Origin of the sequence: Rossellomorea arthrocnemi (genome assembly GCF_904424705.1) — a bacterium.
GTDB classification, from domain to species: Bacteria; Bacillota; Bacilli; order Bacillales; family Bacillaceae_B; genus Rossellomorea; species Rossellomorea arthrocnemi.
The window spans coordinates 1-112,130 of the sequence record NZ_CAJGBF010000012.1 but is presented as its reverse complement, the minus strand read 5'-3'; the positions used below and the strand labels follow the sequence as shown (position 1 = coordinate 112,130).

The following is a 112,130-nucleotide window of genomic DNA, read 5'->3' as shown; positions in this document are numbered from 1 at the left end:
TACCTGTTTTTGATGATAAAAAGAAAAAGCCGATTTTGAAAACAATCGTCACACGTGTCGGGTTTGAAACAGGGGAAGTTCAGGTCGTACTTGTAACGTCTGAGAAGAAAATTCCCCGCAAGGAATTGTTGATCAACGAGATCCAGAAACGTCTCCCGGAAGTCGTCTCCATCGCTCAAAACATTAATCCGAAGAAAACGGCACTCGTATTTGGGGACGAAACAATTCATTTGTCCGGAAAAGAAAGCATAGAAGAGCGCCTGGAAGAGTTCACTTACGAACTATCTGCACGAGCATTCTTCCAACTCAATCCGATCCAGACAAGCAAGCTGTATAATGAAGCGAAGAAGGCAGCGGCTCTTACAGGTGAAGAAAAAGTCGTCGATGCGTACTGTGGTGTCGGAACCATCGGCCTCTGGCTTGCAGACGGTGCCAAAGAAATCCGGGGAATGGACGTCATCAAGGAAGGGATCGATGACGCGAAGAAAAACGCGGAGAAATTCGGAGTCGATCATGCAGAGTACTTCGTCGGGGGTGCAGAAACCCTCATGCCTAAGTGGAAAAATGAAGGCTGGCGTCCTGATGTCGTCGTGGTGGATCCTCCGAGGACCGGCTGTGACAACAAGCTTCTCGATACGTTAAAAGAAGTGAAGCCGAAGACATTCGTGTATGTATCCTGCAACCCATCGACCCTAGTGAAGGATATCGATTATTTGAAGAAACAGTACCGGGTGGAATATTTGCAGCCGGTGGACATGTTTCCGCAGACAGCGCATGTGGAGGTTGTGGCGAAGCTGGTCCTGAAATGAGTATATAGAGAAAAGAAGTGACAAGCTGGAAGCAGTAAAAGTTAGTTACAGGGTGAATAATCGATATTCATTATTTTAGAAATGCTTTGGGGTATAAGTTAAATGATTTCCTGTCATGGTATTAGGATTGAACGGATTGTTTATGAAAGCGACAAATATTGCTTTAGAGAAGTTATATAAATAATACAGGAGACATTGACATCTCCCATGAAGCGGAAATCATTTTTTCGAATATCTGAATTAAAACCAGAGTCTAAAGGAAACACCAGGGCATCCCTCAATCATCAAGGGATGCCCATTTTAGATTCCGAGGCCACACCCTTCAAGCAGATATCTGTTCAAATAGAGATTCTTCTATTAAGATTTCCCTTGAACAACCACAAGGAGGAAAAATCATGAACAGCAAATACAAAGAATTATTATCTCCCTATAGATTCAACAATGGAGTTGAATTAAAGAACAGGATCATCATGGCACCGATGACGAATTTTTCATCGGATGAAAAGGGTAACGTAACGGATAGAGAGGTCAACTACTATGAGAGACGTTCCAAAGATGTAAGCATGGTTATCACTGCCTGTACATATGTAACCCCCGATGGAAAAGGATTCCCTGGTGAGTTCGGTGGGGATTCAGATGAAATGATCCCGAGCCTTTCAAAATTAGCAAAGGGAATCAAGGATCAAGGAGCAAAAGCCGTTCTCCAGATTTTTCATGGTGGTGTACAATGCCCGCCTGACCTGGTTCCTGATGGGGATGTTGTGAGTGCGAGTGACGTAATGGGTGAAAATGGCGAGAAGAAAGCGAGAGGCTTATCGGAAGCAGAGATCGAAATTATCATCGAAGCATTCGGTGAGACGACACGCCGGGCGATTAAGGCAGGCTATGACGGTGTCGAAATTCACGGGGCGAATGGGTACCTGATTCATCAGTTCTTTTCACCGATGACAAACCAGAGACAAGACCGTTTTGGCGGTAGCCTTGAAAATCGTATGACCTTTCCACTTGCCATTGTGGATAAAGTGAAGAGTGTGGTCGCCGAACATGCGGATCCATCGTTCCTCGTTGGATACCGTTTTTCACCAGAAGAGCCTGAAGAGAATGGATTCACGATGGGTGAGACCCTTACCCTTGTCGATGCCCTTGCAGACAAGGAGCTTGATTATCTTCACGTCTCCCTTTTCGATTTCTTCTCAAAGCCTAGAAAAGGCGTGGAGGACTTGGAGAAAACAAGAATGGACCATCTGTTGGAAACAATCGGCGACCGTACTCCTCTGATCGGGGTAGGTTCAATTTACTCTGCAGACGATGCCCATAAGGCGTTCGGCTCAGGCGTCCCGCTGCTTGCTCTCGGCCGCGAACTCATCATTGATCCTGATTGGGTAAAGAAAATCAATGAAGGAAGAGAAGATGAAATCGTGACGGAGATCGACAAAGGAAAGCAAAAAGAATTGGTCGTTCCTGATCCGTTATGGAATGCGATTGTGAATACTCCTGGCTGGTTCCCTGGGGTATAATATGTAAAAACGTCCTGCGATTCGTTCACAGGACGTTTTTTTATGCCTCACCCTGGTGAGATGTTTTATTTCCAGGCGCAAACCAGCCAAACAAAGCAATTCCCACAAGAACCCCGTAGAAAATCAAGGTCCACACTGTACTATGAGGAAAATCATGATCCAGCACTCCGATATCTTCATGTGCAAGGGTAATGATCGCTAGTTTCACTCCGACCCAGGCGACAATGGCATAGGCAGTCGTTTCAAGTGCCGGGCGTTTTTTAAGCAGCTGTACGAACCAGGTGGCGGCATATTTGATCAGGATCAATCCTGCAATTCCCCCAAGAACCACAACAATGAATTGTCCGCCGTCCATGCCCCCAAAGTCTCCCAGTGGAGAATCAGGCAAGCCGAGGGCGAGGGCGACTGCGGCGAGGATTGAATCAATGGCAAAAGCAAGGTCTGCCAAGGCAATCTTTCCCACTGTCGGCCAAAATCTTTTGCCAGCCGCTTCTTCTTCTGTGTCTTCTCGATTGTTTTCGTTTTCTTTTCCAAACTTAGCTTTAATCACATGTTTAAGCCCCAGGTACAAGAGGTAGGCTGCACCAATGGCCTGGATCTGCCAGACATTTGCAATAAAAGAAATCGCAAAGAGGGCAACAAACCGGAAGGCAAATGCAAGAAAGATTCCGTATTTAATCGCTCTCTTCTTTTCATCTTCAGGCAAGTGCTTCGCAATGACGGCGAGAACAAGGGCGTTATCTGCTGATAATAAGCCCTCGAGACCGATAAGGATTAATAATGTCCATCCGTATTCCAACCAAATTGATTCCAAATATAACGCTCCTATCTATTAGAACCCATAATCATTTTTTAAAGGCTGTTCTTCAAGGGATAAGGTGGCTCATGAATCGGTTCGATTGCCACTTCGACAAGAATTCCTGCTCATTTTTAAAAGAAGCACATAAACTGAACAACCCTTTTTAGCGAAAACAGCCCCTAAACTCGTTCTTATCGTTTATCTTACCACTAAACTTCCTTCTAATTCTTCATCAAAGTATAGTTTTTCCTTTTGCATTCCCGGCTCCCTTCATGGTATAGTAAATTTACTAAATATGACAGGAGTGATGGGTGGACGATGAAGCACTAATCTTATTTTCGAGACGTTTGAAATTCCATATTTCAAATTAACCTAAATAGGATTAGTCTGCCCATTTTTATACATGTTTTTAGCTATTGTTCATTCATAGCTTTCTTTGTGCGCGCACGGCTAATCCTTCCAGAACTATTGGGAGGATTTTTTTGTTCTCCCTTTTAAAGAGAGGGGAAGATGTTATGAGAGAAATCATGAAATTAGTGAATGTAAGTTATGAAGTGAAGGACCAGGGAATATTTGAAGAAGTGAATGCGGGTGTGCAGGAAGGGGAAGTCATCGGCATCATCGGGAATAACGGGGCAGGGAAGTCGACACTGCTGCAATTAATTGCCGGAGACAGAACGCTGACGGGGGGACAGATCCACTGGCTTCATCATGATGTGACGATTTCCATGGTGGAACAGGAAACCGAATCCTATTCCTCCGAAGGAATGACACTTTCTGAAAGTAAATTACTTGAGAAATGGCAGGTCCCCAGTCATGAATTCCAGCAGTTGAGCGGAGGAGAAAAGCTGAAAGCGAGACTCGCGAAAGGTTTCTCCCAAAAGGCAGACCTGTTGTTATTGGATGAGCCGACTAATCACCTTGATCAGGATAGCCTCCACACATTGTCTAAGCATATTAGAGAATATAAAGGCACCATTCTCCTCGTGTCCCACGATCGATATTTCCTGGATGAGGTGGTGACGAAAATATGGTCGATTGAAGGGAAGAAGCTGATCGAGCACAGAGGGAATTATACAAGTTATATGGAAGCCCGGAAGCAGCGCAGGCTGACTCAGCAGCGGGAGTACGAAAAGCAGCAGAAAATGGTGGAGCGGATCGAGAACCAGATGAATGAACTTTCATCCTGGTCAGAAAAAGCCCACGCTCAGTCCACCAAACAGGAAGGATTTAAAGAATACTACCGCGTCAAAGCAAAGCGGACGGACAGCCAGGTCAAATCCAAGCAAAAACGCCTGGAAAAAGAACTGGAAAAAACCAAGGTCGAAGCAGTCGAAGACGAGCATACCGTCCGATTCGCAATCCGGTCATCCCACAAAACAGGAAAACGCTTCCTTGAAGTGAAGAATCTGAATAAATCATTTGAGGGACGGACCTTATTCGAACATGTTCATTTCACCATCCAACATGGTGAAAAGATATCGATCCTGGGACCGAACGGGAGCGGAAAGACGACACTTCTGAAAATCATCATGGGTACAGAATCAACAGACGGAGATGTATGGATATCACCGTCTGCCAATATCGGCTACCTGACCCAGGAGGTATTCGATCTCCCCCTCGATCAGACGCCAGGGGAACTTTTTCATAAGGAAACTTTCGCCGAGAGAGGGAAAGTCCAGACCTTAATGAAGCATCTTGGATTCCAGACATCTCATTGGCGGGCACCCATCCGTAACATGAGCATGGGGGAGCGGGTGAAGTGTAAGCTGATGCAGTATATTCTCGAGGAAAGGGATGTGTTGATTCTGGATGAACCGACGAATCATCTGGATCTCGCTTCACGTGAGCAGCTTGAGGAAACCCTTTCACAGTATAACGGAACACTGATCATCGTGTCCCATGATCGTTATTTCCTTGAAAAAACGACGGAGATCAAGCTTGTGATCGCAAACGGGACGATCGAAAAGCAGTTGGATGACCCGGCAGCTGAACGGGATGAAAATGAAGAAAGGCGGTTGAAACTGGAGACGGAAAGGCAGGAGGTATTGGGGAAACTGAGCTTTATGATGCCAGGCGATAAGGGATACTCTGAGTTAGATAAGAAATTCATCGAATTAACAAAGCAAATCAATGAGCTGAACTAATGGAGGGACAGGGACGTTTCGATTCAACAATCGAAACGTCCTTTTTCATTTTGCCGGGGGACTTTCCCTTTACACCAAAAAAGTCCAGACAATACCAAAAGAGTACTATTGAAAGCGATTACAGAGTTGTCGGAATGCCCATATAATTAACCTTGAGCACGATAACAAAGGGGGAGTAAGAAATGAAGAAATCGTTTTCATTGTTGATGGTTCTCATTCTATTTATGGGTATGCTTGCAGCTTGCAGCAGTAGCAGTTCGGGTGGTAAGAGCAGCGTGAGTGTGGGAATCGTGCTGCCGACGAAAGACGAACCGAGATGGGTGCAGGATGAGCAGCGCTTTAAAGACGCGCTGAAGGATTCCGAGTATACAACGGAAATTTTGTTCAGCCAAGGTTCTTCTGCTAAGGAAAAAGAAAATGTAGAAACGTTAATCAATAAAGGGATCGACGTGCTGATCATCACGCCTCAGGATGGGGATGCGGCAGCTGCTGCTGTGGAGTCAGCGAAAAAGGAAGGGATTACGGTCATTTCGTATGATCGACTGATTACGAATACAGATGCCGTTGATTATTATGTAACGTTTGATAGCGTAGCCGTTGGGGAGGCCCAGGGACAATACTTAATTGATCACGCTGAGGGCAAGGATGTACCACTTTATCTGTATGCCGGGGCAGCTTCTGATAACAATGCGTTCTTGTTCTTTGAAGGGGCCTGGAAAGTGCTTCAACCGAAAATTGCGGATGGAACCTTCAAGATTGCCAATTCCAGTGAAGCGGAATCACTTAAGGATACAGCTGAGTTGAGCCGTGATCAAATGAGTAAAATTCTTGGTCAAGTGACAACGAACTGGGATCCGAACGAAGCGAAAAACAAAGCACAAACACATCTTACAGCCGTTGGGGCGGACATGAAGGGTGATGTGGCGGTTCTGGCACCAAATGACGGAACAGCACGTTCTATCGCAGATGTTTTTGCTTCTGACAAAGAAGTATCGAGCTATGTCGTCACAGGTCAAGATGCTGAGAAAGCATCTGCTCAATATGTAATCGATGGAAAGCAGTCTATGACAGTCTTCAAGGATGTTCGTACGCTTGTAACCGATGCGATGGGCATTGCTGTAGACGTATTGGATGATAAAACACCTGAAACAACAGGTTCTTATGATAATGGTAAGAAAGACGTGAAAGCGAAGCAAACAGAAGTCATTGTAGTGGATGAAAACAACCTGAAGGAAGAACTGATCGATTCCGGGTATTACGAGGCGGATGAATTTACAGGATTGTAAGACTAAATGGGAACGGAATGGTGGCCGGGATTCCGCCACCATTCTCTATTGTCATTGTTTTTGTTAAAGGGGGTTAACTGTGATGAACAAGTATTTGTTAGAGATGAATGATATCTCCAAGGAATTTACAGGTGTCAAAGCACTGAGTGATGTGAATTTCAAGGTGGAAGAAGGGGAGATTCATTGTTTGATAGGAGAAAACGGGGCTGGGAAGTCCACGCTAATGAAGGTGCTGAGCGGGGTTTACCCGTTTGGGACGTACACGGGTGACATCGTGTTCGATGGAGCCGTTCAGCAATTTAACAAAATCAGTGACAGCGTCAACACAGGGATTGCCATCATATATCAGGAGCTGGCTCTCTTTCCTGATTTGTCCGTTTATGAAAATATTTTTGCAGGGAACGAAGTAAAGATCGGCGGCTTTATCGATTGGAACAGGACCATTGTGGAGGCTCGGAAGCTTCTGAAAAAAGTAAAGTTGGATGTGAATCCGGATACGCTTGTAAGGGATCTCAGTGTAGGGAAACGGCAGTTGGTCGAGATTGCGAAGGCCTTGAGTAAAGACGTGAAATTATTAATCTTGGATGAACCGACGGCGGCACTGAATGAGGACGATAGCGAGAACCTGCTGGGGCTTTTAAAAGATCTGAAGAAACAAGGAATCACGTCTATCATGATTTCTCACAAGCTGAAGGAAGTCATCCATATCGCCGATAAGGCGACGGTCCTGCGTGATGGGAAGACTATCTGCACCCTGGATGCATCAATAGGGGAAGTAACAGAAGGGGTCATCATTAAAAATATGGTGGGCCGAGCGATTGAGGATATCTATCCAAAACGAATCAATAAAACCCACAGTGAGAACATTTTAGAGCTTCATAATTGGTCTGCTTATGATCCGCAGCTTGGCAGACAGGTGATCAAGAACGTGAACCTCCATGTGAAGAAAGGGGAAATCGTCGGGATCGCAGGCCTCATGGGTTCAGGAAGAACGGAGCTTGCACTGAGTATCTTCGGAAATGCTAAATCCTACAAGCTTGAAGGGGACCTAGTATGGAATGACACCCTCACCATGCTCAAGCATACGAGGGACGCAATCAAAGCGGGGATCGCGTATGTAACAGAGGACCGGAAAGATGACGGATTATTTCTATTACAGGATATTAAAAGCAATATTTCAGCTGCCAATTTAGGCGGGATCTCGAACAACGGGATCATCAATGATAATGAGGAGATCAAAGTGGCAGAGCGTTATCATTCATCTCTCCATATCAAGGCGTCTTCCCTCGAACAGCTTGTTGGAAATTTGAGCGGAGGGAATCAGCAGAAGGTATCCATCGGGAAATGGCTCTTCGTCGGACCAAAGCTTCTCATCCTTGATGAGCCGACACGGGGAATCGATGTCGGGGCAAAGTTTGAAATCTATACCGTGATGAACGAGCTCATCGATCAGGGGTTGAGTATTATCATGATTTCCTCTGAACTCGGAGAAGTACTTGGGATGAGCGACCGTGTGTATGTCATGGCACAGGGGGAAATCAAGGGAGAGCTGCCGGTGGAAGAGGCAAACCAGGAAAAAATAATGGAGCTTGCAACGCAATAAGGGGGTAAAACCATATGAATCTTTTACAAGAAGCAAAAATGCTGATACGCGACAACATTCGTGACTACGGCATGTATATTGCATTATTCGTTATCATACTTACATTTACATTCATGACCGATGGCTTATTTATAGCGTCAAGGAACATTAGTAATCTATTGGATTCTGCAGGCTACATCGCTGTGCTTGCTGTCGGGATGACACTCGTCATCGTGATCAGGCATATCGATCTGTCCGTTGGGTATGCTGCTGGATTCCTCGGTGCCATTGCAGCGATCCTTCTCACACAGGCTGGCCTTTCTACATGGCTTACGATTCCAATTATCCTTATCATCGGAGCCATTGTCGGGTTGTTCAACGGACTGCTTGTGGCCCAAATCGGGATTCCATCCTTCGTGGCGACGCTTGCCGGGATGCTTATTTTCCGGGGGGCGCTGCTTCAAGTAACGGAGAAAACTGGTACCATCATCATTCAGGATGACAGCTTCAATGCCATCGGAAATGGGTTCATCCCTTCCATCATGGAAGTGAACGGGCTTCACCTTCTATCCTTACTCGTAGGTCTGGTAGGCATATTCCTCTATATTTACAGCGAAATGTCCACGAGGAAAAATAAAATCAAATACGATTTCGAAGTCATCTCTGCACCGATTTTTGCATTAAAGCTCGTCTTCGTTTCAGCTATAATCGGATATGTGACATGGATTCTCGCAGGATACAACGGCTTCTCCTGGACCGTCATCATCATCCTGATCGTCGTAATTGTCTATCACTTCCTGACTTCGAGGACGGTTCTCGGCCGACATATTTATGCCGTGGGAAGCAACCCGGAAGCGGCCCACCTTAGTGGGATCAATGTAAAGAAAATTACGTATATCGTCTTTGGTTCAATGGGGATGCTCGCTGCACTCTCCGGTATATTGTTCACTTCCAGACTTCAATCCGCCACGACCACTGCCGGGACCTTATTTGAACTGGATGCCATTGCTGCTGCCTATGTGGGAGGAGTGTCATCAGCCGGTGGTGTCGGTAAAGTGACAGGTGCGATTATCGGTGCCATCGTCATGGCTTCATTGACAAGTGGTATGAACCTTCTGGGCGTAGGAATCTCCTATCAATATATGATCCGTGGAGGTGTGCTTGCAGGTGCAGTCATCTTTGATGTGATGACCCGCAAGAAAAGATAAACGAAACGGCCGGATTCCTTTGGAGTCTGGCCTTATTGTGTTGTTTTTTGAATGAACGGCTTCACAGTCAGACAGAAAGAGCGATCGAAAAATATGAGGAAGTGCAGGAACCTTCCCCATGTGTCCTGTGCTATGATAAAAGTAGGGGTTTTCATTGTGGGGAAGGGGGCTTATGGGGTGCGTAAGTTACGGTTTGCCGGGCTTTTAGTGGTCGTACTTATATTGTGTCATTTAACATTTTTATCTGCGAAAAGGGTGTTGGAAGCCGACGCGCATTTACCCAGGGAGACAGGGGTGTCAAGTGAGGCTCGACACAGGCTCGTACTGATTACTCAGGATACGCAGACACCGTTTTGGGATAAGGTAGCAAAGGGTGCGAAACAACAGGCAGAAGAAGAAGGTGTGAGCCTTGAAGTATGGGGAAGCTTTGGGAAAAATCAAGAGGAGTTCCTCAAAAATATTGAAATCGCGATTCAATCAAAGGTCGATGGGATCCTGATCCAGGGGACGGACACCCTTGAATTCAAGGAGCTTACCAAGGTGAAGGCTTCCTTCAATGGAATTCCAGTGATAACGGTCGCCAACGATGTTCCCATGGAGGAGAGTCTGCGACGTACATATGTAGGATCTGATCAATATGAAGCAGGAAAGCTGGTTGCAAAGGAGCTTGTCCGTAAGATGGGGGATAAAGGCAAGATTGTCCTCATGGTGGACCGGGATCAGGAATATTATCAGAAAGAACGGGTTAGGGGCATACAGGATGTGATGAAAGGGTATCCAGGCATAAAGTTAGTGGACGGGGAGACAGGAAGAGCCAGGGATCAAATTATTACGACAACCCGGGATGTCATGAATCGCTATCCTGATCTTGATGCGTTTATCTCTGTCAATGCGAGTAATCTGAGTGCCATGATTGATGAAATAAGTAAGCGCTCTCAAGAAGAGTCTTATTTCATTTATTCCTTTGACGATGGACCTGAATCCTTGACACTATTATCCCGGGGAATGATAGACGGGGTGGTCGAACAGGAGCCTGAGAAAATGGGTCAGTGGAGTGTACGTCTCATGGAAGAGTGGTTGAATGGGGAAACCGTTCCCCTTAAGGAGGACGGGTATCTGACAGACTTGACGATATTGAAAGTGGAGAAGGACCAATGACAACTATCCAGAAAAAGATCCTGACTCTCACGACGGTGGTCATGATTATCATGTCAGCCATCTGGCTCGCGCTTACTTACTATAATTACAGGACGCATGAACAATACAATGAGATTCTCAAGCGCTATCTGAACATGAATGAAGTATCAAGGGCGAGTCAGCAGGTCGTCACCGACTTGAATAACTATATGGTCGACACCAATGCCGGTACCCTGCATCATCTTGAAGAAAGTAAGGAAGGGGTAGAAACGGCCAAGGCGGGTGTTTATTCTCTGCGAAACCCGGATAACGACTTTACTTTAACCAACTATCTTCACTTGATCGACAGTCTGGTCGAAACGACGGACCGCTTCATCCTGTTCCAGAAAGAAAGGGATGCTGAAGCCTCTGCACAGGAGTTTGCAGAGGCAAACCGGATATCTGGCTATATCTCTGAGATGACACTAACTTTGATAGACAAAGAATTGACGACGTACAATGTGATGTACAGGGGAATCATGGAACAGTCAGCAGAAGTCATCAAGCTTGGTATATGGGTGCTTCTTCTCATTACTTGTCTGCTCCTGATTGCTTCTTATTGGTTTTCATTGGGGATCACGCGTCCGGTATTTCAGCTGACGCGGGCCGCAAATGAACTGTCCAAGGGCAATTTCAGCCGGCAGGTAAGGGTCGAGGGAAGCGACGAAATCGCCTTTTTGGCTAAAACTTTTGATCGCATGCGTATTAACATCAATAATCTCATCTCTGAAATTAAACAGAAAGCCGCATTGGAACGGGAGCTTCAGGAAAGCAGGCTCCTCTTACAGGAAAGCCAGTTTAGGAGCCTTCAGAGTCAAATCAACCCGCATTTTTTATTTAATACGTTAAATACCCTTTCCAAGAAGGCGTACTTAGAAGGGTCAGAGGAAACGAGCGACCTCCTCGTCAGTGTAGCGGGTATCCTGCGTTATAACCTGAAACGGCAGAACAGGTCTGTTACCTTAAGGGACGAAATTCATGTTTTGGAACAATATATGCATATTCAAAAAGCGCGCTTCACCGATCGATTGCAGCTGCATATGGAAATTGATGGAGCATGCCTGGACGCGAGAATACCAGCATTGACCCTGCAGCCAATTGTTGAAAATGCCGTGATCCATGCGGTGGAACCGAAAGAGGACGGAGGGACGATCTGGTTTCGAGTCCGTGAAGAAGACAATATCATCCTTGTTGAGATAAAGGATGATGGAGTAGGAATGTCGGAAGAAAAAATCCGGCAGGTGGTCCATGAAGAAGGGTTTTCTGGAGGCCATTCAACAGGGATCGGATTTAGTAATGTGGTGAAGCGGCTTCAATTATTCTATGGGTTTGAAGATGTCCTCCGGATAGAAAGTGAAGAGGGCAAAGGGACCAATATTTTGCTGAGAATTAAAAGGGAAGGAGCAGGTACGTATGATCAAGCTTCTCATAGTGGATGATGAACAGTTAGAACGTGAAGGAATGAAGACGATTCTGGAGAGGAATTTCCCCGGTCTTGGAATTCAGCAGGCAAAGAACGGGAAGATGGCCGTAGAGATGACAAAAGAGTTTTTGCCGGATCTGATCTTGATGGATATTAAAATGCCGGGGATGAATGGCCTCGAGGCGATGGACATTATCAGCGCGGAACAGCCTCATATCAAATTCATTATGGTGACGGCTTATGATACCTTTTCGTACATGAAGGCAGCCATCAAGCTCGGCGTCAAGGACTATGTACTGAAGCCGAGCAAAGCTTCTGAGATTGTCCATACGATCGGCAAGGTATTAGAGCAGATTGAAAAAGAGCGTGTGCAGCATGTGGAAACCCTGCATCAGAAGGAAAAATGGCAAAAAACACAGATGCTGGTGGAAACCGATGTGGTCACCCAGTTATTATTCGATCATGTCCATGATGTTCATGTCGATATGCTGGTGGAAATGCTCGAGATACCTTCTTTAGAGGAAATGTTTGTGATGGTCCTGCTCCTTCCTGAAGGAGGGGAAAAGCAGTATTCCGCTATCAGGAAGAAAGTATTGCAAAGTGGATGGACCGGTGCGTTGTACGGCAGGCAGCTCCCCATCATCGTATTCAGACAGCCTTCGACAACATTCAGGTCCCAGGCAACCGCCTTGGCAAGGGAACTGCTTTCACTTTCTAAAGGCAATGAAAAAGAATGGTTCATCGGAATAGGAAAGGTGTATCATTCAATGGAACAGGTACGCCACTCCTATCAGGAAGCCATGCTTGCCACTGTGGATACCCAAGTGCGAAAGAAATACCGGTTTTTCGAAGATATCCCCCTCAAGCCTGAGGGACGGAAACAGGCCATGATGGATCAGAAGGACTTAATGGAAAAAATCAGGCTGGGGAAGTGGGAAGAGGTACATGCCCAGATCATGAAATCTCTGACGTTATTGGAGAAAGAACGGACTCCCCTCGTATACACTCAACAACGTACCCTAGAGGTACTCTGGATGATCTCACGCATCTTGAGTGAGTGTGGAGTGGAAACGACGACGCCCCTTTACCCGATACAACCGGTCGATTATCGCAGGTTGAGGGAAGAAACCGGGCGTCTCCTAAGCGAGATGAAGCAGTCCTATATTGAACGCTTCAACAGCATGGAGAGCGATACGTTCCAACAAATCAAACAATTCATCAAAGACCATTCCAATGAAGACATTTCCTTGGATACGCTTGCTCAAAAAGTACGACTCAGTCCCATTTACATCAGTAAGATGTTCAAAGAGAAACAAGGAATAAATTACATCGATTTCTTGACGGAGTGCCGTATAGAGAAAGCAAAAGCGCTGATGGGTGATGTGGAGAAAAGCATTAAGGAAATTACATTCGAAGTAGGTTACCATGACCCGAATTATTTTAGCAAGGTCTTTAAGAAAGTGACCCACTATTCTCCCAAAGAGTATAGAAAGACGTTGCTCGGCCAACATGCATAAAGGGGAAGAGACGCCATGGTCCATTGGAAGAAACGGATAAATATAATATGGATGTTGATCATCGTGCTGATCCTCGGAGCCTGCGAGAAGAACGAGCCTCTAGAACAGGTTCATAAAGATGAGGAAGAAACAGCTCAAGATGTCGTGAAGATCGGGTTTTCAATGGATACACTTGAGGAGGAACGATGGGTGAGGGACCGTGACCTTTTCAAAAAAGCAGTAGAAGACCAGGGTGCGGAAGTGGAAATCATGGAAGCGAGGGGGGACGATGCTCTTCAGGTGCTCCAGGCAGAAACCTTGATCAATCAGGGAATCGATGTGCTGGTAATCGTTCCTTATAACGCGGAAGCAGCAGCGGCAATTGTGCAAAAAGCCCATCGTGCAGGCATCAAGGTGGTCTCTTATGACCGGCTAGTAAAAAACGCCGATATCGACCTGTATGTTTCATTTGATAACGAACGAGTAGGGGAACTTCAGGCAAAGACCATCACAGAACTGGTGCCAAAAGGGAAATATGTATACATCGGAGGAGCTGATACAGATTACAATGCCCATCTGATGAAAAAAGGGGTCTTCAGTGTCCTGCACACTTCCATAGACCAAGGAGACATCCAGGTCGTATATGATCAGTGGACAGATAACTGGCTCCCGGCAAACGCCTATTCCAATATGAAGGAAGCCCTGAAAGCCAATCACAACGAAATCGATGCAGTTATTGCAGCCAACGATGCAACCGCAGGCATGGCACTAAAAGCATTGAAAGAAGCGGGGCTCGAAGGGGTAATCCCCATTGCGGGCCAGGACGCCGAACTTGCCGCCGCTCAAAGAATCGTCCAGGGGACCCAAACCATGACCGTCTACAAGCCGATTCATTCCCTTGCCCGTGAAGCAGCAACATTGGCCATTTCTCTCGCCAAGAATGAATACATTGACACGGATAAAAAAATCAACAACGGAAAAATCGAAGTTCCATCCGTTCTTCTCGAACCTATAGCCGTTAACCGGGACAATCTCGATCGCACCATTATCGCTGACGGCTTTCATTTAAGGGAAGATGTGTATAAGTGATGAGTGGTTCATACACTAAAAAGTCATGGAATCATGAGTAAAGCATCTGACAACCATCGGATGCTTTCAGTTTATTACCAGGCATGTACGTAATGACTAGTTTTTTGGTATTTTAGTTTAATATAGTCATCATTGGTGTCCGTTTTTGGTTATGTGAAGTGAAAAGAGGGGTAAGAGATCTGGATTAAGGGAGAATCTGGGATGGACAAGGTGTTTGTCGAAGGGGATTGCGTCATTTTTATCATTGATTGAGTCGTTTCTAGATTAATTGCGTCATTTTTTTATTATTTGCGTTTTTTTACCATAATGTTCCTTTTGTTTAACCCGCATCCCATAATGACAAACAACTATGAAGGGATGGCATCATGAAGAAGAATCGATTCATCGTATTAATATCATTCGGACTACTATTTTTAATGTTTAGAAGTGAAGTACCTGCAATCCAAATGCTTACTTCCATCATTAAACTTGAAATTAGGGATACAAATTCAGTAAAAGTCGGGGGAGCGAAGAATAACCGGACATACGTTTCAAAGTCAGGGAAGAACGATCTGTACAAGAACATAAAGGAAAAAATGAAGGGAAAAGGCTGGGTCTATAAAGAAATATCTCATTCCTCCCTTTTATTCGAGAAGGATGGAGAAGTCTTTGGGACCGATGTAAGGGCGTTGTTGAAGGGATATGTCGTGTGGGAGTCACCGAAAGAACGGGTAAAAGGGAAAGGAAGAGGATTAGACATTCACTGATCACTTATATACATACATAAAAAAGACAATGCTCAGCAATGCCTTTAAAAGCTTATCATGCATACAGATCATGGTAAAATATAATTCGAACTAAAACGACTAGTACTCCGTGAATACCCCGCCCCACCTCCGAATATGATTATTAAGTGTGTTCTTTTCATACCATCACCCTATCCAACAGCTATCTGGTATATAATGAACCTATAACCCATTGGAGGTACATATGAAACAGCAAAACTATGAAAATCACAGTAAGTTCGATCCAGTGTTTCATGTAGGGATCGCCCTGCTATCTTTAATCACGCTGATTTTGACGATTATATTTTTCGTGAAGAATGTGGGGGCGGACGCTCTTCTCAGTTTTATCGTACTCCTGGTTGGGATTACGTTGATCCTGGTCGGTGTGAGGCTGAGGACGTATGCACTTCAGGTCCAAGATCGTGTCATTCGTGCAGAAGAGAACTTCCGTTATAATCGTTTAACGGGGAATGAGCTGGATCCCCGATTATCTCTGAAGCAGATCATTGCTCTCCGGTTTGCACCGGATGAAGAATTTCCGGGTTTGGTGGAACGGACATTGTCGGAAGATTTAACACCCAATGACATAAAAAAAGCTGTACAGAACTGGCGTGCAGATCATCATCGCGTATAAACAACAAAGATAGGACCGCTCATTCATGGGCGGTTACGTTTTTTTAAAAAGGAGGATCGTTATGCCGAATGAAATCATGGTAGATGTACTGAATCTAGTAAAAAAATATGGTTCTTTCACGGCGGTGAAAGGAGTCCGTTTCCAGGTGGAGCAGGGAGAGATCTTCGGATTGCTCGGACCTAACGGGGCGGGGAAGACGACGACGATCGAGATGCTCGTGGGTCTCCGCAAGCCCGATGAAGGGACAGCAAGCCTGGCAGGTTTTGACGTGCGTAAAGATGTGAATAAAGTGAAGGAAGTAATAGGGGTTCAACTGCAGTCGACCTCGCTGTTTGAGCTGCTTAAAGTGGAGGAAATCCTCCATCTGTATGCGAGCTTTTATCCAAGAAATGTGGATATCAATCAATTAATCGAAGATATGCTTCTGGCCGAGAAGCGGAAGGACCGGATCAAGGGGCTGTCTGGCGGACAGAAGCAGAGGCTGGCCATCGCCCTCGCCCTTATTCATGATCCGGAAATTGTGTTCCTCGATGAGCCGACAACGGGACTTGATCCACAGGCGCGTCGGACGCTTTGGGACATTGTGCTGCGCTTGAAGGAACGGGGGAAGACCGTAATCCTGTCCACTCATTACATGGATGAAGCCCATGTACTCTGCGACCGCATCGGCATCATGGATCAAGGGGAGCTTATCGCCCTTGATACCCCTGGGAATCTGGTGAAAACCCTACAGTCGACAAGTACGATTGAATTCCATCTGGACAATCCCCCTGAACAGGAATGGTTCATGAAGATGGAAGGGGTGGAGGAAGTGGCTATGAAGGATACATTCGTCCAGCTCTACACTGACGAACTGCAAACGGCGTTGACTTCCTTGATTACCTTATCGACAGATCATGACTTGAAGATCGAGGACCTCCAGACACGGCAGGCGACGTTAGAGGACGTATTCATTCATATGACAGGAAGGAGGCTGAGGGAATCATGAGAGCGTATTGGCAGCTGACACTGGCACAATTACGGATTTTTGGACGAAATAAACAAGTGCTTTTCTTTACCCTGCTTTTCCCCGTCATCCTGATGGTGGCACTGGGCTCATTTGCAGGTGGAGGGAATTCCGTTTCACTGACAGTCGGAATGATCGACAGTGACCAAACCGATGCTTCAAAAGATTTAAAGAACTTATTTTATAAAAATGAGGGAATTGAAACAACGAAATTTGACAACGTCAAAACGGGAAAAGAAGCCGTGGAAAATGGTGATATTCAGCTTCTGATCGAGATCCCGAAAGGATACGGGGGAAACGTGAAAAACAAGGAAGAGGCTTCCTCGATCCCGGTCTACTATAACGAGAAGAACCTGACGACCTCGGAACTTGGATTGACGGTCGTGAATGGAATCATCGATCAGTACAGCAAAGATCTTGTCGACTATAAGCCTGTCGTGACGGTTGAAAAGGTCGGAATCGAAGCACTGAACCTTCGATATGTCGATTTCCTTGTTCCCGGGATTGTCGCCATGATGATCATGAGCAACAATATGAACGGGGTGGCGGGACAGATCTCCGCCTGGCGTGAAAGGGGGATTCTCCGCAGGATGCAGGGGACGAGACTGAAGGCATCCACCTTCATCGCAGCCCAGATCACGGCACGCTTGATGCTGAACGGAACCCAGGCACTGCTTGTTGTGCTCATTGCGGATCTCATTTTTGACATTAACGTAGCCGGTTCATGGCTTGCGATGATTTTCTTCATCATTCTTGGAACTTTAGCGTTTATGTCCCTCGGCTTCATTATTGCGGGTATGGCCAAGAATCCGGAAAGTGCCGGGCCAATTGCAGGATTTGTGACCTTTCCGATGCTGTTTCTTGGCGGGGTTTTCTTCCCGATCAACAACATGCCGGACCTCATCCAGCCAATTGTCAAGGTGCTGCCCATCGCCCACCTGAGTTCCGCTTTGCGGGAGACGATGAATCTCGGGACACCGTTTCTGGAACTTGGAACAGAGACGCTGATATTAGGGGCATGGCTCGTTGGCGGATTTGCGCTTGCCAGTTACGTGTTTAAGTGGGAATAGAAATGAAGTCCAATCGGATCAATCCGATTGGACTTTTTTTCATGCCCTCTTTTCCAAATCTTTCGCCGTCTGACTCGTTTCCACTTCCTTTTCGTCCTTTAAGGTTCCAAATAACACATCGATGAATGGGGTGGAGACGCCATACCAATAGTTCTCATTCTTATAATGATGGAGGATATGCGTCTTTTTAAGCCAGCGGCCAAATCGTGTCTTCGGCTTCATCGGCCGGTGGGCGATATAGTGCTTCCATTCGTATACAAAGAACATGAAGAGAATGCCGGTGGTAAAGGCAAGAGTGACAGCGAGTGACCCGGTCAGGAAATAAAACAACAGACATAGGATGAAAAGGTTGGGAGCGCTGTACCATATGGGAAGAAAGAGCAGCTTCAAGTCATTCGGCTTCTTATGGTGGTCATAGTGTAATCGCTTGATTAAGTTAAGTAAAAAAGGATTCTTCGGTGACTTGATGTGGAAGAGGAATCGATGGGTGAGGTATTCGCTGAACATGTAAGTAACGATCCCCACCGCAAAAAATAGGACACTGATCAGGGAGAGCTCCATCGTCATCAAAAAACCGAGTACGACAAGGAAAATGACCATCATGATCAAAATATCAACGTGCAGGAAAAAGTCCCGATACACACGATTCTCTTTCATTATTCATTGCCTCCGTTCATTTTTTGTTTCCAAAGCTGGATGCTGGTTATCATCATGTCGTGGATGGTTTGTTCTGCTTGTTGGACATCTCCCTTCAACATCCATTCCAGAAGCGTATGGTAATACTGTCGTGACGCCTCACGGTGGGCGGGATCCATAAAATATTTCTCCGCCATCCTGATATAAATCTCTTTAAAGCTGTTCAGAACCAAGAGATATATGGGATTATGGGACAGCATGGCAACCTGATGCTGGATATGCCAGTCGAAATCCGCATACCCATGGACATCGTCCGGCACGTCTTCAAATGGAACGAAGAGGGAAATCACCTTCAGTCTGCTGTTTTCCAGGGCATCCCTGAAATAAGCAGGTGTAATCGAGACGCGCAGCTCGAGCATATAAATGATGAATTCGTCGGGAATCTCCTCTTCGTGCTGTAGGATGGTCACGATCGTCATTAAATTCCCCTGCTTCCAATAATCCTTCACCACGGCCGGCATCCCCTTCCGGCTCGTGATCCAGCCATCCCGCTCCAACCGCTGCAAAGCTTCCCGTATGGTGGGACGCCCCACTTTATAATGGGCTGCCAAATCCCTCTCCGATTGAAGGGATTCCTGGATATTCAGATCTCCTCCTAAAATGGCTCGGGAAATGTCCCGGGCGATGATATCGGATGAACGCTCTTTCATAAAGGACCTCCTGATTGGTAATACCAATTTTTTATATGGTAATACCATTATATGATTTTATGAGAGATATTTGTCAATGAATTCTGAAAAGAATGAAATAGAAAGGGATTGGAAAAGTGCTGACTTAAAAGAGGAGTATGTTAACAATAAAACAGGTATTCTAACGGATCTTGACTATGATGGAAAACAGGCTTCCATCGCCCTTTTCTATACGGGAAACCATCATTCCTCAGGAGATATTGACATGTACAATTCAAAAAAATTGAAAAAGATTGGTAAGGGTTACCGAGAATAAAAGAGCCTTAAGCTCGATGGAAGCTTAGGGATTTTTTTATGTGAAAATCCACACCTTTTCTCTTGACTCTAGTTAGTTGACCCCCTAAACTATAAAATAGTGCTATTTAGTTTAGGGGGTCAACTAGTTGGATAAGCGGTTAATTGAAGCAGTCGAGCTGTTCGAGGATGTCATGGTGTTCGGAACAGAACGGGTGCTGAAGAATGTAAAGGCTGAGGTATGGCAGGATTATTCGCCTGAACAGATTCAGATGCTGAAGCTCGTGAATAAGAACGGACCGATTCCAGCCGGGGTGATTGCGGAGCTGCAGGGCGTACATAAGAGTGCGATTTCCAACCGCTTGAAGAAGCTGGAAGAGAAAGCTCTGATTGAAATCGTGAAGGCCGAGGGAGATCAGCGTTCGAAACTCGTCTGCCTTACAGAGAAAGGACGAAGGGTCGTAACGGAGTCCGATCAAGCGGTTTATGCCTATATCGAAGCCCTATTTGCCGATCAGGTAAAGGATGAGGAACTGGATCAATTTCTGACGATGTTCCGGAAGATTAAATCAATCTTGAAATTGGAAGGTGAAAATGGATGAAATCAATCATAAAATTCAAGTGGCCGATTACGATTGGCCTGCTCATTGTCACGGCTCTGCTGTTTATCATTGCGCCGAACCTGACGAAACAGGCAGAGGAAGCGGGGACGTTCCAGCTCCCGGATGATGCGGCTTCCCAGAAGGCGATGGATATGCTTAATGAGGCAGGAGCGGGAGAAGAAACGATTTCCCTCGTCTATTCCATGGATAAGGAATTGACGGATTCGACGAAAAATGAGATTGCGTCGAATGTGAATGAATTAAAAGAGCTTGGTGATCCTGTCAGCTCGGTACTCGATCCATTTGAAAGCGAGGAACTGGAAGCCCAGCTCGTTTCCGAAGATCGTAAGACCATCCTCGTTCCCATCACAGTAGACGGAACACAGGAGGAAGTGGTGGAACTTGCTGACTCTATAAAGTCAGACATCCTGGATGGAGAGTCATCCGTGTATCTCACGGGGGAAGCGATCATTAATAATGATGTGAACCTGAGCGCTCAGGAAGGATTGAAGCGGACTGAAATTATTACGGTGGTCCTGATCTTTGCTCTATTACTGGCCGTGTTCCGTTCCATCGTTACGCCTCTGATCCCTCTCGTAGCAGTAGGGATTACGTATTTATTGAGTCAATCGATAGTGGCGTTTTTCATTGACTGGTTCGGGTTTCCCGTATCGAATTATACACAAATCTTCCTAGTGGCCATCCTGTTCGGGATCGGGACGGATTATTGCATCCTCCTGCTGAGCCGGTTCAAGGAAGAACTGGGAGCAGGAAAACCCATCAATGAAGCGATCATCCGTACGTATAAGACCGCGGGACGCACGCTTTACATCAGCGGACTCGCCGTATTCATCGGGTTCTTTGCCATCGGTTTTGCCGACTTCCCGATTTTTAAATCAGCTGTTGCCGTGGCTGTCGGGATTGCGGTGCTGCTCTTGGTGTTGAGCACGGTCATGCCGTTCTTTATGGCAACATTAAAGGAAAAATTATTCTGGCCATCCAAGAAATCTGTTTCCCACAATGACAGTAAATTGTGGGCGTGGATGGGCAAACTCTCCGTCAATCGTCCGTTGTTGTCCATGGCAGTAGTCGCCATCATCACTGTGCCGCTTTTATTCACATATGATGATGCTTTGTCCTTCAACACGGTGGATGAAATCGGGGACAGTTATGATTCAGTCAAAGGACTTCAAGCGATTGAAGACGGGTTCGGTCAAGGGGACTCCCTGCCTGTTCAGGTGCTGCTTTCAAGTGATGAGAAGCTTGTGACCGAAGATACCGTCCCTTATGTTGAAAAGCTGAGCCGTGAGCTTGCCAAAGTCGACGGGGTGAAGAGCGTCCGCTCCATCACACGTCCTGCCGGGGATGCTATCGAAGAATTCAATGCGGATTATCAGCTTGGAAAGATCGCAGAAGGCGTGAACGGTGCGGCTGATGGGCTTGATCAGGCTGTGAAAGGTCTCAGTCAGCAGGCTGCCATGGCCGGGCAGGGTACGGCTCCCCAGGAAGGGGCACCGAATCCAATGGACGGACTGAACCAGATCACAGGTGGATTGAATCAGGCCGCAACTCAGCTCCAGGGGATGAGCGAAGGCCAAACCATCCGTGATACCGGATTATATTTACCACCGGGCACGTTGGAAAATAAGGAATTTGCCCAGGTGATCGACCGGTATTCCTTCGGAGAAGAAACAGGAATGAAGCTTGAGGTCATCCTGTCCGATAATCCATATTCACCGGAAGCGATCGATACCGTTGACCGCATCAATGAAACGACTGAACGGGTGATCAAGGATACGCCTCTTGAAGATACCGAGATCGCCATCGGAGGAGTCTCGAGCATCAACCGCGACCTGAGTGACATCTCAACGAGTGATTTCACCCAGACCGTGACCATCATGCTCATCAGCTTGTTTATTGTCCTTGCGCTTCTGTTCCGTTCCTTCATCATGCCGCTTTACATGATTGGATCCCTGCTTCTGACGTACTTCACGTCTGTAGCCGTAGCTGAGTGGATCTTCGTAAACGGTTTAGGATATGACGGCATCAGCTGGGCGGTTCCATTCTTCGGGTTCGTTATGCTCGTGGCCCTTGGGGTCGACTATTCGATCTTCCTCATGGACCGATTCCGTGAAGAGTCGGCAGGAGGAATGACAGTGACGGACGCCATCAAAGCATCCATGGCGAAGATGGGAACGGTCATCATTACTGCCGCTATCATCCTGGCCGGTACATTCGGAGCCATGGTGCCATCCGGTGTCCTGAGCCTGGTGCAGATTGCTACGATCGTTATCACAGGACTTCTCCTGTACGGACTGATCGTTCTGCCGTTATTGATTCCGGCCATGACCGTATCATTCGGCAATGGGGTCTGGTGGCCGTTCAGACCGAAGAAAGAGAAGTAGATTAGTAGAAGCCCCGCTCTGATGGATGGAGCGGGCTTTCTTTTGAGATAATTGGCATGGTGATGGATGATTGGACATTTCCGACGAACGACTCATTACTTGTTGGACAGAAGGGTAAATGCTTAAAAAGACCTTCATATGACTGAGGATGAAACAATTAATACCACTTCAGTCAAAATTGAAGCGAAAAGAATCAAAATCATCTGAATTTTCTTTTGATTATTAGAGAAAAAATATTTTTCTGGAAAACTAATAATAATCTCTACCGATGTAATCGGATTTATCTTTGCGATGCCTGGGTTTCAAGAGGGATTGGGCTCTCCTAATCCTTTATCATCAAGTGTTCAAGACACTATTTCCACTTTTTTTTTTTCTTAAAATAGTTTATAATAATCAGATAATACTAGATATTTTACCCTATGAATCATTATAATAGACAATGGTATGGTTTTTTTTAGACACATGAGGGTGCTCGGAAGAAAGCGCCTGCAAATATAGTGGATGAGGAAGGTTATAATGAGCAGCTTACAGAAGAAAACAGACGTTATCTTAATTGGTGCTGGTGTCATGAGTGCGACTTTAGGGGTAATCCTGAAAGAGTTGGCACCGGAATGGGAAATCACAGTGTTTGAAAAGCTCGCGAATCCAGGGGAAGAAAGCTCGAACGAATGGAACAATGCCGGTACCGGCCATGCTGCGCTTTGCGAGCTTAACTATACATCCGAAAAGCCTGATGGATCTATAGACATTTCGAAAGCAATCAAAGTCAATGAACAGTTTCAACTTTCAAGACAATTCTGGTCTTATCTGGTCAACCGCAATCTCATTGGAAATCCACAGGACTTCATCATGCCGATCCCGCATATGAGTATGGTGCAAGGGAAGGAAAATGTGGAGTTTTTGAAAAAAAGATTGGAAGCGCTATCAGCCAGTCCGCTGTTTGAAGGCATGGAGTTTTCCGATAATCCGGAGAAATTGAAGGAATGGATTCCTCTGATCATGGAAGGTCGTATACCGGATGAACCGATCGCAGCGACGAAAATCGATTCAGGTACAGACGTCAACTTCGGGGCCCTGACCCGTAAATTGTTCGACCACCTGCAGGATAGGGGCGTCGAAATCAACTACAACCACAGTGTGGAAGATATCAAACGCAAATCCGACGGTTCATGGGAAGTTAAGGTCCATGATATAGACGGAATTAAAATGGAATATCACACGGCGAAGTTCGTCTTCATCGGTGGCGGTGGCGGAAGTCTTCCGTTGCTGCAAAAAACCGGCATTCCTGAGTCAAAGCAGATCGGAGGATTCCCGGTAAGTGGACTCTTCATGGTGTGTAACAATCCTGAAGTCATCGAAAAGCATCACGGGAAAGTGTATGGAAAAGCAAAGGTCGGTGCTCCTCCGATGTCGGTTCCGCATCTCGACACCCGTTACATTGATAACAAGAAATCACTCCTTTTCGGTCCATTTGCCGGATTCTCACCGAAATTCCTGAAAACGGGCTCGAATATGGATTTGATCACATCTGTGAAACCGAATAATCTCTTCACCATGCTCGCAGCAGGGGTAAAGGAAATGGGATTGACCAAGTACCTGATTCAGCAGGTGCTCCTGTCCAATGAAAAACGAATGGAAGAATTACGCGAATTTATCCCGAGCGCCAAGAGCGAAGACTGGGATATCGTCGTAGCCGGACAGCGTGTACAAGTCATCAAGGACACGGATGCTGGCAAAGGGACCCTTCAGTTCGGTACAGAAGTGGTCAGTGCCGAAGATGGATCCGTCGCTGCATTACTAGGTGCTTCACCGGGTGCCTCTACAGCCGTTCACGTCATGCTTGAAGTATTGGATAAATGCTTCCCGCAGCATATGAGCGAGTGGGAGCCGAAGATCAAAGAAATGATTCCTTCGTATGGTGCAGCACTAGGTGAAAACCCTGAACTCTTCAGAGAAATCCATACGTCGACAGCGAAGGCGTTGGGTTTGAGGGATAAAGAGGTTGCGTACAGCTAAGTGAATAATAGGAAGAAATGCCCTGTGAACATTTGCGGGGCATTTTTTGATGGAAACGAATCTGTCATCAGTCACATTAGAATCTTGATAATGGTAAAATAAGGGTGTGTTAGGAGGGGGCAGATTGGACGTATTGAAAAAGGTGAACATGCTCCTTGCTTTTATAGCAATGGGTGCCGGTTTCTATCACTTTTTTAGTAATCATCTCGATTTTTCAAGTAATAGCATCTTATCATGTTTAACCTTAATGTTTCTGCTGTTCGGGATAGAAAAGGTCAAAGAAAAAGAGGGTGATCAGAAGCTGGGCTATGTTTATTTGGCGGCAGCACTGGTAATGACCCTGGGACTGATGAAAGAATTCGTGCCATTTATATAGAAAATAAGATTAGGAGATTTGCACCATGATTTTAATTGGTATTGCCTTAGTCATCACGGTCTTCTCTATTGAAGTACAGGTGCGAAAAATGAATAAGACAAATGATCGGATTGTGAAGCTGCTGGAGGAGTTAAACGCGAAGGAATAAGCGGTGAAGGAATGAGGAGAGTTTGAAATGAAAGGGAAGTGGGGGCATTTAGTTTGAAAACGAAACTCATTATGGTCGAGGGGATACCTGGCTCAGGCAAATCGACCACGGCCAAGTTCATTAAGGACTATTTGGAGAAAAAAGGGGTTAAGGCTAAGCTCTATCAAGAAGGAGACACGAGTCATCCTGCTGATTATGAATCGACGGCTTGTCTGAGTGATAGTCAATTTCACGATATTCTTGATAAATTCCCAGAATTTCGAGATGCTATTCAGGAGTGTACAGGGAAGAAAGGGAAGAAGTATTTTACTCAATATCGTGATCTTGAAAATATTGACTCTTCAATTGTTGACGATTTAGCTCCATATGATGTCTACGAATTAGAACTGGATACGTATGAAGAAGTCTCTTACAACTATTGGAGAGAGTTCATTGAAAAAACGACATTTGGGGATGAAGTGTACATATTTGAGTGCTGCTTTCTCCAAAATCCGTTTACTAAATTCATAGCCAAGCATAATGCAGCACCATTGAGGCTGGAAAACTATTTAAAGAAAATCAGCTCGTTGATTACACCATTGAATCCATTGCTGATTTATCTTTACCAGGAGAACATTGATCAATCTTTCCGTCATGTCTATCAGGAGCGCAGTCAAGATTGGCGTGATTTCTTTACAGATTACCATGTGAATCAGGGATATGGGAAAGAGAAGGGATTGAAGGGATATAAAGGGCTTGTGGAATTTCTTGAGATGCGAAGGGATCAGGAGCTTAGAATCATTAAGGATTTGCCGGTTAAGACTTTACTCATTCAAAATGGTGAAAGAGACTGGGAAGGATATTATGATACCGTTAAGGAAGCGATAAAATAGTTGTGGAATCCCCCCTTTGAGAGTAGAACGTCGCCAGGCAATATGTGAAGAAAGAGTAGCTATTTGTAGTTACTCTTTTTTTGGTTAATTGGGTTGGTTTGAAAAGCCATATGAATGTATTTGATATCTCCATGACTTCCCTGCAAAAGGGACGGTGTAAAGAAAAATCGACATTTTGGCACGATTATTTGAAATGGCGCATGATTAGTCACAATGGCGCTTGAAAAATTGAATTCTCGCATGATAATTCTAATTCCGGCATGATTTCCATCATATCTCGCATGATTGTTCCACGAGAAGGTGATTCACATAAGAATCCGCCAACTGATTCTCCTCTAGGTACTATCAAGTCCACATTTTCAGCTAAAATAGTCAATTATAAGCTGAAAGCGTATCAGAAAGAGACGCTATTATGGTTTTTAGTAGATCATTACAACAACCTTCATCGGGTTTGGGGTTCGTTACGGACTTTACAAGAGATTAATCGTAAACTGTGAGAGTGACGGAGTAAGATGGTGGTACCAACGGAATGGAATCATTTACTGGACGCTCTCTGAAATCAGTACTTTGCCTGATGACCGGACTCTGCTGATCATTGGGGCGGAACTTGTTCACTTGGTTACACACGTTTTTGGAGGAGAGTGGGCTTGGAGATGTGGTTTCAGTGAGTGATTATTTCGTTCAGATTCGGAAGGTTCCTGCTAAATGAAACCCAAGGCGTAACGAAATCGTATAGTAAGTTAAAACCACGGAGTGCTACTATGTACGAATACGCATACGTCCAAACCAGTTTAGGCGGATTTTTCACCGAGCCGAAGCACAGGGAAATCATTGAGGAGTATGCCGCTGACGGATGGCGGCTGGTCCAGGTGCTTCCTCTTAAGTACAACGGACACGGAAAACCGACGGATTATGAAATCATATTTGAAAGGTCACTGTCTGTTTGAACACTGAAAGCGGATTTCTCTGGATGAGGAATCCGCTTTTTATCATTGAATTTTCTTATTGAGTGATTCAATTTCTTGATTCAGTTCCGTCAGGTTGACCTCGCCTGTTTGGGTATCTTTCAGATGATACTTTTGTTTCAGATTGATGATTCTCTTTACGCTTTCATCAATCCGTTCCTCTGAGAGTTCCCCATTTTTAACGGCTGATTTTATTGCCTCTATCGCTGCCAATGCTTTACGAGCGTCATGGGCAATAAGGATAAGGTCGCTGCCTGCTTTCACGGATTGGACTGCAGCCTGGCCGATTCCATAATGGTTCGTGATGGCTTTCATGGTTAGATCATCTGTGATTACGGCTCCTTGGTAGTTCAGCTTGTTACGAAGGAGATCTGTGATGACGCCTGTGGACAAGGATGATGGGTAGGTGTCATCGATCTCTGGGAGCAGGATGTGCGCCACCATGATAAGATCAGCTCCATTCTCGATGGCACGGGTAAATGGGATCAGTTCCAGGGATTCAAGTTCCTGACGGCTTTTGTTGACGACAGGAAGCTCAAGATGCGAATCCACTGAGGTATCTCCGTGTCCAGGGAAGTGTTTGATCGTTGAAATGATGTTCTGGGATTGGATCCCTTTCATGGTCTGGATCCCTAATTTACTGACGATATCCGGATCAGGACTGAAGGATCGGTCCCCGATGATCGGGTTGGCCGGGTTGCTGTTCACGTCAAGGACGGGAGCGAAGTCAACGTTGAATCCGTACTCTTTCAGTTCTTTTCCGAGAAGGCTCCCCAATTTATATGAAACATCCGGATCATTTAAGTCTCCAATTGTTTGATTTGTAGGGAAGTTCAATAGTTCCCCAGGGAGTCTCGTTACGTTCCCGCCTTCCTGATCGACACTTAAAAGAAGGGGGAGAGGATTTTCATTGTTGGCTGTCTTTAAATCGTTCAGAAAGTGGACGGTTTGCTCTGGCCCTGTCAAATGGTCGGAGTAGAAGATGAATCCCCCGACCTTTTTTCTCATAACCAGATTCTCCGTCGGTTCATCAACCTGCGTACCATTGACACCGGCTATGATCATCTGACCGATTTTTTCATCCAGGCTCATGTTGGAGAGAATGGATGAGTGTTTTGGCGTTTCACTCTTTTCCCCGATCGGGTTGATGGAAAAAAAGGATAGAATGATGACGAGGATCATAAGAAACAAAAGGGAATAGCCAAGCTTTTTTTTCATGTGAATGTTCCTTTCAATGTTGGATACTTGGTATCATTTTGTTCGATTCTTCTTAGGCATAAACGGAAAATGAAAAAAAGACTCGGTGTGGACGAGTCTTTTAGTGTATTTTTCGATTAGTGTTAACGATTAATGGTACTTCAATCGATTTTATGATCCGGTCTTCATTCTTTATCTATGAGCCCTCTCAAAAGTTATGAGTCCGATTTTCACTAGATGAGCCGTTTGTCGAAAAATCTTTGTGTTTTAGACTTCTGTCTAGAAAATAGTTTTCTCCAAGCATCCTCACATATGAAACATCCACACCACTATCGGACCAAATACCGAACCCAACAGGGCGCTCAAAGTCATGGACACTGAACTCATGGAGACGGTTAATTCTCCGTATTCCATCGCTTTCGACGTGCCAAGGGCATGGGATGCACTGCCGAGGGCGATGCCGCGCCCGAGGGAGCTGTGGATGCGTCCCCACTTCAGAATGAACGGTCCCAGTATGACCCCGGAGAAGCCTGCGATCATGACGAAAATGACGGTCATGGAAGGGACACCACCGAGTCCGGACGCGATCTGGATGGCGACAGGTGTCGTGATCGACTTCGGAACGATGGACAGGATGACATCATGTTCAATGCCCAGTACCCTTGCAAACAGGAGCCCGCTCACCATTCCGGTCAATAGACCTGCGAAGACGCCTCCTATGATGGGGAAACGGTACTTCAACAGGATCTTTCGCTGCTTATACAATGGATAAGCAAGGGCGACGACGGCGGGACCGAGTAATGAGTGAATCCACTTCCCGCCGATCATGTAATCCTCATATGGAATGTGCAGGCTGACAAGGAATCCGACGATTACAATTGTAGTTGTCAAGACCGGGATCAGCACGGGGGTAGGGAATCGTTGATACACCTTCACCATGGAAAAATACAGGAGTACGGTGAGGAGGATGATCAGGATTGTGATAAATGTTTGCTGCATGGTCGTTCCCTTCTTTCAGATCTTTTCTCTAAATGCTGACTGGCGAAACCGGAAACGGCCATGGTCACGATGGTGCTTAAGACAACGATAAGAAAAAGCACGGCGCCGGTCCCGGAAAGGAGAGACGGATAGTTCATGACCCCTGTCATGGCGGGAATGAATAATAACGGCAGGATGGCGAGTAAAAAGCTTGCGCCGTCTTCGACGATGATCAGAGGGACGATCTTCAACGATAAGCATGCAAGGAGCAGCATCAGGCCGATGATGCTTCCCGGTGTTGGCAGATGGAAGAGCTGCTCTACGGCTCCTCCTATAAGAGAAAAGGCATAAAGGATGCCAACTTGGATGATGATCCGAATGATTTTCATAGAACATTTACCTGCCTTTCAATGAAAACGCTTTACTTATCCTGGGATTACTTGTACGATACAACTATATACTTGTATTATACAAGTACCTGCATCGTTGTCAATGAATCTGTCAGATTGACTAACATAATAAAGGAGGATACCTATGTCTAATGACAATTCAGTTGAACGGATCGAATATGAATTGACAACCTTAATCAGAAAGGCCGTCTTCAGGGATCAATCAGACCGGAAAATCGGGATATTGGAGCGATCGGCATACTTGCTGATGAGGCAGTTGGCTGAATGTGGGCCGTCCCGGCTGAAGGAACTGGCTGAAGCGTTTCAGCTCGATATTTCGACTTTGTCCAGACAGGCGGCTTCCCTTGAAACGAAGAAGCTCATCCAGCGGTTTTCAGACCCGAAAGACGGACGGGTAAGTTTATTTGATCTTACTGAGCTGGGGAAGGAAAAGCTTGCCGTCGACAGGAGGATGAGGCTTGAGTGGTATGGGGGGTTGCTTGATGGCTGGTCTGATGGGGAGAAGGAAGTATTCGGAGAACTATTGGTTCGGATGAATGGAGCATTTGAGGAGTAAAGCAGGCCTGCTTTTTGATGGAATTCTCCATCAGGAGGCAGCCTGCTTTTTTGTCGAAAAATCACCATTGACGTTGGAAAGAAATAACAGTAACATAAAGATTGATTAATCAATCAATTTTGAAAAAGGAGGGGAGTCAGCATGTCACTGGATGAAAAAAAGAAGAAAAAAAGAGCGGCGATTTTAGAAGCAGCCGTCAAAACATACAGCGAAAACGGGTTTGCTGAAACGACCATCTCGGCGATTGCCAAGGAGGCGGGTGTCAGCTTCGGATCCGTATTCACGTATTTTGCCACAAAGGAAGCGCTCTTTGAAGCCGCCATCCTGGAGCCTTTGGAAGAAATCAAGCCGTACTTTATTGAGATAGAAGAACGGTATAGGGGGACCCCCATGGAGATGATCAAAGCCATGATCGATTGCCAGCTGGATGTGTTTGCAAGAAATAAGGATTTCCTGCGCCTGACCCAGCAGGTTCTGGCGAGACCGGAGCGGTATCCAGTATTGTTTGCAGATCTGAGTAACTTTGTCGATGTCTTTGTCGAACGCGTTTACCCTATCATCGAGAAGGGACAGGAGCAGGGGGACTTCTACGAAGGTTCGCCGGTGTTGATGGCACAGTCTTACATATCCCTATTGAACGGTTTGCGGCTGACGTTTATCGATGATCATACGAAACTCATCTGGAGCAATATGAAAATACAGGCGTTGCGTTTGTACGGTCCTGTGACGGAAGGATGGGAGTGACAATGAGAATACGGGATATCCACCCGAACATTCAATTACGTCTGGCCATGCAGTTCCTCGGAGGACTCGTCTCCATGGCGGTTATTCCCTTCATGGCCATTTATTTTGCCCAAAAAATCGGAGCGACTCAAACCGGGGTCATCCTGATCCTGATTGTCATCAGCGGGATCATAGGCGGGTTTATCGGTGGGCATATTTCAGATAAGATCGGTCGCCGGAAGATCCTGATTTATGCAGAACTGGGAATCATGGTGACCTATTTCTTCATTGCCTTGTGTAATTCACCTTGGTTTGATTTACCGTATGTGTCAGCGGCGTTCTTCGTTCTCAATATGTTTGCCGGGGGGATGTTCCAGCCTGCCGCCCAGGCGATGATCATCGATGTGACGGATTCTGATTCGAGGAAATTGGTCTTTACGATCAGCTATTGGCTCGGGAATCTTGCCACGGCTATCGGGGGGATCGTTGGAGCCTTTCTATTTAAATCGTATTTATTTGAGTTATTTCTTGGGATCTCAGTCATCACATTTCTGTCCGTCCTGATCACGATCCTCTTCATCTCAGAAACCTACACACCGGAACCCTCTGTCAATCAAAGCAAGTCTTCCTCTAAAGAGATGGTTCAAAGCTATTCAACTGTATTGAAAGATAAGTTATTCATGTTTTATATCATTGGGGCCGTTTTCATTTTCACGCTGGAGCAATCGTTAACCAATTATGTAGGGATCCGTCTTGAACGGGATATCCCAGAGCAATCGGCTTCTTTGTTCGGCATCGATTTCATGTTGGATGGAACGAAAATGCTCGGATTCCTCAGGACTGAAAATACACTCATTGTCGTACTGTTTTCCGCCGTCGTCTTATTTCTGTTTAAAAGGTGGAAGGACCGCTGGACACTTGTAGTGGGGATGTTCATCTTTTCTGTTTGTTTCAGCGCTTTTGCTTTCACGAATAATATACTGTTCCTTCTGGTCCTCGGCTTCGTCGGGACGTTTGGGGAGCTCATGTATGTGCCGATCAAGCAGGCTATGATCGGGGATCTTGCCCCGTCTAATGCACGAAGCACGTATATGGCCTTTTACAGTCTCACTTTCTATGGAGCGATGATCATCGCATCCCTTCTCATCATCGTAGGTGAATGGGTCAGTCCGTTAATAATGGGAGGGATCCTGTTGATCCTTGGTCTGACAGGGACATTGATGTATCATTCCATCATGAAAACATTGGAAGCGAAGGGGAAAGTGGTGCAGGAAGTGAAAGTGAAGGCATCGGTTTCTTCTTGAAACCGAAGGAAGACCCTGGCCGCAGGGTCTTCCTTTACTTTCGTATGAAAATCGTATGTTCCTCCAACTTACTCTCCTCATAAGCCGCCGCAATCCCCATCTTCCGGATCGCCCTTTTGTCGACTTCTTTATAAGGTAGCGATACATGAAAATCCGTTTCAAATGGATAAGTGTTAAACGTCACTTCCTGCTCATTCACCCACACAGCCAGAAGAGGGTGATTCCCGGGATGGAAGCTTTTCGTATTCTTGAAGCCGTGTTTAAACCACGGATGCTCGTTTTGTTTCGCAACACCCGGTTTGTTCAAGCAAAAGTAAAGGGAGAGATTATCGGAAAGTTGAAGCAGGTGGAAGTGCTGTGTAAGCAGTTCTTCATCAAGCTTCGGCAATTGCTGTCGGATCACCCGTTGCCTTTTGGCTTCTTCCTGTAAAAAGTTAAGGCAGTCCCGGTTCCTGGACTTGGAAAAGAAGGAGCAGAAGTGAAGACTGCATAGGAGGGCCGCGTAGAGGTTGACCTCCCCGATCTCATCCAGGCCGATTTTATAGAATGCGAGCTTTGGGAGGAGAGGGTAGTCTGAAAAGGTGAAGGGAATTTGATCACGGTCGTTCCAAACAGGGGTTTCATCCAGTCCGATCCAGCTTCGGTCATGCTGATGGGCAGCATATACGAAGTCATCAAAGAGGTCAGCGGATTTTAGTAGATTCTGATTGAATTGCTTGATCGTTTCACCGGATACATGGGCGTGATCGTTCTGTCTGATCATGGTGAAAGTGTCTTGGGTTTCTCGGATTATCATCGGATCAACATCCCCCTTTTATGACCATTATAGCAAACTTGGAATCTCATATTCAGTTAAAAAAAGATCGAAAGCAGTTTAAGCTTACGATCTTTTAGGTCAGTGGTGGTGACTGTGATCCCCACTCTCAGCAGGAGTCTGGTCATTCAGTGTTTCCACATCTGCTTTTGAGAGTTCGCCAACAGCAAAGGGGAGTGTCGGCATGATGATTGAGCCGTTATTTCCTGCATGGACCTTGATGTAATAGAGACCCTCTTCTGTCAGAGCCTTCTTGAACGTGTAAACCCCATCTCCAGCATTCTCGGCTTCTTCCATTCCATTACGGAAGGATCCGTCGCCTTTCCAGATTTCCACGTGGACAAAGTCGGCATTCTCCACCTTTTTGTTATTTTGTGTGAGTTCGATTTTGATAAGGTCACCCCTTCCGGAAAAATCGTCCGGCAGCGTAATATCAGCCTGGAGGGGAGATTCCTGCTCATACAATTCTGCCGCATCTTCCTTCGGGGTGCAGGCACCAAGAAGCATGCAAAGGAAAAGGATACTAAAGTATTTTATCGTTGATTTCATATCGCATCGTCCTTTCTTATGCCGCACCGAAGAATTTTTTCGTAGCAGGAATTCTTTTGATCAATACCCGGTCAAGAAGCAGGACGACAATCAAGGAAGCCCCGACAAGCGGGAATAGAATCCCTAGCGCGATCATGACAAGCAGGAAGTACTTCATCTTCAGAATGCCCGGTGCTTTCGGTGCACCCATATCTCTTTTCGGTTTCCGCTTCAGCCATAGATAGAAGCCGCTGACCGCGACCAGCATGATACCGAGACAGATGAACAGGCTGATCATTTGATTGATGAAGCCGAACTGCGTTCCTGTATGGAGAGTGATCCCCATGGCGACGATTTTGCCTCCGACCCCGTAGTTGTCGAATCGGTAATCAGCGAGGACGGCTCCTGTGTACTGATCGAGGTGCATCGTGACCTCATTTTGTGCTTTAGCCGGGAAGGCGGATAGAGTATAGACACCTTTTTCTTCCTGAGGGATGTAGACGGTATAACTCGGATCGATTCCTTCTCGTTTCGCAATCGTTACGACATCATTCATGGATAATGGCGTGTACCCTTCAAGGGCTGATACGGGAACGTCCAAATTCTCAGCGGCCCAGGGGACGTCGGCGATTTCCTTTGTTTTCACGACGGACTGAGGAGCTTCCCCTGTCCAGATAGAAGGAGGGTAGCCGGCTCCTGTCTTGGTCATGAGATTCTGAAAGTTCGTTCCCCAGAATCCCGACCAGGGAAGTCCTGTCATGATTAGAAACAGCATTCCCGCTGTGATCCAGAAAGCCGGTACTGCGTGGAGGTCCCTTCTGAAGATTTTCTTTCCTTTAGTGAAGCGGGGAAGGAACACACCGGATAGCTTATCCTTCTTACGGGGGAACCATAGGAACAATCCCGTGACAACGAGGACGACGGCCCAGCAGGCAACAAGTTCCACGATGCGGTCGCCGAGGGTACCCGCCATCAGCTCTCCGTGAATTTCTTCGACTTTATTCATGATCCGGTCCTCAGGCTTCAATTCACCCAGTGACTTTCCTGTGTATGGGTTCAAGAAAACAGTAGCAGAACCTTCTTCTGTAATGATGCCGATTTCGCTGGAACGGTCGGCACTTTCCCCGGGACGGAAGCTTGTGATCTGTGCATCCGGGTGAAGCGTTTTCACCTTATCGATGAGTTCAGTGGCAGAAAGCTTCTCCCCCTGTGGATTGACTTCGTAGTATTTTTGATAGAGATTCTGTTCGATTTGGGGCTTGAAGAGATAAATCGATCCCGTCACAGCCAGGATGAGGAGGAACGGGGCAATGATGAGTCCCGCGTAGAAATGCCATCTCCAAATGGTTTGATATGATTTTTTTTCCATAGTCTTTTCCTCTTTTCTTAGTCTTGGCAGCAGCCCGATTCCTGCATGTCCCTTGAGATGACCGAGATGGCTTGTTGAAAGTTGTGGAGTTTTCCTCGGAATCCGGTCTGAAATTGTTCCCCTTGTTTCCTTGAGTCAAAAGCGATGACTTGAGGCTGACAGCAGTTCAGGTTCAGGTCTGCATCAATCAGGTAGGTGGCCGTTTTCCCGCTGATCGTCATATCTGTCAAGAAGTCCCTGCATAGAATCTGCACGACGTCCTCCTTGATATCTTCATAGCGGAGTAATCCGCAGTGAGGGCAGCAGGTCTGTTCAATTGTGTGATCTTTCTTTACAAGTTGAACTGATCTTCTGGAAGTTGTCGATTTCAGGCAATATATACAGGAATCAGAGGGGAGGCTGTGTGACTCCATCGTTGAAATACCATTCGAGGTTTTCTTGATCTTATTGGTATCCATGAGGGGCTTAAGATCCCGATACACCGTCATTTCCGATACTTCCAGGCGGGAGCTGATATCGGACACACGCAGTGTTCCTTCTTCCTTAAGCCAGTTTAAGATCTGTTGTTGTCGATCAATCGGCAGCATGGTGAACATCCTTTCTGTTTTCGTTTACCATTTCATAATAGATATGCTTCAGGTATCCTTCAATAGATTCTGTGTGAAAAAAAGTGAGGAAATGTTGCATTGTAACATGTCTGACAAAGAAACTTTTTATTTTCCACACAATTCGCATGTGGATATTTGTTAATAGTGCAGAGGAGTCACTCAGTTAACGAGCGTGTTGTCCATTTGGATCAGTCTAATCCCGTTTTTTCGGAGCTTATAATAGAAGGATCGTTCTCCGATGTACAAAGTGTCCTGATTCTGGACAGTTTGAAACCTCCCCTCATGACAAAAACAGGAAAATCAGGATTGGCACAATTCTTGCAAAGTAAAAGTTGACTAGTAAAAAGGGAGGCAATTCAATGAAGATCAGTGAATCAATCGCCATCGTGACCGGTGGTGCGTCAGGGTTAGGGGAAGGGACAGTGAGGCAGATCATCAAGGCTGGTGGGAAAGCAGCCATACTGGATGTATCCGATGAAAGAGGTCAATCGCTTGCGGTTGAGCTTGGGGAAAGAAGTATATTTGTCCGAACGGATGTAACAAGTGAGAAGGACGTCTCCAACGCTATTCACAAAGTAGTGGAGTCATTCGGGACGATTAATACAGTTGTAAATTGTGCAGGGATCGGAATGGCGTCAAAACTACTATCACGAAAAGGCATTCATTCTCTCGATACGTTTTCTAAGGTGATTTCAATTAATTTGATCGGCACATTCAATGTGATTCGATTGGCTTCGGAACTCATGGCGAAGAATGACCCGAACGAATTAGGTGAAAGAGGTGTCATCATCAATACGGCATCCGTCGCGGCATTTGAAGGACAGATCGGACAGGCGGCTTATAGTGCCTCAAAAGGTGGAGTCGTCGGAATGACATTGCCGATTGCGAGGGAGCTCGCTTCGTACGGTATCCGGGTAATGACAATCGCGCCGGGGCTGTTTCACACACCGATGTTTGAATCGTTACCGGAGGAAGCTGTTGAATCACTTGGGAAAATGGTGCCATTCCCGAAGCGTCTCGGACGTCCTGATGAATACGCCCAACTTGTGGAAAGCATCCTTTCAAACCAGATGCTGAATGGAGAGACGATTCGTCTCGACGGAGGAATCCGCATGCAGCCGAAATAAAGAAAGGAAATAATGGATCAGGGCTTACTAAGCTTCTGATCTTTTTTTGGTTTGTCTGTTTACATAAACAGGATCGAACCAATCGCATTTTTCGATATCAGGATTCCAGCACATAAATGTCGGTTCATCTCTATTTCTTTAAAGTAGCTCATAACGAAAGAAAACCGACTCAATTCGGGCTGTAGTGGCTTCCCCATGAGGAGGTATCGCTGGATAAGAAGCAGGAAAATGGATCAGTTTCATACATATTCATTCGAAAACGTAAGAAAATTTTTAATGAAACTCCTGTCTGGATACCTGCATGGACAACAGAAAATGAAGGAAGTGACCTTTGTTACATAAAGCTTTATAATGAAAATAACAGATTGAATTTTCAGATTTTATAAAAGGAGGATTGAAATGATTCAGTTCCGGGATATGGTCACGTCGGTCGATTGTGTGTTGACGGATGATACCACATTGAAAGAAGCCATTGAGATCATAAGGGAAAAGAAGTGGAACCTCCTGCCGATTACAGATGGGAACATGAACCTCCAGGGTGTGTTCACACGCAGTGGATTATATCAAATGATCCTGGACCAGAAGCCGCTTGAAACACCGATTAAAGCTTACATAAAAAAGGAAACAAGAACGATTCGGATAGATACTCCCTATCATCAAATTGAGGAGCTGGTGAAAACAAGTAAAGCGGGGACGGGAATCGTTCTTGATGAGGAAGGCAAAGTGATGGGGTTACTGACTAAAACAGAGATGGTGATGACGTTATTGAAGTCAGCCAATACCTTAAAGGACCAGCTGGAAACGATCTTGAAGCATTCGGGTGTAGGGGTATTGATGACGGATGAACAGTTACAGATCATTTATGCCAATGAATCGCTTTCGAAAATCACTGGACGCCCTATCCACTCCATTCAAGCTCATCACCTAAAAGATGTATTTCCGAGCCTCGATATGGCAAATCAGGAACATCAACATGATGAAACGTATCAATGCATCCTGCATATTGCGTCCTATGAAACCGTGAACCATAAGCAGGGGAAAATCATTCTTTTTCAGGATATTTCTGAAATTGAAAAGATGGCTGAGGAACTGCAAACAGTCAAAAAGTTAAAGCTGACCATCGAGACGACATTAGAGCATGCGTACGATGGGATCTTGATGACGGATGAACGGAATATGATTACAATGGTGAGTCCTCCATTGCTTGAACTTTTCAACCTTGAAAAGGAGGAAGTACTGCATCGGGATGTGGACAGTGTGCTCCCCCAGTTGAAGATTAGGAATGTCTTTATGACAGAAACGGCTGAAATAAGTGATTTTAACGAAAGGAAAGGCATTAAATATATTGTACACAGAATTCCGATCAAGAAGGATGGCAGGGTCATCGGGGCTATCGGGAAGGTGATGTTCCGTCAATTAAATGAGGTAAGCGAGCTGTTTAAGAGGCTGCAAAAAGCTGAAAACAAGGCAAGCTTTTATCACCGGCAGCTCCAAAAATCCGAAGCTGCCAGGTTCACCTGGGATCATATTCTTAGTGAATATCCTTATATGGAGAAGTTAAAGAAAAGTGCGTCCAAAGCAGCGAAGGGCAGATCGACTGTGCTCCTTAGAGGTGAAAGCGGGACAGGAAAGGAATTATTCGCCCATGCCATTCATAACAGCAGCGCCAGAACCGATGGCAAATTTGTCATCGTCAACTGTGCAGCAATCCCGGAGGATTTACTTGAATCTGAGTTTTTCGGGTATGAGGAAGGGGCTTTTACGGGAGCGAAGAAGCGGGGCAAGGTGGGTAAATTTGACCTGGCCAATGGGGGGACCCTGTTTCTCGATGAAATTGGCGATATGTCGATGGCCCTTCAGGCAAAGTTGTTACGTGTTCTGCAGGAACGTGAATTTTACCGGGTCGGTGGAAATGAACGCATCAAGGTAGATGTGCGGATCATCGCTGCAACCAATCGAAATCTGGAGAAAATGGTGAAGGAAGGTGAATTTCGGGAGGATTTATATTACAGACTGAACGTCATCTCCTTGAATATTCCACCATTACGTGAACGGATTCATGATGTGGAATATCTCACCCATAAACTCATGATCGATCTCAATTCCATGCTTGGTACGAGTATCACCGGCATTTCAGCTCAAGCGACTAAAGTGCTTCTTCGATACGACTGGCCGGGAAATGTCCGGGAGCTTCGAAACGTACTTGAACGAGGGATGACGTTTGCTGAGCATGGACATATTCAGGTGGAGGATCTTCCGGATTACCTTGTCTCAGAGGTGAGAGAACCACTAATGCCGACCGTCAGTCTTGCAGAGGATGCGGAACTGGGTGCCATTAAAAAGGCGATGAGACAGGCGAATGGCAACAAAGCCCAGGCTGCCAGGCTGCTCGGCATCAGTCGTTCAGGATTATATGAGAAACTGAAGAAGTACCAGCTGACAGTGTAGGGCGTGGACATGAGCAGAACTGTCCAAATCCATGTGTCCAATTTCTGGACACATGGATACTGATCCAGTATAGAATCCCTCAAGACTGTTGTTTTCTGAAAGTTGGCATAATTATTGCATAAAAATGGTTGAATGTACTTTCAAAAACATGATCAATAGGGGGAAATGGAGAATGGATATCGGTTCTTATTTAGCAAAAAATGCGAGAAAGAAGCCGGAGAAGCTGGCGGTTGTATGTGAAGGAAGAACTTATACGTATAAGCAGTTGAACGAAGAAGTGAATAAACTGGCTCATGGTCTTCTTGATCTCGGGATCCGTAAAGGCGACAAAATCGCCCTGATGATGAAGAATTCCCATCGGTTCGTGCTTGCATTCTTTGCAGGCGCCAAGATCGGTGCTGTGATGGTGCCTGTCAATTTCCGCCTGACGTCATCCGAGGTTCATTATATTCTCGAACAGTCCGAATCGGTTGTCGTCTTTTGTGACGAAGAATTCGAAGAGACTGTCACTTCTTCCAGGGAAGAAACCCAGGTTCTGCATGTCATTACGTCGGGAGCTCCGAAAACAGTGGGCCATCATTCATTCGACCGGATGCTCGTTTCGAATACTGAGGATCCGTCTGTGCGCGTCAGTGAGAATGACGATTTGGAAATTTTATATACTTCGGGTACGACGGGAAGACCTAAAGGAGCCTTATTTGATCACAAACGGGTATTCAATGTCGGGCTTACGATGATGATCAGCATGGGAATCAATGAGAGAGAGAACTTCCTCCATATTGCACCCTTGTTCCATTCCGCTCAATTGAACCTGTTCCTTCTCTCGGGAGTCGTACTGGGAGCAACTCATGTCATTCACCGGGATTTTCACCCTGTGAAGACCCTAGAAGCGATAGAAGAGCATAAGATCACCCACTTCTTCGGAGTGCCTGCCATGTATACCTTTATGCTCCAGGTGCCAAATGCTGCCGATTATGACCTGTCTTCGATTAAACGTTGCGGATATGGTGCGGCACCGATGGCTCCTGAGGTCGTAAGAAAGAGTATCGAATTGTTCAAGACAGACCAGTTTTATAATCTTTGTGGATTGACGGAAGCGGGACCAGGGGGAATCCTGTTGGATCCGGAAGGGCATAAAGCTCATCTTGGAAAAGGGGGGAAAGCCGCATTCTTGACCGAAGCGCGAGTGGTTAATGAGGAAGGAAAGGACATTACTCCAAGTGTGGTCGGAGAGTTCATCATCAAAGGTGAGTCGATTATGAAGGAATATTACAAAAAGCCTGAGGAAACGAGGAAAACGCTGAAAGATGGCTGGCTGTATACGGGAGATCTTGCCACCATTGATGAGGATGGCTACATCACCCTTGTAGATCGGAAAAAAGACATGATCATCTCAGGGGGTGAAAATGTGTACTCCATCGAAGTCGAGGAAGTCCTTTATGAGCATCCATCGGTGCTTGAGGCTGCCATCATCGGGCTCCCTGATGAAACATGGGGAGAAGCGGTATGTGCCGTCATTGTACCGAAACAGGGTGCAAGCATTGATGAACAGGAAATGAAAAACTTCTGTCGTCAGAAGCTTGCAGGCTACAAGATTCCAAGAAGGATCTTTGTGGAAGAAACCCTGCCGAGAAATGCGTCGGGGAAAATAGTAAAATACCAGCTGCGCCAGTCGCTTACCAAAGTCAAACAATAATGCGATTTTCATAGAGGAGAGGGTCACATGAAACATCTTTACTTAACAGCTGATCACGATATGTTCAGGAGGTCATTACGGAAGTTTTTAGAGAAGGAGGCGTACCCCCACTATGATCAATGGGAGGAGGATCGTATGATTCCGCGATCCTTTTGGGCGAAGATGGGAGAGCAGGGCTATCTCTGCCCGGATATCGAGGAGCAATATGGCGGCAGTGAAGTGGATTGGGGATTCTCGGTCATCATTAACGAAGAGATTGAGCGAGTGGGCTCAGGGCTGGTCGGCATCGGTCTTCATAATGATATTGTCGTTCCCTATATCACAGCTTATGGCACCCAAGACCAGAAGAACCGCTGGCTTCCGAAATGTGCGACGGGAGAAATCATTACGGCCATTGCCATGACAGAGCCGGGAACCGGGTCGGATCTTGCGAATATCAAGACGACGGCTGTCCTTGACGGTGATCACTATATCGTCAATGGTGCTAAAACATTCATCACCAATGGGATTCATTCGGACCTCATTGTGGTCGCCTGCAAAACAGATCTAAAAGCGAATCCTAAGCATAAGGGTGTCAGCCTGCTGGCGATCGAGGGGGATGCTCCCGGTTTTTCACGGGGAAGGAAGCTGAATAAGGTGGGACTGCATTCTCAGGATACGGCAGAACTCATCTTCGAAGACTGTCGTGTCCCGAAAGAAAACCTGCTTGGAGAAGAGGGAAAAGGCTTCGTTTATTTGATGGAAAAACTGCAGCAGGAACGACTGCTCGTGGCTATTGCCGCCCAGACAGCATCGGAAGTGATGCTGAATCAGACCATCGATTATGTGAAAAGCCGGGATGCTTTCGGAAAGCCGGTGAGCAAATTCCAGAATACCCAATTTAAAATCGCGGAGATGGCGACGGAAATTGAAATGGGCAGAGCGTTTCTTGATCAGCTGATCGCCGAACATATCGCCGGGGAGGACATCGTCACCAAAGTGTCCATGGCTAAGTGGAAGCTGACCGACAGCGCCAAGAAAATCGCGGCGGAATGCATGCAGCTCCATGGTGGATATGGATATATGGAAGAATATGAGATTGCGAGGAGATACCGGGATATTCCCGTCGCGAGCATATACGCAGGAACCAATGAAATCATGAAGACGATTATTGCGAAGAACTTAGGTTTATAGAGTACTGGAATTCGATAATAGAAAGGAAGATGGAACATGCGTGAAGTGGTCATTGTTGAAGGTGTGAGGACACCTGTAGGAAGAAGGAAGGGATTTTTGAAGGATATCCGTCCCGATGATCTAGCGGCACAGGTACTTGAGGAAGTGGTCAAACGAGCCGGTATCGACCCCGGGCTTGTAGAGGATGTCATTCTTGGCTGCGTTTCGCAGTCAGGGGAACAGGCAGGGGATATTGCCCGTGTCGCTACTCTGATTGCCGGTTTCCCGGTTGATGTGCCCGGTACGACCATTGACCGCCAGTGCGGCTCGAGCCAGCAGGCCGTCCATTTCGCCTCCCAGGCGATTTTAGCAGGGGACATGGATGTCGTGATTGCAGGCGGCGTGGAGAATATGTCAAGAGTACCAATGGGATCCAACTATGGGGATACCGAGCCGTTCAGCCCGAAGCTGAAAGGACGCTACGAAATCATCCACCAGGGCTTATCGGCAGAACGGATTGCTGAGAAGTATGGGTTTAGCCGCAGGGAGCTTGACGAATTTTCCGCCGAAAGTCATCGCCGTGCATTGAAGGCACAGGGGGAAGGTCATTTTAAAAACGAGATCATGCCCCTTCAAGTCACCGATGAAAATGGTGACACCATCATTGTGACCGAGGATTCTGGTCCAAGGGAAGGCACGACTCCAGATGTTTTGGCCGGCTTGAAGACGGTCTTCAAGGAAGACGGTGTTATCCATGCAGGAAATGCGAGCCAAATCAGTGACGGGGCGGCCGTCCTTCTGTTGATGAGCCGTGAAAAGGCAGAGGAACTGGGGTTAAAACCGCGCTTCAAGGTTCATACTCGAGTGGTAGTCGGCTCTGACCCGACCTTGATGCTCACAGGACCGATCCCGGCCACGGAAAAAGTACTGAAGAAATCAGGACTAACCCTTGAGGATATCGATGTGTTCGAAGTAAACGAAGCCTTCGCGTCCGTTCCAATGGCCTGGCTTAAAGAAACAGGAGCCGATCCTGAGAAACTGAACCCAAATGGCGGTGCAATCGCACTCGGTCATCCACTCGGTGCAAGCGGGGCACGCTTAATGCTTACTATGATGCATGAGCTTGAAAGAACGGGAGGCCGTTATGGATTACAGACCATGTGCGAAGGCCATGGAATGGCAAATGCAACCATCATCGAGCGACTCGGTTAAGAATTGAACGGTTCCAAAACGAGGAGGTACGATCCCGCTATGTTGAAGGGCATTCAAGTGATCGACTTTACCAACTATATACCCGGACCTTTCACCACTTTACGCCTTGCAGAGCTTGGAGCGGAGGTGATTAAGATAGAACCCCCCGAAGGAGATCCGTCAAGACATAACGGAAACGGGTTGGTATTCGACGCTCATAATCGGGGCAAAAAAAGCATCGTCCTGAATCTAAAACAGGAGGAAGGGAAAAAGATCGCCCTTGACCTGATACGAAAGGCTGATGTCCTCATTGAAAGCTTCCGGTCCGGCGTAATGAATAAACTCGGTCTCGGATACAAAGAGGTGAGTACCATCAATCCGGCCATAATCTACTGCTCGATAACGGGCTATCGGGGCCGTGGGACGATGTCTCGGCTCGGAAGTCATGATTTGAATTATATGAGTGTAAGCGGAGCACTAGCACAACTGAAGGACAGAAGTGGAAGACCGGTTCATCCAAGTCATACATTTGCCGATTATATCGGAGGACTGGTTGCAAGCGAGCGAATCCTGGCCGGACTGGTGGCGAGAGGGATATCAGGGGAAGGAAGCCATCACTGCATTTCCCTTGCAGAGAGCATGGCCTCAATGATGACCAATCATATTCTGATTGAAAAGGAAACAGGATACGGGAAGGGGATTCAGGTCTTAAACGGTACTGTGATTTCATACGGGTTGTATGAAACGAAGGATAAGGGATTCGTCAGCCTCGCTGCCCTGGAGCCGAAATTTTGGAGTAACTTTTGTCAGGCTGTTGGCAGGGAGGGCTGGCTGTCGGCACACTACTCGAAGCCGGAATCGGAAAACCCCGTTTACCGTGAGCTGGTCGATCTGTTTAAGAGCAAAGCACGTTCGGAATGGGCCGCATTTGGCCAGGAAGTGGACTGCTGTCTTACCCCGGTCCTCGAGGTGGGTGAGCTCGAGGAAAACCCCGTTTTTAAAGAAACGGGGTTTGTTTCAGAAGATGGGCAAGTGAACATGTACGGGGATTTGAAGCAAGGAGCTGCCAGAATGGCTCCGGAAAAAGGGGAACATACCAAAGAGGTTCTGGGGAACTGGCTTAACGTCACGGATGAGCAAATACAGGATTGGGAGAAGACAGGCATAATAGGGTAAGGGAAACGAAATATGGGTCAAGTGTGTTTAAATGGAATATTCATAAAAAAAGAAGGGATTCTCCCCTATATACCGAAATGATTATAGTGAATGATAGAAATCCAGGGAGGTATGAACAATGGGGAGATTAGTGCATTTCGAAGTACATGTGGATGATATGGAACGGGCAAAAACGTTTTATGGCGGGGTATTCGCCTGGAAGTTCGAGGACTGGAGTGAATACGCCGGAATGCCTTACGTCGGGGCGGTGACCGGGGACGAGAATGAGATGGGAATCAATGGTGCATTAATGCAGCGCCAAAGCGCCCCTCCTGAACCGAACCAGGCAATGAACGGATATTCGTGTACGATGGGCGTCGAGAACTATGATGAAACCGAGAAACTTATTCTTGAACATGGCGGCAAGGTGGCCATGCCGAAGTATGCTCTCCCAGGAATGGCGTGGCAGGGGTATTACATAGACACGGAAGGAAATGTGTTCGGGATTCATCAGCCGGATAAGGATGCGAAGTAGATAGAAATGAGTGTCTGACCTGAAAGAGGGTTAGGCACTTTTTTTGTAAGGAACACGGAGTGGAAGGATGTGGTAAAATAAGGATGTAAAAGAGAAAGGGGAGTAGCCTGTGGAAGTCTACATATTCATGCATTTTTCAATTATCATCATCTACTTGACCGTGCATGCCTTATTGAAGCTATTCTCGATCGCATACAATCGACGTGAGCTAACGAAGCGAAAGTATCGGTGGATGGTGACCATCACGCTTTTGACAGGAACCATAGTAGCATCAATCTTCCCTTTTACCATTAAAACATTGTTTACATAAGAAGAAATGAGGAATCTACTGTGCTGAAAAAAATAAGAATGACAACAGGCGTCATCGTCCTGGCACTATCACTCTATGGGCTACTTTCGGATGATAACGATTTGCTTCCTTTTACCATGGCGGGGTTGTCGGTCCTCTTGGTCATCATGGGGACAGAAGAACAGCAGAAGCATCGGAAGTCATATCGAGGTTATCTTTTTTTTGGAGTAGCCGCGTTTCTGCTCTTTGTTTCTATTGAAAGCTTTATCTATTGATCAATAGTTCTCGTTCATAAAAGGATAATGTTCCTTTTTCGTTGAATCATTTTAAGTAGAGGTGAGGAGGAGTGAAAGTGGATTATCTACTGGAACAGGTGAACAATCAACTATATGTGTTGGCGGTTTGGGATGCTGAATGGAGTACATATACGAATGCTTACTTTATCCAGGGGGATGCTGGATTGACAGTGGTCGATTCGTGTAAAGAGGGTCACTTGGTGTTTCTCCAGCATGCCTTAAACAAAATCGGGAAAACAGCTGACGATGTAAAGCTGATGCTCGTTACCCATGGGCATGAAGATCACGTGGGTGGGGCACCGTTATTCACGAAGGCAAAGAAAGTCATTCATACTGATGAGATTTTCCCGGATGCGTCTTCCATTAGGGGGGAGCTTCTTGACAGGGGAGTGATAGGAAACTTCGAATACACCAGAGTAGGCTATCATTCCCCAGGTTCTGTGATTTTCTTTCATCGTCCCACCAAAACAATTTTCACGGGAGATTTCCTTTGTTTTTTTGGAGATCCTTTGTCGGAAGGAGGGCTTGTTTCAAAAGGGGATGATCTTAGACAAGCCTGGATCGAATTCCTTCAAGGTGGTGGGGTTGCAAGACAGGATTTACCGCAATTTCTGACTGGACTTAAAATCATGAAGGAATATGATCCGGACGTGATGTGCACAGGACATGGGGGAGTGTTAGTGGGTGATGTGGGCGTATTCCTTGATGAGCTAATGACTATTGGTGAAAAGAATAAAAAGAAGGAATAGGCCTACCCCTCCTTTTTTGATGGGACATATTATTTCTTCCCGGTCATGACCTTGATAAAGTCTTCCAGAAACAGTTGATAATCAAACTCTAAATAAATATTGATGTTTTTTTCAGCCGGTTTGGAACTGACCCTGAAATCGGCGATGGATGTACCCTGACCGGATCCCGAGGTCAGTACTTCCACGTCCCTTCTGATCGTCTTTCCCATGTCAGGATTCACCATCAGGGATAGGGTGACGACATCATGCAAGGGAGCACCGTTTATTCCGGGAACCAGCTTTGTATAGGCGTCGATATAATATTTCATAATATCATCGATGATCTCCACGAGAGGATTATCCGTCATCTGTTGGATGATTTTGATGTGTTCAAGGGTGACAATCGCTTTGTTCGTGACGTTCAAGGGGGCTATATAAAGATTGTCGAGGTTCTTGACGATAAGCTCAGATGCGATGGGGTCCCCGTAGAAGTTTGCTTCTGCTGAGGCAGTAACATTCCCAGGGACCAAAAACGCTCCTCCCATAATATAAAATTCGTTGACTTCTTTCGCGATATTTTCACCTAATAGGTAAAGGGAAGCGAGAGACGTGTTCCTCCCGACATCCACAATCGTGACATCGTCATTCTCCTCGATGATCGTATAAATTTTGGAGAAATTAGTGAGTTCACCTGAGAAGTTCTCCGGAGGGCGGATTGGGCCCAAACCTTCCTGGCCATGGATTTCAGGATAGTAGGTGGGGATTTTCCCCGATGAAGGACTGTTGGCACCGCCGATGATCGGTATATCCGTCCTTCCGGCAAGCTTGAGCAAATAGGCAATGTTATCGGTTGCCTGTTCCTTGTCGACATTTCCGTAACTGGATACGATCCCGAGTACCTTAATTTCCGGATTCAACAGGGCGTACATGATGGCAAGGGTATCGTCAATCCCGGGATCCGCAAATAAGATGATGTTTTTCATGGGCATTCTCCTCACGATAATCGTATTTCTATAACGTATCGGAAAAAAGGGGGAATTATTCCATTCGGCGATAAAATGCCACAGTCGCCTCTGCCATCTCCAGGACCTTCTGCTGAAGGCAGTCTGGTTCCATCACCCTTACCTGATCAGCGAATCCGAGAAGGTATCCCTTCGCCTCTTCTTCTGTGTCAAAGGAAAGAGTCACGGGTATCCAGGCTGAGCCGCTCCGATCTCCGACTTCCCGTACTCTTGCAAACCGGCCCGTGAATGTCAGTCTTGATAAAATGTGTGGAGATACTTCGACTTTCACTTCATATGAAGGGAGCATTTTAATGAAACGTTGCGTTGAGGATGACCAGTACTGAGCAAGATCGAAGCCTTGAGGTCTTTCGAAGCATTCATCCAATGGTTCGGTGTTCTGTATCCGGGATACCCTGTAATTCCGAAACTCCCCATTTTCCTTCGCAGCTACGAGATACCACAGGTCTCCTTTTGCCACGAGACCGAGTGGTTCCACCACGCGATCGTCCGTTTCTCCGTCAGCACGCTGGTAGGTGATCCCCAGTTTGGTTTCTGTCCAGATCGCCTCTTTGATCACTTCAAGGGAGGCTGTTTTTTCTTTCTGCTTTCGCCAAGAGCTTGTGTCGATGTGAATCCGGTTCCATACGTCCTTCGCGTTTTCCCGGTATGTGGACGGGAGGGAGGCGATAAGCTTGTTCCGTGCTTCCTCCGACGTGCGGGTCAGGCCGAGGTCCTCAAGAAGGTGAGGGGAAGGGGACACGAACAGCGTCCGGATTTCCGATTCCTTCAGTCCGGTCAGATTCGTCCGATAGTCGTCAAGTAAAGACCATCCCCCGTTTTGTCCCCGTTCTGCGATTACCGGAATCCCGCTTCCACTCAGGGCATCCATGTCCCGATAGATGGTCCGTTCAGACACTTCCAGTTTCTCTGCCAGATCTTTTGCGGTCATCCGCCCTTGTGTTTGTAGCAGTAACAGGATGGATACCAGACGGTCGCCTCTCATATAACTCACCTTTTTCTTGTTTTTAGTTTTATTTAATGAAATATGACACTGGATGTCAAGAATGGAATCGTATAATGGGGTTATCTCACATGATGAAAGGATTGGTTGGATGAAATTACTTACTGAAAAGGTAGCACTTGTTACAGGAGGAAGCCGGGGAGCGGGACGGGCCATTGCCGTTGAATTGGGCAAAGCCGGGGCCACTGTATACGTCACGGGACGGAGCACGAAAGGGAATTCAACGAAAAACTTTCCCGGGACGATTGACGACACAGTTATCCAAATCGAGGAAGCAGGAGGAAAAGGAATCGCTGTTCGTTGTGATCATACAATCGATGAGGAAACGAAGGCGGTCATCGAGCAGATTCGTGAGGAACAGGGAAGGCTTGATATTCTCGTTAATAACGTGTGGGGGGCTCATGATATCGGAGTAAATCCGGGTGCTTTCTGGGAACTGCCACTAGAAATTTGGGATAAAATGTTCACGGCAGGAGTACGGGCCCAGCTTGCAACCAATCATTTTGCCATCCCCCTGTTGCGGGAAAATAAAGAAGCCCTGATCATCCATACGACGTTTTGGGATGAAGGCAAGTACACCGGACAGTTCTATTATGATTTGGCAAAAAATGCACTCGTCCGTATGGCGTACGGACTTTCAGAAGAGTTAAAAGACGAAGGGATCGCGGTCATGTCCGTATCCCCGGGATTCATGAGAACAGAGCTCGTACTCCAACATATGGGAGTAAGTGAGGAAAACTGGCAGGAATCAGAAGCCCTGCAGAAATCCGAAACCCCTTATTATGTGGGGCGTGCCATCACGTCACTGGCGACGGACTCAAAAGTCATGAAGAAGACGGGACAGGTGTTGAGAGCAGGAGACCTTGCGGAAGAATATCGTTTTACAGATGTGGATGGACGGTATATTCCTCCATTTACGATGTAGGAAATATAATCGGACTGGATGCGATCATAACTTCTCAATCATAAATCTGCAAAAGGAGACTCTTATACTCTCATTTCTGAATACCTGGTCAGGGCTGGTCATCGGAAAGGTAATTAAGGAACGGTGTATGGTGATAGCCTTCTTCTAGTTTAGAATCCATTAAATTTGTACATTCAATTCTTAGTCAACCCCTATACCGAATAAACTATCAATGATAACCACTTTTCAAAAGGAATAGGGGTGGCGTAATGTTTTCCGTGACGGAGATGCAGACGTTCGAATTGTTTTCTGTTCCCCATATCTCGGTGCTTTTGATGTTTATGGCATTATCATTTTGGATGGTGTACTTTAGACATTTCCTGAAGAGATATCAGTCTTTCATGAAGTGGACGTTATGTTGGATGCTGGTCCTGAGTGAAGTGTCTTGGCATACCTGGCTTGTGGCCACCGGGACGTGGGAAGTTGGAGATCTGCCCCTTCAGCTTTGTTCCATCAGTACATTCATCGGGATTTATCTATTTCTTAAACACAGTCAAAAGGCCTTTTATCTGCTCTTCTTTATCGGTTTTCTTCCTCCGATTTTAAGCATGCTGACGCCTGAAATGGTTTATCAATTTCCTCATTTCCGCTTTCTGAAATACTTCCTCCATCATGCAGCCATTGCGTGGTCGGTCCTTTATTTCATTGTATATGAGGGATACCGGGTACCAAGAAAAGCTATCTGGACCGGCTTTCTGATGGTCAATCTTCTCGCTTTGCCGATCTTCTTCCTGAACCTTTTTCTCGATACGAACTTCTTCTACCTGGCGAATCCGACAGAATCCAAAACGATCTTGTCCTTTTTCGGAACGGGGGTCATATATTATATTAATCTGGAAATAGCGGCACTTGTCGTGTTTTTTCTAACGTATCTTCCTATGGATATGCTTGTGAGGAGGGAGAGGGTCAAAGGGTAACCATTTTCCTGTGGGATACGTCTAAAGTTGTAAAGGGGTGAAGGCTGTGAAAAAGATACTGGCAATCAGCAATATCATTGCCGTGATCGCAATTATTCTGTTTATCATCCAACCGTTCCGTACAGCACCGCCGACACCGAATGTCACAGCAGGAGAAGTCGCCATTCCAGCGACAGAGGGCTCCTATTGCTGGAATGGGCTTTTTTCAGGTCAGTGTGTAGATAAGGAGTATTCAAGTGTCGTGGCGATGGCAGGGGAAGAGGAGCCGACTGCCGTGTCCCCTGGAGAGAAGATCACCGTGAAATTTAAAAAGAAACCTCAAAAGATCGATGCAGAGCAATGGATCGGGGAAGAGCAGAGAGATAGCATAAAAGTGAAGAATCACACGATCGTGGTTCCCGAAAAGAAAGGGGTCTATGTATATCACCTAGTGGCCCACTGGAAGCAGGGAGATGGCAGTTATGTGTTTTCAGTGGAAGTGAAATGAGGTTGAATGAAATACCCAAAACACGCTTGGAGCACCAAGCGTTTTGGTGTGTCTTACAGCTTGAGCTTCAACCCTTCATGGGTAGCCTGAAAACCCAGCCTCTCATAAAATCGTAATGCATCCGGCCTCTGCTTATCCGTAGTCAGTTGAATGAGGTGACATCCCCGTTCCTCTGCGCGACCGATAGCCCATTGAATCAGTTTCGTGCCAACCCCTTCCCCTCTTACAGAAGCGGAGGTCCTTACGCCTTCTATCGTCGCTCTCCACCCACCTTGATGGGTGAGGTATGGAGTGAACGTGATTTGCTGCACACCGACTATTTTTTCTCCGTCACAAGCGACTACTAATTCGTTATTTGGATCAGAATCAATGGCTTTAAATGCTTGGATGTAGCTTTCGGGAAGGGGATGTTCGTAACGTTCCCGTTTACTGCCAAGTACATCATCAGCGAGCATTTCGACGATCCGATCTACGTCTCTTTCAACAGCTTGTCTAAAGTGCAATTCTCTCTCCAAGTGAATCCTCCTCATAATGAAAACGTTATGGATAGCTTCTATGCTAACGGAATTGATCTAATAAGTGAATGATATTTATTTTATGAAAAGTTATAAGTTTATCTTATGTAAAAGTAAAGAAGGCTCTCACTCCAAAATGGTATGAGAGCCTTCTCGATTTACACGTGAACCTCAAACTGTTTTGAATACAGTCTGGAATAAGAACCATCTAGCTTTAGCAGTGCTTCATGTGTCCCTTCCTCAACAAACCTTCCATCTGACAACACTACTATTCTCCCGGCGTTCCTGATTGTCGATAAGCGATGGGCGATTACGAGCGTGGTCCGACCTTGTGCCAGCAACTCCAGGGATTCCTTGACGATACTTTCGCTTTCATTATCAAGGGCACTCGTGGCTTCGTCGAGAATGAGGATCGGCGGGTTCTTCAAGAAGACACGGGCGATACTGATCCGCTGTTTCTGCCCGCCGGATAACCTGACTCCGCGCTGACCGATTTCGGAATGATAACCTTGTGGCAAACAGGTAATGAATTCGTGTGCGTTCGCCTGCTGGGCAGCCATCATCACCTCTTCGTCTGTCGCTTCCGGATGCCCATATCGGATATTTTCCATGACCGTTCCGGAAAAAAGGTACACATCCTGCTGCACGATTCCGATGTTGCTTCTGAGAGAATGCAAATCCAGATTTTTCACATTTTCACCATCGACATAAATTCCGCCAGCCGTGACGTCATAGAAACGGGGAATCAAAGAGCTAAGGGTCGTTTTTCCCGCTCCAGATGGTCCAACCATCGCTACGTATTCACCTGGAAGAATCTCCAGAGAAAGATTTTTGAATACCGCTTCCAAGGACGAATCGTAATGAAATGAAATGTTTTTCAATAAAATGTGTCCCTTCACGTTTGCCAGAGACTTTGCTTCAGGCTTATTTTCGATCACCGGTTGGGTGCTCATGATTTCCATGAATCGCTGAAACCCTGTAACCCCCTCCTGCAATTGCGTACTCATATGAGTGAGCCTCTGAATCGGTTCGATCATAAAGCCTATATACAGCAGAAAGGTGATCAAATCAGCCAGGTCAAGGGTCGCATTCACAATCTGAATGGACCCGAAGATAACGATGGTGATCGTAATCAACTGAATGAACGCTTCCGTCCCGTTATAGAAGTAAGCCTCTGCACGATAGGTTCCCTTCCGGCTCTCCAGAAACCGTTGATTCTCCACATTGAATTTCCTGATCTCAAGAGATTCATTGGCAAACGACTGAACGACGCGGATGCCGGATAAGGAATCCTCCACCTGGGCATTGATATCGCCGATCCGCTCTTTGTTATCCGTCAGCGCCCGGTTCAGCCTCTTATTGAAATAAAGTGAGAAGAACCCAAGGACCGGAAAGAAACAAAAGACGGTCAGAGTAAGTGGAGCATTGATCCAGAACAGAATCACAAACGCTCCAAGAAAACGAACGAGATATTTCACATAATCTTCAGGACCGTGATGGTAAAGCTCCGATACCATTAAGAGATCATTTGTCACACGGCTCATCAGCCGGCCGGTCTTCTCTTTATCATAAAAACTGAAAGAAAGCTTCTGCAGATGAGCGAATAATTCGCCTCTCATATCGGTCTCCATTCGTGCACCTATCTCATGCCCCTTGTAATCCACAATATAATTCCCGACATTTTGGAAGCAGACAAGAATCACCATCACTCCGCCGACCCAAAGGACATCGGTAAAAGCCGTGGAAAGACTTCCTGAGAGAACATCCTTCGTCACATAACGAACAAGCAACGGAAAAACGAGAGTCAGGGAAGACGTGATCAAAGCACAGAACAATACACTAAGAAAAATCGAACGATACGGTTTGTAATACGAAAGAAATTTTTTCACTGGAAATGACATAACATACCCCTTTATGTGTTAGTTCACAAAACACATATAAGGGGGAAGACCGTCAACGTTAAAAAGGTGTTCCACCCTTATATATTCGAACGGTTACCATAGCAATGTTTCTCATGAAAACAGCCTCCTTTAATTTCGATATATTCATTGTATGATGGGGATGAGGAAAAATAAAGTTAATTTTCTGATAATGAATCAGATCGGAAAAATTGTATCACAAGGTATCCAGTTTTGATTCAAGTCAATATATAAAGATTGAGGGTGAGGGGGGCAATACATATGGAACCGAAGCGAAAACAGACAGTAGATCTATAGAGAAAGAAGAGATAGTAAAGAACAACAACGCGTCTGTAGTTGGCGCACGTGAAGCTCCCTGCGTCCTAAAATGGCCTGCACCCACATCCCATCAAAAACATAAACTGTCTTTCCCATGTGCAACCTAATGCAAATGGGCTATATTCAGCCACTGCTTGCGACTTCCGGATCATTGACGGTCTTTCGGCACTATTATAGTGTTTTTGTCAGAAAGAAAGGGGGCGGTGCCGATGCGAAGTGTCCGCAGCAGGCTGTTAGGGATGCTGATTCTGTTCATCATCCTGCCGTATTTTCTGTCGGTGTTCATCATTTACAGCAACACGAAGACGAGTGTCGAGGAACATGAGGTTGAGACGAGCCGGGAAGAATTGAAGGAAAGCGGATCCGTGCTGGAACGGTATTTCGGGGACATCATTTCACTGCCTTACGCCCTTTACAACGATCCCGACGTGTTACAGGTGTTCGAACAGGGACTGGAAGGTGATCGAGAGGATTCCTTCGAGAGAAGCATGAAGATTTTTTCTGTTTCCCGACCTGATATCCGACAGCTGGGCTTTTATTTCAAACGGGATGAAGAGGCGTTAACAGTGTATCGTTCGAAGTTCAGTGCGCCGAAGATACAGAAGGATTTTCTCGATACCCCCATATTTAAAGAGCTTTACAAGTCAGATGGGAATTATCTGATTGAGGCACCGCATGTGATTGAGAATGCCACCAATGCGGCCATCATTCCAGAATCGGATAAAACGAAGGTCCTCACCATTCTTCACAAAGTGAAGAATATCCTGACGGGAGAATTCCTGGGCTTTTTGTCGATGGACCTGGAGGTGAATTCGTACGGATCAATCATCAGGCATTTATCCGATACGGGGGACGCGCGGGTGGCCCTCCTTGACGAAAAGGGGACCACTATTTACTCCAGTGGGAAAGGGAAGACCTTCAAAGGAGAAGCGTCTCCCGATGAGCTCGTTCTGAAAGAGAACCTTGGAGGAGAGTTGGAAGATTGGAAGCTCGTGAAGATCATTCCGAAAGATGCCCTGTTCAAGGACGTAAATGAGACGGCGTACTCGAATATTCTATTAGGTGTCGGTGTAGTGATTCTTGGAGTCATCATGGTGATGGTGATTTCCCATATCATCACGAAGCCCATCGTCCACTTAAGTGAAAAGGTAAGGAGCATTGAAGGCGGCAATCTGGACATCGACTTCTCCACTTCCCGGAAGGATGAACTCGGGCACCTGGAGGAACATATGGACGAAATGATGAATCGGATTAATCAGCATATCGATCGGGAATATAGGCTGGAAATCGAAAGCCGTACCAATCAGTTTCGTGCCCTTAAGTCACAAGTGAATCCACATTTTCTTTTCAATGTCCTTCAGACGATCGGCGCTGTCTCCCTTAGGTCCAATGCGAAGGATGTTTACAAGCTCATCACCTCCCTGTCGAAGATGATGAGGTATTCCCTCCATGCGGATCAATGGGTCACGGTCAAAGAAGAGCTCGCCTATATCGAAGCGTACCTTTCCCTGGAGAAGGAACGCTTCGGGGAGTGTGTCCAGGCTGAAATAAGTGTCGAAGAAGAGGTCCTTTCCGCATCAATTCCGAGCATGATTCTCCAGCCCCTTGTGGAGAATTATTTCAAGCATAGCTATGAAGAAGGATATGAGCACTCTTCTTTGATCATACGAGGAAAAAAAGAAGGGGACCTGATGACATTCATCGTTCAAAATACAGGGAGCTCCATGACAGTTGAAGAACTGGAGCGGCTCCAAGCTTCATTGCACAAGAAAGGTTCTGTGACATCAGGGATCGGGCTGAAAAACATTTATGAACGCCTGCAGTTGAATTTCAATGAGGAAGCATCGTTTAAGATAGATCGGATGGAAGGGAATGGATTCAGGGTCATCATGACGCTTCCATTCCGGGAAGACCGTTAGGGAGGGGAAACCAAATGAAAGCATTGATCGTGGATGATGAACGTAATGTCAGAAACGTCCTCCGTCAGCTTGGGGAATGGGACAGACTTGGCATCACGGAGATCCTGGAGGCGGCAAATGGAGTCGAGGCACTTGGGATCATCCAACATGAGAAACCGGATATCGTTTTGACAGATATTAAAATGCCGAAGATGTCGGGGATGGAACTCATAGAAGAAATCAATCAGCTTCCCTTCAAGGGTAAGATCATCCTGATCACAGGATATGACGACTATACCTACATGAGGAAGGCTATCCAGCTGAACAGTTTCGATTATTTACTGAAGCCCATAGAGGAAGAAGCGTTTCAGGCAGTGCTTGAAAAAGTAGTCGAGGCAGTAAAAGTGGAAGCGGCAGAGGGAATCGAGCAGAGAGAAATCCTGGAAGAGGCATTGAAACTGAGGAGTAATCAGATCATCACCGCCATCTGTTCAGGTGAGAGCGTAGAGGAAAATGCCGCTGCCAGCCTTCTTCCTGATGAAGAGGAAATGGACATGACGCTTCTCTCTTTCTATGGGAAGAATCGTCCCAAAATACATATCGACGCCCTGGATGAGGAACTCAGATCCAGGAGAATCGGCAGGGCATTCACCTATCTTGAGGTGGAGAACCTGTGCATCGTGTTCACCATGGAGAATCAGTGGCTTTATGCAGAAGAGTGGTTGAGTGAGAACATGACCGTTCCCGTCCGCCTCGTCCAGGACAAACTTGATTCCCAGGGATCCACCCCGGAAGTGTTCAAAAGACTATCCCGGCAACTCGAACAGAATCAGTACCGGACGATCCGCCGCCCGGATGAAATGGAGGCGGCGAGGAGGATAAAGGAGATTGTCTCTTATGTTGAGACCTACTATATGGAAGATATTTCTCTTGAAAAGCTGTCGAGAATGTTTTTCCTCACCCGTGAGCATATTTCAAGGACGTTCAAGAAAGAAACGGGTATGAATCTGTCGAAGTTCGTGACAATTCTCCGGGTAGGGCAGGCAAAGTCGTGGCTTGCCGGGACAGAAGATTCGATTTACTCCATTGCCACGATGCTCGGCTATCAAGATGAGAAATACTTCTCCAAACTATTCAAAAAAGTGACCGGAAAGACGCCGTTTGAGTACCGATCCAGCGGGGAATCAGAATGAAACCAACACTGCTTAAAGCTTTCATCATCGGCTTCCTTTCTGTCACGCTAACAGCCTGCGGCGGGGAGCAAGAAAAGAAAAAAGAATCACAACCTGAGGAAGATAAGGTCACTCTTACAATCCGAAATCCCAAGGTGGAAATCGCCAGTGAGTTCGAACAGATGGTTTCCGCATATGAGGGTGAGCACCCGGGAGTTGCCATCAAAGTGGAAACGGTAGGAGGAGCGGCGGATGATTACTCCGATATCACGGCGAAGCTTGCAGCAGGAAGAGGACCGGATATCTTCACCAACCTCGGACGGGAAGCGGCGAAAGAATGGAGCAGGTTCTTAGAGGATTTGTCAGAAGAACCATGGGTCGACAGGGCGTCAGAAAATGTATTGTCGGGTATCACCCTTAATAATAAGGTATATGGAATGCCGATGAATATTGAAGGGTTCGGAATCGTCTACAACCGGGAACTCTTTGCCAGTGCCGGCATCACCTCACCACCATCCACATACCGGGAGCTGGAGGAAGCGGCAGCCAAGCTGGAAGGAAAGGGGATCATGCCTTTCGCCAACGGTTATTATGAGGATTGGAAGCTCGGGCATCATATGGTGAGTGTTGCCTTTGCCCAGTCTGAGAGAGGATTCACTCAAGGACTGGAAGATGGTTCAGCAAGTTTCAGTGAAGACGCTGCTTTCCAGGATCTATTCACCCTCATCGATCTGACAGTCCGTTACGGAAATAAGCGCCCGACAAGTACGGATTATTATACAGAACTCGAACAGTTTACAGAAGGAAAGGCCGCCATGATTCTGCAGGGAAACTGGATCCAGCCGCTATTGGAAGGAAAAACAATATCCGCCGGCATGTTCCCCGTGCCTCTTGGTGATCGTGAAGAGAGCAGGATATTGGCAGGCGTCCCCGGGTTCTGGGTCATCAACTCCCAATCCTCCCCGGAGGAAAAACGGGAGGCGAAAAAATTCTTGAACTGGATGGTGTCATCCGAAAAAGGCAAGGCATACTTGACGGAAGAATTCCACTTTATCCCGGCTTTCAAGGACATCCCTGTTAAGGATATCGGTCCACTTGGTAAGGAAACCCTGAAGCTCATCAATGAGACGGACACCTTCAACTGGTCCTCCTTTTCCCCTTGCAGCAAGCGGGAGATGGGTGAAATCATGCAGGATTACATCGATAAAGAAAGCTCAAGGCAAGAAGCATTAGAAGAGTTTGACATGGCCTGGAAGGAAGGCGCGTGTCTTTCATCCACCTCTTAGGCCTGGCTGTTAAACGACTCGTCCAGATGGGCGGTCGTTTTTTACATGACTTCTATCCCCCATATGAGCCCATCTTCCCCTTTATCAATTTAAGACGAAAATGACATCAAACCATGCCATATCCAGTTCTGGCCCCACCTCTTATACTGATAAATGTAAGGCGAACTTGAATCGCCATACGGAATACGATCTTATAGGAGGAATACATAATGAACTATCATCAATTTGTCACTAAAGCAACCGTTGTTTCGTTAAGTGCATCCATTCTGTTCGGAGGCATCATCACATCGGCATCTGCCAACGAAGCTCCGGAAAAAGGATACAAAGAAACGTACGGAACGTCACAGATCACCCGCCAGGACATGAAAAACATGGTCGGCCAGCAGCAAGACGCCCAATTCAAGGTCCCTTCCTTTGACGCATCATCCATCAAAAATGTAGAATCAGCAACCAAGATTGATGAAAACGGAAAAGAAATCAAAATGGATGTATGGGATACATGGCCGCTTCAAAACGCAGACGGCACAGTCGCTGAGTACAACGGCTACCACATCGTCTTCGGACTCGCCGGTGATCCGGAAAATGCCAACGACACCTTCATCTACATGTTCTATAAAAAAGTCGGCGACGATTCCATCGATGCCTGGAAAAACGCTGGCCGTGTCTTCGACGATGAAGACAAATACAAAGCGAACGACGAAACGTTAAAAGGTCAGGTAGAGGAATGGTCTGGATCCGCCCTCTTTACAGAAGACGGTGACATCCGTTTATTCTACACGAACCGCGGAGATTTCAATGAAAGCAAGGGCCTGTTTGGACGTCAATCATTGACGACGGCTCAAGTGAATATCTCTGAACAAACGTCAAACAAATTGAATATCGACGGAGTTAAGGATCACAAATCCATCTACAGCGGTGGCGACGGAGATACGTATGAAACTGTCGGGAAAGCATTTGAAGACCGAAACTTCATGAACAACCATACGCTCCGTGACCCGCACTACATCGAAGACGGCGGTAAAAAATACTTGGTATTCGAAGCAAACACCGGAACAGAGTATGGCTATTCCGGGGAAGATTCTCTTTATAACCGCGCATACTACGGAAACGGAATGAACTTTTTCAAGAAGGAATTCCAAGCCCTTCAGGAAAGCCCTAAGAAAGACCTGGCAGAGCTTGCCAACGGCGCCATGGGAATCATCGAAATCAACGATGACTATACCATCAAGAAAGAAATGAAGCCGCTGCTGGTTTCCAACATGGTAACAGACGAAATTGAACGCCCGAACATCTTCAAAAAAGACGGCAAGTTCTACCTGTTCACAAGCACACGGGGATCAAAAATGACCATCGAAGGAACTGACGATGAAGACATCTACATGCTCGGATATGTAGCCGACTCACTAACAGGACCATTTAAGCCAATGAACAAAACGGGAATTGTCCTTCATCAGGACCTTGATCCAAACGAAGTCACTTGGACGTATGCACACTATGTCATCCCTCAAAAAGAATCGGACAAATTCGTCGTAACCAGCTACATGACCAACCGTGGATACTTCCAAGACCACAAATCAACATTCGCTCCATCATTCCTGCTTGATATCAACAACAAGAAATCTTCTGTTGTAGAAAACGGCATCCTGGAGCAAGGTCAAATCACGTACGACGGGCAATAATAGCAAACTTCAAAAAAGGAAATGTCAGACATGGCATTTTCTTTTTTTAGTAGGTGGTGGAAAAATGGAACTAGAAAAAAGGAAGAAGGGAATCGTCATGTTGATTGTGCTGATCGTCCTAATGGCTGGAGCGGCTGCATGGTGGACAAAGGCACACGAAAAAGACAAGGAGCAGCTTGTAGATGAGGATGTTTCCTACCGCTCCTCCTATCACTTCACGACCCCGGACAAATGGAAAAATGACCCGCAAAAGCCGGTCTACTATAAAGGGAAATACCATTACTATTATCTCTATAACAAAGACTACCCCGAAGGCAATGGAACCGAATGGCGCCACGCCGTATCCGAAGACCTGCTTCACTGGGAAGACCAGGGAGTGTCGATACCGAAATACACCAACAAAAACGGTGACCCCTGGTCCGGCTCCGTCGTCATCGACCGGGAGAACACCGCACGTTTCGGAAAAGATGCCTTCATTGCGATCGTGACCCAGCCAACCGGTGAAACCGGCGAGCAGGAGCAATACATGTGGGTGAGTACCGACGAAGGTAAAACCTTCAAGAATTACAGTGGAGATCCTGTCCTGAATAACCCGGGAGTAGAGGATTTCCGTGATCCGAAGGTCGTCTGGGATGACGAACGTGACAAGTGGGTCATGCTCATGGCAGAAGGATCCAAGGTAGGATTCTATGAATCTGAGAATCTGAAGGACTGGACATTTACAGGGGATTTTCAGACATCGGACTTAGGTGTGTTAGAATGTCCGGATCTCTTTAAAATGAGGGCCCCCGATGGCACGGAGAAGTGGGTGCTTGGAGTGAGTGCCAATGGAGAAGCGGTCGGGGAACCGAATACGTATGCCTACTGGACCGGGGAATTCAATGGCAGTTCCTTTGAATCGGATCAGGCGGGTCCACAGTGGCTGGATTATGGATTTGATTGGTATGGTGGAGTGACGTTTGAAGACGGTAAGGCTGAGGATAAGGAAGAAAAGCGTTATGCTTTTGCTTGGATGAATAAGTGGTCGTATGCGGATAACACTCCGACGATGGAGCATGATGGTTTTAATGGAACGGATTCGATTGTACGTGAAATCAGGTTGGATGATGATGCTGAGGGTGGATATTTTCTTGCTTCGAAGCCTGTTGAGGAGCTTGATGGGTTGGTGGAATTTACTAAAACCTATGAAAACATCACCGTGGAGGATGGATTGGAGACGCTGGATATCAAAGGTGAGGTGTATCGGATCGAGGCGGATATTTCGTGGGAGGATGCTGATCAAGTCGGTTTCAGATTACGAGAGTCCGAAGACCAATCCCGACACATCGATGCAGGAATCTCTTTGGAAGGCGGCTACTCTTACTTGAACAGAAGCTTTACTGATCAACCCGATAGAAAAGGGACATTTGTGGAAAGCAAGGCACCATTCGATTCCGCTGATAAACAGCTTCATGTCACCATTTTAGTGGATAAGACGAGTGTCGAGGTGTTTATGGAAGGTGGTCGGATTGTCCAATCAAATTTGGTCTTTCCGCGAACTCACGATAGGGGGATTTCTTTGTTTTCGGAAGGGGGACAAGTGACGTTTAAGAAGCTAATGGTGGAGAAGCTAAAATCCAGTTGAGCTTGGTGGTTCCCATTCTTACTCGGACTTGCCTGTGGATTCGTTATTGGTCTTTCTCTTTCATACGATTTTGGGTAGTGAACCGATTTGGCGAATTGACTGACGGAAGATCAGACATTGAAAGCGAGAACACTTGGCGGTTTCATAGCCGGGTTGACAGCGATTAGTAAGATTTTGATTTTGAGTTTGTTCTCGGGGATTCTACAGAGGTTGTAGGAAATGTTGAAGGTCCGTCCCTCAATATGGAGGACGGACCTTCTCTCATATAGATATCAATCTATTGCCCCCAGGTCTTTTTTTCTGACAACCCCAATATCCTTATACTGTAGGGTTATTCACACCACAAACCTATAAGAACGAGCTACAGGGGGTTTAGAGATGAGCAAAAGGAAGTCGTTCCGTTGGGTTGTCATTGCTTTGGTCTTGTGTTTAATCAGTGCGATAGGTGCCTGGTTTGTACAAACGTCAGGGGGGAAGGTGACCGTAAAAGATCTGCGGTGGGAAACTCCTTCGGGTCATATGATGAGTGCGTTGCTGTATGTTCCGGATGATGTGTCGAAGGACAATCCGGTACCGGGGATTGTGACAAGTCACGGCTGGTATAATACGCGGGAGATGCAGGATCTGAATTATGTGGAGCTTGCAAGACGCGGGTACGTTGTCATTTCGATTGATATGTACGGGCACGGAAATTCCGATGCTGTGAAACCGGAGGAATGGATGAACCGGGGGACGGGCATGTATGATGCCGTGGAGCTTCTGGCGGATCTTCCTTATGTAGATAAGAGGAAAATTGGTGTGACGGGTCATTCCAATGGGGCGCGTGCAGCGAACTGGTCCATCAATGAAGATAATAAAAAGGATGAGCCGTTGATTTCGTCTGTGCTGTTAATTGCCAATGATGCCATGTATACCAATGATCCTGCAGAACCACTCTATTGGTCAATGCAGCCGAAGGATAAGGAATATGTAAATGTGTATGGGGCGAGGGATGTCGGAATTGTGGCCGCTCAGTACGATGAATTTTTCTTCAGAAGTTTGAAAGAGGACGGAACTGCCACCGTACCAAGGGACTTTATTAATACAGAGGCTGCCCAATCATTCCTGAATTTCGGTATTGATCCATCCGGTGGTGAGAAGAGGAAGAGCTACGAGATTTATAAGGAGGACGTAGACGGTAAAGAAGCAGCGAGGGTCATTTATAATCCTGCCCAAATCCATCCATGGAACCATATTTCTAAGGATGTCGTGACGAGTACCCTTGAGTTTTTCGAAGATTCTCTTGGGGCACCTCATCCGATCGCAGCTGACAACCAGGTTTGGCAGTACAAAGTGTTCTTTAATGCTGTAGGCTTGGTCGGATTTGTGATTTTCATCGTGAGCATCACCAAGTGGCTTCTTTTCACTGAAACATTTGCTTCACTACGAGCTGAAAAAGAAGCTGAGCCAATGACATTCCGTGATGGACGAGGGAAGCTTTGGTTCTGGGGTGGCCTCATTGTGGGTGCGCTCGTGTCTTATTTCAGTTATTTGAAGTTATCGACCTGGACCGTGGAACATATTACACCTTTCTTTCCACAGTTCCCGCCTTTTTATATCGGGATGTGGTGTTTGGTCACTGGTCTTTTTACGTTAATTGTTGTGGGGGCATGCTACTTCTTCTATTCCAAGAAGAACGGAATGGATCTGAGGGCGACAGGGATGGTCATCAGCTTCCGGACACTGGTGAAAACGATCGGGCTTGCCCTTTGTGTCACGGTATTGTCGTACAGCCTCGTGTTCATAGCGGATTATTTCTTTAAAACGGACTTCCGTTTATGGGTACTGACCGTGAAGGCATTCACTCCTGATAAACTATTGATCGCGTTGAAATATCTACCTTTCTTCCTTGTATTCTATGTAGCGAATTCCATTACGATCAATAGCTTTAACTTTATTAAACTAGGGCAGAAAGAATGGATGAATACGGCCGTATTGACCCTGTTCAATTCCCTTGCCATCATCATCCTGGTGGCCATCCAGTATATTGCCTTCTTTGTGACAGGGGAAGTATATTACAATGATTTGTCACACATCATCGGAATCTGGTTGTTCCCTATCATCGTAATCCTGATGGTGGCGGCCGTTGTTTCCCGAAAGATTTACAAGGTGACGGGAAATCCTTATCTTGCAGGCTTCATCAATGCGTTCATTATTACAATCATGACGGTGACAAATACATTGACGCAGCTTTAAAATAGAAAAGCCTCCGGAGTCTAGTCCTCTATAAGAAGGTCCGGAGGGTTTTTTACTGTATGGGATAAAACATTAGGGATGGACCTTCTTCGCATCAAGAGTCCCCTACATACTTATTACTCCCCGGAAGCTTCTTGATTTCATTCCAGGCTTCAATGGCATCTTCTCTCTTTTTCCCTTTATTGGCCGGATCGGCAAAGAAGTCACGTGTGAATTGATTGTATTCGAATTGAGGTGCGATTTTCTTTTCATATGCTGGGTCTTTCTTCCGATTGTCTTCTTCGTACCAAGCTTCGATTGCGTCACGGTACGTCTTTCCGACGTTATTTTTAAAATAGTTTTGGATATAAGTAGAGAAATGAAACCCGGGAATGACAGACTTGAAGAAGGTTCTGACGTTTTGACTGCAACGATGATGGTCAGTAATGATGGTATCAAGACTCAACACGTCATTATGTTCTTTTCTTCGAATCCCTGTTGATTTTCTGACGGCCTTTATAATTTCGCCTGTTTCCAGGAAAGTGCAAATTCGATCCGTTAGCTCTACCTTTGAACCTGAAGCACTGATTCCATACTCACGGCAGAATGATTGCAGCTCTTCTTTTAACCAATAGTACTCGTTAAACATTTCAATTGAGGTGTCCTTGCTTAATGTGGGTCTCAATGCTACCAGCTCCTAAAATTCCATTTACATCCACATTAGAACATGCGTTCTTATTTGTCTACTGCCTCGGCCCAAGCAACATTACACCAACCCCGATCAGACAAATCCCGGCACCGACCCAGTCATAAAGATCTGGTGTTTTCTTATCGATTCCCCATCCCCAGAGAACGGACAGAACGATGAACACTCCTCCATAAGCAGCGTAGACACGGCCGAAGGAAGGAAAGGACTGAAAGGTGGCAATGACCCCATAAAGAGCTAAGGCAATTCCGCCGGCAAGCCCCCAATACGAAGGTCTTCCTTCCCGCAGCCATAACCAGATGAGATAGCCTCCCCCGATTTCGGCGATACCGGCAAAGAGGAATAAGATGATGGCATTTAGCATGTTAACCACTCCCTATATTTGTTTGGGTAATTGAATTATAACGCAAATCAAGACTTGCAAACATTTGTCTATTTCCCCCAAACCTTCTACAATGAAAAGAACAAGAGATGGTCCCTCGTCTCAATACGGAGGTGGAAGTGAAATGGATAACACCGAAAAGCATTATTCAGAGGAAAAGTTTTGGGATAAGTTGAAACGGTATGGTGTGAAGGCTGGACATTCCGTTGTGTATACGGCGCTGCTCCTTTATTTTGTCCTGCAGAAACCGGATGTTCCGAAAAAGTCGAAGATGATCATCATCGGGGCACTAGGATATTTCATCCTTCCTACGGATTTCATACCGGACATGGCAGTGGGGGTGGGGTTTACAGATGACCTTGGCGCACTGGGTCTCGCTTTATTGCAGGTATCCATGTATATCGATGATGAAGTGAAAGGGAAGGCCAAGGCGAAGTTGAGAGACTGGTTCGGTGAGGATGTGGATACGTCTGAGGTGGATGGGAAGTTGTAATGAATGAAGAGCGTCATTAATATAGGCGTTGATGATGCTTTGTCGGGTGGGGAAAATGTTTTGTCCAGTGAATTCTCTTTACCATGCCCACCATATATCTTCTTTGGGCTCATACTTTTTCGTAAAGTAAAGCCCCATGTACCACAATGCCGATACAATTAACAGTAAAGTCCCATCAGAAATAGAGGACCGGATCGTGCTCCATTCGAAGGCTGAAAAGGATTTAAGGTATTTCATCGTGTAGGCTCCTTTTGTTCCATTTATCGTAAATGGATAGGAAGGGATTTCTAACTAATTCATTATGATTTCTATTTTTAATGCTGTGGTCTTTGGAGGATTGGACTCACGAATGAAATCATACCAAACCGATAGATTATATCCTTCCTCTATATGGTTTAACATTTCTTCATCCTTAACACCGACATGGATGGTGTCAGAGAACCTTTGTCCGGATTGATCCGTTAGTTCTAGAGTTATGCCTTTATTGCGCTTTTGGAGAACTTTTCCCTGGATGAATTTTTCAGAGGAAAAGTCTTCATAAGCTCTTTCAGAACGGCGGTCATCACAACCATATAGAACAAGAATAATACTGACCATCAGCAGAAAGCAGGCACTCTTTCTCATCATCTTCGTTCACCTCCATATATCAGTCGAAAGAGAGAACCATTCCGTTACATTTAAAGTGAAGGGGGGAGGTCCTATGAAAGAAAACATTCAACTGGTTCCACTTACGAAAGAGCTCATTAAAGACGTTAATGCAGCAAATGATCCGTTCACTATTTTCGGGAGAATCGAACCGAGCTTGGATAGTGGAACCTGGTCGTATAAAGAGGTTCTTTATCCTGATGCAAAGGAGATCCAATTTCCAGACGACCAATTGAATTGGAATGATTATATCCATAATCAGAACAAGGCATTGTTTTTGGCATATTTGAAGGAAGAGTGCATAGGTCAGGTCAGAATCACCAAAGAGTTGAATCGATTCGGTTATATTGAAAATATCGCAGTAAAGAAGGAGTTCAGAAAACACGGAATCGGCTGGCTGCTCTTGGATAAAGCTGAGGAGTGGGCGAAGGAGAACTTCCTAATCGGCTTATCGTTGGAAATGCAGGATGATAATGTGGGGGCATGCCGATTTTATATCCGTTATGGCTTTAAATTAGGTGGGGTGGATAATTATAGGTATTACACTAATCCGAATATGGATAAGGCTTTGTTTTGGTATAAGGTGTTTTCATAAAAAGGAGCTTACCCGAATGGATAAGCTTTTTCTTTTGGGCCATTTTTGTGATTATTGCTTTTCGTCGAATAAATCTTCATCCCTCTCAGGTTCTTTGATACCATGCTTCTTTTCGAAGTAGCGTCCAATGACCGAGTTGTTAATACCGTCACGTACGGCTCTTTCAATGATCATATAGAAGAGTAATAGGCTGACGAGTCCACTTAAAATGATCAATGGAATTTCCATAGCTTCATCTCCATATTTATTCTATAACAATGTTCCGTACATACCCCTATCTGTTAGTAGGTCGACCTCCGGTACGTAGGATCCTTTTCCTTTAGGAAATGAGAAAGACTGGTCCCCACCCATTTCGAGCTTCAGTTTCTCATTACCCACCCATAAGAACCCAAGTAAGTCTTCGCTGTCAAATAGGAGATCTACCTGTTGCCCGGGTGGAAATGTGAGTTCCTTCTCTTCCTGGGCAAAAGTTAATATTTCTTTCGTTTCTTTGTCCAATGGTTTCCCGTTTTCCCCATGCCAATCGATATTGGTTTCGGTTAATTCAACTGAGTCGACGCTTTCTATTTCCATTAGTGTCACAGTTGGGGGAGTGAAGTCATAATCTCCTCCAATACATCCTGTCAGGGAGAAAGTGAGGAACAAACAGATGAAGGCATACATAAAAAGCCTTTCTATTCTAAATTGGAAGTCTAGTTTATCCACCCATTCAACACCATCCCCATATTTATCACCATATGAAAGGCAATCGAAGGATAGATGCTATCTGTCTTCAAGACTACGATGCTGTAAAAGAGTCCCCCGAAAGAGAATAGAAGACTGGGGAGGAGTGGGATGCCGATGGAGAGATGCAATAGTCCAAATCCTATACTTGTCACGGTTACAGCATAAACCACTGAAGTGTTTTGTCTTAACGATGAAAGCATGACGCCTCTCCAAATGAGTTCTTCCAGCGTAGCGTTCAGGATGGTGAACCCTATTGCGAAAAGGAATATTGATTTCACCTCACTGATTCCCTCCGACCAGATGAGGGGAATGAAGATGGTGCTTGATCACGCAAGTCCGATCCATAAAAAAAGTGGCAGTGAAATAGTATGTGAAGGCATGGAGATGTGCTTACTCCAATCCGGAGTTCTCATGTAGAAGCGAATCTTTTCCTTTGCTAGCCATTGTGAGAGGACTAAGGCACACAGGATGAATAGAAGAAAACTTCTGTTCAAAAGGATCTTGGTTTCTTTTAAGATATCCCAGGAGTTGATCCAGCCTGTTGCACATTGGAAGGTTAGGAAACCGATAAGGAAGAATAGAAAAAAGGAAGCGACTGACCGGTTCTTATTGAAAGATAAATAGAGGATGAGAAGCCCGAGCATCGGCAGCACTCCCCATCCGTATGATCGATACGAAAGAAGGATTATGCCTGAGAAAAACAGGGCGGCAGAGCTTATGAGGAAAAGGGTATGCAGTGAACGGGTCATATAGTCCTCCTATGTGGCAATCGTTGAAAACAGTTTAGCATAATTTTCCTGTTTTGTATCTGCTGAATTTTCATTATGGTACCATGAAGATAGTTTACATAAGAGAGGGGTTAGGACATGTACAAACACATTATTTGGGACTTCGACGGCACACTTTTCGATACATATCCCGTTATGGCTGGCAGTTTCAAGGACACCCTTAAAAAGGATGGGATCGACGAACCGATAGAAGAAATCATGAAACAAATGAAGGTATCGATGACCTACGCTTTGAATCACTATGGTGAAAAGTATGGGATTGGTGACGAGTTTATCACAGCCTACGATTCCCGGAGAAAAGAAGTCGAGTTCGATTTGTCCAAGCCCTTTGAAGGAATCGTGGAAATGTGTAAGTATGTTCATGAAACAGGGAGAAGAAATTATTTGTACACCCACAGGGGAGAGTCTTCCATCACTTTGTTGGAGAAATACGGGCTGACGGGCTATTTCACAGATTTCATCACTTCTCAGCACGGGTTTGAGCGAAAGCCGAGTCCAAGTGCCATACAGCATCTGATCCGCACTTATGAAATCGATCATTCTGAAGCGATCATGATTGGTGACAGGGACCTAGATCTGGAATCGGGGAAGAATGCCGGAATCAGTTCCTGCTACTTTGCAGATGAGCGGGTAGAGAATCCCCACGCTGATTACGTGGTGACGAGTGTGGAAGAATTGTATAAGATTATTTAAGGATGAAAGACCATTGAGGGACGGACCTCGATGGTCTTTTATGGTATTTATTGGTAAAATACGCATAAAACAAGATAATGACGCAATTATCGTGAAAACGACGCAATTAGTTAAAAAATGACGCAATAAATCTGAAAATGACGCAATAAATAAAAAAACGACGCAATCCCTGTCCACCGACGGCCCGTCTAAACATAAATCCCCCCTATGACACTACTAATCTCCTGCTTTTTTCAAGATCCTTATCCATTTATAACTCTATAAGCTCATCTTTGTTTTGAACCCCTCCATTCCGGATACATTATACGAGCACACACCAAACAGATGATTTGTCACCACCCCCGCAATCATGTGATGATGAATCCATACTAAAATTATCGGAATAAGGAGATGAGGTTATGAACGTAGCAGTTGTGGGAGCAAATGGACAGATTGGGAAACAAGTGATCAGATTCTTGAAGGAAGACGGACATACTCCGAGAGCAATTGTGAGGAAGGATGAACAGGTACAGTCATTCGAACAAGAAGGTGTGGAGGCTGCACTTGTTGATTTGGAAGGAACGGTGGATCAAATCTCAAATAGATTGAAGGGGGCCGATGCCGTCATATTCTCTGCAGGATCCGGTGGGAGCACAGGCTCTGATAAGACCCTCCTCATCGATCTTGACGGAGCGGTGAAAACGATGGAGGCTGCAAAGCAGGCGGGAATTGAACGCTTCGTGATCGTAAGTGCCCTGCAGGCTCATCACCGTGAAAATTGGAATGACTCACTCAAGCCATATTATGTGGCCAAGCATTTCGCAGACCGTGCACTTGAAGACAGCGGACTCACCTATACCATCATCCGTCCGGGAGGATTACTGAACGAAGAGGGAACAGGTAAAGTATCGGCTGCTGAAAATCTTGAAAGAGGTTCGATTCCACGTGAAGATGTGGCGAAAACAATCGTGGCATCGTTAACGGAAGCAAGCACGTTTAATAAAGGTTTCGACCTTATTTCTGGAAGTACTGGAATAGAAGAAGCCGTTAAAAACGTATAAATAAGAGGAAGGAATGATCATCGTTGGATGGTCATTCTTTTTTTATGTAAAAACGGGTAGACCATCATATGGGTATAGATGGTAAAATGGGTTGGCGTATGATTCGAATAGAAAAAGAGGAGGGGAAAATCATCGTCAATATCGATTATTCATTTAACATTGTGTCCATCGTGATGTCCATTATTGAATGGGCCGTCATCGCTTTTCTCGCCTATAGAGTATATAAAAGACTTTCGGCAAAGCCAAAAGTGTGGAAAGTCATACTCGTCTTCTTTGTTGGCTTGTTTTCATTTACCATTAATATGGAGTGGTTTCATACACTGGTGAAAATCCCGATCTTACCACTTGGTGTGTGGATTCTCTACGGAGTACTCAATCGAAAGGAAGATCGCTGGGACAACTATCGCCGGTTTGCCTGGATCGGATTCCTGGCCAACTTTATCTTCCTTGCAGGTACCTTGATCACTATCCCAATTCATTCCCTAATCTATCCGGAAAACGAACTATCCACCTACATATCAGAAACCAAAGAAGCATCCATCAATATCATTCATCCATCAGGCGAGGGACGGACCTTGGATCAGAAGGAACTGAAGAAGCAACTTTCTGAGGGGGAACAAGTCGAATTTGATAGCGAGATATGGTATCAAGAGATGTACATGGAATCGGACAACAGTAAAAACAAGAACGAACGGTTTCCATATCAGGTGATCGATACTACACCAAAATGGGGGAGCGGTCAGAACCCAGACATATACATGGAAAGTGATGGGAAGGGTATACTCGTTTCCACCCCTAAGACTCAGTATTATTTCCGTTTATCCCAATCAGTGTTGGAGGGTCTTTACTAATGAATAAAAGAAAAATCTTTTTCCTAACGGGTGGAATAGTACTTGTGTGGATACTGGCATTCTATTGGCTCACTGTGGAAAAAGCACATTCTCGCCCGAAAGACGATGAAATCTTATCCGGTATCAATTCTATCCAGCAAAATGTAAAAGCTCTTGAGATTCAGGATTTTCTAAAAGTCGATGCCCGTCACGGGGTTGCCCCTTTTCGTACAGATAGAGGGGGTTACGGCATAAGTTATTGGGAGCGGAACCTAACCGGATGGAAGGTGAAAAGCACCCGGACCGATGGTGAGCCCAAGGTGTGGAAGGTAGATGGGGGTGATCCGTCGAGCTTTCATATCGTCTGGAACATCGATCCGGAACACGTTCAAACCTTGCAATATTACTTCTTGCGGGAAAGGGGATATTCCATCGGCGGTGGTCAGCAACATTATGTTCCAAGTATTCTCATGAAGATGGAAGTCCCCACGAAAGGAAACTCGTATGGAGTCAAGAAACTTCCCAAGGAATGGATTTTTGCAATGAAATTGTCGGACGGGAGTGAAGGTCCGGGCCTATCCTTCGGGGGAGGATTTAATCTGGGATTGTACTCTAGATTTGGCTGGCTACCCCTTGACGAAAATAAGAATGAAGTTGAATTCAGGGATATTTCGAATAGTTCCAGCTACTCCCATGGGAGCGTCCGGGAGGAATTTATGCATCCTCTTAGCAAGGAACAACTTGAACGTGGCCAATACTAATTAATAGAAAGGAAATGATCCATTACCGGGTCATTCCTTTTTAGGTTGAGAAAATTGTGTGAATTTGGAATAATTGGTATCAGGAGACAGGTGAGTTGATATGAATCATTTTGTGAAAATAAATGTGATCAGCATGATCTATGCCCTGATGATCCTCATTCCGGTTGAGCTGATGGTGAATGTATACAGGTTGACGAGGTTGACAGGATGGGAGATAAAAACGGTGATGAATGTGAGTGGATTCCTGACTGTTTCGATTTTGTTGATGGGTACGGTCTCCCTCTACTTTCTAACGGGGAAGTGGATGGAGGGGCGGAAGGCAAGCTATTGGACAGCGGTTCTTTGGTTTCCGTATTTTGCACTATTTATTTACAGTATAGCTACTTTCTTTCCAACGACAAATGGAGGGGACGCACCAAACCCTGCGACAGGTTTAGTGATGGTCGGTGCGTTGGTCGCTTTTCCTTTTTTTGTGTTGGCGTTGAATTTCTTGAGTATTAATATGGAAGACGATGAAAAGGAGAAACTCAATGTTAGGTAGAAACATGATCGGTTTTTCTTTATTCGCACCTGGGACGTGTTATGGGTATGTTATACGGATCGATTGTGCGGGATTATATAGCACTCGCACGGGCGTTTATCAATCTATTATGTTGTGAAACCTTATGTGACGAGGGTTTGGAGAATGAGGTGGAGAGGTGACAGCGGTATTCGGAGAAAAAATTCATGGAGTGGAATATCAAAATAGAAAAGGTGTTTATGCCATTGTCTTTCATTACGAAAAAGACACGGTGATGACAGTTCGAAATGAGTCGGGGCACTACTTTCTGCCAGGAGGAGGCATCGAAGGAAATGAAAGTCATGTGAAATGCCTGGAAAGAGAACTGATGGAGGAAACAGGTTATTATGTTTCGATTGGCTCTTACGTAGGAAATGCCATGTGTTACTTTTATTCAAGGAAAGGAGATCCCCTCTTGGGTGAAGGGTACTTTTATATGGTTGAACTGAATGAAAAGATGCAGGAACCAATGGAAGATGACCACCTTCCAGAGTGGATTGATCGGAAGGATGCGAAAAAGCTTCTTGTACATAAGCATCATTATTGGGCAATAGATGAAGCGTGGAAATTGGTGAATTGCCTCAGTGACTGATAATAAACGAAATTGAGTAGTCTGTCTTAATAGGGACCAACCTCTGATCAGATAGGCACTTTTTAAAAATTAAGTTAGTGAACAAAGGGGGAGAACATGACAAGAAAAAAAGGATTCCTCCCTTCTATGATCTTCGGAACAGTCATCTTGGCAACCATCTCCATAGCTGCCTGGTTGTTACTGGGAGGAAAGGGGATAAAAGATAAGATTAAGGATGGTTTGACAGATGATGAAACAAGTTTAATAACGGCGATGGAAGATATAGAAGAAGTGGAGAATAAACACGGGAATATTCGAAATCTGGATGGATTGAATACCTTTATTAACAATATGAAAAATGAAGTGAAATCCAATCTCGACGTGATCAGCTATGGAATTGAGGGACAGAAAGTGACTGAAACCATTACCTTTAATGGGGAGAATGTTAATGTCTACAGAAGTGTAGACGGTGAATTCATAGAAGAATTTCAATGTAAAGATTTGGTGAAGGAGGAAAGCCTTCAAGGGAAAGAGTACGTCTTAAAGCAATGCACGGGTCACTTCATGGGTGAGACCGTTTTATTATCAGCTCCAATAGAAGAATAGAAAAAGGAGACCATACAATATGCAATTCCTCACAACCACAACACTATCAGAACAAGAACTTATCAACAAAGCTCTTAAACACGAAGGATTAAAACAGATCTCAAGTGATTCCGATATCACTAGATTAGGAGAAGGTGCCTGGCACTACGCATATTTGATCGAAGGTGAGCAACTCGTCCTCCGCATTCCGAAAAGGGTGTCCTATGAGAAAGAGGTCGTCTTCAATCAGGATGAGCTGACGGCTGACTACGCCGGGACGAAGGCATTTTACCAACAAGCCAACAGGACGGGGATAAGAATGTGCCCCGAACATTATGAATACCATGTTTCTGAAGACCTAACCTACACGATCGAATCCTATGTTGGAAAATCAATCGGGCTTGCCGGGCAGACACCGGAGCAATCAAAGCTGTATGGCAGGGAGTTGGGTGAATTCTTTCTCGCCCTTGAAGAGCTGGATTCTCCCATTCCGGGCATAGGATACATAACCGTCGGGGGACAGGGTGATATCAAAGGGCTGTACGAAGGGGACTTGAGTGCGTTCATACGGGAAGAAACCGGAGAGTACAGAGAAGAATGGGAGTCGCTTCTTGAAAGTCCTTATTCATTTGATAAGGAAAAAGTGAGAAAGACGGGAGAAGGACTGATTTCCGCCCGTTCAGTTGAGAGGGAGAAACTCGTCCTGACGAATCAGGATACGTCCCCTGAGAATATGATTTTCACTAGCAGCGGTGTCAGAATGATCGACCCTTTCCCGATTATCTATACGGGGACCTCTCTTGCTGCCAATTACGTCTTCAACTATCAGACACTGTTTCATTCCCTGCACAATACAAAGAGGCACGGTAAGAATCAATACCATCTCCTGATCCCGCAGCTTAAGGCCAGTGCGGAAGGATTCGTGGAAGGGTATACGAACGATTCGAAGCAGAAATGGAATGATCTGAACGTGGAAGTCTACCTGAAGCTCGTCACCATGACACATGAGCATGATCTGTTGCTGAAACTGGATTCTTTAAGCCCGGAGCAAATGATCCGGTACGGGACGAATGAGCAGATAGAAGAACGTTTGGGCCTGCTTTTGAAAGAACTTGAAGCGTTTTAATTTCTTATAATGGGAAGCAATGTCTGGGGAGATATAATCTGCCGGGAGTGTGTACAAGTATGGACACACTCTCACAATCTCCTTTATTTATAATTCCTGACATGAAACCCGCCATTTCTCATAAACTATCCTGAGGTGAATAAAATGCCAAGAGTCAAATACACCGATGCGGATGTCGCCTTAATGGCGAGGATGATGAGAGCGGAAGCGGAAGGCGAAGGGAAACAGGGGATGCTGTACGTGGGCAATGTCATCGTGAACCGTGCAAAAGCGGACTGTCTGGACTTTAGGAAGGTAAGGAGCATCCGTCAGGTCATCTTCCAGGTGCAGGGTGGGAATTATTCCTTTGAAGCGGTCCAAAAAGGGAATCTCTTCTATAACCGGGCGAGGTCGGTTGAAAAGAAATTAGCCAAAAAGAATCTGGATTACTGGGCAGTGCATCCTGCAAAGTATGCCCTTTGGTATTTCAACCCTTATGCCCCGTGTCCACCGACATGGTACGACCAGCCGTTTGCGGGACAATTCAAAAATCATTGCTACTATGAACCGGCGGCAGGAACGTGTGCAAGTGTGTATACCGGTGGGTAAGAATAATCGGAACATAAGATGGGAACTTCCTGGTTAGAATCGGGTGGTTCTTTTTTTGGTTTATTTGAAACTTTTTCCAAATTAGAAACGTATAGGTAGTATCTAATGGGAATGAATGGAGGAGATGTGAACCTTGAAGGCTGTTGGGAAAGCGATACTAATACTAGCATTATGTTTCATGTTTACGGGATGCTCCAATAAAGAGCCAGTAGATAAGAAGGAACAGGAAACGCACTTTACATTTTCACAAGAGGAACAACACTTCGAAATCATTTATATGTATGATGAAATGCAGGAGTACATAGACACCGTCCGTGAAAAGACGGGAAAAAGCAATGAGACTGTGTTCATTGAAAAGGTGTTTGAACCGTTTAAAAAAGAATCTAATATGGAGGATCTCAGCTTAAGGTATGTTTTTGATCCTTCGTCAGAAGTGGACAAGCTTGAGGCATCCATAAAGGATTTGGAAAAAAACACAGATAAAACAAATCGGGTCATAAAAGGAGCCTTACTTAAATCGGCAAAAGAACTCCCGGGTAACGATAAAAAAATATTCGTTTTACCCGTGAATCCCGAAGATACGGTTATGGCGGAAGAGATGGGTGGCGTGGCGGCATTTGTCCTGGCGGAGGATGTTATTGTGTTGCAACTTTCTTCGTCTCTGGATGAAGACATGCTGAAGTACTCGGTCGCCCACGAGTATAACCATGCCATCGCAGGGGAAATCAACCCGGGAATGATGTATTCGATCCTCGGGAGTGTAGTACTTGAAGGAAAAGCTGATGCTTTTGCCAATATCATCTATCCAAAGGTTCAGGTGCCCTGGCAGGAACCGATGGCCTCAGAAGAGAAGGAAAAGGTAGTGGCTGAGCTAACTGAACTCAAGAATTCCAGTGATTCAAGGAGATACGAAACTTTAAGAAGAGGGCATCCGTCTAAAGGCATCCCACAATGGGCAAACTATAAAATCGGATATGAAATCGTGCAAAGCTATCGGAAGAACCATCCGGAAGTATCGGTGGGGAGATGGACCAGCATGCATGAGGCCGAAATCATAGCGGGAAGCGACTTTGAGAAAATCACGGCGTATGAATGACATAGTCTTCGGATTAAAGTGTGATGGGATATTTTCGTTTTTTTGATGAAAGCCGTTATGAGGTATCTGGAACTGACTAAGAAAGGCAATCACTAAAAACGGTGATTGCTTTTTTACTTGGATCGAAACGAAAGCTCAGATTGAAACCTGAGCTTGTTTAAAGTAACGAAAGAATACCGTTTATTATCGTGGATGGATGGGTTTCATGCACATTATGGTAAGCACCGGCAGCCATTGTGTACCGGCTGTTGGAGGATAATGTAAGTTGATCTTTTATTAATCGTTGCCAAACCTCTTCTATGCTTTCAGCTTTTTCTTTCGGCATTCCCTGTTTCATCATGATCTCGACAGAATAGTTCGGGTCCCGACCGATAATGAGTAAAGGAATAGGGGATAAACGATCATATTCCTTTAAAAAATGGGCATCGTTCGACATATTTTCAAGTTCATTTGCCATCGCCTCATACATTTTAGGATTTGATTTAAATTCAACTATATTTCTTTTTTTCTCATCTGATCCTCTTATATTTTCAGTCATGACTTGAAGGTTCAATTGATTCTTTATGCTTTGTGAATCAAACGTAGAAAGAGCTTTATACATAGAAATCGACTGTTTTGTTTGTGGTCCAATAACTTCATCAAGCAACTCAAACTCCATTGAGCTGGATTCAATGAGCACCAGGGATTTCACGGATGAAGGATGTGTAAATGAGAAATATTGTGCGCAAAATCCACCGTATGAGTGACCAACTAAGATGATCGGAGCAGAGACTTCGAGCTTCTTTAATAGGATCAATAGGTCATTCGCTGTTTCTTTTGCATTGCGTGTTTTTACTCCAAGTTCACTTCCTCCAAGACCAGCGCGGTGAAAGGTAATGACCTTACCATGTTGAGATAGTTGATCAATCATATCCCTCCACTCTTCAATCGAAGAACCTAAACCTGGAAGAAGAACGATTGGCTGCCCCGTGCCTTTTGTGAACACCTCAATAATATGAGTTTCAATATGAACGGTTTGATACATGTTAAACACCTCTATTTTGATTATGAACATAATACGGTATAATATTATGTAACAGATATAGTTTTATCGTTACATAATATTATTTATATCATAACTATATGTAACAAACAATAGGAAATGTTACATTAAACTCACAGGAAAGAGGTTAGATGTCATTGGATGGACACGAAAAAAGAGCTAGTTTGAAAAAAAAGGCGATTGAAGATGCTGCCTTTCAACTCCTTAATGAAGGGGGAATCAAGGACTTAAAGGTAAGGGATATTGCAAAGAAAGCCGGTACTTCACCAGCGTCCATTTATAATTATTACGGCAGCAAAGAGAAATTGATAGTAGAGAGTATGAGGAACTTTTATGAGGGTGAATATCAAAAATTCATTCAGTTAGTGAATAACGAGGATGATTTTATCCATCAACTCCACACCTCCTTTCTTCAAAAACCAAAGAACACCAATATGTTCAAAAAAGAAATTTTGGAAGAGATCTTAAAGGAAAATAGTGAATTAAACGGGATGGTAAGAGAGTATCAACAATTAATAGCCCCCCTATTCTTGCAGTGGATCGAGAAAGGGCGCAGCCAGGGATATATTAAAAAGGACATACCCAATGACCTGATCGTCATGTACTACCAATTAATGTCACATTCTTTCGAACAGTTATATCAAAGGATTCCTGAAGAGCAGGCAGGAGAAGAAACGTATAAGAGATTAATTGAAATGTTTTTCTATGGTTTTATCAATGATCATTCGTAAGTGATTTCAAGAATAGATAGAACCTATTTGGTGGCCATTGTCACAAATCTTAAGGCTTTCTTAAGATTTGCCTTAAGGTTTCCTTACATTTTGATCCCTAGACTATTAAGAGCGGTGGTGAAAAGTGATGCCCCCTTATTTACTGAAGAAGATGTCGGTGGCATACGGAAATCCCGTTCAGGGACGAATGTCGGTTTGTGATTCCACTTTGAAAAGGACCATTACAGAGCAGCTGAATAATGGGAAACCGTTAAAAACAAATCCAAGAATGAACTAGGAGTCATGTATATGCTTAAAAAAACAGGTGTTATTTTTCTAATAACCATCATTTTTATGACCCTTTGGAAGCCTTCTTTATCCACTCAGGCTGCTGGAGCATTCCACACAGGAGACGTTGATGAATTTGTTACAAATTATATGGAAAAGAATGGGCTCCCCGGTGCATCCATAGTCATCGTAAAAGATGGAAAATTAGTATACGAGAAGGGATATGGTCACGATTCTGAAGGGAAACCCGTAACGGAAAAGTCATTAATGAGAATCGGTTCAGTGTCAAAATCATTTACAGCGTTTGCCGTATTGCAACTGGTGGATGAAGGGGACATACAACTGGATGATCCGGTAGTGAAATATCTACCGGAAGTGAAAATGGACGATTTCAGGTGGGGGAAAGTCACAATACGCCAGCTGTTAAGTCATACATCGGGAATTCCAAACCCGATAATAGTGTCACCAGCAAGTGATTTAGAAGCAGGTGTGGAGCGATTGAATAGCTGGAAGTTGCAATCGGATCCAGGTGGGAAACATTATTATAGTAATGCAAATTATTGGATTTTGGCACGTTTGGTGGAAAAAGTAAGTGGAATAGAATTCTCACAATACCTTAAGCAAAACGTATTCTCTCCACTAGAAATGAATTCTTCACTTACGACGGAAACCTCTGTAGATTCTGTCAAGGGGCTGCCTAAAGGATATGTGACTGCCTATGGAATCGCCATCCCCTGGAAAGAACTTGAAGCGATGAACATGGGAGCGGGATCCGTTATATCGTCAGCAACGGATATGGGGAAATGGCTGGCTATGCACACGAATGATGGTAGAAATAAGCGGGAAGAGCCATTATTATCAAAAAAATTATTGGAAGAATCTTATTCCCCCCAACCCGGGAGCAAAAAATACGGACTTGGCTGGTCGTTAAGTTCTCCTAATGTGAAACCCTCTCGCATTTCACATAGCGGGGCGGTATCGACGTATCAAACTCAACAAGACATTATTCCCAGTAGTGGGTATGCTGTGGCCGTTTTACTTAATAGTTTTACCCCTACCTTTGAACATGCTTATGAAATTAGTTCAGGTATTATCCAATTGACCGAGGAACAAGAACCCGAGTTAAAAACTCCTGTACCTATAATCATTGATCTATCTCTTGGGTTCGTGACATTCATTTATCTTGCTTTAGGGATCAGAGGAATGCTAAGAAGTAATAAGTGGACGGAAAAACGCAGACAACATCCTGCATGGAGATTTTACTTACGATTAATCCCACAAGTGGTTCCAGTCCTGGGTATTGGATGGTTGTTCTTTATTGTCCCAACTTTAAAGAACAACAGCTCCACTACGATTGACGCGATTGGACTTTACCCGGCAGCGATGATCTTACTCTTGACCATTTTGATCATAGGGTTGATTCTTACACTTTTGAGAGTTTTATACCGAATGAAGAGAAATAGAATGATAAAGTCAGCTTAACGCTTTATTATCAGTTGTCTGTCCCTTCCAAATCTACTATAAATGCATATAAATAGTAGGAGAAGGGAGGGATAATGATGCTGAAAAACAATGTTGTGTATTATGATGCAGACGGAAAAATGGTAGATAATCTGGATATCCAGCAGGAAAGCTGCGACCGTACGATCGATTATTGTGCAACGGCGGTTGTTCCGGACGGGTTCACGTTCCGGTTCACGACGTTCGATAGCTTTACGGCCTGCTCTGATTTGAGTGAACTTGTTTGTACACTGGAAAAGCAGGAGGCGGAAGGAACCGTTGAGAACCCATGCGGCGGCACGTTGACGTGTCCTGTTGAAATCGATGCCGTACGCTTGATCGGAACTGCCAGATTTCATATAAATGTTGGAGACTTGACGCCGATTGAAGGGGGACTTCAAATTGGAGATATTCCATGTACCCTTGCAAGCGATGTTTCCGTGCCAGTCAATCAGGTGATTGAAACAATTTGCCAGACAGAAGATTGCCAACGCAGTTGTTTTGATACGGTCGGCGCATTCGCGTTTGCACCACAAGTAATCACCGATGCCTGCGGGCGCCAGATTGTGACTGTGCGGGGAGGATTGTTTATACGTTATATCGGCTGCTGATCAGAGTTAAGTGAAAAAGGGGACCATTTATGGTACTCCTTTTTATTATGAAAGAAATAGCCAACGGTACGTTCATTCATTTGAAACTGGGATCAGTGAGGGAGGTAGGGGGTTTACTCCTGCAATAATATACTATAAGGCAGTATCAGGTCAGATGTATGATTATATGAGAACATTCGGAAGGAGCTTCTCTATGAATATTCCATCTTTCTTGATCTACTGCATGATGATTACGTTTACTCCAGGGCCAACAAATATTGTCATCTTGTCCACTGTACATCATTCTGGGACGAAAAGGGCTATGCAATTCACGTATGGAGCAACGATTGCCTTCGGATTACTGCTGGTTATATCAGCTATATTGAATACTGTCCTTCTGACCATTCTCCCTAACATCCTCCTTGTCATGAAGATGCTTGGAAGTGGGTATATGCTCTATTTGGCCAGTCAAATATACAGGATGGACACGACTAAACCAACTGTAAATCGATCGGGTACTTTTTTGTCCGGTTTTCTTATGCAATTTTTAAATCCAAAGGTCGTTTTGTTTACCATGACAGTCATTCCAAGCTTCATTCTGCCGCACTATATCTCGAAACCTGCGGTCACAGCAGGGGTATTCGTAATAACGGTAATTGGATTTATGGCTTTCACGACCTGGGTGCTATTCGGTACCATTTTCAAAAAAATCTTACTGAGGTACAATAAGGCTGTAAATGTAATCATGGCGCTATTTCTAGCTTATTCTGCCCTCATCCTATGGATATAGGCAAGGGAATGGAGGGGTGAAGGTATTGGAGAAATTCATTTATAAAAAAAGGGCAGAGATTACTGCATTATCTGCAAGTATTAATGAGTTTTCATATAAAAAGCATGCCCATGAAGAGTATGCCATAGGTGTAACCATTCGCGGTATCCAGCGCTTCCACTTGGATGGCAGCTTGCAAATGTCCCATCAGAACGGTGTAATGCTCTTTAACCCGGAACAGGCACATGACGGAATGGCTCATGATGAGTCCGGACTTGATTACGTTATGCTATATGTTAAGCCACAATTGCTATTAGAAGCTCTTGAAAAGAAGGATATGATCCGATTTCCTTCTCCGGTTGTATATGATGACACACTTAAGAGAAGGATATTAAATCTTGCTCACGGAATATTAGCCGATAAGGATGATGCGTTTTGTAATGAATTATTCTTAACCCTTACGGAAAGTCTTATTCAAACAGATCTATCTTCAATTATAAAGAAAGACAACACTTTAATAAAAAAAGCGAAAGATATCCTTCATGCCCATTTGGAAAGTGGGCTTAAACTGGATGATATATCTAATGAGCTCGGTTTATCCAAATATCAGTTTATCAGATTATTCAAGGGTCACACAGGGATCTCCCCGTACCAGTACTACCTTAACGTCAAAATAGAACATGCAAAGCAAATGATAGAGAAAAGTGGAGATATCTATTCTGCTGTAGCTGAATGCGGTTTTGTGGATCTAACCCATTTAAACAAACACTTTAAAAACGTATATGGTACAACGGCATTTGAATATCGTTCCTACCTGAATTGAGCCCTTCCATATTCCAATCAAGGAAACGTATCCGTCCAGAAGATACGTTTCTTTTTTTTATAGAAATAATATTTGAGTTCACACGATTCATTTGAAATAATTGGTATTGAAAGCTCGGCAAAGGGAGGGCATTAAAATTGAATACGTACGGTACAGATTTATTTAAAGGCGCAGCACATTATTATTCAACATACAGACCTATCTATCCATCGATTCTAATAAGATTATTAGTAGAAAAATTCTCTCTAAATGGAGAGCAGAACCTACTTGATATAGGGTGCGGTACAGGACATCTGACCATAAGGTTTTCAGATTGGTGCAATAAAATAGTGGGCATAGACATTGAACCGGAAATGATTGAAGAAGCGGAACGCCTGCACCATGAAATGAGGATCGGTCAGATTCAATGGTTCACTGGAACGCTAGAAGAATATAAGTCCGGAAATCCTGATCAATATCAACTTGTGACGATTGCAAAAGCCTTTCATTGGATGGACCGATCAAAGGTATTGGATGAATTATTTGATATCGTCTCACCAGGTGGAGGGGTAGCGGTAATTGACAATTATGAATCAACTAAATCGTTAAAACCCTGGCAAGTAAGATTCAATGAAGTGATCACTAAATGGTACGGGAATGATCGGAAAGCTGGAAACTCAACGTATACTCACCCTGTAACCAGTTACGAAGAGATCATCTCACATTCGAAATTTAATCTTGAAGTGCACACCCTGCCTACATACGAAATCACCTGGACCATCGAGTCACTGCTGGGGAACCTTTATTCCACCTCTTACGGGTCCAAGCGTTTCCTAGGTTCAAATAATATTCCATTATTTGAACGTGAAGTGAGAGAGGCAATGCTTGATCTGTGTGAAACTGGAGTATTTAAAGAGGAGTCGACATTGTCGGTGAAGATTGGAAGGAAAGAGAAATCGTGATGAAAAAAAACAGCATACATTCATTCCACTACTATTCTATTGAACCTAATAAACAAAACGAGTCTAATAAAGTCATCATCATCTACCACGGTTGGGGTGGAAGTGCTCATGGGTACAGGGACCTGGCAGAGGGATTTAAAGTTATCATTCCAGAAATCGTCTATCACGATACAAGACATCCGTTGGCAGACCCTTTTGAACCAAAAAACGTGCAGGCTTATTTCTGGGAAACGATCATGATCACTTGATGATTTTATGAAGGCATTAAAGATAAGTAAAGAGCATGTAATCCTTGTAGGCAGTTCTATGGGCGGGTGTATGGCCAATGGAATTTTTGCTCGTGAACCAAACTTAGGGGGAATGGCAAATATAAACGGTTCTGGTTCATTTGTCTTATCAGAACAACTTTTCAGAAAAAGAGATCATCGGGAAGTAATACCTGATGATCTGAGAACACGCTTGATGAAATATGATCCTGTCGAAAGCCCGGCTGGTCCTTCGCCTGTTCTCCTTATGCACGGGGACAGTGATGAGGTCATGCCGATAGAGGGACAGCGGGATTATTTTCATTATCTAAAACAAAAAAGAAGAAGACATGTAGATTTCATTGTGTATGAGGGTGTGAATCATCAAATGACAGAGGAGATGATTCGGGACTTGGTAGGTTGGTTGAATGGCAAAAGTGAAAGGAGTGTAGAGCGATGAGCGATAAATGGCTGGAATGGGCGAAGAGGATTCAGGCCCTGTCTCAATCGGGTCTGGCCTTTTCGAAGGACGTGTACGATATTGAGAGATATGAGGAATTAAGGTCGATCAGTACAGAAATCATGCAGGAATATACTGGCCTTAATATGAAGACGATCAAGGATTTGTTCACGAATGAAAAAGGGTATCAGACACCGAAAGTAGATGTGAGGGGTGTCGTATTCAAGGACGATAACATTCTAATGGTCAAAGAAAAAGTTGATGATAAATGGTCTTTGCCCGGTGGATTTTGTGATATAGGATTATCCCCAAGTGAAAACATTGTGAAGGAAATAAAAGAAGAATCGGGGTACGACGTCACCCCTGTAAAATTACTCGCATTATTGGATTTGAACAAGCATCCACATCCCCCGCAACCGTACCATTACTACAAAATTTTCATCCAGTGCAAAGTGACCGGCGGGGAAGCAAAAAGTGGAGTCGAAACAAAAGGGATCGGATTTTTTAAGGAAGACCATTTGCCTGAGCTGTCGGTTGGACGAAACACAGAATCGCAGATTAGGATGCTGTTTGAATTTTTGAGGGATTCTCAGAAGGAAACGGTGTTTGATTAAAAAAGGTCTTTTCGTAAAGATTGTATTTTTGAACAATTGGTTGCTTGAGCTCTGTTAACCGGTGTGGGTGGATGGTGAGGGAATTGCTTTGCTTGCCAAGACTTATCCGGGCTGACTTTGACGTTTAAAGAATATCAGACTCCTTTTCAAAAGAAGCCGACGGGACTTGAAGTTAGTTTCAAACTTTAAGATAGCGAATGCCAGGAGGTTTTACTATTTGGTGGATGCAAAGTATTTTTAAATACTCGTGGAAAGTCATTGTGTTAAATTTTATTTTCACCTTCATTTTGGCTAATGGATTTATGATGGGCTTTGATTGTTGGGGCGATGATCAATTTCAGTTCAGTGATATAGGGGCGCCATTGTGTTTCATTATTTCTATGATTTTATTATTGAGTATAAGGAGATTATCCATACGTGAATTTAATGAGCAGTATCCTGACCCTTCAGAGAAGAGAGGTGAGGAGAATGAATAGAGTGACAGAATACAGGAGAGGAACGAATCATGAAATGTATTCCAGTTAAATAGGAAGCAACGAGATGAATAGTAGAAAATGGAGAAGATCGCTTTGCCGATATTGAGTTGATGGAGCGGTTTTAACGAAGGGGTTTTTAGTGAACGATGAAAAAAGTACTTGGTATATTAATGATGTTTATATGGATTACTTTGTTTTTTTACTATTTTAACATGGTCATGCCGAAAAATATTTTTTACTGGTTAGTGGCGCTTCCCGCAGTATATTTTTCGTCATCATTCGTTTTGAAGAAGTTTGGATTTGAAATGTGACAATTCGTCAGACTGGGAAGTAATAATTGTGCAGGTAGAATACCGGAAATGTTGAGGGGCTCAAATAGGCGAGGGGGTGAAAAGGTGAAGAAGAGTGGCTATGTAGCAATGGGAATGGGACTGTTGATGCTCATTTTGGTATTGATGAACGTCACCGCATTTGATATAAACCAAGGCTCCTTTATCCAATCGCAGTTGGGGATAGCGGAGCCGATCGGTACGTTTGCCGGACTCTTTCTTGTTGTTTTGTTCTTGGGAGCGGCTTTTCGTTTAATCTGGAATGTACCCCTAAAAAGAATCATGATTATTGGTCTGTTTATAATGATAGGAGTGTCTCTGTTACCAATCATCCTCATCCTTTTACATGCTGGAGAACTTTGAAGAAACGTACTCCAAACGCATGAATGAGAACTAAGTTCATCCAGCACCTTACCTAAGTCCAAACATCCCCTTCCCATCCTCCATACTGATCGGTAAGGAAGAATGCTCGTGTACGATCAGACACGTATCCTCTACGTTTTTCATGCAGAATGTAAAGCGGTTCGTCAGCTGGCGAAGTTTCTCTCCAGATGATTCGTTGTGTGCAGCGAATGTTACAGCACAACGGACAAAGGCAAGATTCGTGGTTTCCTCAATCACGACATCTTGAAAATCGACGTTCAGGATTTCTCCATCAGCTTTTAAGCCGATGAACCATTCGGTCACATTCTCCTGCCAGGCAGCAATCCCTTGACACTCCCAGTTCCCCCAACAGTCATAGATATGGACGCCGGGATCATAAATCGAGAGGAATCTTTCAACATCCCTTTCGTGGATTGCATTTTTGTATTCGTCGAGTATGTGTTGGACGTTCATTGTTTCAGCTCCTTTTTAGATATCTTTGGGCCATCATAATTTCGTTCCTTTATTTGCTCTCCTTGCATGTCTTCAGTAATGATTTATTTGTAAAATTCAGATAACATAAGTGTATCATAAATCTTGCAGTGAATACCTCTTTCCAAACCCATATCTAAGAAAGATTTGGGTTTGGAAAGAGGTATTGAAATCATTGGAAATAAAATGAAGGGGAGTCATGACGATGGAAAACGATACGAATCAACTGAGTGAAGATCTGAGGGATATTGAGCAGCGGTTTAAAAAAGAAATCGAGCCCTATCGATCGGATTTGTGGAGGTATTGCTATAAATTAACTCGATCACCTTGGGATGCAGAGGATCTGGTACAGGACACTCTGTTTAAGTCATTAGCCGTGCTTGCCAAAATGCATCAGCCTGTAAAGATGAAAGCATACTTGTTTAAGATAGCGACCAATGTATGGATTGACCGTTACAGGCGCATCCCGTATGCTGTGCTGCCGTTGGAGGAAGAGCTCCAGCCTGATCATTCATCTGAATTTGACCTGGAGTTAGTGGACCATCTGGAATTTCTTGTGCAACATTTGACTCCCCATCAGTACGTATCCTTCCTGCTGGCCGAAGCTTTCCGGTTCAAGGCGAGTGAAATTGCCGTCATGATAGCGACTTCGGAAGGGGCTGTGTATACCAACCTGAGCAGAGCGAGATCGGTCCTTAGAAAGACAAGACGGAAGCAGGCACAATCGATGCCCATCGTTGATCTTGTCCAGAATACGCCCCTCGACATATTAATAAAAGGGTTCAGGAATAAGGACCCTGAGCTGATAGCTTCGGTGTTAAATGAAGATGTCACAGTCAATATCGTTCATGCCGGAATTGAAGAAGGCAGGGATGAAGCGAAACGGAACTCCCTTAACGATTGGAAGGAAGTCGTCGATACTCAGCACGACATTGTGGCGGAATATAAAATGCTATGGGGCAAAGAGGTCGTCGTCGAGATGGAGAGGAAGTCCAACGGAGAGCTCTATCTCAATAATCTCCATGTAATCGAGACGGTTGGAGGTGAGATCATTCACTGGAACTTCTACTGTTTTTCGTGGGACTTGATGAAGCATGCGGCTAAAGAACTGGATATCAAATTGAACGCCACTTATTTTTATCATATTTTTTAAATTTACCTGTAAGGTTTTGAACCGTTCCTGCGTTGTTATGGATGAAGGCAAATAAACCATAAAGGAGATCGAGTTCAGTGAAAAGTCCAATCTTAAATCAAATCAATACGGTGTTTGTCCATGTCAGCAACTTGAAGGAATCTGTACGGTGGTATTCTGAGTTATTGGGTCACCCGTATGATTTAGAGCAGGTAAAAGCTCCCGTGTATAACCTGACCATCAATTATTTTACCGGATTGACCCTGGATGCAGGACCAGAGGATGTCATGAAAGAGTCTGGTCAGAATAAACATCCTCTCTTTAACTTCCACACTGAAAACATTGAGGAAGCTTATTCGTATGTAGAGCAGCTGAACTATGAAATCGCTTCTGAAATCACAAGATTCGATGATTTTTTTTTCTTTGTCATCCAGGATCCCGATGGTAATCGAGTGATGATCTGCACGGGATAATAAAACAGGAGTGCCCAAGATTGCGGGCACTTCTGTTTTTATATCTTCAAATGAAGAATGTGCTGAGGTCCATTACGCCCCTCGAAGATTTCGTCTTCGTCGGTGAAGCCTGTCTTGAGGTAGAGGCTGATGGCAGCCTGGTTCCGTTTGTTCACACCTAGGACCACTTCGTTTGTATCAGGGAGGTTTTCCCTTATGAAACTTGGTAATTGGGTGAGCCCGTTCTTGGCGAAGCCTTGTCCCTGGTGTCTTGCATCGATAGAGAAAGAGGTTAAGAGTCTTGCCTTTTGATTAGACGAATATTGTAGAAGCTTTTCCCCTTTTTCCAACGCGAAATAGCCGACAGGTTCATCGTCCCTCAGGATGACTATATGGGCGATGCCCGTCGAGATAGCAGGATGATGGATTTTATCCAGGGGCATGCTCGTAAATTGGAGCTGATCTTCAGGCTGGTGGAAATCCTTAAGCTGATGTTCATAGTTTTCGTTGTATAAGGCTAAAGTGATTAGCACGATGATTCCTCCGTTTAGTAGTATAAGGGTATTATAGTCTATTTAGAAAATTGGGACAAATAATGATTGGAAGATAGTAGAAAATAAGGTAAAATAAGAACATACGTTTGATTAGGGGGTTATTAGAGATGAATGCAATTCAATTAATCATACTCAATTTGGAAGAAGTGAGACGGAGAAGCGTAAAGCTTTGGTCGGGCATTCCAAAGGACTTTTTACATTGGAAACCAGATGGTGAGGCCATGTCTTGTATCGAGATGGTTCGTCATGTGTTAGAAAGTGAACATTATTATCACCTGGCATTAATCAATGGAGGGAGTTTAAGTGAATACGAATCACCCTTTTTAGGTAAGCCGTACATTTCAGTGGAAAACGAGTTGGAACTTGCCGAGCCGTTCAGAAAGAGTTTTCTGGAATATGTTTCGGATTTGAACGAAGCATCTTTATCTGCTGTTAAGATTGATCGTTCGGATGTAGGATATGTGAGAGAAATGGGCGATATGCTGATGAGAATCGCCTATCACGAATCCGTTCACGCCGGTCAGTTATTGGATTATTTACGAACAGGTGGGAGTACGAGGGCGAATCTCTGGGATTAGGGGGAGAATCAAATATGAATGATACGGAATATAGGACAGTTTGGAATCTCGACAGTATCTTCAATGGAGGAAGCGAATCACCCGAATTATATAACCATATGAACAATACAAATGTCAGGATTTCCGAGCTGGAAGAAATGATGCAGAAGATGACGCCAGAGCCGGATCAACTGGGGGATGTTCTTGCCCGTCTTAGGGAAATTAAAGTATCGATATCACAGATGAAGTCATTTGCGATCTGTCTGCTTTCGGTGGATCCGAACGACCAGGGAGCACAATTTTATAGAGGGAAAGCATTGGCCCTTCAATCAAGATATGATTCTATCGGCAGTGACTTGAAGAACGTGTTAGCTTCCATAGAGGAAGTGGTATGGGGAAGTTTGCTCGTTTCAGAGAATCTCAAGGATTATCGCTTTATCCTGGGAGAGTGGCGTGAAGAAGCGGAACGGGAGCCTTCACGGGAAGTGTCGGATCTCATGGCAGACGGATACCATGCCTGGGGACAAGTCTATCAATCATTCATGAGCAGCATCAAGGTACAGGTGAGGGGAGATGAGCTTTCGGTTGGACAGGTAATCAATCTGAGGACCCACGCTGATCCATCGGTTAGAAAAGAATCTCATGAAGCGCTGATGGCACAATGGATCGAGCATGAGGGCCAGTTCGCCCAGATCCTGAATCATCTGACAGGCTTCAGATTGAATATGTATAAGAGCATGGACGTCGATGACGTTCTTCAGATTCCTCTTGCTCAAAATCGGATAAAGCCGGAAACGCTGAATGCGATGCTTTCAGTGATGGAGAAGTATAAAGAGCCGTTTGCTGAATATCTGAATGTGAAGGCACAGATGAATGGCGATGCCAAAATGAAGTCCTATCATTTCTGGTCCCCGATGAATCATGATCATCAAGGAATGGAATACTGGGAAGCAGCTGCATTGATCGAGGAACGTTTTCGGGCGTTCGGGACCGAAATGGGGGAGTTTGCTGAGACCGCATTCCGCGAAGGATGGGTCGAAGCGGAAAATCCTCCCGGTAAGTCGGCGGTTGCCATTTGTGCAGGCTTTCCGATGACGGGGGAGTCAAGGGTATTCATGACGTTCCCCGGAACTTTCAAAGGGGTGCTGACCCTTGTTCATGAACTCGGCCATGCCTTTCACAACCATGCAATGAAACCGGTGAACGGGATGAACAAATCGTATCCCATGAGCCTGGCGGAAACGGCGTCGACGTTTGCAGAAATGATCATTCTGGAAGCGGCCATGGACAAAACGGAGACCGACGAAGAGAAGTTGTTCCTTCTTGATGAGAAGCTGAAGAGAAGCGTCATGAACTTCATGAATCTCCACTCGAGATTCATTTTTGAGAAGAATGTGCACGAAGAACGGAAAGAAGGGTTTGTCCCGGCAGCACGTCTGAATGAACTTATGGAATCTGCCATGGAGGAGGGATATACCGGTGCCCTTGATGAAGTCCCGGTTCATTCGTGGATATGGACCCCGCATTTTTATAAAACTGAGTCACCTTTCTATAACTTTCCGTACACCTTTGGATATTTGCTTGCCCTCCACCTTTTTGCCAGGGCAAAGGAAACGGGTAAAGGTTTCGAGGAACAATACATGGACCTGCTGCGTGATTCGGGACGTATGACAGCAGAAGACCTGGTCATGAAGCATTTAGGGGAAGACATTACGGAGGAATCGTTTTGGGCAAAAGGGATGGAGTTGTGTGTGAAGGATAGTGAGGAATTTGTGGAATTGGCGGGTTCCCGATGAAAAAACTTCAATTACTCATCGCTCTTCCATCAATTTTACTATTAACTGTGGCTTTGTTTTTCCACCTCAATTACCTCTTTTATCTATCGTTGGTCGGTGTCTTCCTGGCCATGATAATCAAGCAATTCAGGATGCGCGGGAAGATGTATGAAATGAAGCATCCGGATGGAGTGGATGAAGATAGTACTGAAATCGATGTAAGCGGGGATGATCAATAGTTGAGAGAAGGAGAAAATACATGGAAAAAGTTTTACATAATATTGCCGAACGATTAAATAATCAAGAAGGGAGAATGGTCATTGGTATTTCAGGTCACGGTGCTTCGGGAAAAACGACGTTTGCGAAGAACCTTTTGACGTTGCTCGAAGGACAGAAGATTAATTATATCAACACTGATCCTTATATTGTGAGTTCTTCTGTCAGGAAGCATTCCTTTATCGAATATGAATTTAGGAACGAAAAGCATCGATCCAAAATGACCGCTTGCCATCCGGACGCTCATCATTTATTCGCCCTCGACCGGGACGTCAGGATGGTGAGGGAAGGAATGGACTTTTACACGTTGGACGTGCCCTATGAACCGAGTCGTCTTATCACTTCCCGAAATAACCTGACGATTGTAGAAGGGATGTCTGTTGCGTTCAGCAAACCGGATTTATATGATCTGAAGATTTACTTCTACACAGATGGCGAGACGGAGCTCATGAGAAGGGGGATCCGTGATGTGAACGAAAGAGGGATGGAAGTGGATTATTTACGGAAAACCCATGACGAGCGCAGAAACCAATATGAACTCTTCATGCATCCGAAGAGTGAACATTTTGATGTTGTGGTGAGGAATTCGGATGGGGGGTACTGGGTAGAAAAAGATTAGAAGGAATGGCAATGATTTTAGTGAAATAGTAATTGAGTATAATGGTTTATTTTGACATAATTGGTAGTGGAGGGATGTAAAATAAACCGATGGGATGGGAGAAAAGATGAAGAGACCTATAGGTGTATCAATCATAGGATATTTTTATATTTTTGGTGCGGTGGTTTTATTATTCACCGCCATTTTTTATCAGGCGGATGCTGACGCCATCAGCATTTCTGAACGGTTTGGATTGTCCATCCTGCCTGAAAGGATGATGAGAATTGTCTTGGCCTTCTTTTCACTGTTGATGGTTTATGGGTACATGCGATTGAAGAAGTGGGGATTTTGGCTATTTATCTCATACTCTGTGCTGTTTGGCTTAATCAGTTCCGTAATAGCAACGAACCAGCCTCAACAACCTTTTATAGGGAATGTTGTATTCTCAATCATTGTCTTAATGTATACGATTTATGTAAAAGAGGCATTTTTTACGACTGTTAAAAGGAGTCAGCCTATATAAGAAAAGGGGGATTCTATGACAGAGAAGAAGGGTACTAATATTCTGATCTTCGTTGGTTGGCTATCCACATTGCTTGCTGTCATCTCCCCATCCATCCTTGCCGGAGCCATCGCCTTTTGTATTGGTATGGTCTTGAAAAGGGACTACGGTGAGAATAGGTACGGAATGGTGTTTATGGTTTTAGGTGTTGTGAGTGCAATATTTGGTTATGCATTGGGGCCATTACTCATTTGGTACATGAATCAAGGATAATAAACAGTGGGATTTATCGTGAAAGGTAAGTTCCTATTTATATGAAGGGGGAAGTTTTATGACAAAACAAACATACACACCGCCAAAACATATTGTTTCAGCGGCTACAATCGTCATGAATGAAAACCGGGAAATCCTATTAATTAAAGGACCAAGACGCGGCTGGGAAATGCCCGGCGGTCAGGTGGAAGAAGGGGAATCATTAACAGACGCGGCGATCAGAGAGACGAAAGAGGAGTCGGGGATTGAAGTTGAGATCGTAGGGTTTTGTGGGGTATTTCAAAATGTGAAGAGGTCCATCTGTAATACACTGTTTCTCGCAAAGCCCGTTGGAGGAGAACCGACTACTTCTCCTGAGAGTTTGGAGGTAGGATTTTTTACGATTGACGAGGCGCTCAAAATGGTGACGCATTCGAATTTTAGAGAACGGATCGAGCATTGCTTGAATGAGGGGCAGCATCCATTCTATGTGGAATTCTAGGGGGTATTGTGTTGAAACTAATATTCTCGATCTTTTTATGTATGATTTTAGGATATATCTTACTCATGCTGGGACCCCTTGCAGGGGGAGTGATTGCGTTCGGACTTGTGATGGGTACTTTATTTAGAGGGTTGTATGTATTGAATGATATTCATAAAAGATTGAAGGACTTGGCGCCCGGAAAAGATAGAGTGGGGGAAGTGTATGAAGAGTATTTGAAGGATAGGGATCGTCAAGGGGATGAGGGGAATGGTTAATGGGTAAAGTGTGCGAGGAGCTTACAATTCTTCCATCCAAATCGTTCATAAAATAGAGGTGAAAAACATGAATCAAGACAGAAGAAAACAACTTCTATTGGAGCGGTTCCAATTATCACAAGTCGATTTTCTAGGTTCCGGAATGGAAGCCGAAGTATATGCTTTAAATAATGACAGAGTGTTGAAAGTGTATAATGATTTGCCCGATGTAACGAAACAAGAGAAATTAAGAGGTTTCTATGCCGGACTAAAGGCGGATCGCCTGAGCTATGAACTCCCCTATATCCACGATATCTTGGTAGAGAATGAGAGGTTAGTGACGATTGAAAAACGGATACAGGGAAGCGATATGCAAAGCGAGCTTCCAGGCATGACATATGATGAACAAACAAACATGATGGAAACGTATCTTCAGGCAAATATGGCATTACAATCCGTACAAGAAAGCTCCAACTTTGGAGGGTTCACATTATTTCATGATGACCGAATTGTCCCAGGCACCATACACAACTGGTTTGACCTTTTAAAAGAAATGGTCGTGTTGAAACAGGCGGAACTGAAGCCTTATTTTACACGGGATGTCCTGAATTATGAGGAAAAGATGAAGCTGGTATTGGAAAAGCTGGCATTGGGATATGAAGGGGACTATTCAATCATTCACGGAGACTTCTATCCTGGGAATATCTTAATCAATGAGAAGCATGAAGTCACGGGATTGATTGATTTTGGTATGTTGACCATGTATGGGGATTATTTATTTGATGTGGCTACCGGCTGGGTGTGTCTGGATATGTATAATCAGTTGAATGCTAATCTAACCGAGAGATATTTGGAAATCATAGTGTCTACTTTAGGGGAACGGGTACGGAATGATTTATATTTCTATGTCTTACTCTACAGTCTGATGACGGCGAATCATTATTCTCCAACATGCGAGGATGGACATTACCAATGGTGTGTAGAGAATTTAAATCGTGAAGAGTATTGGAAATTGAAATTTGACTGAAAATTGAAACTTTTACCACCCCCATTCGTAAGTATGAGTAATACAAGGGGGAATATAAATGAAAAAACTCATCACACGAACATCATTCGTAACGGCTGCTGTACTTGCTATTGCTATTTGGATCGGGAGCCTTCTGTTCTCTTTTTCTTATGGGGAATGGAGCTTTTTCATCGGTCTAGGATTAACAGTGGGACTTTTCTTTTTTAACAGTAGCGGTGGTGCGTTATCCAAAGGGGCCACACTTGGAGCAAGTGAAGCTGGGTGGAAGATTCAAAAGGATAATGAACTGAAGTCCAATGTAGGTTCAGTGTTTTATGGAGTCCTTCTTTTTACGATCATCAGTTTTGTTGTGATGATGGTGACATATTTATAACCAGATAGGAGTGACAGCGTGATTCACTTTGACGGTACCAGGGCATTAGAAACGGATCGACTCATTCTTCGAAAGATGTGCCTCGACGATACGCAAAGCGTCTTTGATCATTGGCTTTCAGACGAACGGGTATCAGATCATCGTGTCAGTCCTGCGCACAAGACCGTTGTTGATACAAAGATGCGGATGGAGAAGATTGTGAATGGGTACGATTCGAATGAGTTTTATTATTGGGGGATTGTACTCAAGGATGGTAATGACCTGATTGGAGAGATTGATTTATATAATTTTGATCCATCCACGGGTAACTGCGAGGTCAGTTATTCCATTGGATATGATTGGTGGAATAAGGGGTACGGGACTGAAACCTTGAAGGCAGTCGTGGAATTTGCCTTTATACATATGAACGTTCACAAACTATCTGCAGTCCACAATACGGATCATCCGGCTTCGGGCAGAATCATGGAAAAGGCCGGGATGAAGCAGGAAGGGGTCATACGGCATATGACCCGCAATGCGAAGGGTGAGTTTAAGGATTGTGCAGTGTATGGAATGCTTCGGGAAGATTATGTCGGACAGAAAGGAGGAGACACATGAAAAGAATAGCCATTGATATGGATGAAGTGATGGCAGACTTACATAAAAAACATCTGGATTTATTTAATAAGAATTACAATGAAACACTGACTGCAGATGATTTAGTAGGCACAAGACTTTGGAAAATCCGGCCCCATGCTGCGGATGACATCCTTGCTTATGTTGACGACCCGACTTTCTTTCGCGATTTGGAAGTAATGGAAGGGAGTCAGGAAGTAATAAAGGAACTGAGTGAATCCTACGAGGTTTACATCACGACGGCAGCTATGGAGCATCCTACTTCGTTTACTGCAAAATATGAATGGCTAAAAGAACATTTCCCGTTTCTATCAGACTTGCAATTTGTCTTCTGTGGTAACAAAAGCATTCTTCAAGCAGACTATTTAATTGATGACAGCCCTAGGCATTTTAAAGATTTCAAGGGAGAGGGGATATTATTTTCGGCACCGCATAATAAGTATGAGAAGGGTTATGTACGTGTGAATAATTGGGATGAAGTGCGAAGGTACTTTCTATCGTAAGACAAGATTTTTAGGCAAGGAAGAAAACAACCATGTTTATGAAACTTCTCATCCTCTTCTTCTTCAACCACACCTCTCATGCCAAATCGTACAGTACTGATAAAGTATGGATCAGGGCGTGATTCAGCCAAATGGGAATCTGCTTGTCAATGAAATGTTCATGTACACGTTCGATGGGAATTTCACGAGTGTCACTATGGTGGAGCTCGGTTTCATCAAGGATGGAGATCTGCGTCCACTTGATGTAAAACGGAAGGATGCCACGTACCTTTCATCATTTCCCCTGAAGGACGACACGAAAACCATTTTCTATGCGTATGGCTGAAGAATGCCATTCATACAGTAGACAGTACTTTGGTGTCAGCGGCACCCCTTACAGCTCTAATCCTATCAGCATACCATAATCCCCAAGAGTTTTAACGAATTCATAGAAGTGGAGTAGTCCGCCTCCTGGCACGTCATCCGGTTCTTCTATTGGAGTTTGACGGTGGCGGTGCCGGCGCAGATTAATCAATGAGTTAAGTGAAGTTGGTCAAGAAAGGGGAAAATCCAATGTCAAAAGATAACTTGACCCTTGTCACCATCTTAGGTGGTTTATCAGCGATAGCAGGTTTTATCATGCTCTTCTTTAGTGTGTATTTTGGAACTGCCAGTGCAGATGCTTGGTTGTTTAATCGTGGTGGTGCGGACACTGGATATTACCACGTTATAGTAAAGGGATATATCAATACCTATTTGGTGGGAGGCAGCATTTTATTCGTGATGGGTGTGCTAGCTATCGTCTTAGGATATCATCAGCTTCAATTGAAAAAAAGCAGTAACTTGCATGTAGATGAAAGTACTCAGGATCGGGAGGATGCACATTGATAGAAGCAAAAGAGAAAACGATGAAAGAAATTATCTTCGTCACCACCAACAAAGGAAAGGTCGCTTCTGCTCAAAAGGAACTAAAGAACATAAAGGTGTTATCAATCGAGGCAGAATTGAGTGAACCGAGAAGTGACGACATCAAAGAAATTGCAAAGCAAAAAGTGTTGCAAGCCCACTCCATTGTGAAAAGGCCATGCATTGCGCTGGATTCCGGTTTTTTTATTTCTGCGCTGAATGGTTTCCCGAGGGCATATGTGAATCACATGTTGGATACGATCGGCATTGAGGGGATTTTAAAGCTAATGCACGGTGAGGAGAACAGAGCGTGTGAATTCAGATCCTGTCTGGCTTACTATGATGGAGAGGAAATGAGATTTTTTGAGAGTAAATCACCGGGAGCCATCGCAGGAAAGATAAGGGGATCCGAGAATGTGAATAGCTGGTCCGATCTTTGGTATATCTTTATCCCACGGTATTTCCATAAAACGATGGCTGAATTTAATGAAGAGGATTTTATGGAATATAACCGTGTGAAAGAGGATTCCGGTATGAAGAAATTTGGGGAATGGTTTTCGGTTTCTCTACAGGGGGGGGATAGGGATGATTATTGGTTTGTTGGTAGTGGCAATTCTTCTTTTGATAGCCGGATTTTTGACACCAGTAGGTTCAGGGACGACTTTATTGCTGTCTGCGATTCTTTCGGTGGTGGCATTGGTGCTGTCTCTTAAGAGGTCGAGGAAAATATAATCATTTGAGACGATTTTCAACTAACGGGATATTGAGGGGAGTTGAAAATGAGTGTTCAAATCCGAAAAGGTCAATAGGATCATCTCGGTTGTTATGTATTGGGTTATTACGATAATCGTTATAAGTGGGGGCCGTGATTTTATGGAACACCCCATTTTGTATTTGGGGAGATTGGTTATAAGAGGAATTTCTGCCCAAGAGAGGAGTCCTATTCATATAGAATTCCTCCACAATAGATAAGGGAGTCAGGATTTTGTTTTATGATCGAACCTTCAGTTTTATCTATGATCTCCTTCCCACTTTTACATCACTTACATATCTCCACGAGTGGAAGTGGCATAAAAAGAAGCCGGAGCATCAATGGATTCCGGCTTTTTTCTATTTAATAAACGAAAGTCTGACCGGATCTACAGGATCCATACTGGCTTCATATAAAGTAATCTCCCCGGAAGGAGGTTTTGGATCATTGGAGTGACTTTGAAAATTCTCATTCAATCCGATGGTCCACTTTGCTTCTCCGTCGCGGACGAGGACGATGGCAGTGGTGCCGAATTGGACGACGTCGTCCCAGGTAAACTGCCCGGTTTTTCCATTGTAGTTGATGGAGATTCCTTTCGGAGTGCTGTCAATTCTGGCTTCATGTCCTTTCCACTGACCCTGAATCGTCGGTCCCACATAGGTATAGGAAATCCCGGAATCTCTCGCGCCATATGTTCCGATGAACTGGTGGGTGCTGTTGTCAGAGGCTTGATAGGTCAACGCCGCAATGTCGTTTTCAAGCCATTTTAACTTAAATTCCCCTTTTGTCTCGTAGGGGAGGACTTCTTTCGGGCGGGCGAAGATCCGATAATAGGTTCTGTAATAGACGGCTTCCCCCGTTTTTCTGACTTCTTTTAAGACGAACTGATTTTTCGTATCTGGTGAAAAGCTTATAATCTGTTTCGTTTGTTGACTATGGTTCAGGATCAATCCACCTTGAAGGAGGATGAGAATACCCATTATCACGTACGAAGTGATCTTCCACGTTTTAGGTATGGTGAAGAGGAGGAAGATAGAAACGGCTATGCCCGCCACCATCAGGATATTGAATAAATAGAATAAACGATTATCGATGTATTCCAATTCATATGTCGTGTGCAGGAACAAGTATCCCATTTGAAAGATGAACAGGGCGATGGAAAGGACGAAAAGTAGACGCCCTGTTATTTTGTTAGTGGGTTTCATCAGGCTGTACCTCCTCTGTGAATGACCAGGTCCGTCCCTGATCTTCTGAGATAAATTTCCCCTTCACCATGCCGCCTTCATAATCACCGTTCGGACCTTGAGTGACATAGATAGCCAGTTGATCGTCTTCTTTGAAAGGGACTTCCGCTATGACAAAGATCCTTTTATACTGATCCGGGATCTCGATCGATGCCTGGCTCCAAGATTGTCCTCCGTCCTGCGTGACATGGAGGTCCGGTTCTTCAGGGTTGAGGATGCCGAATGAGAGGAAGCCGGTGTCCTCGTCGATAAAGCCTCCGTCATATATGAGCCGGGTGATGTCCGGGCGGGGCATTTCTTTCCACGTTTTCCCCCCGTCTTTTGTTAAGTAGACGGTTATCATTTCCTGTGACATCGTCCGGTCTGCTGAAAGAATTATATAGCCTACGGATTCATTGAGAAAACCTACCTTCCTGAAACGAATGGGCGGAGAGGAGGCTGTCACCAAGGCGTCTTCCCATGTCTCCCCATTGTTCTTTGAGTAGAGCAACCGGATGCTTTTATCGGCAGAGCTGTAGTCATGGCCATATAAGAAGGCAGCATTATTTTTTGTCAGGACATAGCTGTCTTCGATTAACTCATCCTTATTTCCGCTATACTCCCCTTCGAATAGAAGTTCCGTTTCAATTGGTACTTTCACCCACTCATCGCCCTGGTTGTATGTAATCTGCAGCTGATCCTGCTGAAGGGAGTATCCTACAGGGGCAGTAGTCTCGTTCACTGCTTGAAGCGGAGGCGGGCCGGGATCGTTTATTTCTGGTGTTGCCGGTTGCTTTACGTTGGGCTCTTTTTCAAAAATGAACGTGCCTGCGATGATTCCGATGACCATCAGACAAGCCGTCCCGATCATGATGTATTTCACGTTATCAGACTCCTTTGGTTATATTTTCTATTTTATCATGAGGAAAGGATTGAATAGGGTAACATATTTTGGAATAATAAAAATAGGAGGGATTGTATGAAAATGAATGGATATCTTATTCGTTTATCGGTCTCCATCATGTTGATCTTTGGAGGGACACTTACGATATACTATAGTAAAACGGGAGACTTTCTTGTGTACAATCTGATCGCTACTTGTATCGGTATGGTCCTCCTTTTAGCATCATGGGTGTGGAGGACCAGGAACAATGCAAGTAAGGGGGAAATGATATGATAGTATGGCTAAATATCGGCAGCCTGCTGCTTGGACTTCTGGCATGGACCCTTCCGGTGGTGAACCTGTTCCAGAGCAGAAAAAATCACGTCGCTTTTACCATGTTGAGCATGGGGGCATGTGCCGTATCCTTATCTTTTCAGATCTTTTATCACTATCATCTGGTCACAATCGGGGACTGGTCCGCGATTATGGACATATCGGGGTCCGTGGCGTTGGGGGCAGCTGTGCTTCTCATCGGGACGATTCTTTTGAATGCCATGACATTGATTCCTAAAAAGAAAGAAGCGATAACATGACTTTAGAGGGAAACGTGAAAATTTGCGACAAAGGTCACACCTATGTGAAAAAGAGTGATTGCCCAAGTTGTCCCATTTGTGAAAAAGAACAAAAACCCGAAACCGGCTTCCTATCCATCCTCGCAAGTCCGGCGAGAAGAGCTTTAGCAAATAACGGAATCAAGACTTTGGAAGAGCTGGCTTCCTTCAGCGAGAAAGAGCTTCTTGCTTTTCATGGAATGGGTCCATCGTCCATACCGAAGCTTCGGAAGGTGCTTGTAGAGAAGGGATTGTCGTTTAAAGGGGAGAGTTGATGGCACATGACCATCATACATATAATGGGAATCGGGTCCTTTAAGTGAATAAAGCTCAGAGCGCAACTTTCTGCTCTGAGCTTTGTTATTTCGCTTTCTTCCCACTCAACACCATCGCATTTCCCAATACTTTCTTGTTCCATAAGATCTTTGGAAGAGGGAGGATGTCTGTCAGTTTGTACTCTTTCAATTCTACTACCCCGTGCATCGTCAAGTCAGCTACCAGTTCTGTTTTCTTCCCGAATGTGTTTTCATCCAGGAAGAGATCCATAAAGACAAAAGTACCTCCAGGCTTGATCACCCTTAGTGCCTCTTTCATGACGTCCGTTTTATTCCGTGAATCCTTCACCTCATGAAATGTCAGACAGCTGACAACGATATCAAATTCCGCATCGGGGAAAGGGAGCTTAGAGGCACTTGCTTTTAAAAAATGGATCCGATCTGAAACTCCTTCGATCTCTGCGTTTTGTTCGCATTGTCCTTTCGAATATTCCCAATTCTGACCCCAAAAATCGATCCCGGTTAACGATGAATGGGGAAATCTCTTAGCGAGTTTGATGATCAGAGAGCCGCTCCCTGTACCTATATCAAGGATTATTCCACTGCCATCATCTACCTTGGAGACAATCACATCATGAATCTTGGACTGATAACTCCCACCAAAAGCTGCAAATTGATAGGTAGAATAACTAAGGATAAAGGCGATATATAGAAACGGCAGTGCAAGCATTCCGGATAAAAGGCGTAGGTATACCGGAATGGGGAATAATGTCACCAGGAGAAGAAGTAGTGATATACCTAAGAAAATAAATAATTTGTTCATTCGTATCCATGTTTGATAGGTTGGTTTGGTAGTCAAACGATTCGCCATCCTTCACATCTATAATAAGTTTGTTATGATTATAACGAATTTGACATCGTAAAAGAAGGTGAGCATGTGGACATCAGGCACTTAAAATATTTTATAGAAGTAACGAGGTTCAAGAGTTTCACCCGTGCGGCGGATCATTTGTTTGTGACCCAGCCGACGATCAGTAAGATGATCAGGAATCTGGAGGATGAGCTCGGTGTGGAGCTGTTCGACCGTTCCCGGAAGCAGCTCGTGCTGACGGATGCGGGGCGGGCGATTTTAAAGCAGGCCCAGACGATCGATAAGGCGTTTGAGAATGTCCAGCATGAACTTGATGATCTGATCGGTCTGCAGCGGGGACATATCCGCATCGGGCTGCCACCGATCATGGACGCGGGCAAGTTCATTAAGGTGCTGGGGGAATTCCATGCACTTTATCCCGGGATCACATTTCAGCTGATCGAAAATGGGACGAAGCGGATTGAAGAGGATATCCTGGCTGATCAGCTCGATGTGGGGGTTGGTGTCCTGCCTGCTGCAGAGGAGGACTTTCACCATTTTTCGTTTATGAGGGAAGAACTCCGGATCGTGATACCGAGGACGCACCGATTGGCCGGAAGGAAGCAGGTGAAATTAGTAGAGCTTGAAGACGAACAGCTTATTCTCTTTAATAAGGACTTTGCGCTGAATGACCGGATCCGCGGGGCTTGTAAAGAAGCAGGTTTTATCCCCAAAGTGGTGTCTGAAAGTTCTCAGTGGGATTTCATCGGGAAAATGATTGAAGCGGAACTCGGCATTTCGATCCTGCCGAACAGCGTCTATGAGCAATTGAAGGAGGACCTCGTCGCTATCCGCGTCGTAAAGCCCGTCATTGAATGGGACCTCGCCATCATTTGGAGAAAGAATCAGTATCTATCCTATGCCACGAAAGAGTGGCTGACTTTTACCCAGGAACGATTGATGGGGAGCATTTCTGACTAAGAAATGCTCTTTTTTTGTCTTCTATTTTGGAAAAGTGGATATTGATACCATTCGGTTGTAAGCCGTTGCATAGACAATATCTATGATGATGATAAAGAACATTCATTTCACTTATCCTACTTCGGGGCGTACACTTTGGGTATCAAACGTTTGAAATACCATTACACAAACAGAAGGGACTTGTTCTTCATGGTAAACAAGAAGCATCCAAAAGAGAGTCTGGTCGTCAGCACGGATCAGGTAATGATCAATGACTTAAATAACTACAATACCCTGTTCGGAGGGGTGTTGATGAAAAAGCTCGATAACAATGCGACATTATCCGCGAGACGTCATGCCCGGGTGAAGGAATGTGTGACCGCTTCAACGGATTCCATCGACTTCCTATATCCGATCCATCAAAGTGATTCCGTGTGCGTCGAATCCTTCGTCTCGTATGTCGGAAATAAATCAATGGAGATTTTCTGCAAGGTGATTGCCGAAGACATGATCACGGGAGAAAGACGAATGGCGGCAACAGCCTTCTTAACCTTCGTCGCACTCGATGAAAATAAAAAGCCTGTCAAGGTGGCGGAAATTGTACCGGAAACAGAAGAAGAGAAATTTTTGTTCGAATCAGGAAAGGAACGGGCGGAAAGAAGACGCGTTCGCCGCAAACAGAGTAAGATCCTGAATGACATCATCGGACTCGAGAAACCTTGGAACTTGGGAGGGGAAGCATCATGACCACAATGCTTGCTGGAATGAACGAATTGCATGAAGCGAAAAGAGATGTGGAATCGCTGAAACAAGCATACCCTGAACTGAATGAGCAGCTCGTCCACGTCGCAAGCCTGACGAGACAATTACAGTTGAAGTACGGATACATGGGGTCACTGCTCCGTGATAAGGAGCTGCCGGATTACGAGCCGCAGTTTGTGAGAGACTCGATCCTCTCACTCTATCAAGAGGAAGTTCGAAAGCTGAAAGAGCATCCGCATATCGTACAGCTTAAAGACATCATGAAAAAGCACCGACAAATCAGTGACTCGAAATTATTTTTATTGATCCTTGGCGCGAAGCCGGAACTGCTGCAGGGGTCGACGATTATAAAATAATGGAGAGGGAAGCCGGAAGAGGGGAGTCTTCCGGTTTTCGTTTTTTTATGGGGATGTAGGGGAATTCCTGGATAAGGAATTTTCGACCCTATTCCCTAGAATCTATTTCCAAATCAATCCTTTTTCCCGTTCTGCCACCAACTCCCGAATCGTCTGCCCCATCACTTCGATCCCATCCCTGATCATATTCTCCTCCACATGCGACACACTGAGTCTGAGCTCATCATCTCTTTTCATATCTGTTAGGTACATGGACTCCGTGCTCTGGGCGAGAACATTTCTATTCCCTAATCGTTCAATGAGCCGGTCTGCTTTTACATGAGAAGGCAGCCTGACGGTAGAGTAGAATCCCGATGTCGGGCAAGTAAAGAACGTCCCCTCAGGCATGAAGGTGTGATACGCCTCACGAAGCAATACGCCTTTTTTTTGATACAGCTTCCGGATCTTTTCAATATGGGCCGCGAACATTCCGTTTTTTAAATAAATCTCCAAAGCTCCCTGGGTGATGACAGGAGTGTGGACGTCGGAAGCGAATTTGGCACGGGTAAATCCTTCTATCAGTTCCACAGGCAGGACGGCAAGCCCCAGACGGAGACCGGGGAGGAGGGTTTTGGAGAAGCTCTTTGTATAGATGACCCTCCCGTTAGGCTGGTAGGCAAACATGGGGTCCTGCTTTAAATCTGGATCCAGATCCCCCATATAATCATCCTCAACGATGTACACATCATACGTTTCTGCAAGCTCGACAATTTTCTTTTTTTCCTCATTGGTGTAGCTGTGGCCGGTAGGATTATGAAACCTGGAGACGACATAGAAGAATTTAATGTCATTCTGTTTAAAAATGGTTTCCAGCCGCTCAAGGTCAAGTCCGTCCCTTCCGACTTCAATGCCGACGCTGGGCTGCCCCCTTAATGATTCGATGAAGCTCGGATGTGTGGGCTGTTCGGTGCAAATGACCTTTTTTCCATTGGGAAATGGGAGGCGGATCAGGATATGAAGGGCCTGTTGGGATCCCGTTGTGACGGCGATTCGTTCCGGGATCGTGAATACCTGGAGATCCCGCAGCTGACGGGCCAGTTCCCGGCGGAGGGAGAGTAGCCCAAGGAGTTCGGAATAGGTGAACATATCCTCCTTATACCGGTCGATCGCCTGGTTCATGCAGTGTTTGTAATCAAGATAGGGCATGGCATGCTTGTCGGGACCTGCGGATAAAAAATCATAAAGGGGCACGCTTGAATCCCGTTGCCTTTTAAAAGGAAAATCTTCGACAAGATAATAGCCGCTTTTATTCACGGCATAAATTTTGTGGCTGAACTCCAATTCATTGTACGCTTTAATGACTGTGTTCAAGCTGCAGGAATACTGTTCAGCGAGTGATCTGATTGATGGCAGGCGGCTTCCTGGCCTGAGTTTTCCTGACTCGGCCAAGTCTTCGATGTAACGTATGATTTCTTCGAATTTTGCAAGGGACATCCTGATCTCCTCCCGATCTGTATGGGTACAGTCTATGAAAAACGACATGGGGCGATTCCTTTTCTGTCAGTATACTAGAAAACAAGAACGGGGGGCATGGACGAATGGCCTGTCATTCTAGTAAATTAAATGGGAGTTGAACGAAATGAAACGATTGGCAGCACTTGTACTGAGCGTTACCCTTATCGTCTTGGGAGGAACCTATGCCGATGCCAAGACTAATATCCAATCTGAGATCACCGGCATGCTGAATGGAAAGGACGCGACAATCATTATCCGGAACGTGAAGACAGAGAAGGAATTCATTTATAACAGGAAGAGGAGCGAGCGGAGGTATACCCCGGAATCGACGTATAAAGTGCCCCACGCACTGATTGGATTGACGACAGGGGCCGTCAAGGATGAATATGAGGTCAAGAGATGGGACGGGACAGTAAGGGAATTTCCCGACTGGAACAGGGACCACACCCTTGCCTCGGGCATGAGATACTCCGTGATATGGTACTATCAGTCCATGGCACGTGATATCGGGGAGAAGAGAATGAAAGAAAATCTGGAGCGGATGGATTATGGGAATGAAGACATCTCAGGTGGAATCGATTCTTTCTGGCTCGACAGCAGTTTGAAAATATCGGCCCGTGAACAGGCAGACTTTTTCGAAGGGCTTGTGGAAGAGACCCTTCCCTATGACAAGCAGCAGATGAGAACGGTGAAACGCATCATGATCAATGAAGAACAGGACGACTATACCATTCACGGAAAGACCGGGACACGTCTATCGGATTACGGCCTCGGCTGGTACACGGGTTATGTGGAAAGTGCCAAAGGGAATTGGGTATTCGCTGTAAATCTGGACGGAAGCGGAACTGAAGCGAAGAATTTGACGGTGGAAGTGTTGGAAATGTTGCATATCATTCCGGAAGAATAAATGAGAGAGCTTACCTTTGGAAGGTAAGCTCTCTTTCTTGCACCTAAAAAAAGGATTGAGAAACATCCCATTATTTGAAATAATTAGAAAAAACGCGGGGGGATTCTATAGAAATGCTCTTTCTTGTTAATGGTATCATCGACATCCTGAGTGGGGTCGGGATCGTCTTTTTAATCTTGATCTCCTTTTTGATTTTTTCGATATTAAAAGATAAAAAATAATGGCTGCTGGTTAAGAGGTGGACACATGGAAATGAAAAAGAAGTGGCTTGCTGTGTTTCAAATTATTGGGGTGGCGGGTTTTGCAGTAGGTGTCTTTCAATTTACAATCGGATTCTTCATTGGATTCCTCTGTACGGGTTTATATTTTATGCTAAATAATAAAGATAACGTGAAAAGTCCAGGGATGGCAACCGGCATCATCGCTTTTGGCTATTCCTTTTACTCCCTGACGTTTTAGCCTATGATGAAACGATTGGTGGAAAGGCTCATTTATCTAGTATTTACGCTGTTTATTTTCATCGTGTTATGGAAAGGGACGGCTTTTCTATGGGAAGCTTTCGTGCCGTGGAACGTTAAAACCGATATGGCGATGCTGTTTATTGTAGGCTCTTATCGTAAAGATTGTTGTTCTTGAACAATTTGTTGCCTGAGCTCTGTAACCGGTGTTGGATAGAAAGAGCTGAGCGTTGTTCACTCAACACTTAGAAAGAAGGTAGAGTTAGAACGTAAGGTATTTATATATGTCTATTTCAGACACACACGCTTTGAGAGTTGATTGGAACGGAAGGTGCTCGACTCCTGCGGGAATAGCGGGAAATGCAGAAAAGCGGAGGCGGCTCGTTCAGTCCCGACAAGCATAAGATGAATGGGCTAAGAAGGCGTTCTTTGCCTTCTTGGTCCATTTGGCTTATGACCTCGAGGGGCTAGCCGCCGGAGCTAGACAAGTTGAGACCCCGCAGGGCGAAAGCCCGAGGAGGCTCAACTCACGCCCCGCGGAAAGCGAGCACCTGTAGTGGAAATCAACTAGCACTCACTAATTTAAGAGCAACAAAGTTTGCGAAAACAGCCTTATTGTAACACCGATACTTATTGCCTTATCATTCATTTTATCAACAATTGCATTTCAATACACGAAAGACCCTTGAGGAGGTGCATGGATGAAAGCAGACATTATTCCCTTCCATCCAAAGTACGCTGAAGAAACCGTGGTCATGTGGCGGGAAAGTAAAGAACGTGCCATAGGTCAAAAGGAAAAACATGGAGTGGACAGTCACCTGCATTTTTTAACTCATATTCTTCCCCAAGACTTCCAAGTTGATTTAGCACTGAAAAACGGAGAAGTAGCCGGAATGGCGGCATATAATGAAAGGGAAATAAGCCAGCTATACATTCATGTTGAGTACCAGGGACTCGGGATCGGGCAGTTGTTACTGGATAAAGCGAAAGCGAAGTCCAGCGGGTGCTTGACTCTATACACCTTTGAAGTGAATCTGAATGCGCAGCGCTTTTATGAAAAGAACGGATTTGTGGTGATCGGCAGGGGTCACGAGAATGAGGAGAATCTGCCGGATATTCAATATGAATGGAGGATGACATGAAAAAATACTTTGGTCTGCTATCGTTTAGTATTCTGATTGTCACGTTCCTGATTTTACAGTCCCTTGTCGGGAAACAGATTGGCCAGTTATGGATCTGGATCATGTTACTTGGATTCGGTGGCGCAGCCTTTTCCTCCTGGTATAGTGAGCCGGGGTTTTGGAGGAAGGCATCGGCGGTGATTTTGGTCGTGTTTCCGGCTGGGTTTATACTGTTTATCGTGTTGTTTATGGCTGGGTTGATGGGAGTGGGGTTTTAAGTTCATCTTTGATAGGAATGAAAACCATCAGGAGCCCTGGGACTTCTGATGGTTTTAAAAGAAGTGAATCCTTAATTCGTTCCATTGATGATGAGGGTCGGTGAGGTTTCCCCGTTGCCGCCCCCGTAAAACACAGCCTGATTCGCAGTAAAACCGGCGACCGTTTCAGCCTTCAGTTTAAATTGTGTTTTCTCATTTTTGTTCAGTTGTGAGATGGCGCCAGCGGGAATTTCCACATCAATGTAGCTTGAGGTGGCAGGGGTGGGAAAGCTGGTTATATTGGTAAGACTCGGACTGGCGGAATAGTCGCCAGATTCAATGGATGCACTGCCAAAGGTTCCATTTTTGATATCCATAGTGATGGAAGGAACTGTTCCGGTAAGGGATTTGGTGTAAAGGCGGATCGTGGCAGACTCTACGGTCATGTTCTCAATCACACTCGTATCAAAAGATAGAATCCCTCTAAAGGTATCGATATTGTACATGCCTTTATCACCGACTTTGATGTCATCGTTTCCTTTCCCATCTGCAATGAATTTCCCGGAAAAGCCGTCTTCATCTGGAGTGGAGGCGATGGTGATCCGGTCATCTGGAGCGCCTTCATTTATCACGTATACCTCCTGTTTGATCGCTTCCTTTTGCCCTGAACGGTCCTGACTGAAAAATGTAAGGATCGTATCATCCGTGATCTGGATGGGGCTTGAGTACAGAGTGGATTGCACTGTTGGATTCGAGCCGTCGGTTGTATAATAGGTGTCGGCCTCTTCATTCGTCAAAAGCTCTACCTCAATGGGGTGAGAATAGGTTCCCCCTTTGGGTGTAGCTATCGTAATGGGTGCTGTCTCGTCACCTCCACCGTTGTCATCACCACTGAATGAATGAAAGAATTCCCACATCATCCGGCTCGCATCGGGACCTTGTGGATCTGTATAGCTCCCTTGTGAACTCCCGCCGGACCATGCATGCCCCATGTTCTGGACCTTCACCTTTTTCATCCAAACCTTTCCGTCACCGCCTTCATAATCGTTGACGATATAGCTTCTTCCGCCGGATACTGCCCCATTTTCTGTCCGGTCAGGCTGATCATCCATCCACCCGTCTTCCGATCCGTTTTGTGCTAAGTCATTGGTGACTGACCACTGAGTGATGACTTGATCTCCATTCACCGGACTAACCGTATAATCAGAGGTCCCATGGAAGACGATGACGGGCAAAGCTGATGCGCGACTGCTCATTGCCTGGTAAGCGAGTCTTCCTTGTGTCCCTGGATTCGGCCCCCCACTCGACATGGCAGTGAATGCCCCGGTCATACTTGTCGCCGCCTTATACTCAAGCCCTGAACCTACACCGATTCCTGAGAAGAGATCTGGATAAGTTGCCCCCATGATTACACTCATGGCGGCGCCGGCTGACAGTCCCGCCACATATACTTTCTCATTCTGGATTGAATAGTCATTCTTTATAGAATTGACCATCCCGGCAATGATAGCAGGTTCCCCACTTCCACGGGACTGATGGGCTGCTTCAAACCAGTTCCAGCACTTATTGGAATTAGAGCTGCTCGTTTGTTCCGGATAAAGGACCAAGAACCCTTTTTCATCCGCAAGAGTATTCATCTTCGTGCCTGTGGAGAATTGACTTGCATCCTGTGTACAACCGTGAAGCATCACATACAGAGGATAGGCCCTGCTTGAATCATACTGTTCAGGAACATACAATTTGTAGGGCTTTCCCCCATAAGAACCGTTCAGAAACTGACCTGCAGCAATAGAAGAACCCGGAAACAACGTACATGCCCCTAACAACATAAGCGCAACAACTGTCACCCACACTTGTTTACCTTTCAACAAAAGACGCCAACCCCTTTCATCTAATGAGTCAAGTGTAAGAGAATTCAGTTACAAATGAGTTACATGGAGATTATGGAAAAAACAGGATTATCCCTGCGAGTTGGCGAATAATTTAGAGTGTGAAGGAGGGGGCGAATGTCTGAAAACAGAGTGTTACCCGAACCGTATCGTTATTCAGTGTGTTCAGATGCGGACATGCCGATAAAAGAGTTCTATAAAAATGTATTTGAAGACATATTCATATTCTTCCATCCATTTATTAAGCCACTGACTATCGACTTCGCATTGTTTAATCCGGATACGTATCCCGGTAAACGGGAGATGGTGGATCATTGTGAGAAAATCACCTGGCAGGAGTTCATGGGGACATCCAGATTATCGAACTTGGCAGAAGTGGATATCGGCCTCAGAAGTATCGTCCTTGGGCTCAATAAAAAATATGAAAACCGAACCTGGGCCAAACGTATCATGGAAGTGTGTGAGGAGAGAAAGATTGTGTTTCCTTCCGAGGGGCTCTTCCCAGACCTCGTCATGGATGATCTGCTCCGTGCCATGAAAAAAGAAGGATATAACTGGATATGGTGCGGGGATGAATTTTGCACAGAAAGAAAGCTTGAGCATATGGACGATATTATACATGATGATGGCATCATTCTTCATCGGGAACGTCGAAACCTCTTCACCCACGATCAGAAAATCCTTGTGACTACCCATTGGGACAGTCATTTTTCCATGATCTGTGGTGACAGACAGACATTGAGTAGAATCGTAAAGTCAGCTGATCTGGAGGGATTCTTCTGTGATGAGGAGACGGAGATTTATTGGAGTGTCAAAAATGGTGCTCCTTAAAGGAGGAACACATGACGAAGGAAAAGCAGAAGCGGGTTCAAGAGCTTTACCGTGAGAAAAAACGGGATGATTCTTCGAATAAATCATGTACTTTCGTGATGATACTTTTTGTAATTCCGGTGCTGATTCTCCTTGTGACGAGTGCTTTGTTCGATCTGGGAGTTCAGCTGCCGGAGTTTTTTGGTAGATAGGGTGTGTGGTGATGAAACCATTATTGACAGGGTTAACATGCTTAGTGGCCAGTTCGATTCTTTATGGATCAACGCTTATAGCGGCATCCGTTTATTCGCGCATGCTGGATGAGGCGGATGGATTAGGCTGGGACCGAAGATATGGGATTTATGGAACTGCTATGCGGGACATTGGTATCGTTCCCATTGGATTGGCGGTTTTAATCGCAGTTGTGGGAATCTTGTTAATAATACGGTCCCTTAAGGGGGATTTCGAGAGAGGCTAAAATGAAGAAAATGCGTGATAAGAGGCGGTATTCCCGTAATCCGTGGAAAGGCAAAGTGGAGTTGGTGTGCGAGCAGCCACTGGCATTCAGGGAATTGGTCGCTCCTGCCCAACCTTATTAGGGTTATTAAGATCTATGTCATTCATTTTCATAAAGGGACGAGAGAGAGTAGGACATTTGGAGAAAAAGGGGTTAGCTGGATGAGGAAATGCTGGATTGCAGCTGTACTGCTTGTGATGGTAGTAGGGGGAGGAACGTATTTTTCTATTAAGAAGAATCCTCCCTTGGAAATCGGTACCATTGGACAAAATAAGGATGGAACGACTGTGCTGGTCGGAATCACCAATCATGGATTTAAGGATGCGAAAGTGATGGGGGTTAAGGTCAATCATAATGAAACTCCTGAACAGGTGAAGATGCAGGTGAGTAATCTCCTGAGAGGATACGCGATAACTGGTGGGCCAAAGGATAATCTCCCGGAAGAAATCAGTTTCAAAAATATAGAGGACGTCAAAATTCAGGCGGGGCCAACACATGCTGAACAAATGGAGAGTCTAGATGCCGGGACTGCTTCCAAGTGGGACAGGATTTATGCTGTGAATGTGTTCCACGACAAAGAAGTACATCGGGTGATCATCGAGTATCAGTACTTTGGGATGACATTTCATGAAACAGTAAAGGTCCATTTTTAATGCCTCACGCTTCACTCCAAATAAAAAGAGGAAACCTCCTGCTCTATCTGGAATGTATTAATGATAGGCAAATACAGGAGGAGGGAAAACAAATGAACGCCAAACAAGTTCTACTCATGCAACTCGAAGCCTGCCACGATCAAAATACCTGGTTCGTCTCATTGATCAATTCCATTAACGGCCTCACAGAACAACAAGCCACGTGGAAGCCCAATGAAGGGAGCAATTCCATCTCTGAAATCATCCATCACCTCATCTATTATAATCAGCGTCACTTGAATCAGCTGAAAGGGATTGAAAATGAAGAGAGGACGGGGGAAAGTACGTTTAGGAATAAGGATGGTCTCAGTTGGGAGGAAACGGGAGTACGGATCAATCAATTAATGGCAGAATGGAAGAAGGCGGTCGATGAGGCTGATGAAGTGAGTCTGACAAAATGGGTGGAGGTCATTGCCCACCTCACCATCCATACCACTTACCATGCAGGGCAAATTCTTTATATTAGAAAATTACAGGGATCCTGGGGTCCTGAAGCAGGCGTGAAGGGATAAGGCCAAAGAAAGAGGACTTCTCGGCAAGTCCTCTTTTATATTGATCGTATTACGTCCCTTCTCCCTAACATAAATGAAATGCCAATTGAAATGACGGAGAGAGCCACGATCATCCACACGACACCGGCCCAGTTGAACTGGTGATAGAAGCTTCCACTGACGGTACCGCCGACACTGGAACCTGCGTAATAGGCGGATAAGTAGAGGGCCGAAGCCTGTGCTTTATCATGGACGGCCAATCGTCCAACCCAGCTGCTTGCGATGGAATGGCCGGCGAAGAACCCGTATGTGAAGACAGCGATCCCGATCATTTTGACCCAGAGATTCGGGTGCAGGGTCGTTATCACGCCAGAAAGCATGATGACTAAAGACAGCGGCAGGATTCTCTTTTTTCCATATTGATCAGCAAGCATCCCCATCCACGTTGAGCTGAAGGTGCCGACGATATAGACGATGAAAATGAAGCCGACAACGGTCTGGCTGAGGGAGTAGGGTGGAGCGATCAGCTCAAATCCAATGTAATTGTAGAGGGAGACGAATCCGCCCATCAAGAGAAACCCGATGGTGAACAGAAACGTGAGTCCCGGCACATTGAATTGACTGAGCAGGGAACCGGCCAATGACTTCAGCTTGAAGGCCCGGGGTTCGAAATGGACAGACCGTGGTAGAAGGGTCATGAAGATGATACTCGATAATAAGCTGATGATCCCGATTCCCATCAAGGCGACATGCCAATTGAAGTAATCGGTAAGGACGCCGCTCATGATCCGTCCCGACATTCCCCCGATGGAGTTTCCGCTGATGTATAATCCCATGGCCATCCCCAGGCTTTTCCCTTCGATTTCTTCACCAAGGTAAGCCATGGCGACGGCGGGCAGCCCGGCAAGTGTGATGCCCTGCAGGATCCGCCCGGCTACAAGCATATGAAACCCCGTGGCAAATCCCGTACAGATGGCAAGGATGGAGGAAGCCAGAAGAGAAAATGTCATGACGGACTTTCTTCCATATACGTCCGACAAGGATCCTGCGATTAAGAGACTGATGGCGAGAGCAATAGTGGTAGAAGACTGGCTGAGACTTGAAGTGGCGGGTGAGACATTGAAATCACGAGCGATTTCCGGCAGCAGGGGCTGTGTTCCCCACAGGATGGCGAAGGTGCTGAATCCGCCTGCAAAAAGAGCAAGATTAGTATTCTTGAAGGCTTTTGTTCCCCGCTTGATGTATTCCATGTAACAAGTCTCCTTTATTTTATTTCCTACAAGTATCATACACCTCCCCGGCAAGCACTTCTATTAAGAGGGTTTACTCTTCTATAGTAAAAATTAAATTACAAAAATGTTAAAAACCGACATTTTCGTTTAACTCTGCTCTCACGAGGTATATAAAAAATGTACAATCGTACAACACCATTTACCAAACTTAAGGAGGATTTTATTTATGGCAAACAGTAACAACAACAGCAACAACAAAATGAGTTACGAAGAAGCTGGCCGTAAAGGCGGAGAGCAAACAGCGAAGAACCATGACAAAGAATTCTACCAGGAGATCGGTGAAAAAGGTGGAGAAGCGACTTCGGACAATCATGACAAGAAATTTTATCAGGAAA

At 45.1% G+C, this 112,130-nt stretch carries 131 protein-coding genes (1 of these 131 running past the window's edge); 100 read left to right on the top strand and 31 right to left on the bottom strand.

The genetic code is table 11. The features are described from left to right. Both rlmD and BAA9072_RS16170 read left to right on the top strand, forming a co-directional pair. Window positions 1-809, top strand: the 3' portion of a protein-coding gene (gene rlmD / locus BAA9072_RS16175; RefSeq protein ID WP_201715721.1) for a 23S rRNA (uracil(1939)-C(5))-methyltransferase RlmD. The gene continues 592 nt to the left of window position 1, outside the view; 809 of the gene's 1,401 nt are visible here — the last part of the coding sequence; its start codon lies off the left edge, out of view; it ends in the stop codon at window positions 807-809. Between the two features lie 395 nt (window positions 810-1,204). Continuing rightward, window positions 1,205-2,326, top strand: coding sequence for an NADH-dependent flavin oxidoreductase (locus BAA9072_RS16170; protein WP_201715720.1), 1,122 nt, complete (start codon window positions 1,205-1,207; stop codon window positions 2,324-2,326). 40 nt (window positions 2,327-2,366) lie between these two features. Here BAA9072_RS16170 and BAA9072_RS16165 read toward each other — a convergent pair whose 3' ends face one another. Then, window positions 2,367-3,140 (bottom strand): TerC family protein, encoded by a 774-nt coding sequence (locus BAA9072_RS16165; protein WP_201715719.1) that lies wholly within the window; start codon window positions 3,138-3,140, stop codon window positions 2,367-2,369. Between the two features lie 500 nt (window positions 3,141-3,640). Here BAA9072_RS16165 and abc-f point away from each other — a divergent pair, with 500 nt between their 5' ends. From abc-f to BAA9072_RS16105, 12 genes are all read left to right on the top strand, one after another. Continuing rightward, window positions 3,641-5,272, top strand: coding sequence for a ribosomal protection-like ABC-F family protein (gene abc-f / locus BAA9072_RS16160; RefSeq protein ID WP_201715718.1), 1,632 nt, complete (start codon window positions 3,641-3,643; stop codon window positions 5,270-5,272). Window positions 5,273-5,454: 182 nt separating this feature from the next. Next, on the top strand, window positions 5,455-6,558 hold the full coding sequence (locus BAA9072_RS16155; RefSeq protein ID WP_201715717.1) for a sugar ABC transporter substrate-binding protein: 1,104 nt from the start codon (window positions 5,455-5,457) through the stop codon (window positions 6,556-6,558). An 82-nt stretch (window positions 6,559-6,640) separates the two neighbouring features. Further along, window positions 6,641-8,161, top strand: coding sequence for a sugar ABC transporter ATP-binding protein (locus BAA9072_RS16150; protein WP_201715716.1), 1,521 nt, complete (start codon window positions 6,641-6,643; stop codon window positions 8,159-8,161). A 14-nt stretch (window positions 8,162-8,175) separates the two neighbouring features. Further along, window positions 8,176-9,348 (top strand): sugar ABC transporter permease, encoded by a 1,173-nt coding sequence (locus BAA9072_RS16145; RefSeq protein ID WP_201715715.1) that lies wholly within the window; start codon window positions 8,176-8,178, stop codon window positions 9,346-9,348. A gap of 177 nt (window positions 9,349-9,525) precedes the next feature. After that, window positions 9,526-10,506 (top strand): sugar ABC transporter substrate-binding protein, encoded by a 981-nt coding sequence (locus BAA9072_RS16140; RefSeq protein WP_230980899.1) that lies wholly within the window; start codon window positions 9,526-9,528, stop codon window positions 10,504-10,506. After that, entirely contained in the window at window positions 10,503-11,963 is a 1,461-nt protein-coding gene (locus BAA9072_RS16135; RefSeq protein ID WP_201715713.1) for a sensor histidine kinase, read from the top strand. Before BAA9072_RS16140 ends, BAA9072_RS16135 begins: the two co-directional genes overlap by 4 nt. Continuing rightward, window positions 11,938-13,464, top strand: coding sequence for a response regulator (locus BAA9072_RS16130; RefSeq protein ID WP_201715712.1), 1,527 nt, complete (start codon window positions 11,938-11,940; stop codon window positions 13,462-13,464). The genes BAA9072_RS16135 and BAA9072_RS16130 overlap by 26 nt, the downstream gene beginning before the upstream one ends. A 15-nt stretch (window positions 13,465-13,479) precedes the next feature. Continuing rightward, complete coding sequence (gene xylF, locus BAA9072_RS16125) at window positions 13,480-14,532, top strand: D-xylose ABC transporter substrate-binding protein (RefSeq protein ID WP_201715711.1); 1,053 nt, start codon at window positions 13,480-13,482, stop codon at window positions 14,530-14,532. Between the two features lie 365 nt (window positions 14,533-14,897). After that, entirely contained in the window at window positions 14,898-15,278 is a 381-nt protein-coding gene (locus tag BAA9072_RS16120; RefSeq protein WP_201715710.1) for a hypothetical protein, read from the top strand. A 223-nt stretch (window positions 15,279-15,501) separates the two neighbouring features. Continuing rightward, on the top strand, window positions 15,502-15,930 hold the full coding sequence (locus BAA9072_RS16115; protein ID WP_201715709.1) for a DUF6526 family protein: 429 nt from the start codon (window positions 15,502-15,504) through the stop codon (window positions 15,928-15,930). A 61-nt stretch (window positions 15,931-15,991) separates the two neighbouring features. Next, window positions 15,992-16,918, top strand: a complete 927-nt coding sequence (locus BAA9072_RS16110) for an ABC transporter ATP-binding protein (protein ID WP_201715708.1) — start codon at window positions 15,992-15,994, stop codon at window positions 16,916-16,918. Next, a complete protein-coding gene (locus tag BAA9072_RS16105) occupies window positions 16,915-18,006 on the top strand; it encodes an ABC transporter permease (protein WP_201715707.1) in 1,092 nt (363 codons plus the stop codon). The genes BAA9072_RS16110 and BAA9072_RS16105 overlap by 4 nt, the downstream gene beginning before the upstream one ends. Before the next feature lie 39 nt (window positions 18,007-18,045). Here BAA9072_RS16105 and BAA9072_RS16100 read toward each other — a convergent pair whose 3' ends face one another. Both BAA9072_RS16100 and BAA9072_RS16095 read right to left on the bottom strand, forming a co-directional pair. Further along, the gene (locus BAA9072_RS16100) at window positions 18,046-18,663 is read right to left on the bottom strand and encodes a sterol desaturase family protein (protein ID WP_201715706.1); all 618 of its coding nucleotides are present in this window, start codon (window positions 18,661-18,663) and stop codon (window positions 18,046-18,048) included. Further along, window positions 18,663-19,352, bottom strand: coding sequence for a GntR family transcriptional regulator (locus BAA9072_RS16095; protein WP_201715705.1), 690 nt, complete (start codon window positions 19,350-19,352; stop codon window positions 18,663-18,665). Before BAA9072_RS16095 ends, BAA9072_RS16100 begins: the two co-directional genes overlap by 1 nt. 76 nt (window positions 19,353-19,428) lie before the next feature. On the opposite strand from BAA9072_RS16095, the gene BAA9072_RS16090 reads away from it, so the two are divergent. The 9 genes from BAA9072_RS16090 (at window position 19,429) to BAA9072_RS16060 (ending at window position 26,991) form a co-directional block, all read left to right on the top strand. Further along, on the top strand, window positions 19,429-19,647 hold the full coding sequence (locus BAA9072_RS16090; RefSeq protein WP_201715704.1) for a hypothetical protein: 219 nt from the start codon (window positions 19,429-19,431) through the stop codon (window positions 19,645-19,647). Window positions 19,648-19,774: 127 nt separating this feature from the next. Further along, window positions 19,775-20,227: a MarR family winged helix-turn-helix transcriptional regulator gene (locus BAA9072_RS16085; protein WP_201715703.1), complete on the top strand. Its 453-nt coding sequence runs from the start codon at window positions 19,775-19,777 to the stop codon at window positions 20,225-20,227. Then, window positions 20,224-22,632 (top strand): MMPL family transporter, encoded by a 2,409-nt coding sequence (locus tag BAA9072_RS16080; protein WP_201715702.1) that lies wholly within the window; start codon window positions 20,224-20,226, stop codon window positions 22,630-22,632. Before BAA9072_RS16085 ends, BAA9072_RS16080 begins: the two co-directional genes overlap by 4 nt. A 516-nt stretch (window positions 22,633-23,148) precedes the next feature. Beyond that, window positions 23,149-24,648 carry a malate:quinone oxidoreductase gene (locus BAA9072_RS16075; protein WP_201715701.1) on the top strand — a complete coding sequence of 500 codons (1,500 nt, stop codon included), beginning with the start codon at window positions 23,149-23,151 and terminating at the stop codon, window positions 24,646-24,648. A 124-nt stretch (window positions 24,649-24,772) separates the two neighbouring features. Continuing rightward, window positions 24,773-25,024 carry a hypothetical protein gene (locus BAA9072_RS16070; RefSeq protein ID WP_201715700.1) on the top strand — a complete coding sequence of 84 codons (252 nt, stop codon included), beginning with the start codon at window positions 24,773-24,775 and terminating at the stop codon, window positions 25,022-25,024. A gap of 25 nt (window positions 25,025-25,049) precedes the next feature. Further along, window positions 25,050-25,172, top strand: coding sequence for a hypothetical protein (locus BAA9072_RS24545; RefSeq protein WP_269139967.1), 123 nt, complete (start codon window positions 25,050-25,052; stop codon window positions 25,170-25,172). Between the two features lie 53 nt (window positions 25,173-25,225). Beyond that, the gene (locus BAA9072_RS16065) at window positions 25,226-26,044 is read left to right on the top strand and encodes a P-loop domain-containing protein (RefSeq protein ID WP_201715699.1); all 819 of its coding nucleotides are present in this window, start codon (window positions 25,226-25,228) and stop codon (window positions 26,042-26,044) included. A gap of 426 nt (window positions 26,045-26,470) precedes the next feature. Then, a complete protein-coding gene (locus tag BAA9072_RS24615) occupies window positions 26,471-26,716 on the top strand; it encodes a DUF5694 domain-containing protein (RefSeq protein ID WP_330999303.1) in 246 nt (81 codons plus the stop codon). 89 nt (window positions 26,717-26,805) lie between these two features. Further along, on the top strand, window positions 26,806-26,991 hold the full coding sequence (locus BAA9072_RS16060; protein WP_201715698.1) for a DUF4177 domain-containing protein: 186 nt from the start codon (window positions 26,806-26,808) through the stop codon (window positions 26,989-26,991). A 42-nt stretch (window positions 26,992-27,033) separates the two neighbouring features. On the opposite strand, the gene nagZ is transcribed toward BAA9072_RS16060, so the two are convergent. The 3 genes from nagZ to BAA9072_RS16045 all read right to left on the bottom strand — a co-directional run bounded on the left by nagZ (window position 27,034) and on the right by BAA9072_RS16045 (window position 29,573). Continuing rightward, complete coding sequence (nagZ, locus tag BAA9072_RS16055) at window positions 27,034-28,227, bottom strand: beta-N-acetylhexosaminidase (RefSeq protein ID WP_201715697.1); 1,194 nt, start codon at window positions 28,225-28,227, stop codon at window positions 27,034-27,036. A gap of 285 nt (window positions 28,228-28,512) precedes the next feature. Beyond that, on the bottom strand, window positions 28,513-29,205 hold the full coding sequence (locus BAA9072_RS16050; protein ID WP_201715696.1) for an LrgB family protein: 693 nt from the start codon (window positions 29,203-29,205) through the stop codon (window positions 28,513-28,515). Continuing rightward, on the bottom strand, window positions 29,178-29,573 hold the full coding sequence (locus BAA9072_RS16045) for a CidA/LrgA family holin-like protein (RefSeq protein ID WP_201715695.1): 396 nt from the start codon (window positions 29,571-29,573) through the stop codon (window positions 29,178-29,180). The genes BAA9072_RS16050 and BAA9072_RS16045 overlap by 28 nt, the downstream gene beginning before the upstream one ends. Before the next feature lie 145 nt (window positions 29,574-29,718). Here BAA9072_RS16045 and BAA9072_RS16040 point away from each other — a divergent pair, with 145 nt between their 5' ends. The 3 genes from BAA9072_RS16040 to BAA9072_RS16030 all read left to right on the top strand — a co-directional run bounded on the left by BAA9072_RS16040 (window position 29,719) and on the right by BAA9072_RS16030 (window position 32,177). Further along, window positions 29,719-30,150, top strand: a complete 432-nt coding sequence (locus tag BAA9072_RS16040) for a MarR family winged helix-turn-helix transcriptional regulator (RefSeq protein WP_201715694.1) — start codon at window positions 29,719-29,721, stop codon at window positions 30,148-30,150. A gap of 141 nt (window positions 30,151-30,291) precedes the next feature. Continuing rightward, a complete protein-coding gene (locus tag BAA9072_RS16035; RefSeq protein ID WP_201715693.1) occupies window positions 30,292-30,894 on the top strand; it encodes a TetR/AcrR family transcriptional regulator in 603 nt (200 codons plus the stop codon). Window positions 30,895-30,896: 2 nt separating this feature from the next. Then, window positions 30,897-32,177 carry an MFS transporter gene (locus BAA9072_RS16030; protein ID WP_201715692.1) on the top strand — a complete coding sequence of 427 codons (1,281 nt, stop codon included), beginning with the start codon at window positions 30,897-30,899 and terminating at the stop codon, window positions 32,175-32,177. 34 nt (window positions 32,178-32,211) lie between these two features. Here BAA9072_RS16030 and BAA9072_RS16025 read toward each other — a convergent pair whose 3' ends face one another. The 4 genes from BAA9072_RS16025 to BAA9072_RS16010 form a co-directional block, all read right to left on the bottom strand. After that, entirely contained in the window at window positions 32,212-32,973 is a 762-nt protein-coding gene (locus tag BAA9072_RS16025) for a DUF3891 family protein (RefSeq protein WP_201715691.1), read from the bottom strand. Window positions 32,974-33,072: 99 nt separating this feature from the next. After that, window positions 33,073-33,540: a FixH family protein gene (locus BAA9072_RS16020; RefSeq protein ID WP_201715690.1), complete on the bottom strand. Its 468-nt coding sequence runs from the start codon at window positions 33,538-33,540 to the stop codon at window positions 33,073-33,075. 16 nt (window positions 33,541-33,556) lie between these two features. Then, complete coding sequence (locus BAA9072_RS16015; RefSeq protein ID WP_201715689.1) at window positions 33,557-34,888, bottom strand: PepSY-associated TM helix domain-containing protein; 1,332 nt, start codon at window positions 34,886-34,888, stop codon at window positions 33,557-33,559. Window positions 34,889-34,905: 17 nt separating this feature from the next. Continuing rightward, window positions 34,906-35,475: a DeoR family transcriptional regulator gene (locus tag BAA9072_RS16010; RefSeq protein WP_201715688.1), complete on the bottom strand. Its 570-nt coding sequence runs from the start codon at window positions 35,473-35,475 to the stop codon at window positions 34,906-34,908. Between the two features lie 380 nt (window positions 35,476-35,855). Between BAA9072_RS16010 and BAA9072_RS16005 the strand changes: the two genes are divergently transcribed. The 10 genes from BAA9072_RS16005 (at window position 35,856) to BAA9072_RS15960 (ending at window position 46,134) form a co-directional block, all read left to right on the top strand. Continuing rightward, window positions 35,856-36,623 carry a 3-hydroxyacyl-CoA dehydrogenase gene (locus tag BAA9072_RS16005; RefSeq protein ID WP_201715687.1) on the top strand — a complete coding sequence of 256 codons (768 nt, stop codon included), beginning with the start codon at window positions 35,856-35,858 and terminating at the stop codon, window positions 36,621-36,623. Window positions 36,624-37,022: 399 nt separating this feature from the next. Continuing rightward, the gene (locus tag BAA9072_RS16000; RefSeq protein WP_201715686.1) at window positions 37,023-39,071 is read left to right on the top strand and encodes a sigma-54-dependent Fis family transcriptional regulator; all 2,049 of its coding nucleotides are present in this window, start codon (window positions 37,023-37,025) and stop codon (window positions 39,069-39,071) included. 172 nt (window positions 39,072-39,243) lie between these two features. Beyond that, a complete protein-coding gene (locus tag BAA9072_RS15995; protein ID WP_201715685.1) occupies window positions 39,244-40,767 on the top strand; it encodes a class I adenylate-forming enzyme family protein in 1,524 nt (507 codons plus the stop codon). A gap of 27 nt (window positions 40,768-40,794) precedes the next feature. Then, complete coding sequence (locus BAA9072_RS15990) at window positions 40,795-41,940, top strand: acyl-CoA dehydrogenase family protein (protein WP_201715684.1); 1,146 nt, start codon at window positions 40,795-40,797, stop codon at window positions 41,938-41,940. A 36-nt stretch (window positions 41,941-41,976) separates the two neighbouring features. Next, window positions 41,977-43,131, top strand: coding sequence for a thiolase family protein (locus BAA9072_RS15985; RefSeq protein ID WP_201715683.1), 1,155 nt, complete (start codon window positions 41,977-41,979; stop codon window positions 43,129-43,131). A 39-nt stretch (window positions 43,132-43,170) separates the two neighbouring features. Next, window positions 43,171-44,286 (top strand): CaiB/BaiF CoA transferase family protein, encoded by a 1,116-nt coding sequence (locus tag BAA9072_RS15980; RefSeq protein ID WP_201715682.1) that lies wholly within the window; start codon window positions 43,171-43,173, stop codon window positions 44,284-44,286. 118 nt (window positions 44,287-44,404) lie between these two features. Beyond that, on the top strand, window positions 44,405-44,800 hold the full coding sequence (locus tag BAA9072_RS15975; protein WP_201715681.1) for a VOC family protein: 396 nt from the start codon (window positions 44,405-44,407) through the stop codon (window positions 44,798-44,800). 109 nt (window positions 44,801-44,909) lie between these two features. Beyond that, on the top strand, window positions 44,910-45,110 hold the full coding sequence (locus tag BAA9072_RS15970) for a hypothetical protein (RefSeq protein ID WP_201715680.1): 201 nt from the start codon (window positions 44,910-44,912) through the stop codon (window positions 45,108-45,110). Window positions 45,111-45,130: 20 nt separating this feature from the next. After that, window positions 45,131-45,364 carry a DUF3953 domain-containing protein gene (locus BAA9072_RS15965; protein ID WP_201715679.1) on the top strand — a complete coding sequence of 78 codons (234 nt, stop codon included), beginning with the start codon at window positions 45,131-45,133 and terminating at the stop codon, window positions 45,362-45,364. A 77-nt stretch (window positions 45,365-45,441) separates the two neighbouring features. Next, on the top strand, window positions 45,442-46,134 hold the full coding sequence (locus BAA9072_RS15960; protein WP_201715678.1) for an MBL fold metallo-hydrolase: 693 nt from the start codon (window positions 45,442-45,444) through the stop codon (window positions 46,132-46,134). Window positions 46,135-46,163: 29 nt separating this feature from the next. On the opposite strand, the gene BAA9072_RS15955 is transcribed toward BAA9072_RS15960, so the two are convergent. Beyond that, entirely contained in the window at window positions 46,164-47,096 is a 933-nt protein-coding gene (locus tag BAA9072_RS15955; protein WP_201715677.1) for a nucleoside hydrolase, read from the bottom strand. A 55-nt stretch (window positions 47,097-47,151) separates the two neighbouring features. Continuing rightward, the gene (locus BAA9072_RS15950; RefSeq protein ID WP_201715676.1) at window positions 47,152-48,120 is read right to left on the bottom strand and encodes a helix-turn-helix transcriptional regulator; all 969 of its coding nucleotides are present in this window, start codon (window positions 48,118-48,120) and stop codon (window positions 47,152-47,154) included. Between the two features lie 109 nt (window positions 48,121-48,229). On the opposite strand from BAA9072_RS15950, the gene BAA9072_RS15945 reads away from it, so the two are divergent. The 3 genes from BAA9072_RS15945 to BAA9072_RS15935 all read left to right on the top strand — a co-directional run bounded on the left by BAA9072_RS15945 (window position 48,230) and on the right by BAA9072_RS15935 (window position 50,506). Further along, complete coding sequence (locus BAA9072_RS15945) at window positions 48,230-49,063, top strand: SDR family NAD(P)-dependent oxidoreductase (protein ID WP_201715743.1); 834 nt, start codon at window positions 48,230-48,232, stop codon at window positions 49,061-49,063. A 248-nt stretch (window positions 49,064-49,311) separates the two neighbouring features. Then, window positions 49,312-50,019, top strand: coding sequence for a YwaF family protein (locus BAA9072_RS15940; RefSeq protein WP_201715675.1), 708 nt, complete (start codon window positions 49,312-49,314; stop codon window positions 50,017-50,019). Window positions 50,020-50,065: 46 nt separating this feature from the next. Continuing rightward, entirely contained in the window at window positions 50,066-50,506 is a 441-nt protein-coding gene (locus BAA9072_RS15935) for a hypothetical protein (RefSeq protein WP_201715674.1), read from the top strand. 53 nt (window positions 50,507-50,559) lie between these two features. Here the strand turns inward: BAA9072_RS15935 and BAA9072_RS15930 are convergent, their stop codons facing one another. Together BAA9072_RS15930 and BAA9072_RS15925 are read right to left on the bottom strand one after the other, a co-directional pair. After that, window positions 50,560-51,036, bottom strand: a complete 477-nt coding sequence (locus BAA9072_RS15930; protein ID WP_408015243.1) for a GNAT family N-acetyltransferase — start codon at window positions 51,034-51,036, stop codon at window positions 50,560-50,562. 143 nt (window positions 51,037-51,179) lie between these two features. Continuing rightward, on the bottom strand, window positions 51,180-52,922 hold the full coding sequence (locus BAA9072_RS15925; RefSeq protein WP_201715672.1) for an ABC transporter ATP-binding protein: 1,743 nt from the start codon (window positions 52,920-52,922) through the stop codon (window positions 51,180-51,182). 545 nt (window positions 52,923-53,467) lie between these two features. Between BAA9072_RS15925 and BAA9072_RS15920 the strand changes: the two genes are divergently transcribed. The 6 genes from BAA9072_RS15920 (at window position 53,468) to BAA9072_RS15895 (ending at window position 63,152) form a co-directional block, all read left to right on the top strand. Continuing rightward, a complete protein-coding gene (locus tag BAA9072_RS15920) occupies window positions 53,468-55,177 on the top strand; it encodes a cache domain-containing sensor histidine kinase (RefSeq protein ID WP_201715671.1) in 1,710 nt (569 codons plus the stop codon). A gap of 14 nt (window positions 55,178-55,191) precedes the next feature. Further along, window positions 55,192-56,349 carry a response regulator transcription factor gene (locus tag BAA9072_RS15915; protein ID WP_201715670.1) on the top strand — a complete coding sequence of 386 codons (1,158 nt, stop codon included), beginning with the start codon at window positions 55,192-55,194 and terminating at the stop codon, window positions 56,347-56,349. Beyond that, window positions 56,346-57,614: an ABC transporter substrate-binding protein gene (locus tag BAA9072_RS15910; protein ID WP_201715669.1), complete on the top strand. Its 1,269-nt coding sequence runs from the start codon at window positions 56,346-56,348 to the stop codon at window positions 57,612-57,614. The genes BAA9072_RS15915 and BAA9072_RS15910 overlap by 4 nt, the downstream gene beginning before the upstream one ends. A 209-nt stretch (window positions 57,615-57,823) precedes the next feature. Then, window positions 57,824-59,293, top strand: coding sequence for a glycoside hydrolase family 68 protein (locus tag BAA9072_RS15905; protein WP_201715668.1), 1,470 nt, complete (start codon window positions 57,824-57,826; stop codon window positions 59,291-59,293). 64 nt (window positions 59,294-59,357) lie between these two features. Continuing rightward, window positions 59,358-60,917: a glycoside hydrolase family 32 protein gene (locus BAA9072_RS15900; protein WP_230980897.1), complete on the top strand. Its 1,560-nt coding sequence runs from the start codon at window positions 59,358-59,360 to the stop codon at window positions 60,915-60,917. Window positions 60,918-61,295: 378 nt separating this feature from the next. Next, a complete protein-coding gene (locus BAA9072_RS15895) occupies window positions 61,296-63,152 on the top strand; it encodes a dienelactone hydrolase family protein (protein ID WP_201715667.1) in 1,857 nt (618 codons plus the stop codon). A 94-nt stretch (window positions 63,153-63,246) separates the two neighbouring features. On the opposite strand, the gene BAA9072_RS15890 is transcribed toward BAA9072_RS15895, so the two are convergent. Beyond that, complete coding sequence (locus tag BAA9072_RS15890) at window positions 63,247-63,816, bottom strand: DUF6434 domain-containing protein (protein WP_201715666.1); 570 nt, start codon at window positions 63,814-63,816, stop codon at window positions 63,247-63,249. 58 nt (window positions 63,817-63,874) lie between these two features. Next, window positions 63,875-64,201, bottom strand: coding sequence for a YnfA family protein (locus BAA9072_RS15885; RefSeq protein ID WP_201715665.1), 327 nt, complete (start codon window positions 64,199-64,201; stop codon window positions 63,875-63,877). A gap of 142 nt (window positions 64,202-64,343) precedes the next feature. Between BAA9072_RS15885 and BAA9072_RS15880 the strand changes: the two genes are divergently transcribed. Then, entirely contained in the window at window positions 64,344-64,712 is a 369-nt protein-coding gene (locus tag BAA9072_RS15880) for a YkvA family protein (RefSeq protein ID WP_201715664.1), read from the top strand. A 78-nt stretch (window positions 64,713-64,790) separates the two neighbouring features. On the opposite strand, the gene BAA9072_RS15875 is transcribed toward BAA9072_RS15880, so the two are convergent. Beyond that, on the bottom strand, window positions 64,791-64,949 hold the full coding sequence (locus BAA9072_RS15875; RefSeq protein ID WP_201715663.1) for a hypothetical protein: 159 nt from the start codon (window positions 64,947-64,949) through the stop codon (window positions 64,791-64,793). 54 nt (window positions 64,950-65,003) lie between these two features. After that, on the bottom strand, window positions 65,004-65,339 hold the full coding sequence (locus BAA9072_RS15870; protein WP_201715662.1) for a DUF3221 domain-containing protein: 336 nt from the start codon (window positions 65,337-65,339) through the stop codon (window positions 65,004-65,006). 73 nt (window positions 65,340-65,412) lie between these two features. Here BAA9072_RS15870 and BAA9072_RS15865 point away from each other — a divergent pair, with 73 nt between their 5' ends. Beyond that, entirely contained in the window at window positions 65,413-65,952 is a 540-nt protein-coding gene (locus BAA9072_RS15865) for a GNAT family N-acetyltransferase (protein WP_201715661.1), read from the top strand. 51 nt (window positions 65,953-66,003) lie between these two features. Here BAA9072_RS15865 and BAA9072_RS15860 read toward each other — a convergent pair whose 3' ends face one another. From BAA9072_RS15860 to BAA9072_RS24315, 4 genes are read right to left on the bottom strand one after another with little or no spacing between them, the layout of a single operon-like run. Beyond that, entirely contained in the window at window positions 66,004-66,180 is a 177-nt protein-coding gene (locus tag BAA9072_RS15860; RefSeq protein ID WP_201715660.1) for a hypothetical protein, read from the bottom strand. Window positions 66,181-66,201: 21 nt separating this feature from the next. Then, the gene (locus tag BAA9072_RS15855) at window positions 66,202-66,657 is read right to left on the bottom strand and encodes a hypothetical protein (protein WP_201715659.1); all 456 of its coding nucleotides are present in this window, start codon (window positions 66,655-66,657) and stop codon (window positions 66,202-66,204) included. Continuing rightward, window positions 66,645-66,956 (bottom strand): CPBP family intramembrane glutamic endopeptidase, encoded by a 312-nt coding sequence (locus BAA9072_RS24320; protein WP_230980896.1) that lies wholly within the window; start codon window positions 66,954-66,956, stop codon window positions 66,645-66,647. Before BAA9072_RS24320 ends, BAA9072_RS15855 begins: the two co-directional genes overlap by 13 nt. Window positions 66,957-67,004: 48 nt before the next feature. Then, window positions 67,005-67,427, bottom strand: coding sequence for a hypothetical protein (locus tag BAA9072_RS24315; protein ID WP_230980895.1), 423 nt, complete (start codon window positions 67,425-67,427; stop codon window positions 67,005-67,007). 117 nt (window positions 67,428-67,544) lie between these two features. On the opposite strand from BAA9072_RS24315, the gene BAA9072_RS15845 reads away from it, so the two are divergent. From BAA9072_RS15845 to BAA9072_RS15800, 10 genes are all read left to right on the top strand, one after another. Continuing rightward, window positions 67,545-68,159, top strand: a complete 615-nt coding sequence (locus tag BAA9072_RS15845; protein ID WP_201715658.1) for an HAD-IA family hydrolase — start codon at window positions 67,545-67,547, stop codon at window positions 68,157-68,159. 398 nt (window positions 68,160-68,557) lie between these two features. Beyond that, window positions 68,558-69,199: an SDR family oxidoreductase gene (locus BAA9072_RS15840; RefSeq protein ID WP_201715657.1), complete on the top strand. Its 642-nt coding sequence runs from the start codon at window positions 68,558-68,560 to the stop codon at window positions 69,197-69,199. A gap of 98 nt (window positions 69,200-69,297) precedes the next feature. Continuing rightward, window positions 69,298-70,050 carry a hypothetical protein gene (locus BAA9072_RS15835; protein ID WP_201715656.1) on the top strand — a complete coding sequence of 251 codons (753 nt, stop codon included), beginning with the start codon at window positions 69,298-69,300 and terminating at the stop codon, window positions 70,048-70,050. After that, a complete protein-coding gene (locus BAA9072_RS15830; RefSeq protein ID WP_201715655.1) occupies window positions 70,050-70,790 on the top strand; it encodes a hypothetical protein in 741 nt (246 codons plus the stop codon). Before BAA9072_RS15835 ends, BAA9072_RS15830 begins: the two co-directional genes overlap by 1 nt. Window positions 70,791-70,890: 100 nt before the next feature. Continuing rightward, window positions 70,891-71,331, top strand: a complete 441-nt coding sequence (locus BAA9072_RS15825) for a hypothetical protein (RefSeq protein ID WP_201715654.1) — start codon at window positions 70,891-70,893, stop codon at window positions 71,329-71,331. Window positions 71,332-71,488: 157 nt separating this feature from the next. Further along, window positions 71,489-71,941 (top strand): NUDIX hydrolase, encoded by a 453-nt coding sequence (locus BAA9072_RS15820; protein WP_201715653.1) that lies wholly within the window; start codon window positions 71,489-71,491, stop codon window positions 71,939-71,941. A gap of 96 nt (window positions 71,942-72,037) precedes the next feature. Then, the gene (locus BAA9072_RS15815) at window positions 72,038-72,526 is read left to right on the top strand and encodes a DUF4362 domain-containing protein (protein WP_201715652.1); all 489 of its coding nucleotides are present in this window, start codon (window positions 72,038-72,040) and stop codon (window positions 72,524-72,526) included. A gap of 19 nt (window positions 72,527-72,545) precedes the next feature. Then, the gene (locus tag BAA9072_RS15810) at window positions 72,546-73,631 is read left to right on the top strand and encodes a hypothetical protein (protein WP_201715651.1); all 1,086 of its coding nucleotides are present in this window, start codon (window positions 72,546-72,548) and stop codon (window positions 73,629-73,631) included. Between the two features lie 144 nt (window positions 73,632-73,775). Continuing rightward, on the top strand, window positions 73,776-74,219 hold the full coding sequence (locus BAA9072_RS15805) for a cell wall hydrolase (protein WP_201715650.1): 444 nt from the start codon (window positions 73,776-73,778) through the stop codon (window positions 74,217-74,219). A 133-nt stretch (window positions 74,220-74,352) separates the two neighbouring features. Further along, window positions 74,353-75,315: a DUF2268 domain-containing protein gene (locus BAA9072_RS15800; RefSeq protein ID WP_201715649.1), complete on the top strand. Its 963-nt coding sequence runs from the start codon at window positions 74,353-74,355 to the stop codon at window positions 75,313-75,315. A 157-nt stretch (window positions 75,316-75,472) separates the two neighbouring features. Here BAA9072_RS15800 and BAA9072_RS15795 read toward each other — a convergent pair whose 3' ends face one another. Further along, entirely contained in the window at window positions 75,473-76,339 is an 867-nt protein-coding gene (locus BAA9072_RS15795; RefSeq protein WP_201715648.1) for an alpha/beta hydrolase, read from the bottom strand. A gap of 149 nt (window positions 76,340-76,488) precedes the next feature. On the opposite strand from BAA9072_RS15795, the gene BAA9072_RS15790 reads away from it, so the two are divergent. The 10 genes from BAA9072_RS15790 (at window position 76,489) to BAA9072_RS15745 (ending at window position 84,465) form a co-directional block, all read left to right on the top strand. Continuing rightward, entirely contained in the window at window positions 76,489-77,088 is a 600-nt protein-coding gene (locus BAA9072_RS15790) for a TetR/AcrR family transcriptional regulator (protein ID WP_201715647.1), read from the top strand. 288 nt (window positions 77,089-77,376) lie between these two features. Further along, window positions 77,377-78,837, top strand: coding sequence for a serine hydrolase domain-containing protein (locus BAA9072_RS15785; protein ID WP_201715646.1), 1,461 nt, complete (start codon window positions 77,377-77,379; stop codon window positions 78,835-78,837). 74 nt (window positions 78,838-78,911) lie between these two features. Further along, on the top strand, window positions 78,912-79,466 hold the full coding sequence (locus tag BAA9072_RS15780) for a hypothetical protein (RefSeq protein WP_201715645.1): 555 nt from the start codon (window positions 78,912-78,914) through the stop codon (window positions 79,464-79,466). Between the two features lie 193 nt (window positions 79,467-79,659). Beyond that, window positions 79,660-80,235 carry a LysE family translocator gene (locus BAA9072_RS15775; RefSeq protein ID WP_201715644.1) on the top strand — a complete coding sequence of 192 codons (576 nt, stop codon included), beginning with the start codon at window positions 79,660-79,662 and terminating at the stop codon, window positions 80,233-80,235. Between the two features lie 25 nt (window positions 80,236-80,260). Continuing rightward, a complete protein-coding gene (locus BAA9072_RS15770) occupies window positions 80,261-81,037 on the top strand; it encodes an AraC family transcriptional regulator (RefSeq protein ID WP_201715643.1) in 777 nt (258 codons plus the stop codon). Between the two features lie 137 nt (window positions 81,038-81,174). Then, window positions 81,175-81,978 carry a class I SAM-dependent methyltransferase gene (locus tag BAA9072_RS15765; RefSeq protein WP_201715642.1) on the top strand — a complete coding sequence of 268 codons (804 nt, stop codon included), beginning with the start codon at window positions 81,175-81,177 and terminating at the stop codon, window positions 81,976-81,978. After that, a complete protein-coding gene (locus BAA9072_RS15760; protein ID WP_201715641.1) occupies window positions 81,978-82,226 on the top strand; it encodes a hypothetical protein in 249 nt (82 codons plus the stop codon). Before BAA9072_RS15765 ends, BAA9072_RS15760 begins: the two co-directional genes overlap by 1 nt. 7 nt (window positions 82,227-82,233) lie before the next feature. Further along, complete coding sequence (locus BAA9072_RS15755) at window positions 82,234-82,683, top strand: alpha/beta hydrolase family protein (RefSeq protein WP_201715640.1); 450 nt, start codon at window positions 82,234-82,236, stop codon at window positions 82,681-82,683. Continuing rightward, entirely contained in the window at window positions 82,680-83,297 is a 618-nt protein-coding gene (locus BAA9072_RS15750; RefSeq protein ID WP_201715639.1) for an NUDIX hydrolase, read from the top strand. The genes BAA9072_RS15755 and BAA9072_RS15750 overlap by 4 nt, the downstream gene beginning before the upstream one ends. Window positions 83,298-84,168: 871 nt before the next feature. Further along, entirely contained in the window at window positions 84,169-84,465 is a 297-nt protein-coding gene (locus tag BAA9072_RS15745; RefSeq protein WP_201715638.1) for a hypothetical protein, read from the top strand. A gap of 48 nt (window positions 84,466-84,513) precedes the next feature. Here the strand turns inward: BAA9072_RS15745 and BAA9072_RS15740 are convergent, their stop codons facing one another. Beyond that, window positions 84,514-84,939, bottom strand: coding sequence for a YybH family protein (locus tag BAA9072_RS15740; RefSeq protein WP_201715637.1), 426 nt, complete (start codon window positions 84,937-84,939; stop codon window positions 84,514-84,516). A 223-nt stretch (window positions 84,940-85,162) separates the two neighbouring features. Between BAA9072_RS15740 and BAA9072_RS15735 the strand changes: the two genes are divergently transcribed. Together BAA9072_RS15735 and BAA9072_RS15730 are read left to right on the top strand one after the other, a co-directional pair. Continuing rightward, on the top strand, window positions 85,163-86,110 hold the full coding sequence (locus BAA9072_RS15735; protein WP_201715636.1) for an RNA polymerase sigma factor: 948 nt from the start codon (window positions 85,163-85,165) through the stop codon (window positions 86,108-86,110). Between the two features lie 77 nt (window positions 86,111-86,187). Further along, window positions 86,188-86,562, top strand: a complete 375-nt coding sequence (locus tag BAA9072_RS15730; protein ID WP_201715635.1) for a VOC family protein — start codon at window positions 86,188-86,190, stop codon at window positions 86,560-86,562. Between the two features lie 38 nt (window positions 86,563-86,600). Here BAA9072_RS15730 and BAA9072_RS15725 read toward each other — a convergent pair whose 3' ends face one another. After that, window positions 86,601-87,074, bottom strand: a complete 474-nt coding sequence (locus BAA9072_RS15725) for a GNAT family N-acetyltransferase (protein WP_201715634.1) — start codon at window positions 87,072-87,074, stop codon at window positions 86,601-86,603. 128 nt (window positions 87,075-87,202) lie between these two features. Here BAA9072_RS15725 and BAA9072_RS15720 point away from each other — a divergent pair, with 128 nt between their 5' ends. The 15 genes from BAA9072_RS15720 to BAA9072_RS15650 all read left to right on the top strand — a co-directional run bounded on the left by BAA9072_RS15720 (window position 87,203) and on the right by BAA9072_RS15650 (window position 95,909). Beyond that, window positions 87,203-87,673, top strand: coding sequence for a DinB family protein (locus BAA9072_RS15720; RefSeq protein ID WP_201715633.1), 471 nt, complete (start codon window positions 87,203-87,205; stop codon window positions 87,671-87,673). Between the two features lie 14 nt (window positions 87,674-87,687). After that, window positions 87,688-89,448, top strand: a complete 1,761-nt coding sequence (locus BAA9072_RS15715) for a M3 family oligoendopeptidase (RefSeq protein ID WP_201715632.1) — start codon at window positions 87,688-87,690, stop codon at window positions 89,446-89,448. Beyond that, on the top strand, window positions 89,445-89,666 hold the full coding sequence (locus tag BAA9072_RS15710; RefSeq protein ID WP_201715631.1) for a hypothetical protein: 222 nt from the start codon (window positions 89,445-89,447) through the stop codon (window positions 89,664-89,666). Before BAA9072_RS15715 ends, BAA9072_RS15710 begins: the two co-directional genes overlap by 4 nt. A 20-nt stretch (window positions 89,667-89,686) precedes the next feature. Continuing rightward, window positions 89,687-90,322: a uridine kinase family protein gene (locus BAA9072_RS15705; RefSeq protein WP_201715630.1), complete on the top strand. Its 636-nt coding sequence runs from the start codon at window positions 89,687-89,689 to the stop codon at window positions 90,320-90,322. A gap of 106 nt (window positions 90,323-90,428) precedes the next feature. Then, window positions 90,429-90,824: a hypothetical protein gene (locus BAA9072_RS15700; protein WP_201715629.1), complete on the top strand. Its 396-nt coding sequence runs from the start codon at window positions 90,429-90,431 to the stop codon at window positions 90,822-90,824. A gap of 15 nt (window positions 90,825-90,839) precedes the next feature. Continuing rightward, the gene (locus tag BAA9072_RS15695) at window positions 90,840-91,076 is read left to right on the top strand and encodes a hypothetical protein (RefSeq protein WP_201715628.1); all 237 of its coding nucleotides are present in this window, start codon (window positions 90,840-90,842) and stop codon (window positions 91,074-91,076) included. Between the two features lie 58 nt (window positions 91,077-91,134). After that, complete coding sequence (locus BAA9072_RS15690; RefSeq protein WP_201715627.1) at window positions 91,135-91,557, top strand: NUDIX hydrolase; 423 nt, start codon at window positions 91,135-91,137, stop codon at window positions 91,555-91,557. An 11-nt stretch (window positions 91,558-91,568) separates the two neighbouring features. Beyond that, a complete protein-coding gene (locus BAA9072_RS15685; protein WP_201715626.1) occupies window positions 91,569-91,814 on the top strand; it encodes a hypothetical protein in 246 nt (81 codons plus the stop codon). Between the two features lie 67 nt (window positions 91,815-91,881). Continuing rightward, on the top strand, window positions 91,882-92,820 hold the full coding sequence (locus tag BAA9072_RS15680) for an aminoglycoside phosphotransferase family protein (RefSeq protein ID WP_201715625.1): 939 nt from the start codon (window positions 91,882-91,884) through the stop codon (window positions 92,818-92,820). A 58-nt stretch (window positions 92,821-92,878) separates the two neighbouring features. Then, window positions 92,879-93,193: a hypothetical protein gene (locus BAA9072_RS15675; protein WP_201715624.1), complete on the top strand. Its 315-nt coding sequence runs from the start codon at window positions 92,879-92,881 to the stop codon at window positions 93,191-93,193. An 18-nt stretch (window positions 93,194-93,211) separates the two neighbouring features. After that, on the top strand, window positions 93,212-93,790 hold the full coding sequence (locus BAA9072_RS15670) for a GNAT family N-acetyltransferase (protein WP_201715623.1): 579 nt from the start codon (window positions 93,212-93,214) through the stop codon (window positions 93,788-93,790). Beyond that, window positions 93,787-94,311, top strand: coding sequence for a 5' nucleotidase, NT5C type (locus BAA9072_RS15665; protein ID WP_201715622.1), 525 nt, complete (start codon window positions 93,787-93,789; stop codon window positions 94,309-94,311). Before BAA9072_RS15670 ends, BAA9072_RS15665 begins: the two co-directional genes overlap by 4 nt. A gap of 118 nt (window positions 94,312-94,429) precedes the next feature. Beyond that, a complete protein-coding gene (locus tag BAA9072_RS15660; RefSeq protein WP_201715621.1) occupies window positions 94,430-94,636 on the top strand; it encodes a hypothetical protein in 207 nt (68 codons plus the stop codon). Window positions 94,637-94,863: 227 nt separating this feature from the next. Continuing rightward, window positions 94,864-95,178, top strand: a complete 315-nt coding sequence (locus tag BAA9072_RS15655; protein ID WP_201715620.1) for a hypothetical protein — start codon at window positions 94,864-94,866, stop codon at window positions 95,176-95,178. Further along, window positions 95,175-95,909: a non-canonical purine NTP pyrophosphatase gene (locus tag BAA9072_RS15650; protein ID WP_230980894.1), complete on the top strand. Its 735-nt coding sequence runs from the start codon at window positions 95,175-95,177 to the stop codon at window positions 95,907-95,909. Before BAA9072_RS15655 ends, BAA9072_RS15650 begins: the two co-directional genes overlap by 4 nt. Window positions 95,910-96,306: 397 nt before the next feature. Here BAA9072_RS15650 and BAA9072_RS15645 read toward each other — a convergent pair whose 3' ends face one another. Together BAA9072_RS15645 and BAA9072_RS15640 are read right to left on the bottom strand one after the other, a co-directional pair. Continuing rightward, entirely contained in the window at window positions 96,307-97,152 is an 846-nt protein-coding gene (locus BAA9072_RS15645) for a hypothetical protein (RefSeq protein WP_201715619.1), read from the bottom strand. Continuing rightward, window positions 97,139-98,053 (bottom strand): WD40/YVTN/BNR-like repeat-containing protein, encoded by a 915-nt coding sequence (locus tag BAA9072_RS15640; protein WP_201715618.1) that lies wholly within the window; start codon window positions 98,051-98,053, stop codon window positions 97,139-97,141. Before BAA9072_RS15640 ends, BAA9072_RS15645 begins: the two co-directional genes overlap by 14 nt. Before the next feature lie 96 nt (window positions 98,054-98,149). Between BAA9072_RS15640 and BAA9072_RS15635 the strand changes: the two genes are divergently transcribed. Genes BAA9072_RS15635 through BAA9072_RS15625 form a run of 3 tightly spaced genes read left to right on the top strand, consistent with a single transcriptional unit; the run spans window position 98,150 to window position 98,939 of the window. Continuing rightward, a complete protein-coding gene (locus tag BAA9072_RS15635) occupies window positions 98,150-98,347 on the top strand; it encodes a hypothetical protein (protein ID WP_201715617.1) in 198 nt (65 codons plus the stop codon). Beyond that, window positions 98,344-98,646, top strand: a complete 303-nt coding sequence (locus BAA9072_RS15630) for a hypothetical protein (RefSeq protein ID WP_201715616.1) — start codon at window positions 98,344-98,346, stop codon at window positions 98,644-98,646. The genes BAA9072_RS15635 and BAA9072_RS15630 overlap by 4 nt, the downstream gene beginning before the upstream one ends. After that, window positions 98,643-98,939 carry an RNA polymerase alpha subunit C-terminal domain-containing protein gene (locus BAA9072_RS15625; protein ID WP_201715615.1) on the top strand — a complete coding sequence of 99 codons (297 nt, stop codon included), beginning with the start codon at window positions 98,643-98,645 and terminating at the stop codon, window positions 98,937-98,939. The genes BAA9072_RS15630 and BAA9072_RS15625 overlap by 4 nt, the downstream gene beginning before the upstream one ends. An 85-nt stretch (window positions 98,940-99,024) precedes the next feature. Here BAA9072_RS15625 and BAA9072_RS15620 read toward each other — a convergent pair whose 3' ends face one another. Then, window positions 99,025-99,810 (bottom strand): class I SAM-dependent methyltransferase, encoded by a 786-nt coding sequence (locus BAA9072_RS15620; RefSeq protein ID WP_201715614.1) that lies wholly within the window; start codon window positions 99,808-99,810, stop codon window positions 99,025-99,027. A 66-nt stretch (window positions 99,811-99,876) separates the two neighbouring features. Between BAA9072_RS15620 and cidR the strand changes: the two genes are divergently transcribed. From cidR to BAA9072_RS15605, 3 genes are all read left to right on the top strand, one after another. Continuing rightward, window positions 99,877-100,770 (top strand): cidABC operon transcriptional activator CidR, encoded by an 894-nt coding sequence (gene cidR, locus BAA9072_RS15615; RefSeq protein ID WP_201715613.1) that lies wholly within the window; start codon window positions 99,877-99,879, stop codon window positions 100,768-100,770. 189 nt (window positions 100,771-100,959) lie between these two features. Continuing rightward, window positions 100,960-101,496: an acyl-CoA thioesterase gene (locus tag BAA9072_RS15610; RefSeq protein ID WP_201715740.1), complete on the top strand. Its 537-nt coding sequence runs from the start codon at window positions 100,960-100,962 to the stop codon at window positions 101,494-101,496. Further along, on the top strand, window positions 101,493-101,867 hold the full coding sequence (locus BAA9072_RS15605; RefSeq protein WP_201715612.1) for a hypothetical protein: 375 nt from the start codon (window positions 101,493-101,495) through the stop codon (window positions 101,865-101,867). Before BAA9072_RS15610 ends, BAA9072_RS15605 begins: the two co-directional genes overlap by 4 nt. 102 nt (window positions 101,868-101,969) lie before the next feature. Here the strand turns inward: BAA9072_RS15605 and BAA9072_RS15600 are convergent, their stop codons facing one another. Continuing rightward, window positions 101,970-103,340: an aminotransferase-like domain-containing protein gene (locus tag BAA9072_RS15600; protein WP_201715611.1), complete on the bottom strand. Its 1,371-nt coding sequence runs from the start codon at window positions 103,338-103,340 to the stop codon at window positions 101,970-101,972. 145 nt (window positions 103,341-103,485) lie between these two features. Here BAA9072_RS15600 and blaOXA point away from each other — a divergent pair, with 145 nt between their 5' ends. The 4 genes from blaOXA (at window position 103,486) to BAA9072_RS15580 (ending at window position 106,125) form a co-directional block, all read left to right on the top strand. Then, window positions 103,486-104,268, top strand: coding sequence for a class D beta-lactamase (blaOXA, locus tag BAA9072_RS15595; protein WP_201715610.1), 783 nt, complete (start codon window positions 103,486-103,488; stop codon window positions 104,266-104,268). 246 nt (window positions 104,269-104,514) lie between these two features. Continuing rightward, window positions 104,515-104,727 carry a hypothetical protein gene (locus BAA9072_RS15590; RefSeq protein WP_201715609.1) on the top strand — a complete coding sequence of 71 codons (213 nt, stop codon included), beginning with the start codon at window positions 104,515-104,517 and terminating at the stop codon, window positions 104,725-104,727. Window positions 104,728-105,427: 700 nt separating this feature from the next. Further along, window positions 105,428-105,868, top strand: a complete 441-nt coding sequence (locus BAA9072_RS15585; RefSeq protein ID WP_201715608.1) for a GNAT family N-acetyltransferase — start codon at window positions 105,428-105,430, stop codon at window positions 105,866-105,868. Next, window positions 105,865-106,125, top strand: coding sequence for a hypothetical protein (locus tag BAA9072_RS15580; RefSeq protein WP_201715607.1), 261 nt, complete (start codon window positions 105,865-105,867; stop codon window positions 106,123-106,125). Before BAA9072_RS15585 ends, BAA9072_RS15580 begins: the two co-directional genes overlap by 4 nt. Before the next feature lie 71 nt (window positions 106,126-106,196). Here the strand turns inward: BAA9072_RS15580 and BAA9072_RS15575 are convergent, their stop codons facing one another. Further along, the gene (locus BAA9072_RS15575) at window positions 106,197-107,975 is read right to left on the bottom strand and encodes an extracellular catalytic domain type 1 short-chain-length polyhydroxyalkanoate depolymerase (protein WP_330999302.1); all 1,779 of its coding nucleotides are present in this window, start codon (window positions 107,973-107,975) and stop codon (window positions 106,197-106,199) included. A 135-nt stretch (window positions 107,976-108,110) separates the two neighbouring features. Between BAA9072_RS15575 and BAA9072_RS15570 the strand changes: the two genes are divergently transcribed. The 5 genes from BAA9072_RS15570 to BAA9072_RS15550 all read left to right on the top strand — a co-directional run bounded on the left by BAA9072_RS15570 (window position 108,111) and on the right by BAA9072_RS15550 (window position 110,524). Continuing rightward, window positions 108,111-108,824: a DUF2711 family protein gene (locus BAA9072_RS15570; RefSeq protein WP_201715606.1), complete on the top strand. Its 714-nt coding sequence runs from the start codon at window positions 108,111-108,113 to the stop codon at window positions 108,822-108,824. A gap of 11 nt (window positions 108,825-108,835) precedes the next feature. Next, window positions 108,836-109,015 (top strand): hypothetical protein, encoded by a 180-nt coding sequence (locus BAA9072_RS15565; protein WP_201715605.1) that lies wholly within the window; start codon window positions 108,836-108,838, stop codon window positions 109,013-109,015. Window positions 109,016-109,026: 11 nt separating this feature from the next. Then, complete coding sequence (locus BAA9072_RS15560; protein WP_201715604.1) at window positions 109,027-109,281, top strand: phosphatase; 255 nt, start codon at window positions 109,027-109,029, stop codon at window positions 109,279-109,281. A gap of 200 nt (window positions 109,282-109,481) precedes the next feature. Beyond that, on the top strand, window positions 109,482-109,973 hold the full coding sequence (locus tag BAA9072_RS15555) for a hypothetical protein (RefSeq protein ID WP_201715603.1): 492 nt from the start codon (window positions 109,482-109,484) through the stop codon (window positions 109,971-109,973). A gap of 92 nt (window positions 109,974-110,065) precedes the next feature. Then, window positions 110,066-110,524: a DinB family protein gene (locus tag BAA9072_RS15550; RefSeq protein ID WP_201715602.1), complete on the top strand. Its 459-nt coding sequence runs from the start codon at window positions 110,066-110,068 to the stop codon at window positions 110,522-110,524. Window positions 110,525-110,559: 35 nt separating this feature from the next. On the opposite strand, the gene BAA9072_RS15545 is transcribed toward BAA9072_RS15550, so the two are convergent. Then, on the bottom strand, window positions 110,560-111,753 hold the full coding sequence (locus BAA9072_RS15545; RefSeq protein ID WP_201715601.1) for an MFS transporter: 1,194 nt from the start codon (window positions 111,751-111,753) through the stop codon (window positions 110,560-110,562). Between the two features lie 208 nt (window positions 111,754-111,961). On the opposite strand from BAA9072_RS15545, the gene BAA9072_RS15540 reads away from it, so the two are divergent. Then, window positions 111,962-112,130: KGG domain-containing protein (locus tag BAA9072_RS15540; protein ID WP_201715600.1), on the top strand; the 169-nt coding region annotated here is incomplete at its 3' end.

What these genes read in the sequence shown, in the direction of transcription:
- BAA9072_RS16170 (WP_201715720.1), top strand. Translation starts at nt 1,205, where the DNA reads ATGAACAGCAAATACAAAGAATTATTATCTCCCTATAGATTCAACAAT.
- abc-f (WP_201715718.1), top strand. Translation starts at nt 3,641, where the DNA reads ATGAGAGAAATCATGAAATTAGTGAATGTAAGTTATGAAGTGAAGGAC.
- BAA9072_RS16155 (WP_201715717.1), top strand. Translation starts at nt 5,455, where the DNA reads ATGAAGAAATCGTTTTCATTGTTGATGGTTCTCATTCTATTTATGGGT.
- BAA9072_RS16150 (WP_201715716.1), top strand. Translation starts at nt 6,641, where the DNA reads ATGAACAAGTATTTGTTAGAGATGAATGATATCTCCAAGGAATTTACA.
- BAA9072_RS16145 (WP_201715715.1), top strand. Translation starts at nt 8,176, where the DNA reads ATGAATCTTTTACAAGAAGCAAAAATGCTGATACGCGACAACATTCGT.
- BAA9072_RS16135 (WP_201715713.1), top strand. Translation starts at nt 10,503, where the DNA reads ATGACAACTATCCAGAAAAAGATCCTGACTCTCACGACGGTGGTCATG.
- BAA9072_RS16130 (WP_201715712.1), top strand. Translation starts at nt 11,938, where the DNA reads ATGATCAAGCTTCTCATAGTGGATGATGAACAGTTAGAACGTGAAGGA.
- xylF (WP_201715711.1), top strand. Translation starts at nt 13,480, where the DNA reads ATGGTCCATTGGAAGAAACGGATAAATATAATATGGATGTTGATCATC.
- BAA9072_RS16120 (WP_201715710.1), top strand. Translation starts at nt 14,898, where the DNA reads ATGAAGAAGAATCGATTCATCGTATTAATATCATTCGGACTACTATTT.
- BAA9072_RS16115 (WP_201715709.1), top strand. Translation starts at nt 15,502, where the DNA reads ATGAAACAGCAAAACTATGAAAATCACAGTAAGTTCGATCCAGTGTTT.
- BAA9072_RS16110 (WP_201715708.1), top strand. Translation starts at nt 15,992, where the DNA reads ATGCCGAATGAAATCATGGTAGATGTACTGAATCTAGTAAAAAAATAT.
- BAA9072_RS16105 (WP_201715707.1), top strand. Translation starts at nt 16,915, where the DNA reads ATGAGAGCGTATTGGCAGCTGACACTGGCACAATTACGGATTTTTGGA.
- BAA9072_RS16100 (WP_201715706.1), bottom strand. Translation starts at nt 18,663, where the DNA reads ATGAAAGAGAATCGTGTGTATCGGGACTTTTTCCTGCACGTTGATATT.
- BAA9072_RS16095 (WP_201715705.1), bottom strand. Translation starts at nt 19,352, where the DNA reads ATGAAAGAGCGTTCATCCGATATCATCGCCCGGGACATTTCCCGAGCC.
- BAA9072_RS16090 (WP_201715704.1), top strand. Translation starts at nt 19,429, where the DNA reads ATGAATTCTGAAAAGAATGAAATAGAAAGGGATTGGAAAAGTGCTGAC.
- BAA9072_RS16080 (WP_201715702.1), top strand. Translation starts at nt 20,224, where the DNA reads ATGAAATCAATCATAAAATTCAAGTGGCCGATTACGATTGGCCTGCTC.
- BAA9072_RS16075 (WP_201715701.1), top strand. Translation starts at nt 23,149, where the DNA reads ATGAGCAGCTTACAGAAGAAAACAGACGTTATCTTAATTGGTGCTGGT.
- BAA9072_RS24545 (WP_269139967.1), top strand. Translation starts at nt 25,050, where the DNA reads ATGATTTTAATTGGTATTGCCTTAGTCATCACGGTCTTCTCTATTGAA.
- BAA9072_RS16060 (WP_201715698.1), top strand. Translation starts at nt 26,806, where the DNA reads ATGTACGAATACGCATACGTCCAAACCAGTTTAGGCGGATTTTTCACC.
- nagZ (WP_201715697.1), bottom strand. Translation starts at nt 28,227, where the DNA reads ATGAAAAAAAAGCTTGGCTATTCCCTTTTGTTTCTTATGATCCTCGTC.
- BAA9072_RS16050 (WP_201715696.1), bottom strand. Translation starts at nt 29,205, where the DNA reads ATGCAGCAAACATTTATCACAATCCTGATCATCCTCCTCACCGTACTC.
- BAA9072_RS16045 (WP_201715695.1), bottom strand. Translation starts at nt 29,573, where the DNA reads ATGAAAATCATTCGGATCATCATCCAAGTTGGCATCCTTTATGCCTTT.
- BAA9072_RS16040 (WP_201715694.1), top strand. Translation starts at nt 29,719, where the DNA reads ATGTCTAATGACAATTCAGTTGAACGGATCGAATATGAATTGACAACC.
- BAA9072_RS16035 (WP_201715693.1), top strand. Translation starts at nt 30,292, where the DNA reads ATGTCACTGGATGAAAAAAAGAAGAAAAAAAGAGCGGCGATTTTAGAA.
- BAA9072_RS16030 (WP_201715692.1), top strand. Translation starts at nt 30,897, where the DNA reads ATGAGAATACGGGATATCCACCCGAACATTCAATTACGTCTGGCCATG.
- BAA9072_RS16025 (WP_201715691.1), bottom strand. Translation starts at nt 32,973, where the DNA reads ATGATAATCCGAGAAACCCAAGACACTTTCACCATGATCAGACAGAAC.
- BAA9072_RS16020 (WP_201715690.1), bottom strand. Translation starts at nt 33,540, where the DNA reads ATGAAATCAACGATAAAATACTTTAGTATCCTTTTCCTTTGCATGCTT.
- BAA9072_RS16015 (WP_201715689.1), bottom strand. Translation starts at nt 34,888, where the DNA reads ATGGAAAAAAAATCATATCAAACCATTTGGAGATGGCATTTCTACGCG.
- BAA9072_RS16010 (WP_201715688.1), bottom strand. Translation starts at nt 35,475, where the DNA reads ATGCTGCCGATTGATCGACAACAACAGATCTTAAACTGGCTTAAGGAA.
- BAA9072_RS16005 (WP_201715687.1), top strand. Translation starts at nt 35,856, where the DNA reads ATGAAGATCAGTGAATCAATCGCCATCGTGACCGGTGGTGCGTCAGGG.
- BAA9072_RS16000 (WP_201715686.1), top strand. Translation starts at nt 37,023, where the DNA reads ATGATTCAGTTCCGGGATATGGTCACGTCGGTCGATTGTGTGTTGACG.
- BAA9072_RS15995 (WP_201715685.1), top strand. Translation starts at nt 39,244, where the DNA reads ATGGATATCGGTTCTTATTTAGCAAAAAATGCGAGAAAGAAGCCGGAG.
- BAA9072_RS15990 (WP_201715684.1), top strand. Translation starts at nt 40,795, where the DNA reads ATGAAACATCTTTACTTAACAGCTGATCACGATATGTTCAGGAGGTCA.
- BAA9072_RS15985 (WP_201715683.1), top strand. Translation starts at nt 41,977, where the DNA reads ATGCGTGAAGTGGTCATTGTTGAAGGTGTGAGGACACCTGTAGGAAGA.
- BAA9072_RS15980 (WP_201715682.1), top strand. Translation starts at nt 43,171, where the DNA reads ATGTTGAAGGGCATTCAAGTGATCGACTTTACCAACTATATACCCGGA.
- BAA9072_RS15975 (WP_201715681.1), top strand. Translation starts at nt 44,405, where the DNA reads ATGGGGAGATTAGTGCATTTCGAAGTACATGTGGATGATATGGAACGG.
- BAA9072_RS15955 (WP_201715677.1), bottom strand. Translation starts at nt 47,096, where the DNA reads ATGAAAAACATCATCTTATTTGCGGATCCCGGGATTGACGATACCCTT.
- BAA9072_RS15950 (WP_201715676.1), bottom strand. Translation starts at nt 48,120, where the DNA reads ATGAGAGGCGACCGTCTGGTATCCATCCTGTTACTGCTACAAACACAA.
- BAA9072_RS15945 (WP_201715743.1), top strand. Translation starts at nt 48,230, where the DNA reads ATGAAATTACTTACTGAAAAGGTAGCACTTGTTACAGGAGGAAGCCGG.
- BAA9072_RS15940 (WP_201715675.1), top strand. Translation starts at nt 49,312, where the DNA reads ATGTTTTCCGTGACGGAGATGCAGACGTTCGAATTGTTTTCTGTTCCC.
- BAA9072_RS15930 (WP_408015243.1), bottom strand. Translation starts at nt 51,036, where the DNA reads ATGAGGAGGATTCACTTGGAGAGAGAATTGCACTTTAGACAAGCTGTT.
- BAA9072_RS15925 (WP_201715672.1), bottom strand. Translation starts at nt 52,922, where the DNA reads ATGTCATTTCCAGTGAAAAAATTTCTTTCGTATTACAAACCGTATCGT.
- BAA9072_RS15920 (WP_201715671.1), top strand. Translation starts at nt 53,468, where the DNA reads ATGCGAAGTGTCCGCAGCAGGCTGTTAGGGATGCTGATTCTGTTCATC.
- BAA9072_RS15915 (WP_201715670.1), top strand. Translation starts at nt 55,192, where the DNA reads ATGAAAGCATTGATCGTGGATGATGAACGTAATGTCAGAAACGTCCTC.
- BAA9072_RS15910 (WP_201715669.1), top strand. Translation starts at nt 56,346, where the DNA reads ATGAAACCAACACTGCTTAAAGCTTTCATCATCGGCTTCCTTTCTGTC.
- BAA9072_RS15905 (WP_201715668.1), top strand. Translation starts at nt 57,824, where the DNA reads ATGAACTATCATCAATTTGTCACTAAAGCAACCGTTGTTTCGTTAAGT.
- BAA9072_RS15900 (WP_230980897.1), top strand. Translation starts at nt 59,358, where the DNA reads ATGGAACTAGAAAAAAGGAAGAAGGGAATCGTCATGTTGATTGTGCTG.
- BAA9072_RS15895 (WP_201715667.1), top strand. Translation starts at nt 61,296, where the DNA reads ATGAGCAAAAGGAAGTCGTTCCGTTGGGTTGTCATTGCTTTGGTCTTG.
- BAA9072_RS15885 (WP_201715665.1), bottom strand. Translation starts at nt 64,201, where the DNA reads ATGCTAAATGCCATCATCTTATTCCTCTTTGCCGGTATCGCCGAAATC.
- BAA9072_RS15880 (WP_201715664.1), top strand. Translation starts at nt 64,344, where the DNA reads ATGGATAACACCGAAAAGCATTATTCAGAGGAAAAGTTTTGGGATAAG.
- BAA9072_RS15875 (WP_201715663.1), bottom strand. Translation starts at nt 64,949, where the DNA reads ATGAAATACCTTAAATCCTTTTCAGCCTTCGAATGGAGCACGATCCGG.
- BAA9072_RS15870 (WP_201715662.1), bottom strand. Translation starts at nt 65,339, where the DNA reads ATGATGAGAAAGAGTGCCTGCTTTCTGCTGATGGTCAGTATTATTCTT.
- BAA9072_RS15865 (WP_201715661.1), top strand. Translation starts at nt 65,413, where the DNA reads ATGAAAGAAAACATTCAACTGGTTCCACTTACGAAAGAGCTCATTAAA.
- BAA9072_RS15860 (WP_201715660.1), bottom strand. Translation starts at nt 66,180, where the DNA reads ATGGAAATTCCATTGATCATTTTAAGTGGACTCGTCAGCCTATTACTC.
- BAA9072_RS24315 (WP_230980895.1), bottom strand. Translation starts at nt 67,427, where the DNA reads ATGACCCGTTCACTGCATACCCTTTTCCTCATAAGCTCTGCCGCCCTG.
- BAA9072_RS15845 (WP_201715658.1), top strand. Translation starts at nt 67,545, where the DNA reads ATGTACAAACACATTATTTGGGACTTCGACGGCACACTTTTCGATACA.
- BAA9072_RS15840 (WP_201715657.1), top strand. Translation starts at nt 68,558, where the DNA reads ATGAACGTAGCAGTTGTGGGAGCAAATGGACAGATTGGGAAACAAGTG.
- BAA9072_RS15835 (WP_201715656.1), top strand. Translation starts at nt 69,298, where the DNA reads ATGATTCGAATAGAAAAAGAGGAGGGGAAAATCATCGTCAATATCGAT.
- BAA9072_RS15830 (WP_201715655.1), top strand. Translation starts at nt 70,050, where the DNA reads ATGAATAAAAGAAAAATCTTTTTCCTAACGGGTGGAATAGTACTTGTG.
- BAA9072_RS15825 (WP_201715654.1), top strand. Translation starts at nt 70,891, where the DNA reads ATGAATCATTTTGTGAAAATAAATGTGATCAGCATGATCTATGCCCTG.
- BAA9072_RS15815 (WP_201715652.1), top strand. Translation starts at nt 72,038, where the DNA reads ATGACAAGAAAAAAAGGATTCCTCCCTTCTATGATCTTCGGAACAGTC.
- BAA9072_RS15810 (WP_201715651.1), top strand. Translation starts at nt 72,546, where the DNA reads ATGCAATTCCTCACAACCACAACACTATCAGAACAAGAACTTATCAAC.
- BAA9072_RS15805 (WP_201715650.1), top strand. Translation starts at nt 73,776, where the DNA reads ATGCCAAGAGTCAAATACACCGATGCGGATGTCGCCTTAATGGCGAGG.
- BAA9072_RS15795 (WP_201715648.1), bottom strand. Translation starts at nt 76,339, where the DNA reads ATGTATCAAACCGTTCATATTGAAACTCATATTATTGAGGTGTTCACA.
- BAA9072_RS15790 (WP_201715647.1), top strand. Translation starts at nt 76,489, where the DNA reads ATGTCATTGGATGGACACGAAAAAAGAGCTAGTTTGAAAAAAAAGGCG.
- BAA9072_RS15785 (WP_201715646.1), top strand. Translation starts at nt 77,377, where the DNA reads ATGCTTAAAAAAACAGGTGTTATTTTTCTAATAACCATCATTTTTATG.
- BAA9072_RS15780 (WP_201715645.1), top strand. Translation starts at nt 78,912, where the DNA reads ATGATGCTGAAAAACAATGTTGTGTATTATGATGCAGACGGAAAAATG.
- BAA9072_RS15775 (WP_201715644.1), top strand. Translation starts at nt 79,660, where the DNA reads ATGAATATTCCATCTTTCTTGATCTACTGCATGATGATTACGTTTACT.
- BAA9072_RS15760 (WP_201715641.1), top strand. Translation starts at nt 81,978, where the DNA reads ATGAAAAAAAACAGCATACATTCATTCCACTACTATTCTATTGAACCT.
- BAA9072_RS15755 (WP_201715640.1), top strand. Translation starts at nt 82,234, where the DNA reads ATGAAGGCATTAAAGATAAGTAAAGAGCATGTAATCCTTGTAGGCAGT.
- BAA9072_RS15750 (WP_201715639.1), top strand. Translation starts at nt 82,680, where the DNA reads ATGAGCGATAAATGGCTGGAATGGGCGAAGAGGATTCAGGCCCTGTCT.
- BAA9072_RS15740 (WP_201715637.1), bottom strand. Translation starts at nt 84,939, where the DNA reads ATGAACGTCCAACACATACTCGACGAATACAAAAATGCAATCCACGAA.
- BAA9072_RS15735 (WP_201715636.1), top strand. Translation starts at nt 85,163, where the DNA reads ATGGAAAACGATACGAATCAACTGAGTGAAGATCTGAGGGATATTGAG.
- BAA9072_RS15720 (WP_201715633.1), top strand. Translation starts at nt 87,203, where the DNA reads ATGAATGCAATTCAATTAATCATACTCAATTTGGAAGAAGTGAGACGG.
- BAA9072_RS15715 (WP_201715632.1), top strand. Translation starts at nt 87,688, where the DNA reads ATGAATGATACGGAATATAGGACAGTTTGGAATCTCGACAGTATCTTC.
- BAA9072_RS15710 (WP_201715631.1), top strand. Translation starts at nt 89,445, where the DNA reads ATGAAAAAACTTCAATTACTCATCGCTCTTCCATCAATTTTACTATTA.
- BAA9072_RS15705 (WP_201715630.1), top strand. Translation starts at nt 89,687, where the DNA reads ATGGAAAAAGTTTTACATAATATTGCCGAACGATTAAATAATCAAGAA.
- BAA9072_RS15700 (WP_201715629.1), top strand. Translation starts at nt 90,429, where the DNA reads ATGAAGAGACCTATAGGTGTATCAATCATAGGATATTTTTATATTTTT.
- BAA9072_RS15695 (WP_201715628.1), top strand. Translation starts at nt 90,840, where the DNA reads ATGACAGAGAAGAAGGGTACTAATATTCTGATCTTCGTTGGTTGGCTA.
- BAA9072_RS15690 (WP_201715627.1), top strand. Translation starts at nt 91,135, where the DNA reads ATGACAAAACAAACATACACACCGCCAAAACATATTGTTTCAGCGGCT.
- BAA9072_RS15680 (WP_201715625.1), top strand. Translation starts at nt 91,882, where the DNA reads ATGAATCAAGACAGAAGAAAACAACTTCTATTGGAGCGGTTCCAATTA.
- BAA9072_RS15675 (WP_201715624.1), top strand. Translation starts at nt 92,879, where the DNA reads ATGAAAAAACTCATCACACGAACATCATTCGTAACGGCTGCTGTACTT.
- BAA9072_RS15665 (WP_201715622.1), top strand. Translation starts at nt 93,787, where the DNA reads ATGAAAAGAATAGCCATTGATATGGATGAAGTGATGGCAGACTTACAT.
- BAA9072_RS15655 (WP_201715620.1), top strand. Translation starts at nt 94,864, where the DNA reads ATGTCAAAAGATAACTTGACCCTTGTCACCATCTTAGGTGGTTTATCA.
- BAA9072_RS15645 (WP_201715619.1), bottom strand. Translation starts at nt 97,152, where the DNA reads ATGAAACCCACTAACAAAATAACAGGGCGTCTACTTTTCGTCCTTTCC.
- BAA9072_RS15635 (WP_201715617.1), top strand. Translation starts at nt 98,150, where the DNA reads ATGAAAATGAATGGATATCTTATTCGTTTATCGGTCTCCATCATGTTG.
- BAA9072_RS15630 (WP_201715616.1), top strand. Translation starts at nt 98,344, where the DNA reads ATGATAGTATGGCTAAATATCGGCAGCCTGCTGCTTGGACTTCTGGCA.
- BAA9072_RS15625 (WP_201715615.1), top strand. Translation starts at nt 98,643, where the DNA reads ATGACTTTAGAGGGAAACGTGAAAATTTGCGACAAAGGTCACACCTAT.
- BAA9072_RS15620 (WP_201715614.1), bottom strand. Translation starts at nt 99,810, where the DNA reads ATGGCGAATCGTTTGACTACCAAACCAACCTATCAAACATGGATACGA.
- BAA9072_RS15610 (WP_201715740.1), top strand. Translation starts at nt 100,960, where the DNA reads ATGGTAAACAAGAAGCATCCAAAAGAGAGTCTGGTCGTCAGCACGGAT.
- BAA9072_RS15605 (WP_201715612.1), top strand. Translation starts at nt 101,493, where the DNA reads ATGACCACAATGCTTGCTGGAATGAACGAATTGCATGAAGCGAAAAGA.
- BAA9072_RS15600 (WP_201715611.1), bottom strand. Translation starts at nt 103,340, where the DNA reads ATGTCCCTTGCAAAATTCGAAGAAATCATACGTTACATCGAAGACTTG.
- blaOXA (WP_201715610.1), top strand. Translation starts at nt 103,486, where the DNA reads ATGAAACGATTGGCAGCACTTGTACTGAGCGTTACCCTTATCGTCTTG.
- BAA9072_RS15590 (WP_201715609.1), top strand. Translation starts at nt 104,515, where the DNA reads ATGGAAATGAAAAAGAAGTGGCTTGCTGTGTTTCAAATTATTGGGGTG.
- BAA9072_RS15585 (WP_201715608.1), top strand. Translation starts at nt 105,428, where the DNA reads ATGAAAGCAGACATTATTCCCTTCCATCCAAAGTACGCTGAAGAAACC.
- BAA9072_RS15580 (WP_201715607.1), top strand. Translation starts at nt 105,865, where the DNA reads ATGAAAAAATACTTTGGTCTGCTATCGTTTAGTATTCTGATTGTCACG.
- BAA9072_RS15570 (WP_201715606.1), top strand. Translation starts at nt 108,111, where the DNA reads ATGTCTGAAAACAGAGTGTTACCCGAACCGTATCGTTATTCAGTGTGT.
- BAA9072_RS15565 (WP_201715605.1), top strand. Translation starts at nt 108,836, where the DNA reads ATGACGAAGGAAAAGCAGAAGCGGGTTCAAGAGCTTTACCGTGAGAAA.
- BAA9072_RS15560 (WP_201715604.1), top strand. Translation starts at nt 109,027, where the DNA reads ATGAAACCATTATTGACAGGGTTAACATGCTTAGTGGCCAGTTCGATT.
- BAA9072_RS15555 (WP_201715603.1), top strand. Translation starts at nt 109,482, where the DNA reads ATGAGGAAATGCTGGATTGCAGCTGTACTGCTTGTGATGGTAGTAGGG.
- BAA9072_RS15550 (WP_201715602.1), top strand. Translation starts at nt 110,066, where the DNA reads ATGAACGCCAAACAAGTTCTACTCATGCAACTCGAAGCCTGCCACGAT.
- BAA9072_RS15545 (WP_201715601.1), bottom strand. Translation starts at nt 111,753, where the DNA reads ATGGAATACATCAAGCGGGGAACAAAAGCCTTCAAGAATACTAATCTT.